The following is a 115,343-nucleotide window of genomic DNA, read 5'->3' as shown; positions in this document are numbered from 1 at the left end:
TGGTAAAACTCTTTGCTCTATTTTTAATAGCTCCAGTCATAGTCTTCTGTGAATCTTTCGTATTTGGCTTCTACTTCTATTCCGTGTTTTTGGAAGATTTTTGTGAATATCTGCTGGTCAGACGGGAAAAGAGGTTTTTCACTTCTGTAGAACTGATAGTATTTTGTTCTTCCGTATTTTAAAAGAAGCTCTTTTTTTATTTCCACGGCTTTTTTGCTAGGAATGTCATCAAGAATATTCTTTGTGCCCCAGGCAAGTTTTATTTTCTTGTCAGTTCTAAAGTAAGGACATTCTTCATTTTCGTCTGGAAAAAGAAGCGGATTCAAAACATAGATTCCAATGTCATTTTTTGTTAGCTGCCTGTAGCAAAGCTGCCTAAGGCAATGTCCAGACTTGTTGCAGGCTGAGTTTGAGCATAATTTATATTGTTCTGGCGGTGTAAGATTCATTGCTTTTATTATACAATAAAAACTGCGTTATAAGAAGCTATTTTTCCACAATCTTCCATTCAGCAAGATTCCGTTCCTTTGTGGAAAAACTCGCTCCGATTTTTATAATCCTCTTTCCGCTTGACTTGTACGGCTCGGCGTATTTTGCTTCTTCAATCTGCTGCAATGCCTCGTCCGCGCTTTTGTCCCTCTTGAACTCAAAGATAAACACATTGTTCCCGTTCTGGAGTACACAGTCCGCCCTGCCGAATGAGGATGTCTCTTCCACAGACGACCACTGGCCTAGCAACGTGAACACAAGGTAGAACACGTTCTGGAAGTTCTGCTCAATAACAGTGTCCCGCTTTTCCTTCCTTGCGGTTGTGTAGGGAAGAGTCGCAAAGAGAGACTTGAACCGGTTCATCACGCTTTCCGCGTCACCTTTCTTTATGTCGCGCGCGAACGAGACAACGTCAAGTCCTGTGGAGCGGTTGTTGTTCAAAATTGCCGGAGCAAGCGAGTTTATGAATGCGTATTTCACCTCGTTGTTCGGGTATTTTAAAAGGTACACACCGAATTCTTTGTCGTAGCCCTTTATTGTAAGGTAGCCGGTCTGGTAGAAGAGCGGAATCGGGTTCGGATTGTCGCTCCTGTAGTCCTGAAGCTCCTGCGCCGTGGCCTCAACTCCGTTTGAAAGGTCCATGTAGTTCATCGTGCTTTCCTGGAGCTTCTTTATTAGGAAAGTCGGTGTTCCGGTTGCAAACCAGTAGAGGGAAAATTCCTTTGAGTAAAGTGCGTTCAGAAGACTGAATGGATTGTACACGCCATCGGCCTCATGGTGAAAATGGTAGCCGTCATACATCTGCTCAAGCTGGTTCACGCATTCTTCTTTTGTGAGTCCGTTCTTTTCTGCGAACTCGTTTATCTCTGGTTCCAGATTTTCAAGCATTTCTTTTTCTGTAATTCCGCAGACTGTGGCGTACCGGCTTGTGATTGATATGTCGTTCAGCTGGTTCAGGTCGCTGAATATGCTCACCTTGCTGAACTTTGTTACGCCTGTAAGAAACACAAATTTAAGGTCTTCGTCTAAGGCTTTCAATGTTACGTAAAGTCCGCGAAGTGTCTCGCGGTTCTCATTCACAAGATCCTCGTTGCTCTGCGCGTCAAGAAGCGGCTTGTCGTACTCGTCAATAAGGACAGCAACTGGGAGACCTGTCTTTTTCCGTGCGGTCTGCACAATGTTTATGAATCGGCCTGCAAAATTTGTCGGGTCCAAAGAGTCTTTATAGTCAGATTGTATTTCATATTTTTTTTCATATTCTTCCAGCTGAAGATTTATAGTTTTTTCAAGAGAGCTTTCTTTTGAAAAACTGTTCTGTGCAAAATTCAGATAAATAACTGGGTAGGCTTTCCAGGCGTCCGGATTGCCTTTTTCAAGCTTTTCAATCCTAAGCCCTGCAAAAAGTTCTTTCTTCCCTTCAAAATATGCCTTAAGAGTTGAAAGAAAAAGGCTCTTCCCGAAACGGCGCGGCCGGCTTAGAAAGTAAATCTGCCCTGTGTGGACAAGGCTGTAGATAAATTCTGTCTTGTCGATGTAAATGTAATCGCCCTCGCGGAGCTTTTCAAAACTCTGTATGCCTATCGGTAGTTTTCTGATTTTCTGCATGGAACAATGATAGCATAGAAGTGGGGAAAAATAAACTGTCGATTTTGTTTACTCTGGAATGCGTCTAGTTTTTTTTGCAGCATCCAGTTTTTCTGAACAATAGCCTGGGCTTGTAGAATTGTGTTTATGTTTTCGCCCTAAAAGTAAATGATGAAAGATAAGAGTGTGATATATTTTAGTGTCTTAAAATAAACTGCCAGTAATATAAATGTGGAAAAAAATGCATGATTTTTTGCTTTAGAGAAATGGGGGTTAGTCTTTTTGCATATTCGCAGAATAAGTCAATTTTATGGAATTTCAAAGCTTTTCCGATTATCATAAAAGCGATTCTGTTGTTGTACTCATCCTGAGTCATTCCATTAAGACCATATTTTTCTATTATGTATTTTTCTATTCCTATAATATTTAATATGAAATCAATATGTTTTTCAAAAAGTATATTGTTAGACAATGAAGTTGACGTATGTCTATAAGCCGCTAGAATTTTTGGAATTACCTTGCATTTTGAATGATACGAAATGCTAAGCCAGGTCGGGTGATCAAAAGTTTTGAACCCTAAATCTATATAATCATTTATGTTGCAGTATTTAAAGAAAAGCTCTTTTCTAAATATGATAGCACAAGCACCTTCAAAGCCGCTAAGTCCAAGAAGTTTTGTATACCAAAAATCTGTCAATGCTTTTTCTTTGTTAAATCCTCCTTTTTTTATTTCATTTCCTTCATCATCAATTGTAATAATATCACTTGCGACAATTCCGTAATCTGGATTGCTCTCAAGAAAATCAATTTGTATTTGCAGCTTGTTTTTATCCAGCCAATAATCATCGCTTTCCAAAATTGCCAAGTATTTTCCTTTTGACTGCTCTATAAGTCGTTTATAGCTTTTCATCAATCCCTGGTTCTCTTTTTCTGTAAAAAACTTAATTTTGTCAAGATACTTTGTTGCATAATTTTGAGCGATAGCTAGTGTGCTGTCTGTTGAGCAATCGTCATGTATCAAAAGTTCATAAGGATAATTTGTTTTTTGTGCAAGAACGGACTCTATTGCCTGAGAAATATATTTTTCATGATTGTAAGTAGGCATAAGAATGGAAACTGTAATAGTATTGTTCATTATTTTTACCTTATTTTGTCAGAATTTATATATTCAAGAAAATCTTGTTTTGCTTTTTTGTAAATTTTTATATTTCTAAAACAATGAAGTGAATTTATGCAACTATCCCAATAGTATTCTTTTAACTCTTCTTTTAAGAATTTTTTATATTCTGGAAATCTATATATCTCTATATTGGAATAACTCCTTATATTTGAAATAATCTTTTCCAGTCCTATTGCCTCTGGTTCGAATAAAACTTTTATGGCTGCGATGTTCATATATAGCATTCCTTGATTTTTAATATTTTCCAAAATATATATGCAATATGGTCAAGACGTTTTTTTATAAAAAAAATGTATAATTTCACGAAAACAGACAAGTCTTTTGGAATGGAAATTGCTTGTTCGTTATTTCTTAATCTCCATTCTGAAAAATGCGGTCTTGAAGATTGGAAAGAATTATTCTTGTTGGGAAATATCAATAGTCCACATGTATGAAAAAATTCTTTTTCCAAATATAATTTTATATATTTGTGATTGTTAAAATTATTATTAAGAAGGTTTTGAACAACTAAAATATTTTCATATATACTCTTCTCTGTTCGGCTATGAACAAGAGATGAGGGGATGAAAACATAATGATAATATGCATCATTGCAAAAAAAGATATTTTCTGCAAACAAGAATGAATTTATGCATAGAAATAGATCTTCGGCAAATGTTATTGTCTTAAAAAAGTTCAAGTCAATCTTAGATAGTAGTTCTTTGCTGAAAACTTTATTCCAAACATAAGAAATTCTTTTATCTGAATCAGTAAAAAGTGTAGATATTTCTTTTACTTTTCTAGTAATTCTTTTATTTATAGAATTTCTTGTTTCAAAATAATCGAAAACGTATAAATCTGCTTTTTGTTTTTGAATATAATAAAGTATTTTTTCTATTGTATCTTTGTCAATTTCATCATCAGAATCTATGAAAGTTATATAATCCGTTTTTGCGTTTTCTATTCCGGTTGCTCTAGCAGCTCCTATGCCTTTGTTTGTTTTATGTTGGATTATTGAGAAACGTTTGTCATTTTCTATTTCTTTAAAAGCAATTTCTGCACTTTTATCTGTTGAACCATCGTCAACTAAGATGCATTCAAAATCAGGACAGGTTTGGTTTTTTAGTTGTAAAATAAAATTTTCTATATAATTTTCGACATTATAAAATGATATGCAGATTGTTAACAACATTTAATATAGATACTCCATTTTAGTAAATTTTTGTGGTTTGGAAATTATTTTATCCTTATTTTATGTTGAATGTACCAAATTATTGGAAAATAATGCATAAAAATATCTAGGCTCATAAAAAGAAAATTTGTTAAGTTTTTTATCTAGATTCTTGTGAATAATATAATTCTGAATTTTAGAGATTGAATCTTCAAAATCAATTTGATTTTTAAAGGAAGATGAGTTAGAAATTGATATAGGGATGATTCTATAATCTGCAAGTTTTTCATAATTATAAAGCGGCATAAAAATAGAACAAGTCATTGTCTGTATAAATCTCCGGTAAAATTTTAGTTTTATATGTTTTTATGATTTAAAAAAAAATTTATTCCAATAGATTTGTAATTTATATTATAAGCAAGTGAAACTTTTATACGTTTTTTTACTTGCCATATTTTTTTATGAACAGTTCCATTAAAAAATTTTATTATATTTAAAAATTTAATGTTTTGATTATTATGCACTATCCAAACATTAAAAAGTCTTTCGGCTAAATATCCCCAAATTCGAGATTGGGTTGCATTATAATTTGCTATATTTATTATGTTTTCGGCTTTATTTAAAACGCTGAAAATCCATTCACAGTATTTGCAAAAGTCGTTCCACCCTATGACAGTCATGTTATAGTGTGATAACTTGTTATTACAAGTTATCACACTTAAAAAATCGCTGTAATAATCAGAATAGTTATCATGTATTAGTTTTCCTATTGTCTTTATATCATCTGAAACATGGCATACCGAATAATCAACTTCCAATGAATAAGGATAGACTCTCGGCTTTGCCATCAGCGCATCATATTTTGAGAGAATTTTTTCAAGTTTTGATTTATCAAGTTCATACTTTTTCACTTCGTTTTCAGGAAGAACTACTGCATCATCAAAACAATTCTTCTTGTCAAAACTGAAATATCTTCTGTAATGGTTCAGACCGATATATTCAAGATTCGGATAGATTTTCTTTATGTTTTTCCATGCCCAGTAAAGAGCCGTAAGCTCGCAGTAGCTTTTGTTCTTTGCGCTGATGTTGTCGCAAGGCTCGCCGTTCACCTGGTCATCACGCTGCATTCCCAAATCAACATCGCTGATTGCCGCTCCCACTTGAATAGGCAGAAACAGTCCGTCCGGATTCGGAGGAAGTTCGCACGGCTTATGGCAGCATATCAGGATTTTACAGTTGTCTTTGTTTAATGTTACTTTACCTTTCATTTTCTTCCTCCCAGTCTTTCATGCACTTTTCAATAACATCGTCCATGTCGTAGTATTTGTATTCCGCCAGGCGGCCGCCGAAAATCACTTTGTCTTGGGCTTCTGCAAGCTCCCTGTATTTTTTGTAGACTTCCGCGTTTTTCGCATCGTTCACCGGGTAGAAGGGTTCGACTCCATCGTACCATTCGGTTGAGTATTCCTTTGAGATTACCGTCTTGCTCTGCTGGTAGAACGGATTTTCCGGCTCAAAATGCTTGTGCTCTATGATTCTTGTGAACGGCTCGTCGTGGCTTGTGTAGTTCACAACCGCGTTTCCCTGGAAATTCTGAACATTAAGTGTTTCTGTCTCAAAGCGAACTGTGCGGTACTCAAGTTTTCCGAACTTATATCCAAAGAACTCGTCGATTTTTCCTGTGAAAACGATTTTTTCCGCAATGCCGTTCCATTTCTCACGGTCTGTAAAATAGTCAACGTTCGTTTTCGTCTCGATTCCGGCAAGAAGTCCGTCAACAACTCTGTTGTAGCCGCCGATTGGGATTCCCTGATATGCGTCGTTGAAATAGTTGTTGTCAAAGGTGAACCGTACCGGAAGCCGCTTTATGATGAAAGCCGGAAGCTCTGTGCAAGGTCTGCCCCACTGCTTTTCGGTGTATTCCTTCACAAGAGTCTCGTAAATGTCGCGCCCCACAAGGCTGATTGCCTGCTCCTCAAGGTTTTTAGGCTCGGCGATTCCGCTTTCCTTTTTCTGCTGCTCGATTTTTGCCATCGCCGCATCAGGTGTTGTTACGCCCCACATCTGGTAGAAAGTGTTCATGTTGAACGGCAGGTTGAAAAGTTTTCCACGGAAGTTTGCGACAGGCGAGTTTGTGTAGCGGTTGAAAGGAACAAAGCTGTTCACAAAATCCCAGACTTTTTTGTTTGAGGTGTGGAAGATATGCGCGCCATATTTGTGGACATGGATTCCCTCAATATCCTCGCAGAAAATGTTTCCGCCAAGCTGCGGACGTTTGTCTATGACAAGGCACTTTTTTCCGACTTTAGCAGCAAGATAGGCAAAAGTCGCCCCGTATAAGCCTGAGCCTACGATTAAGTAATCATATTTCTTCATCTATGAAATTTTCCTTTTAACTTTATTATTGTATCAAATAGTAAATAATTTCTCTCTAGTAACAATAGAATAAAATATAAAACAATTCCAGAAATTACTGAAACAGAAAAACTGACGTATAAATTTGTGATTTTGTGACTGAAATAGTATACAGGAATCGCCATAACAAATGAATTTAACAAATATTTTATAAATAGTTTGAAGATTCTAGATATCTTTAAATATTTTCTTACTAGTATTATTTGAACAGCGGTAACAGAAAACTCTGCAATCAATGTGCCTATTGCAGCACCTAGTTCATTGAATTTATAAATTAATAAAATACTCGTGAACAAGTTTACAAATGCTCCTGTTATGACTGAGTAAAGAGTCCATTTTTCCTTGTTTAATGGCATAAAAATCTGTATACCTATGAAATTGCTTAATCCTATAATTATAATAATTGGATTTAAGACTTGCATTGTAGGTAATGTTTGTAAGTATTGTTCTCCGCTTAAAATCAGTATTACAGCTTTTGATACTAAAGTCAGACCAATACTACAAGGTATTGAAATAAGAAATAGAACTTCTATTCCTTTGTAAGCTAGGTCTGAAAAGTCTTTTGCCTTATTTTTCCCTATCAGATAAGCTAACCTTGGTAACATTACTGCTCCAATTGAAGTTACAATGTTTAATACAATGTGATTTAATTTTGAGGCTGCACTATAATAACCTACAGCTTTATCTCCGGATATAAAGCCTAATAAAGTTGTGTCTAAGACAGTGTAGATTCTTGTAGCTACTGACATGGCAAATAAAGTAAAAATTGGTTTTAAATGTTTTTTTAATTCAAGTTTATACTTTGTTTTCCATGAAATATATTTTCTAGAATGAATAAAGTTTAAAACATTTGAACCTACACTAGCCAAAACATTTATAGTGCCATAAATAATATAATCGTCTGGCTTGTGAACAAAAATAAAAAGAGAAACTATGCTAAGAATTTGAAAAAAAATAGAACGCAATGTTATATAAACATATTCTTCAAGAGCTGTATATAACCAACTTAATCCTAATGTTGTGAATAAAATTGTTGAACTACAAATACATAAAAGAATTTTATAATCATGGAATTTTGGGACAATACAAAGGCTTATAAAAAACAGAAAATAAGCAACAAGAGTAGAGATAGAATTAATAGTAAATATTTCTTTTGAAAATTTGCTTAATTCTTCTTTTGAGTCTCTTACTTTTGCGGCTTCTTTTATCGCATATGTAAAAATTCCTAAAGATGCTATTATAGTAAAATAAGAAATTATTGAATTTGCGAAATTTACTTTTCCTATTCCTGCAGGTCCAACTATCCTAGAGGAATAGGGAAAAGTTATTAAAGGAAATACCAATCCCATACAACTTTTTATAACATTTAAGAAAGCATTGAGTTTAAGAGATTTTTTCAATTTTATACCTAACTGTTACAAATTATATTTTACCCTCACAGCTATATTAAAATTATACCTATGCTCTGAATGATGATCACTTTTTGACTTATTCAAATAATTTCTGTCATCCTCAAAAACGAGAGATGAAGTAAAAAAAGTTTTCGAAGTTATAAAATAATTAAAGCTAGTTCCAAAATCAAGTTTGCAACGTATATTTGCTTCTGCATTAAAAATTCCTTTTTTTATATTTTCAGAATCATTTTTTGAATCAATATACATTGTATAGTCTAGATCAGGATTATTTCGTCTGCCAAATAGAGTTACAGAACCTTTTGGAAAGAAAAATTCAAATCCTAGATACTGACTGTTGCCTCCAGTTCCGATTCCTGCTCCCAGCCATTGACCTTTATTTGTATATCCCTGTAAAATTTCGCTATGGGAATAGAATGTTGAGTACCAATTAATGAGCCTGTCATAATCTGCAGAGCATTCAAGATAGGTTAGTTCAAGAAGAATTTTTAATCCATATTTACTTTTTAATTTAATGGCTTTTTGGATGCCGAAAGTCCAACCTTGAGTGTGAAATGGATATCGAATTATGTAATCTATATTTGGGCTAAAATCATTTCTTGCCCATTCAAGGTATATATCAATTCCTGCTGTTGGTAACAGATAATCAAAAATAAATGAAAATCGTTGATCGGCAGCATCAGAGTCGCCATTCATTTGTGGAGCATATATTCTAAAAAGGCTGTAACTGTCAATGTTGTTCCACTTGCTCAACATTGTTCTGTTTAAGCCTATGGAAAGACCTTGGAAGATTCCTGGTAAAGCGTAAGCGGCTGAAATGCCAGCAATTAAATTGCTATCATTTGAGCTGTCATTATCAAAATAATCTGATTCAGAAAGTTTTCCCCACCAACCACGTCCTTCAAGCTCTCCTAAATACCATCCAAGATACGGCATATAAACTGGTGTTTTTCTAAGTCCAATATCAAATTTAGGATAAGTAGCTGCATTATTAGAGTGTATAATTGGGTTTAATTGAGCTGGTCCTAGCCAAATTGCCTGTGTTCCAAAACCCGCTGTAAGCTTTTTCCATGAATAACGGATTTCTGTATCGCCCCAATCAAAAGTCCAAAATGAAGAATCTCCAAATCTTTGAGGAGCATCGATTGAAGTAACTCCATAATAACCATATTTTGCGGCCTTGCCTGAATAAATGGTTTGATTTCCGCTAGCATCTGTTTTGGGATAGTTTGGTGTTATATAATCAAATTCCCTGTTCTGGCTCCAGCTTACCTGAGGCTTGAATGTCAGCTCCAGTCCGTAGGCTTCAATCCTTGCGCCGGCTGTAAGGCTTGTGTTGTAGCCTTTTCCTTGCCAGAGCGCGCCGTCGTTCTGACCGTAAGGGGCTTTTGTGTTGTATGAATTGAACCATTCCGGGCCGTAGAGCTTGAGTTTTACGCTTCTGTCAATTCCTGCTGTGAACCAGCTTGTTTCTGTGCTGTCTGATTCGTACAATGTGCGTTTTGTTCCAAGATTGTTGTCTTTCCAGATGTGGTTTTCGTCTGTAATCTGCCATTCGCTGTCGCTTAGCGTGCGGTAGTTGAGCGTAGGGCGTTCTGCCTGTCCTGTAAGGCTTAGAAAGTCGTAGTATTCTTCTTCTGTTGATTTTAGGGCTTCCTGCGCGAAAACTGCTGAAAAAATGGAAATTGCAATTGGCATTATAAAGTTGATTTTTTTCATGCGTAGATTATAGCTTTTTTGGAGTGATAGAATCAACTGTAAATTTTCTTACAAACTTAAAAAATTGAAGTTTTTCTATTGACATAATTTATTCAGCTTGATATAGTATTATCACGCTTTGCAAAAAGCAATGCGGGGATGGTGGAATTGGTAGACACGCCAGCTTGAGGTGCTGGTGGCGCAAGCTGTGCCTGTTCAAGTCAGGTTCTCCGCACTTAAGGACTGCTAGATTGCAGTCCTTTTTTTTTTATGTTTGGAAATTGTTGTTTGCAATAAAAAAACTAGACAATTTTAATAAAAGTTTATAATATATTTATGTTGATTAGCAATTTCAATAAATACGGAGGATTTTATGTTTAAGCCAAGATTTTCAAACATTCTTGTTCTTCGTGGAAAATCAGGAAAGAAAGTTTTTAATTTTATAAAAAAAGCAAGGCCAGCAACAGCTCCTATTATGACCTCCTTAGAAAAAGAAAATTTTGAGAGAGAGTTTTCAAAGTTTCTTTCTTCTTATAAAAAATGAAAGAATTAGTTTTAAATACTGATAAATTTCTCTTAGAGTCTATTCAAGAAAAGAAAAATGTAAATCTTTTAAATAGGTTTAGAGCATCGCATGAACAAATAAAAATTACAAAGCATTTCAAAAAGTTAGCAAAGAAAGAAGAGGCTGAAGGTTCTGCTAGAACTTTTGTTGTGAAAGTAAATAGTGGTAATGAAGATTCAAATTTTCTTGTAATGGCATTTACTATAAAATTAAATCCAATTCCTTATGTCTCTGAAAGTGGAAGAAAAGAACATAGCGATTTTATATCAGCTTTGCAAATAACTTATCTAGCAACTAATGAAACCATAGTCAATATGATAAAAAATTCTGTTAACTTAACAACTTCTATAGGAACTTATATTTATTCTACAGTTATAGAGCCTCTTTTGTATCATATTGCTAATCTTATAGGAAATACTGATATTGTGTATTTGTATGCAGTAAATTCCATTGTAAAAAAGATATATGAAAATTGGGGATTTACGGAATTAAAAAGAACTGATGATTTGAATTTGGTAAATAAGAAAATCCGCAAGCAGGAAGAAAATGACTGTATATTTATGTTTAAAAAACTTGATCCAAAAATGTTGAATCCTGACTTTAATAGTTAACCTGAATCAGACTTTTTAAGAATTATTAACTGTCTTTTTTATCTTCATAAATTCTTTTAAGCAAAAGTTCTGTTAGGATTTTGTCTGTGATAAAAACTGCCAAGAGCGCGATTATTGCGATGAATGTTATTATTGCAAAAAAGAATCTTTCGTTGGTTTCGTTTTCCCGCCAGTTGAATTTTCCGGAAACTATGACTTGGTAGTTTTTTTCGCCGATTTTTATTTTTGTGCCGTATATGCTTGCGCCTTCAGAATTTATGCTTCCTTTTCCGCCTAGCTCGTAAAGAAATTCTTTTAGTTTTTGAGTTTCTGGAGTCTGGCTTTCGACTGAGCGCGTTGTTTTTCCGTCTTCAGAAATTGCTTCAAGAAAAATTCCGTGGGTGTCCGCATAGTCGAGCATGGAAAGAAAACTTTCGCTGTCAGTTTTTCCGTTTTTTATGTAGGATTTCATCTGGTGAATCATCATTACGTAAGCAAGCTTGAGTCTTCCACGGATTCGTCCATATATTGCCTGAAAAAAATGTTCCAGAATAAAAGTCCTGCCAAAATTGTTGCGGCTGTTCCTGCTAAAAAAGGAATTACAATCATAAGAATATTGGAAATGAAAATGCGCTTTTTTATTGTCATGGCTGATATTTAAATTTTCTTTTTTAACGCACGATTAAAAATCTGTTAGTTTTCTGTTAAAACGCAAAATTAAAAAACTTCTTGCTATTTTTTTTGCCGGGTTTTACAATTTCAGCATGAATGCAAAAAAACTTTCGCTCCTTATAAATGCTGCTTCTGGAAAATGCGAGGCGGAGCTTGTAATAAAAAATTGCCGTGTTGTAAATCCGATAACGCGGAATGTAAAAAATGCTGACATTGCGGTGGAGCAGGGCTTGATTGCGGGCGTTGGCTCGTACCGTGGAAAAGCTGAAATTGATGCGCACGGGCTTTTTGCGGTTGCGGGGCTGATTGACGCTCATGTTCATATTGAATCTTCAATGTGCACGCCGGAATCTTTTGCTCAGCTTGTAGTTCCAAAAGGCACAACGACTGTAATTGCCGACCCTCACGAAATTGCAAATGTCAGTGGCTCTGAAGGAATTCACTTTATGATTAATTCTGCTCGCCGGGTTCCGCTAAAAGTTCATTTTATGATTCCGTCTTGCGTTCCTGCCACCGATTTTGAAGATTCCGGGTCTGTTCTTGATTCAGAGGCAGTTGAGGAGCTTTTAAAAGAGCCTGAAATTTTGGGGCTTGGAGAATTGATGAATGCGCCCGGAGTTTCTTCCTACGATTCTGAAGTCCTTGAAAAAATTTGCGCGGCAAAAAATGCTCAGAAAATCGTAGACGGACACGCGCCCGGCTTGAGCGGTTTTGCATTGAATGCGTATTCCGCGGCAGGAATAAAAACCGACCATGAATGCAGTTCTCCTCAGGAAGTTTTGGAGCGGCTTGAAAACGGAATGTATGTTCTTTTGCGCCAAGGTTCAGCTGCCCAAAATCTAGCGGAAATTCTTCCTTCCGTAACAAAAGAAAATTCCAGAAGATGCGCGATGTGCACAGACGACAAGCATCCTCAGGATATAATTGAATTCGGGCATATAAACGCAAACCTCAAGCTCGCTGTAAAAAACGGACTTGACTGCTTTACGGCGATTGCAATGGCGACAATAAATGCTGCGGAATGCTACGGCTTGAATGATGTCGGGCTGATTGCGCCGGGATATTCCGCGGACATTGTGCTTTTTAATAATCTTGAGGATTTTAAAGCTGAAAAAGTTTTTATAGGCGGAAAGCTCGCTGCGGAAAACGGAAAGGCTGTTTTTGAAATCCGAAATAGGGTAGACAAGGCTGTAACTCATTCAGTTCATATCAAGCCGTTTATAATAGAAGATTTAGCAATAAAATTGAATTGCGAAAATGCAAAAGTCATAAGTTTAAAAAATCATGAGCTTGTAACAAAGTGCGAAATTCGGAAAGTGAATTTGACAAACGGAATTTTTGAGTGCAAAAAAAATCCGCAGATTCAAAAACTTATTGTAATGGAGCGGCACAAAAAAACTGGCAAAATCGGAAAAGGTCTTATAGAAAACTACGGAATTCACGGCGGAGCGATTGCCACAACAATTTCCCACGATTCCCACAATATTATTGCCGCAGGCGACAACGACAACGATATTTTTGTTGCGATAAATGAACTTAACAAAATGGGCGGCGGAATTATTCTTGTAAAAAACGGAACTGTAATTGGCTCTTTGTCTCTTCCGATTGCGGGCTTGATGTCCGACAAGAATTTTGTGGAAGTGAGCCAGACTTTGAAAAATCTTTTGGAACTTGCCTGGAACGAGCTTGGAATCAGCCGTGAAGTTGAGCCTTTTATGACGCTTTCATTTTTGAGCCTGCCTGTAATTCCTGAAATAAAGCTTACTCCGCGCGGACTTTTCGATGTCAATAAATTTGAATTCACTTCGATTGAAGCCGACTGAAAATTTTTGTCATTTGTATTTTTCTAAATTTTTGATTATATTATAGCTTATGAAAAAACAACCAAACGAAAAAGAAATTCTAGGGCTTCCAGCTGAAACTCAGCTTCCTTTAAAACTTAATATTCTTCCTATTGGCGGCCGTCCGATTTTTCCGGGAATTTTTACGCCGCTTATGATAAATAATTCCGAGGACATAAAAGTTATTGAAAATTCTTTGGCAGGCGACGGTTTCATTGGAATCGTCATGCTGAAAGAAGATAAGGAAAATCCGACTGTTGTTGATCTTCATAAAGTTGGAACTGTTGCCCGCATTATAAAAAAAATAAATTTGCCGGACGGCGGCGTGAATGTTTTTGTTTCGACTTTGCAGCGTTTTAAAATCCGCAAGGTCTTGAACAATTCAAATCCTATTGCCGCGGCTGTTGAATATCTTGAGGATGAAGAGGACAACACTTTTGAAGTGAAGGCTCTTACGCGTGCTCTTATAAGCGAAATGAAGGAAATCAGCGAAAACAATCCGATGTTCAGCGAGGAAATGCGTCTTAACATGGTGAACATTGATCATCCCGGAAAAATCGCGGACTTCATTGTTTCGATTTTGAATATTGACAAGGAAGAGCAGCAGAAAGTTCTTGAAATGACAAATGTCCACAAAAGAATGGAGCAAGTTCTTGTCTTTATAAAAAAAGAGCAGGAAATTTTCCGTGTTCAGAAAAAAATTCAGACTGAACTGAATGAAAAAGTTGAAAAAAATCAGCGTGAATATTTTTTGCGCGAGGAAATGAAAAGCATTCAGGAAGAGCTTGGAATCGCAGGAGATTCAAAGACAAGCGACTATCAGAAGTTCAAGTCAAAGATAGAATCGTTTAATTTTAAAGGCGAAGTTAAGGAAGCGTTGGACAGCGAGCTTGAAAAATTTCATTTGCTTGATCCGCACGACCCGGACTACAATATGAGCCGCAATTATCTTGAAACGGTTTGTTCTCTTCCGTGGAATGACGAGCCGCTTGAAAACTATAATATTGAAAAAGCTTCCAAGATTCTTGAAAATGACCATTACGGTCTTGAAGATGTAAAAAAACGCATCATTGAATATCTTGCGGTTCGTATGCTCAAAAATGACGGAAAAGGTTCTGTGCTGATTTTGGTCGGACCTCCGGGAGTTGGAAAAACTAGCGTTGGACGTTCGATTGCAAATGCGATGAACAAAAAATTTTTTAGATTCAGCGTGGGCGGCGAGCATGACGAGTCCAAGATAAAAGGATTCAGGCGGACTTACATTGGTTCTATGCCGGGGCAAATTATCGAAGGCTTGAAAATTACAAAATCAAAAGCTCCTGTTTTTATGATTGATGAAGTTGACAAGATGAATGCAAGCGCGCAGGGAGATCCTTCAGCCGCATTGCTTGAAGTTCTTGACCCTGAGCAGAATTCAACTTTCCGCGACAACTATTTGAATTTGCCGTTCGATTTGAGCAAAGTTTTTTTCATTCTTACTGCGAACACTTTGGACACAATTCCTCGGCCTTTGCTTGACCGCGCTGAAATAATTGAACTTTCCGGCTACATAGATCAGGAAAAAATTGAAATTGCCCGGAAATATTTGCTTCCGAAAAATCTTGTTAAAAACGGATTTAAAAAGAATCAGGTAAAGTATTCAAAACAGGCTTTGGCTTTGATTGCAACTGAATATGCGAGGGAAGCCGGAGTCCGAAATTTTGAAAAGTGCATTGACAAGATAAACAGAAAACTTGCCGCCGCGGAAGTAAGCCAGCTTGAAAAAAATGGAGCGTCTGATTCTGCAAAGATTGGCGAGGCAGTTGCAAAGAAAATTTTCAGCATCGATATTCCAGAAGTTAGAAAATATCTTGGCAAGGCTGTTTTTGATGAAAGCCAGATAAAAACTGCTTCTGTTCCAGGAACTGCGATTGGTCTTGCTTGGACGAGCATGGGCGGCGACACTTTGCTTTTGGAATCGATTGCGATTAAGTCTTCTAAAGGCGGACTTCAGCTTACAGGACAAATGGGCGATGTTATGAAGGAAAGTGCGCAGATTGCCATGAACTGGAGCCGTTTGTTTGCAATAGAAAATAAAATCAAGGACAGCAAGTGGTTTGAGGAAAACACAATTCATCTGCATATTCCTGAAGGCGCAACACCCAAGGACGGACCTAGCGCGGGAATTACGATGGCGGTAACTTTCACTTCGCTTTTAAAGGGAAAGAAAATAAAGCCGAATCTTGCAATGACAGGGGAGCTTAGCCTTACAGGTCAGGTGCTTCCGATTGGCGGACTTAGGGAAAAAACCGTCGCCGCAAAACGCAACAAAATAAAAACGATTATAATTCCAAAGGCGAATGTCCGCGACCTTGATGAAATTCCAGAGCACGTAAAAAGCGGAATAAAATTTATTCCAGTTTCCCATGTTCAGGAAGTGATTGACATTGTCTTTTAGCGTATGAAATTTGCCTTTGCTTTTTTTGCCAGATTTTTTGTTCTCGTTTCTGCTTCGTTTGCTTTTCCGTTTAATTCGAAACTTTCGGAGCAGGAACTTGATTCAGCTTTAAATGGTGAAATTCTTATCCGGAACATCAGCTCATACAAAAATATTTGCCTTGACGTGGAAAATGCGGAAATAAATTCCTGTCTTGATGAACTTAGAAAATTGAATCCGCATTATTTTGTGGAAGTTCTTCAGATTCGAAAAGCAAATGACGGCGATGACGTTATAAAAAAACTTTCTGAGCTTCTTTCAAATGTTGAGTCTTATACAGAAATTCCTTATTATTCGGAACGCCACAAGACGACAACTCCGCTTTATTCTTACTGCAAAATTCTTTCTGATTCGCAGGCTGACGTAATTCACAGTTTTACTGTTGATATGACAATGCCGCCTTTTGAAGTTTACACTGCGGAAATTTCTATAAAAACGGATTATGAAAATTTTCTGCTTTATAAATCGAAAAACTTAAATGACATGGCTTGTATTTCCTTTGTTCGTGTAAAAGAAAATAATCTTAGGTCTGTTGTTGCCGCCTTTAAATATGACGGATATTGGATTATCTATGGAATCGGAGCGGCAAAAGCACCCAAAATAAAATTCTTGACGCATAGAATTGAAGTTGCCTTTATTTCGCGAGTAAAAGCATTTTGTTCTTTTGCAACATCTTTTTTAGATTGAAGCAATATGAGTATAAGAAAAGCCGTTTGGAAAACTCCAAACGGCTTTTGTGTTTTTTTTACACTTGAAAGTGCTTTCAGATTATTTCTTGAAAGCTTCAGCAACTGCAACGGCGCAAGCTACTGTACAAGTTTTCATCCGTCGTTTCCTCCGGATGAAACTCGAGTTTTTATTTGCTCGCAATGCTCGCATTTTTGCTATGCAAAAAACATAAAAACTCGCACGGCTGCTTCAGTTACTATTGCTGAATTGCTTTCAGTTTATTTCTTGAAAGCTTCAGCAACTGCAACAGCACAAGCAACAGTGCAGCCTACCATCGGGTTGTTTCCCATTCCCATGAAGCCCATCATCTCAACGTGTGCAGGAACAGAAGAAGAACCTGCGAACTGTGCATCAGAGTGCATGCGGCCCAATGTGTCTGTAAATCCGTAAGAAGCCGGACCTGCAGCCATGTTGTCAGGGTGAAGTGTGCGTCCTGTTCCGCCGCCTGAAGCTACAGAGAAGTAGTTCTTTCCGGCAAGGAGGCGCTCCTTCTTGTAAGTTCCTGCGACAGGATGCTGGAATCTTGTCGGGTTTGTGGAGTTTCCTGTGATTGAGACATCGACATTCTCGTGCCACATGATTGCGACTCCCTCGCGCACATCGTCAGCGCCGTAGCATTTTACGATGAGGCGGTCAGGATTGTTTCCGTAAGGAACTTCCTTTACGACTGTAAGAGCCTTGTCAGTTCCGTTTCCGTTGAAGTAGTCGAATTTTGTCTGAACGTATGTAAACCCGTTGATGCGGCTGATAATCTGCGCTGCGTCCTTTCCAAGACCGTTCAGGATTACACGGAGCTTGTTCTTGCGGACTTTGTTTGCGTTCGCAGCGATTTTGATTGCACCTTCAGCTGCGGCGAAAGACTCGTGTCCTGCAAGGAATGCGAAGCACTGTGTCTCCTCGGAAAGAAGACGTGCGCCAAGGTTTCCGTGTCCGAGACCTACTTTGCGGTCATCGGCTACTGAGCCTGGAAGACAGAACGCCTGGAGTCCCTCTCCGATTGCTGCGGCTGCCTCGCTTCCTGTCATGCTTCCGGCTTTCTCACCCTTTTTGAGAGCGATTGCAGAGCCGAGAACATAAGCCCATTTTGCATCTTCAAAACAGATCTGCTGTGTTGACTGGCAGATTTCATAAGGATCAAAGCCCTTTGACTTGCACAGATCGCGTGCAGCCTGAAGTCCTGCTTCTCCTTCCGCGAATCCATATTCCTTGAGAGTCTTGTTTACCTGAGGAATGCGACCTTCAAAATCTTCAAATAATGTTGCCATTGTATTCCTCCTTATTCCTTTCTAGGGTCGATGAGCTTGACCATGCCCTGATCTTCTGTAACGCGTCCGTAGTGTGTGCGTGCCTTTTCGATTGCTTCTTTAGGATCTGTTCCGGCCTTGAGCGCGTCCATGAGCTTTCCGAAGTTGATGCAGTTGTAACCTATAATCTGGTTGTCCTTGTCAACGGCGCAAGTCTCAACATATCCTTCTGTCATCTCAAGATAGCGCGGACCTGTCTTGCGTGTTGCGAACATTGTTCCGACCTGTGAGCGGAGATTCTTTCCGAGATCCTCAAGGGAGGCTCCGACTTTTAGACCGTCCTTTGAATATGCGGACTGAGTGCGTCCGTATACAATCTGAAGGAAAAGCTCGCGCATCGCGGTGTTGATCGCGTCGCATACAAGGTCCGTGTTAAGGGCTTCGATGATTGTCTTTCCGATGAGAATTTCAGAAGCCATAGCTGCCGAGTGTGTCATTCCTGAGCATCCGATTGTCTCGACAAGAGCCTCCTCGATGACTCCGTTCTTGACATTGAGAGTCAGCTTGCAGGCGCCCTGCTGTGGTGCGCACCAGCCGATTCCGTGTGTGAAACCGGAAATATCTTCCTGAGTCTTTGCCTGAACCCATGCGCCTTCCTCAGGGATGGGAGCAGGTCCGTGATAAGCACCTTTTGCCAACGGGCACATGTGCTCCACTTCTGCAGTGTACTTCATACCGTTTACCTCGAGATATGTAGAAATATGAATCCGGCTAAAAATGTAAGCCTGCCGGAATCTTGGCAAAAATTATATCACTTTGAAAATGGAAATTCAATTGCCGGAATATGCATTGCTCATCCATTGCTCACGTTTTTTTAGGAAGTCAGCCATATAGTCAACTTCGCTTTCGTAAGTTTTGCGGTTTTTCCAGCCGGGAGCATGAGGCCATTGTCGCTTTCCAAGATTGTGCCAGACTGAATCATTTAGCATTACAAAAGGTTTTACATTTTTTGACTCGTTTTCAAGCCAGTCGAAAGAGGAAATAAGCTCTTGTTTTGTTTCGTTCCATCGTTCTGCGACTTTTCCTTCAAAATATTCATCTTCAAAAAGCCTCTTGTACCATTGATCTTTGTTTATCCAAAATCCTTCCGGGTCTTGACAGCCGTCGTAGCTTATGTTTCCGCATGAAATATCCAGGTCCCAGAGCGGTCCCATGAAAATTTTCTTTGCCTGCGAATCATAATAAAAATAGCAGGAAGCCTGAAATTTTGCGTCGTGGTTCTTTGTAAATTCGTTTATAAGATACCAGTCAACAAATGAATCTTCGTCGATTACACTTTGCCAGCCTTTTTCCGCGGATTTGAAATCAGGTGAAAAAATCACATCTTCGGCATTTTGGATTATCTGCTCCATTTGCTTGTATTCTGCTTCGGATTTTTCTTCCATTCTTATGCTGATTTTTGTTCCGCGTGATGTGCAAAAATTCCATTCCTTATTAAGCCTTGAATTTACAGTTGCGAGAAATGAGTCTTTTGGAAGAGAAAGTTTTTCATACTCGATTTTTTCTGTAACTTGATAAAGTCCGTTGAATTTTCCGTTTATAAAAACTGCGGCAAACCTTGCGTCTGGAGTCCATTTCATTCTGTTCCAGACATTTCTTGCAAGAAAATAAGCGTATTCATTTCTAAGCGAGGTTTTGTCAGCAGTGTTTGCCATTAAAATCCATTTTTTTGATTGTTGCATTCCAAAAAGCGGGGCGGCTTTGTTTAACTTTAAAAGGTATGGCCTTTTGTAAAGTTCCCTTGTCTGCCATGTTGTGTTTCCGTGTCCGCGGATTTTACATGAGCCTGAAAGCTCTTCGGCTTCGTACATTGCCGTTACATAGTTTATTTTTGAATTTATTTTTTTGCCTGCCATTGTGTCAATGTGCATGACAGGAAGTCCTATTTCCTTGCATTTTTCTGGCGTAATCTGATTTTTTGACGAATTTGAAAACATCAGAATTAAAAGAACAGAAAGAATTGCTAGAATTGCCAAGTGCAAAAAAGAGTTTGTTTTTAATTGCATACTTTTTTATAGCATTATTTGCATTTTTCTTCAACTTTTTAACTGTTTTTACCCCCCCCGTACTCTTGACAATGAACTATAATCATTGTACCATTAATTCTAGTTACCGCCTATTCGGTAACCAGAAGCTTAGAAAAAAGGTTTTAGATGAGCGCAAAATACCGCCACGAGTTCAAGTATCTTTCTCCTGAAATCACGCTTTCTGCGATTGAGCAGCGGCTGGACGCGATTCTTCCGCGCGACAAGAACGCCGGCGAGAAGGGCGAGTACGCAATCAGAAGCATTTATTTCGACGACATCTTCAACACGTGCTATCTTGAAAACGAGAACGGCACAGACCCGCGCGAGAAATTCAGAATCAGAATCTACAACTGCCAGAAAAATAGAATTTCGCTTGAACTGAAGAGAAAGGAAAACGGAATGTGTCTGAAGACTTCCTGCCCGGTTAAGCTTGAGACGCTCGAGGAGATTATGGCGGGAAAAATCCCTGACTTTACGGGCGAGACGCCTTATCTCTTGAAAAAGCTGATTTGCCAGATGCAGTTCCGCGCGCTCCGCCCGGTTGAGATTGTCGCCTACGAGCGAGTTCCTTTCACTTATGACGACGGAAATGTGAGAATCACTTTTGACAGGAATCTTCGCTCTTCAAGCAATATCGGGGATTTTTTTAACGAGGATGCGGCATTCCGCTCGGTTTTTCCGTTTGGAACAAATATGATTGAGGTGAAGTATGACGAGCTTCTGCCGGATTTTATAAACGAGGCTCTCCAAACAAGCGCGCTGCAGTGGACTTCGTTCTCAAAATATTACATCTGCAGAAAGTTCGACATTCAGGGGCTTCGCTGCGGATTCAGAGCTTAAGGTGCAACACTTTATTTAATTATTTATAGAAAGCAAAAAGGAGTTTTTATGGGATTCAAGGATATTTTTAAGAAGTCGTTTATTCAGGGATTCACGAGATACGACGCGACGCCTGAGAACATCATCGTTGTGTTTTTGATTGCGGCGTTTTTCGCGCTTTACATTTTCTTTGCGTACAGGCTTTTGACGAGAAGGACTTTTTACTCGAAGTCGTTCAACATCGCGCTTCCGGCCCTTGTTCTGATTACAGCCGGCGTTATTCTTACGATACAGTCGAGCGTTGTGATTTCGCTTGGTATGGTCGGTGCGCTTTCTATCGTGCGTTTCAGGACTGCGATTAAAGACCCGATGGATTTGGTTTTCCTTTTCTGGGCAATTTCAACCGGAATTATCTGCGGAGCTGGTCTTGCCCAGATTTCCTGCGTTCTTGCGTTCATTCTGACTGTCGCGCTTTTTGTTTTTGACCGGATTCCTGTGGCGAAAGCTCCGAAAATCCTGATGGTTAGCGGAAGCGGCTACGAGCTTGAAGAGAAAATCATGGCGATTGTTAAGGAATTCTGCAAATACTACACTGTGAAAAGCCGCGCGCTTTCAAACGGAAAAGTGAATCTCGTTGTTGAAATCCGCTCGAAAGACGATTCCGCGCTGTTGCAGAAAGTTGCGGGCACGGAAAATGTTTCCTCTTCGACAATCCTCGCACACGACGGCGAAGTTACATACTAGATTCAGTTTTGTACTTTTATTGCAATGTTTTAACTAGGAAGAGCGGAAAATGAAAATTATTCACGGAATAAGAAGATATTCGTATGCTTTTGGTCTTTCGCTCTTCTTGCTTGCGTTTGGAGCTCTTTTTGCATTTCTTATTTCTTCTGACAGAAAAATTACACTTTCTGAATGTGAAAAACTCGGGTTTCCGATTCTTGAAATTTCCACAGACAAACTTAAGGAAATAAAAAGCAAGGAAAAATATGTAAAAGCTACTTTTACGCTTGGAAATTTGTCTGAGCATGAAAAGATTTCAGGTAGCTGCAAAATCCGCGGACATGGAAATTCCACTTGGAAAACAACTTTCACACAGAAAAAGCCTTACCTTTTAAAACTTGAAAGTCCAGCGAGTATTCTTGGAATGAAAGGCGCACGCAAATGGATTTTGATGGCAAACGCCTGCGACCGTTCAATGCTCAGAAATTACTATGCCGAATATCTTACTCACAATGTTTGGAACAAGATGAAGTGGAATCCTGAGTCTCGTTATGTAACGCTTTTCATAAATGGAAAATATCGCGGACTTTATGGAATAACAGAAAAAGTTGAAGTTGTAGAAAATCGTGTGCAATTTGAAGGCGAAGGCTTTCTTGCTGAAATCGACAGCCACGATGGACGGCCGTACAGTTTTTCTACGGATTCAAGACTGCACTTTAATATCCGTTCACCAAAGTCAACTTTAGAAAACTACAAGAAATGGGCGGCAAAAATTGAGTCGCTTGAAAAGCTTCTTTATTCAGATGGTTGGAATGAAGCTGATGGATACAAGAAATATTTTGACATGGACTCTTTTGTGGACTGGTATTTGCTTGCGGAATTCTCCAAGAATTACGACGCGAATTTTTACAACTCGGTCTTTATGAACTATGACTATGGCACTGGAAAACTTTATATGGGACCTGCATGGGACCACGACATCGGATTCGGAAACACTTCAAAAAGCTCAACTACTCCAGGAAGCTATGGTTCTCTCTTAAGCAACAATGCTTGGATTCAGATGTTCAATTTTTTTGATCCGTTAAAGAATTCTTCCGCGGCAAAAGACTATGAAGGATTTTTAATCAATCAAAGCAGTTGGTACAACCGTATGTTCGGCGATGATGAGTTTGTGTCTCTTGTAAAGAAACGCTGGGCTGAAACAAGAGAGCCGTTAAAGAAATCTATTGAATGGATTCGCAAGCAGGGCAGGGTTTTAGATGAGTCTGCAAAACTCAATGACTCTGTTTGGCACATAATTGGAAGCGCAAACTGGCCACGCGCGCCCGGCTATCGCTCAAGAAAAACTTACAGGAGCGAGGTTGAGTTTCTTGTGGACTGGTGCGAGAAGCGCATTGAATGGCTGGATATGATTTTTATGGAATAGATTAAATTTTGAGTTTTTTTGTTGCTTTGCACCGCATAGAAATAACTCAAAATACATTTTCTTAAAAATCAACTTCATCCAGTATATTATTTGCTATTTCTTTTTGCTGAAAATTCTGTAGTTTAGCCACGGAAATATTGTGTTTTTTCTTTCGCACGAAGTAAGCCATTCTGTGCTTACAGTGTTGCTTGCCAATGAGTCAAACACTCGCGTGAAAGAAAGAATTTCATCTTTGAAAAGTTCTTCTATATAGCCCGGTGTTTTTCCGTCGTGAATCATTGCCGGCCAGTCTCCGCTTTGAGCTAAAAGCACTTGTTTTGCCGCCATGTTCAAAAGTCGTTCTTTAAGTGAAGTTTCAGAAGGAAATCTTTCTGCAAGGTCTATTATGCGCTGGGTTGCTTTTCGTGTGTAGCGTATCATCCAGCTGTTTGAATTGTCCAAAAGGTCTTCTCCATATCCCAAACCGTTTGCCGAGCACTGGTAAGGTTCAATTTTAGGCAAAGAAAACTGCTTGTCCAAGAGGTTTTTACAAAGCTCAAATTCAAATCCTCTTTTGCTTGCGCGGCATCTTATTACATTTTCAAGCCATTCAACGCCTTCATGCCATTTCTGCCCAAGAAATTCAGCTGGAATTGTGCATACTAGAACTGCGTCCTTTTCTTCCATTATGTTCACCGCTTGCTCAAGTTTTTCAGCCTTGGAAGTGTAAAAGCTAAGGGCATCTTCTATAATCTGCTTTTTTGCTTCTGCGGAATTATAAGGAACAAGGTCGTCATCTTCGCTTTCATTGCTCCAGTATTTAAATCCAGTTGGAATTCTTGCGTCAGTTTTTCCAAAGAAATCTCCGAGTTTTTCCTGTTCAAGGTCGAATCCTATATCGCGGATTTGAGAGCGGTATGCTTCATTTTCAAGAAATCCGTCTTCACCTGCTATGTCCTGCGGAGTATCAGGATCGCTTCCGAAAATTACAAGCGAGTTTTTTGTTCTGACAGGTGAAAATATTCCTTCCTGCGGGCATTGCTCAGAAAACAGGATTGCTCTTGCGTCAAGAATGGTATAGTTTATTCCGTAAGAGCGAAGCGGTCTTTCAAGACTTTTGTTCCAGCCCATATATGGAAGCCAGAATCCGTCTCCAGTATCGCCAAAAAAATTTCTCTGTGAATAAAGACCTGTTTCAATTTGAGCATTTATGGCTTCTGGATAGTCGCTATAGTGCGGAAGATACGAAAATGTCGCGGCAGTTGGAATAAGCTCAAGAATGCCAAGCTTTTCAAAGTATCTTATTTTTCCAAGAAGATTTTTTCCATAAGTTTCTGTAAAGTCAAACTTTGTTTTTTCTATGGATTCAAGGCAGGTTTTTGCTTGTTCAAGGCAGTCGGAATCTTTGCATCTTAAAACTTCCGCATTCCCAAGTTTAATCAGTTCATCAAGGTATTCTATATATTTATCTTGAATTCTTGAATCAGAAAGAAGCGCGCAAATTGACGGTGAAATTACAAGTCCGAGCTTGAACGGAATGTTTTCTTTTTCAAGCTGGCAGAACATATTCAAAAGCGGAATGTAAGTTTCTGTTATTGCGGAAAAAAGCAGGCTGTTTTGAACCTGAAAACCTTCTTTGTCTTCGGTCTGCGGAATATAGCCTTGGTTTGCTTCTATTATTAAAACAAGTTTTTTTTCAGACATTATTAATTCCTTTAGTTTGAAAATGACTGTCTATGGTTCAGAAAGTTGTCATGCAGAATCTTTTTTATTCCTGAAAGCTGAACAAGCGGCGGAAAGTCAAGTTTTTTACCCGGCTGCATTTCAAGGATTTTCTTGCTTTCCTCTGGAATTTCAATCATTCTTGTTGAAGCAAGAATTTCTGCATTTTTTCCGCTGAAAGAAGCAGCTAAGTCTATTCTTGCAAACTTTTTTCCGCCGGGAATCATAATGTACTGCTCGTTCGGCTCAAGCGGAATCTTTACATCAAATGAATCGTCTGATTTTTCTGATTCAGCAGAGTCAAAAAACGAAATATGGAGAAACGCGCTTTCAAATGAAAAGTCCTGCGACAGCGTGGAAATGTCAGATTCTTTTATATCCCAGAACACAAAAAGCCATGCTGGATTTCTGATAACTGCGTCTATGCAAGTATTGTTGTATGTTTTTGGAAGCGTGTCTGGAACTGGCTCGTCTTCGTCTGAAATTTGAACTTCCGGCTTTTTTTCTGCCGAATCAAACTCTTCTTCCGCCTCCAAAAGCTCTCCAATTATAAAACGGCGGTCAAGATCGCCTGGAATATCTATTCCATATTTATCAGCAAAGGCTATAAGCTGTGATGTTGACATTGCCTCTAGCTGCTGTCGGGATGCAAATTTCATAACTTGCTAATAATCGCTAAAAAAAAAACTTTTGTCAATGTAAATTCCAATCTTCATTTACTGGATGATGGCAATAAAAGTTGTTGTTGAAAACAGATGTCTTTTTTTATAGAATGACGGAATGATAAAAGCTACAGGTTCACAGATTATTTTAAAGCTTCTTGAAATGGAAGGCGTTAAGTATGTCGCTGGAATTCCAGGCGGTCAGATTCTTCCCTTGTACGATGAATTGAATAAATCTTCTATAAAGCATATTTTAGTGCGCCATGAGCAGGCGGCTGGCTTTATTGCTCAAGGAATGTCGCGTTCAACAGGAATTCCTGCTGTTTGCATGGCGACTTCCGGACCTGGCGCAATGAATCTTCTTACTGCCATTGCGGACGCAAGATGCGATTCAATTCCAATTGTAGCAATTACAGGTCAGGTTAATACATCTTTGATTGGAACGGATGCTTTTCAGGAAGCTGATACATTCGGGCTTTCTTTTCCTATTACAAAGCACAGCATGATGGTAAAGTCTGTTTCAGAACTTCTGACAGCAATTCCTCTTGCGTTTGAAATTGCTTCTAGCGGACGACCGGGACCTGTTCTTGTAGATGTTCCGCGCGATGTTCAGATTGGATTTGCAGAATTTGAGGAATGGCCTAAAATCCGCTCTGCTGAGGAAGTAAAGAAATCTGTTTTTGCAAGAAAGTTTTCTACTCCAGAAGACAAAATTCCTTGTGTTGTTGAAGAAATGTCGCAGGCTCTTTTGTCTGCTGAACGTCCAGTGCTTTATATTGGAGGCGGATGCAATTCACCTGTGGCTTCATTTGCTATAAAAACACTTCTTGAGTATTTTGACGCTGCGGCAGTAACAAGTCTTATGGGAATAGGCTCACTGCCTAAGAGCATAAAAAATAATCTTGGCATGGTCGGAATGCACGGCTCTTATGCGGCGAACAAGGCAATGCATGACGCTGATGTAGTTCTTGCAATGGGAGTGCGCTTTGACGACAGGGCAACAGGCGCGATTGCAAAATTCTGTCCGGAAGCAAAAATCCTACATATAGATATTGACGCTGCTGAAATAAACAAAATCCTTCCTTCAAGCTGTTCTTTAGTCTGCGATGTGGAAGCAGCTCTTCCTCTTCTTGTTTCAAAAATAAAAGAATCTGATGATAAAAAATTTGCCGCCCAAAGAAAGACTTGGCTGGAATCCCTTTGCTCTGTTTTTGAGCAGACAGAAAGCTTTGAGCTTGGCCGTGGAAAAAAAACAGATTCAGTAAATCCTCGTAAGTTTATAAATGAAATTCCTTTGAATGCAAAAAAAGCGGGGCTTTCTTCAAATGATATAATTGTTACAACAGATGTAGGACAGCACCAGATGTGGGCGGCTCAGTATTATCCTGTGGAATATCCTCGCCAGTTCTTAACAAGCGGCTCTTTGGGAACTATGGGCTTTGGTTTGCCTGCTGCCATTGGAGCTGCTATTGCAAATCCTGAAAAGAAGATTGTGTGTATTTCTGGAGACGGAAGCATTCTTATGAATCTTCAGGAACTTGCAACTTTGAGCGAGCTTAATTTAAATGTTACAGTTATTGTTCTTGAAAACGGTGTTCTTGGAATGGTTCATCAGCAGCAGGAATATCTTTTTGAAAAGAACTACAGTGCAAGTGAGTTTATAAAAAATCCTGATTTGCTGAAAATTGCAGAAGGATTTGGAATTGAATCTATTGATGCAAATGCAGACTCTTTATGGGCTGAAAAAGCATTTTCAAAAGGACCTAGATTTGTGAGACTTAGAATCGAAAGAGATGAAAATGTTCTTCCGTTTGTAAAGGCAGGAAGTGCCAATATTGACGCAATAAGAAACTAAAAGGGCTTTACATTCCCATGCTTTAAGTTTTTATTGTCGCTTGCTTATTGCATAGGAATGTAAAATTGCTGTTTTGCGTGATAAGAATGCAGGCTCTTGCCTTAAAGTTCTACTGTGGTTTCTGAAAGTTCTTTTCTCATAAAGTGCCTTTCACTTGGGGAAGAGTCTTCCGCCGGATAGCCAATGTCCAGCAGGCATACAAGCTCAAGGTCTTTTATCTGCGGAAAAGCGTCATAGATTTTCTGGCTGTCATATCCTCTTGCCCATAAAGTTCCTAGTCCCAGCTCTGTGGCTTCCATCATCATTGCGGTTGTTACTATGGCTGCGTCAGCTTCTCCGCCGTCATAGTCTGGATAATGAGTGTCCGAAGTGTTCTTGTAGCTTATTTTTTTGTCATAGCAAACCATAAGCACAATAGGCGCATGATAAGACATTGGAGTTGCGCTATAAATTTTCTCTAGTGCGTCCTTGCTTTTTATGATGAATATTTTGTGCGACTGGCTGTTTTTCGCTGTTGGAGCTAGCCGCCCTGCCTCAAGGATTTTGGCAAGTTTTTCATTTTCAACCTTCTGGCTTGAAAATTTCCTTACAGAATACCTTTTTTTTGAAAGCTCAATGAAATCCATTTTTCCTCCTAAGATTATCGGGTCAAGCCCGATAATGACATTGATTTAAAAAAGTCGAACTTCAGACTGTCTATAAAAATATATTAAACTTATTGCTTATTATTTTCAATTTTTTTTCTAAAATCTTTTTATTTATGTGAAAAAGTATTAATATTGATAGCATGGGATTTTCAAGAGAAGAATTAGCGGAAAAATTTTTGAGGACTTATACAAAGCCTTTCACCGCAAAGGATATGAGAAAAGTCTTGAACACCCTTGGCTTTTCTGCTTCGCTGGAAGACGCAGTGGATTTTCTTTGTTCAAGTCCTAATGTTCTTGAGCTTGAAGACGGAAGGTTTGTTACTCACGCAGGAGCTTTTACTGGTGAGATTTTCAGCATACTTCCTACAGCTAAAGAGGCAGAGCAGGGAGTTTTTGTTCCGGGCGACAGATGTATGCCTTTTGTGGAGACAGATAGAATTTCTTCAACGCTTAGGTTTTATGTAAAGGGAAAAAAAGTTCCTTCCAAGGTTGGTGTTTTTGACAGCGACGATGCTATAGATATGTTCATGCTTTATGGCGAAGAATATGCTCCCCAATATATAGCTGCTGACCCTGCGAATAAAGACTTAGATTTGGTTTCACGTGACTTTGAGCTTTCAAATACAGTTAAGCTTACGGGGCTTGACTTGGACTATCTTGCAGAAAAATACGGATATAAAAAAGGCGACAGAATCCTTTGCTGTGTTACTGACTGGAATGCAGGCAAGCTTAATATGATGATTCTGCATAGCGATGAAACTAGATTCGATAAGGGCGAAATTGGAGAAAAGCGGATTGAGTGGTTTGCGGAGCTTGAAAAAAGACTTCTTGACTGCTTTGAAAAGCGCGGACCAATGACCTCTATAGAAGAGCAGCTTGTTACAGTTTTTTTTGAAAATAGAAGCACTCTGTGTGTTCCTTACTGCGGCTCAACGGAGGAGCTTTTATTTAAACATACAAACAAGATTGCTTTTGAGCATTATGGGGTTGAAACAAGGCTATGGCGAAAAGGTGAAGAAGTTCCGGCATTCGGAAAATGGAATTCTACGCTTGCAGTTTTAAACAATGAGCTAAAAAAGAATATTACGTTTGCGGAATATACGCTTAACTCTATTCCAGAATTTGTTTATGACCAGATTATGCTTGATGCTCTTTATCAGAAAAAAACAGATTATGTAAAGTATGCGCTGGATTTTATCTGCCGGGATGACTTTTCTCTTGACGATATTCAGCTTCAAAAAATTATCTTGTCGCTTAAAGAAAGATATGCTATTCTTCAAAAAGATTACAACTGGTTTGCAGATCAGACTCTTGGAGCGGTCAGAAAAAAGACACTGGAACTTTATGGAAATGTTTCCTCTCTAGTGAGGAAAATTGATTTCCTTGGTGAATTGATTCTGAACCTTCCAAGCCAGGAAGTTGTGGTTTTGGCTCAGCTTCATGGACATATCCTGCGTATGCTTGAAACCATAGCTTCCGATCCGACTGCGGAAGAAACTGCGGATGCGTTGCTTCTTTCATTGGACGGAATGGAATGGAACTTTGAGGATATAAAGGGAATTCTTGAGTCTTCTCTTGCAAAGGAAAAACAAAGCCAGTTCAAGGTTATAAAGGGCGGTTCATGCGTTGCAGGCAGAATCAGTTCTTTTAAGAAAAAGTAAAAGCGGGTTATGAGGAGTGTTCTATTATGGAAGATTTTGATATTGATCTTCTTTTTGAGCGTGGAGAAGTTTTAGAGAATGTGCCGGGAAATTCCTGTGCAAAAATCTTTGAATATATATGCGACCGTATTGTTGTGCCTTCTGGTCTTACTGCGCACCAGCTTCAAAAAGAACTTGTTGAGCGTGAAAAAGTTCTTAGCACGGCTGTTGGAAATGGAATTGCAATTCCGCATCCACGCTATCCACTTGTAAAAAACAGCTCTGAAAGCAAGATTGTTGTTGCGTATTTACGTGAGCCTCTTGATATGCAAGCTCCTGATGTAAAGAAAGTTTACGTCATGTTTATTATTCTTTCTGATTCTGCGCAGTTCCATATAAAAGTTCTGTCTGCCTTGGCGACTTTGTTTAAGAATGAAAAATTCCGCAAGGGAATTCAGGCTTGCCCTTCAAAAGGCGAGCTTTTAGACTTGCTGAGAAGAATTTCACGTCCAGAACTCTTGTAGTAAGTACCATTTGTTTTTTAACCTTTAGATGATTGAAAAAACAGACGCTTAGTTGTAGAATACCACTAAAATTTTCCTTAATTTTAGTGGAGTGTAACAACTATGGACACAAAAGCTATCGAAGCTGTCGCTTTGTCAATCAGAAGCCTTTCTATGGATGCAATCCAGAAGGCAAATTCAGGTCATCCAGGACTTCCTCTTGGCGCTGCGGAAGTCGCTGCTGTTCTTTACGGTGAGCTTTTAAAGCATAATCCTGCTGATTCAAAATGGGTGGACAGGGACCGCTTTGTTCTTTCTGCCGGACACGGCTCGATGTTGCTTTATTCAATTCTTCACCTTTCAGGATATAAAGTTTCGCTTGATGATATAAAGTCATTCCGTCAGATTGGCTCAAAATGCCCGGGACATCCTGAATACGGCGAAACAGATGGTGTTGAATGCACATCTGGCCCGCTTGGACAGGGGATTGCCGCCGCAGTTGGAATGGCAATTGCAGAGACAATGCTTGCCGCCCGCTTTAATACTCCAAAGCATACAATTGTTGACCATTACACTTATACTCTTGTTGGCGAAGGCTGTCTTGAAGAAGGTGTTTCATCAGAAGCCAGCTCTCTTGCCGGAAATCTTGGTCTTGGAAAGCTTATCGTGTTCTATGATGAAAATAAAATCTCAATCGATGGAAACACTGATATAACATTCACAGATGACATTGAAAAACGCTATCTTTCTTACGGCTGGCAGGTTTTGCGCGGCTCTATGTATAACATAGGTGAAATTGCAGATCTTGTTGAGATTGCAAAGCGTGATACTTCAAAGCCTTCTTTAATTATCCTTAAATCTGTAATTGGCAAAGGCGCTCCAAAACAGGGAACTGCTGATGTGCATGGCGCTCCTCTTGGAGAGGAAGGATGCAAGGCTGCAAAAAATGCTCTTGGAATTCCTGCTGATGAGCAGTTTTGGGTTGCTCCTGAAGCATATAAGTACTTTGAAGAAAAGAGAGCTGAATGGGCAAAAGCTGAAGAAAACTGGAACAAGACATTTGCTGAATGGGCAAATGAGAATCCTGAGCTTGCAAAGAAATGGGACGCTTACTGGAATCACAAGGCAACAGGCGAGTGTGAATCCCCTTCTTACAAGGTTGGAGATAAGCTTGCTACACGTGATGCCAGCGGAAAAAGCCTTAACTGCATGGCTAAACGCTATGAATGGCTTGTGGGCGGTTCTGCTGACTTGCAGGGACCTAACAAGACAAAAGTTGCTGATGATGACGGTGTTTATAACAAGACAAACAGAAAAGGCCGCACAATTGAATATGGAATCCGTGAGTTTGCGATGAGCCAGGTTATGAGCGGAATCAACTTGCATGGAGGTCTTAGAGCTTTCGGGGCTACATTCCTTGTGTTCAGCGACTATCTGCGTCCTTCTTTGCGTGTTGCTGCTTTGAGCAAGCTTCCTAACATCTATATCTTTACACATGATTCAATTTACGTAGGTGAGGACGGCCCTACACATCAGCCTGTTGAAACAAATGCGGCTTTGCGCTGTATTCCTAATGTGCAGTTCCTGCGTCCGGGCGATGCAGAAGAGTCTGCTGTTGCATGGGAAATGGCGCTTGAAAGCACAGACCATCCGGTTTGCATGGCATTTACAAGACAGGCAATCGCTGTATATGAAAAAGCCGACAAAGACTGGAAAAATACTGTAAGAAAAGGCGCATATATAGTTCAGGAAGGAACAAAGAATCCTGATATTACAATCCTTGCTACAGGCTCTGAAGTTGAAATGTCTTTGAACGCTGCAAAGCTTGTTTCTGGCAAAAATATCCGTGTTGTTTCCGTTATGGACAAGACTTTGTTTGAAAAGCAGGATGAATCATTCCAGAAAGAAATAATCGGAAATGCAAAGCGTGTTGTTGTTGCAGAAGCCGGTGTAAGTTTTGGCTGGGAAAAATATGTTTCAAGCAAAAAGGACTTGTTTACAATCGACCACTTTGGCGAGTCTGGTCCTGCTGCAAAAGTAGCTGAAGATCTCAAGTTTACTTCTGCTGACTTGGCAAAAGTCTTGGAAGGCTAATTTTTTATTAACCTAAGCTATAAATGAAAATCCCGGAAGCATAATGGTAATACAGCTATGCTTCGGGATTTTTTGTTTTATTTTTCTATTGTAATAGGAATTTTACTTATTCCTGTTATTGGAGTTTTTAGCTCATATCCACTTCTTTCTGATGTGCAGATTTGTATAAAGTATTTTTTTCCGGCTGTAAGCAAACGAGGAAGATGAAATTCAAGCATTTTAGATGTATTCCTTGTTATAAATTCTTCTGGAACTTTTATCCAGGTAGATTCATCTTCTGTTGGCTCGTTATTTTCTGTTTCTGGAACAAACCATATTCCGCTTTCTGCTCCTCCGACCTTTAACTTTTTACCGATAAGACGTGCACTGAATGTGGCTTTTAGCGTCTTGTCCTTTGTTCCGTCTACAGGATTTTCAATTTGTGAAATTTGAGGAGATGGAGTTATTACAGAGGTTACAGATGCACTTATAGTTTTAAGTTTTTCGTTTAACTGCTCGTTTGCGCAAAAACGCGCTTCAAAGCCTGTTATGATTTCTGCTTCTGGTGTAAGTGACTTTATTCCATTGCAAGGGGCAATGTAAAGCTTGCAGATTTCCATTATGTCTACTGCAAAACCAAGTTCTGCCTGTTCAAGAATTTCCTTTTTCAGCAGTTCCATGGCATGACCTACCTGATAACGGTCAATTCCCTGATTATGAGCTGCAACTAAGTCTAAAATTTGATCTGTTGTTATCGTCTTTCTTGGAACACGTGCAATGTATGTATGCTCCCTGAAATAGCAAGGTGTTAATGTTACAGCGAAGTTAGTTTTACGTTTTGTGTCGATATTTATCATAATATTGACTCCTTTGTATTATTTTTCTTTGTCTGTTGTTTTTACCACTAAAGTTTTAGACAACGTCTTTTTTCTTTTGGTGGTTTGAAAAATCTGCGGAAGTTCTTTACTTTGTATAGAATTTTTCTAGCCTGTTTTCCGCAACCGAATTTTTAGACTTTTTTTACTGCCTAATATCAGTTAAAAAGTCTCGTTTCTTATTTTTATTTTCTTTTCCTCCTTATTTTTAGATTTTCAATAAAAACTTGAAAATGCTGTTTGTGTATTTATTTTTTATTTATAACTATGTTATTGCCTTAAATTAAAAAAAATTGTCGATTTTTTAGATAAAAATATAGAAGTTTTTATTTTTTTTCTAATTTGCAGATGAAATAATTTATAAGCTATTGAGCAAGGTTGCTTTAGGTTATGGTTGTTTTTATTGCTAGGCTATCCGCAGTGTTTACTACTTGCTGTATATAAATTGTTGGATAACTTATCCATGAAGATGCATATAAGCTGTACGCATTCTTATAGATAAGCTGTAATGATTTGCATGAATAGTCTGACAAAGAGCTATGAAAATAGTCTGATGAACTGTATTACATACAACTTGGCTGAGGGTTGTGCTGTTAAGTTGTATAAATATGTGCATTATAAGTTGAGAAAGAGATATGCCTATAAGCTATGGAGCGTATACTCTATTGGTAATGAAGATAATATGTCGATAAGTCTACATTAAATTATTAGAGATTGTCGTATCAAGTACGACAATGACATTTAGAGCTTGTTAGACAGATAATGACAATGTCATTCTGTTAAAAACACATTCAGGCTTTCTAGGGCTTTTCCTTTTAGGTCGAAGAGCGTTTGGTTTTCCTAAGTGTCTTGGATTTTTGAATTTGGAATCCAGTCTCCGCCCCAGTAGAAGACTCCGCAGCCTCCTACGTTGGAAGTGGCTTCCATTATTGATTTTACAACTGTCGCTTGGTTTTGCACTGAAGCCGAAACACATTTTTTTCCGTTGTAAGTCTGTGTCTTTAAATTTTTGAGCTGTGTGCTTTTGGAGTCCACAAGATTTTTTGCAGCTTGGATTCCGGCTGGTTCGTACCATACTATGTTGTTTGTGCTGTCTCCGTAGGCTTCCATTGACCACGCCCAGGAAGTTTCAGCAACTAGGACTTGCTTTTTGTAAGTCTTTTTTATGTATGCTATGTTTTCGCGCAGCTGCTTTAATGTTCCGTGTTCTTCAAAAGGGTAGTAGCTTAAGCCGATGTAGTCGTAATCTACGCCTTTTAGGTTTTGCAGATTTCTGAACCACCAGTCAAAATTGTCTCCTTTGCTGCTTGCAAGGTGAATCATTTTTTTTATGCTGGAATCGATTTCTGAAACCGCGCTGGATGCGGACTGTAGAACTTTTAGGAGATTCTTGTTTCCTTGTGTGTGCTCTGTCCAAGAGTAGCAGTCAATGCTGGAAGGAGTTGTTCCGTCTGACTTTGTAAGAAACATTCCAGAATTGATTTCGTTTCCAAGCTGAACAAGGTCTGGCGTGCAGCCTTCACTTTTTAAGTCTGTAAGAATTTTCTTTGTATATTCACTGACTTTGCCGCAAAGCTCTTCTATGCTTGAAACGTTGTCCCATTCGGCTGGAAGACTTTGTTTTGCAGGATCTGCCCAGCTGTCTGAATAATGAAAATCAAGAAGAAAGTTCAAGCCGTTTTGCTTTATACGTTTTGCCATTGCGAGTGTGCGCTCGTAGTTGTTTTGTCCCGGTGTTGAATCTTGTGGCGCATTCCAGATTCTAAGGCGAATCCAGTTTACTCCGTGCACTTTTAAAATTTTAAATATGTCTTCTTTTGTTCCGTTTTCGTTGTAGAAACTGCTTCCATATTCTTCGAGCTGCGAAACCATGGACGCATCGAATCCGCGCATGAAGTCTGCGCCAAGGTTGAGTTCTTCATCAGAATTTTCGGAGGGAGCTGAGCAGGCTGGTGATAAAAATAAAAACAGTGCTATAAAAGCTGAAAAAATGCTTTTGAACTTCATTTTTTTTACCTCTAAAGTATTTGTGATTATAGATTCAAACTGAAGTTGCTTCAACGGATTCCCCGGTCAAGCCGGGGAAATGACAGATTATTTATAATAAACACTGATTTTGCAAGTTAAGTCGCTTGTTGAGCCAATATATAATCCATTAGTTAAAAATGCTGAAATAAAATCAGTGTCTGATATTTCATAATTGTCTGGATAGTTTTGAATGTTTTCATATTTATTTGTCCAGTCTGTATCAGCAGATGCAGTTATCCAGTCATCATCTTGCTTTGTGTAGTCTGTTAATGTTATTTTCAGGCTTGAAATTTGTTGTGTGCTTATATCAGTGTTTTTGATAATTTGAATCAAACTACCATTTCCTGTGTAATCTATTGATTCTTTTATTAGAGTCCATTCTTCCTCACTGCTAGAATCATTGTCTTCGTTTCCGCTGGAGGTGTTTCCATCAGAATTTCCATTGTTTTCATTTCCACTGGAAGAGCTTCCGTTAGAAGTTCCTGTGTTTTTATTTTCGTTGGAAGAAGTTTCATTAGAAGTTGTGCTGTTTTCTGTTTGAGAGTTGCTTCCTGAGCTTGCGTTTGATTCCTCTGCTTCGCCTTCAACATAGAATACTGAAACGCTGGCTGTCGCACCGTTTGTTCCTGCGATGTAGATTCCGTTTGCTTTGCATGCGGCGATTGCTGCTGCGTCTGTGATTGTTGCAAGGTAAAGTGAGTTTGTTCCTTCGCCTGACTGCCATTCAAGTTTTGCTTCATTGCTCCAGGAAACGTCAGAGCAGGCCGTGAACCACCAGCTATCGCTTCCTGAATAGTTTACGTTTATTACTTTTATTGTAAGTGATTTTATGCTTAGGTCTGCAAGTTTTTCAGCTGAAACTATTTGCGCTGGTGTTTCCGCATTGAATGTTACGCTTTCGCTGTATATTTTTGTTCCGTATGAGCTTTCATCGTCATCATCGCTGCTTGAGCTTCCGTTGCTGCAAGAAGTAAGTGCCCCCCCCCAGAAGAATTGCAAATGCTGAAAAAAATACCGCAGTTAAAATGTTTTTCTTTATAAATTTCATAGTCTGTTTCCTTGTTAAAAAAATTAGTTAAGCTTTACAAGCTCTATGTCGTCAAGATTTCCCCAGTTTTCTTTGTTCGCGTCAACGAAAATTCCAATTTCAACTTCTCCGTTCTGAACAGGAATTTCAATTGAATACTGCTTCCACTTTTTCCAGCCGGTGTTTTTTATCTGCGCTGAAATTTCTTTTCCGGAATTGTCGAAGTTGCGGGCAAAAAGTTTGATTGCGTTTTCGCCGCCACCGCCCATTGACCATACAGAAAGTTTGTAAGTTCCGTTGGAAAGTCCTGTAACTTTTTTGTCGAGAGAAGCCGTGAATGCTGTTTTTTTCCAGTAATGGTAGCTCCATTCGCCTGAGTGCGCGTTGCCTTTGTTTTTTTCTGCATAGCAGTCTGCGCTGTCGCCTGTTAAGTTCCAAGTGCTTAAGTTTCCGCTTTCAAAGGAACTGTCGTTTAAAAGATTCTGACCAAAAGAAAGTCCCGCTGCAAAAAAGAGCGTCAGAATGGCAGTAAGTGTTTTTTTCATTTTTCCTCCTATAAAAAAATGAAGTTGGATTTGTGAGGTGAGTGCGCTGGGAACAGTTTGATTGAGTGATTGCGCACGGTTTGTTTACACGTGTTGATGTAAAAAGTGTAAATCCACTTTTCTGCGCTGTCAAGAAAAATTTTTACTTTTTTTGTGAATTTTTATAGATTGTCTAGTTAAGCACGATAATGACAGTCAAATTAAGTTGTAATCAGATGTTTTTTGTTTTCTTCGTATAATTTTAACTGGGCGCACACTTCTTCTTGAGGAACTTCCTTGTCCTCATTTATTCCCGGACAGAAAGTTTTTTCAGCTTCCCAAGAAGATTTTGATTCTAGGATTTTTGTCCAAAAAGGGTAGGTTCTGCATTGGACTGGGCGTGCGTTGTATGCTTCGCAGCCTTTTTCTTTGTTCCAGAAAATACATTCGGTTTTATTTTTGTCTTTTAGGCACAAATATATTTTTCCGTCGGCATTTTCGAGCTTGCGGCAGTAGACTTTTGTGAATTGCTCTTCTGTGAGTTCAGCCCATTTGCAAAGCTTTTCAAGATCAGCTTTACTTAAAAGAACAACTCCGCCTTCAAGACAGCAGCAGTTTTTGCATTGCGCGCATTTGAATTTTAAGTTTTCAGTGTATGCCATTTTGCCTTTGAATTTTAAAATGAAATTATTTCTTCGTAAACTCTGATTGCGTACTGGTCGGTCATTCCGCTTATATATTCAACAATGCATTTTTCCCAGCTTTCGTTGTCGTTCACGTCGAACACTTCTTTTGTCTTGTAACGCATGATTTCTTTTTTCTGCGGATTATAGTTTGTGTATTTTACAAGCCAGTCTGAAAAAGTTTTTTGAAGTTCCGGGGAATAGCGCAGTACATTTTCAACTCGTCTGTTCTGGGCGTAAACTTGAATTTTCATAAGTGTTCTGTAAATGCAGGAAAGCACGTTTTCAGCATAACGCTGGAATTCCAAAAGCCGCCAGTTGTTGTAAATGTTTGCAAGGCTGAATCTTTTAAGTTCATGTATGAATTTAAAATAAGGCTCGCTGAAACAGATTCCTTTTTCCGGGGAACTTTGCGCGCACAAGTCTACAATCATGTCGTTTATTAAAACTGTTGTGTTTACGGCTCTGCCTGATCTGAATGCTCCGTTTGTTGTATGCAGGGAATATTTTTTGTTTGGCCCAAGTCCGAGCGTTGCGCCTACAATTTCGCGCATCTGTCTGTATGCCGCCATGTCAAGAATGTGATAGGCTCTTGCGTCTTCTATGTCTCTGCCAAGAAATGCGATTTTGTCGCTTGTTTTTACAATGCATCCTTCCCAAGTGAATGGCTGGACAATTCCCGGCCGCTTTATTGAATACAAGTCGATTGCTTCTTCTCGTGGCTTGAGTCCCTGCTGGTCAATTTCTCCGCAGTGGCAAATCAGTCCGTCGCGCACTGCATAAGTCAAGTCTAGGTTCTTTGAAATTCCGTCTGGGTCTTGAAGTGTTTCTATAAAATCTGCAAAGAAAAGGCTGTTGCGTTCATGCCAGAATTTCTTTGGAGCGTTTTTTCCTTCCTTCTGATTTTTTATGAGGGAATTTAAAATGTCTTCTCCTGTGTGTCCAAACGGAGCGTGTCCTATATCATGTCCGATTGCGATTGCTTCCGTCAGTTCTTGGTTCAGTCCCAAGTATTTTGCGATTGTCGCGCTTACACTGGCAACATGGTTTACATGCTCAATTCTTGTGCATATATGATCGTTTTGTGGAGCATAGAAAACTTGAGTCTTGTGCTTTAAGCGGCGGTATGCTTCACAATGAAGAATTCTTGTGTAGTCGCGCTCGAATTCTGATCTTATGTCGTTTCCGCGGTTGTAAAGTGTGTTTTCGCGTTTTATGCACTGCTGCCACTTTGGATTTTTTTCATCAGTTTTTACAGAAGCAAAAGAATCTTTCATAAAAAAAAGTTTATATTTTATTTTGGATTTTTACAAGAAAACTGGACTTTTTATATTTAAATAGTTTAATATTTTTGTATGACAAAAAATGAACTTAGGAAGCTTTTGAAAACTGAATTGTCCGAAGTAAGCGCAAATGAAAAAATTGTTGCGTCAAAAAAAGCGTGCGGCTTGCTTTTTGAATTTATCACGAAAAATGATTTTGACATTGTGCTTTCTTATATAGATTTAAAAAATGAAATTTCACCGTTGGAAATGAACCACGCGCTTATGATGCAAAATAAAATTGTTGCAGTTCCAAAAGTTGTTCCTAAAACTCAAAGAATGAATTTTTACATTCTTGACAATTCAATGGAAATTCTTAAGCAGTTTGAAACTGGCGCATTTGGAATTAGCGAGCCGATTGAAAAAAAAGAAAACTTATTCAATGCTGAAAACTTTGCAAAGAAGAAAATCTGCGTTGTTGTTCCGGGAGTGGCTTTTGGAAACAAAGGACAGCGGCTTGGGCACGGAATGGGATTTTATGATATTTACCTTTCTGATTTGAAGAAAAAATGTGTCCAGAATAATTGCAGTCTTTTTTTAGCTGGGCTTTGCTTTGATTTTCAGATAAAAGAAAATATTCCTGTTGACGGAAACGACATTTTTATGGATTCAGTTTTTTCAGATAAAAAACGCTATTTCTTTGAGTCAACAGAATAAACTTTCATCAATGGTTCTTCTGGAAAATATTTTTCTATTGCATCTAAAAAATCTTGCGGCAAAGAATTTTCAATGTAAAGATAATTTGTCAAATACTGTTCTTTTTTCTGAAATGAAGCCATGAGCTTTGCAGTTCCGCTGTTGGTTTGTGTTGCGAAAAGATTTTTTTGCTTCCATTGAATTTTTATTTTTTCACAAGCCCAATTTTGAGTTTCTTCTTCCGAAAGTTCTTTGATGAGTTTTTCTCTTGCAGTTTTGTAAGCGTTAAAAAATATTCCTGTTCTTTTTAATTCGTCTGCTTGAATTGTTCCGACTGGAATTTTTGTTGAAGCTTTTTCTGTTTTGCATGAAATTTCATTTCCGAGAATATTTTGAATTTCTGTACATAAGGTTGAAAGCAGCGAATTGAAAATTTCCACATCTTCAACTGTGTCGTCTGTTGATTTAAAATAAATCTGCGCCGGGTCAGAAAAATTTTTTGTTGGAACAAGTCTTGGAGAATCTTTTGGCGCAAGGTTTGCAGGAAGGTCTGTTGTGTAAATGTGCTTTAGCTGGACTTTTCTTTCTTTGTTTTTGAATGAAGGTTTTGGAAGAGCAAGTTCTTTTCGCTCGGATTGTTCCTTTAAAATTTCAAATGTGTCTTGGCAATATTTTATGGCTTTGTCAAATTCAACATCGCCGCAAATTGCAATTGAGTACAATGAAGCGTTCAAAAGTTTTGTGTATTCCAAAAGCAATGCTTGGTACGAAGACGAGTTGCGTTCTTTTTCTTCTGTTTTAAAAACTTTGCTGAATGGAGTTGAGCGGTAAAGATATGCAAGAGCATTTGATTTCATTTGAAAACCTAAGTCTGCGTTTTTCATTCTTTGTTCATATCCTTCTTCTCTAAAAAGCAAGTCTGCCTGAACTGGAGAAACTGTTCCGTAAATCAATGCGTCTGAAATTTTTTTGAGCGCATTTTCTAGTTCTTCTTTAAAGACTTCAAATGAAATGTATGAAGCTGTTTCGTCTGTTTGATTTTTTATGTTTTCTATTTTTGAATTTTTTGCAACTGCGGAAATTAAAACAGCTCTTAAAATCGTTTCCGACTCTGGGGAAGCAAATTTTCCTCCAGAAATCGAAATGCAGACTGCGACAGTTTTTGAGTTCGGGTTTTCTTTTACTGCGACAGGAATTCCATTTTTCAATTCTTGATGTTTTATGGATTCAATGCTGTTAAAATAAAAGTAATCTGCTGGTCTTATTTCTATCGTTGGGTTTTTGTTTGATTTGGATTTTTCAAGTGCTGTTTGCATTTCTTGCTTTGCTTTTTTTGCAAGAAGCTCATTTGTGTACCAAGAAGCGTTTTCTTGTGTTACAAGTTCATATCCTTGTTCGTCAAATGATTTTTTATTTTTTTTATAGACAGAATTATTTACAAGCAAAAAAATATAAGGCTCTTCATTTAAAATTGTTTTTGAAATATTTTCTGTTGTTTCATTTTCTACTTGATAAACAGATTCTTCAAATCCTTGGTAAAAATTTTCCGGCGTTTCAAATTTGTTCATTGCCCAAAATTCTGCAAGCTTTGAAATTAGATTGCTGGAATTTCCTGTAAGCTCTTGATATTTTTTTATTATTTCATTTTGTACAAGTTTTATTTCATCTTCGGTAAGATTTGCGCATTCAGTTGCTGCGGTTAAAAAAGTTTGCGCTTGGTCTGCGATGCTTTTTCCTTTTGAAGGCTCTTCAATTAATGCTTGCAAAATAAATCTTGAGTTTCCATTTTTTATTGCGGAAGCTGCGGTTATAAAATCTGCGCTCCTTATATTCAGTTCTGGAATTTGAGGAAGCATTGTTTTGTATTTTGAGTTTGCATTGTTGAAAGCGCATGACAAAATATCTGCCTGGCTTTGAGAAAGTGAAGTGTATTGAACAACAATCTGTGTAAGCTCCGGGGAAAACTCTTTTGCAGCAAGAACAAATTTTTTGCATTTGCTTTGCTGTGAATTTTCAGTTTTGAATTTTTTAAAAGTTGAATCTGTGCTTTTGGAATTCCAGTCTTTAAATGCTTCCTGAGAAATTTCCAGTGCTTTTTTTTCAGTTATATTTCCTGTGATAAAAAGCGCGCTGTTGTATGGCGTGTAAAATTCTTTTGAAACAAAATTGTACAAAATTGCCCTTGCTTGCCTTGTGTTGTAACCAGAAAAAATTGCAGGATAAATTCCAGAGTCATGTTTCCACGGTTCTTTGTAAAAAATCCGCGAGTCAATTGCGCTGTTTATAAATCCAGTTGTGCTTTTTGAATATGCAAGGCTTTCTTTTTTCATTTGCGAAAGTTCATCTTCAATTTCCTTGTCGCTGAAATTTGGCGAGGCGGCACATTGTGCAATTTGCTCCAAGTAAAGTTTCAGATTTTCAGGCGGAACTTTTGCTTTGAAAATTGAAGAATCCGCATTGCATTCTGATTGTATCGAAAACGCTTTTAAAATTTCTTTTGCTTTTTCTGATTTTGAAAAAAGCCTTGTGTACAATGGAAAAAATCCGGCGGTAGATGAAGTCTGGCTTGAAAAACCTGCTTTTACAACAAGCTCAACATTTAAAAGCGCGCTTGTTTCATCTGGAATTATAAAAACTGTGAGTCCGTTTTGAAGTGTTGAAATGCTTAGTTCCGGCTTGTTTTCCTTTGCTGATTCGGCTTGAGAAAAAACAAATTCAATGCAGAAAAAAAATGCGGCGCATAAAAAAAACTTTTTTGGCATGGCTTCATTATAACATTCATGTTTGCTTTTTCCAATTGAAATATTTCTTTGCTTTTTTAAATTTATCGTATATAATGGTAATTATGCTAAAAATAACTCCGGCTTGTAAAATAAATAATTTAAAAAAAATAAATCCTGATTTTATAAAGGGAAAGCGAAATCCTACTTCTGAAGAAATTGCAGTTCTGGAAAAAAACGGAAACTCTTCGTCTGACCCTGAATGGAAAAATTTTTTTGTAAGCTCTGAAGATGGAAAATTCAATCCGTCGCAAATCCGGCAGAGCGATTTTTCTGGAACTGTTATTATTGGAGAACTTTTCGATTCTGAAATTTCGTTCCATGATTTAAAGCTGCGCACAGGAATTTACAGTTCAAATTTAAAGAATGTTTGCATTGGCGATAATTGTGCTATTCAAAATGTAAGGTATCTTGAAAACTACAAAATCGGCTCACGTGTAATTCTCTTCAATATAATGGAAATATCCTGCACGGAGCATTCTAAATTTGGAGAGGGACTTTTAAAAGAAGGCGACCCTGAGTCAAATAGAATTTGGATTGGCGTTGGCAACGAAAATAACCGGCGCGCAGTTCTTCCTTTTGCTGAAATGATTCCGGCTGATGCTTTTTTGTGGTCAAGATTCCGCGAAGACAAAGAACTTATGCAGCGTTTTGTCGAGCTTACTGAATTTGGGAAATCAAAAGAAACTGGAACTTATGGAATTGTAGAAGATGATGTTGTCATAAAAAATTCAACGCTTTTAAAAGATGTAAAAGTCTGCTCATGCGCTTACATAAAAGGCGCTCTCAAGCTAAAAAATATTACAATTCTTTCTTCGGAAGATGAGCCTAGCCAGATTGGAGAAGGCGTGGAAATGGTCAATGGAATAATGGGCTACGGAAGCCATGTTTTTTATCAGGCTATTGCAGTCCGTTTTGTCATTGGAAGAAACTGCCACTTGAAATACGGCGCGCGTCTTTTAAACTCTGTGCTTGGAGACAATTCTACAGTTTCATGCTGCGAGCTTTTAAATAACTTGATTTTTCCGTTCCATGAGCAGCATCACAATTCTTCATTCTTGATTGCTTCAACTGTGATGGGGCAGAGCAATATAGCTTCGGCGGCGACGATTGGCTCTAACCATAATTCAAGAAGTCCTGACTGCGAAATGATTGCTGGCCGCGGATTTTGGCCGGGACTTTGCTCTGATTTTAAGTTTGATTCAAAATTCGCTTCGTTTGTTCTTGCTTCAAAAGGCAGCTATGTAAATGAACTGAATATAACTTATCCATTTTCTTTGGTCGCTCCAAGCTATGAAGATTGCACCGTTCACATTATTCCTGCTTACTGGTTTTTGCATAATATGTTTGCAATTGTGCGCAATAAATATAAATTCCAGTCGCGCGACAAAAGATTTATAAAAGTCCAGCATATTGAAACGAATCCGCTTGCTCCAGATACTGTGCAGGAAATTATTTTTTCTATTAACAGGCTTGTTGAGCTTACTTCAAGATATTTAAAGCTTCCGTCTGATGACTGCCGGAAAATGACAAAGGAAAATCCCAATCCTGAGCTTCTTGAAAAATTCCGGGAGCTGGCAAAGTCTGCAAAGGATTCCGCGTCGCTTCTTCAGATTGCAAAAGATTATCTTCATCAGAATTCGGATTCAAAATTTCTTCTTGTTGACGACCGCTGCCAGAAAAAATTCGGAGCGATTATTTACAAGCCCGCGCAAGGCTACAAGGAATATCGCCGTGTTTTAAAATATTTTGCGGCTGAAAGTTTGATGGAATATGTTTTAAAAAACAACCGCGAAAGTCTTTGCCCGGCTGATTTTGATGAGATTGAAAAAATTCCGCTTTATACAAAATGGTACAATGTTGGCGGCCAGCTGATTCCAGAAGAAAAAGTTGAAGAGCTTTTTGAAAAAATAAAATCGCATTGCATAAATAATTGGCAGCAGGTTCACGCTTATTATGATGACTGCCAGAAAAACTACACAGAATATAAGGCGCGCTATTCCGTTTATATAATAGAATTTCTTTATTCCAAGAAAATTACAGAATTCGATGCCAGCGATTTTGAAGATCTTTTGCAGGATGTTGCTTTTGTTGCAATGAATATGCTTGAATCTTCAATTTCTATACGTGAAAAAGATTTTACAGATTATTTCCGCTCAATAACTTTCAGAAATGAAGAGGAAAAAAATGCTGTGCTTGGAACTTTGTGCGATGACGAGTTCCTGAAAAAACTCAAGGCTTCAACGGAAGATTTTACGAATTCGCTGAACAAGCTTTTTGTGCTTATGCATTGAGTTTTTTTTTGGGGGGGGATCCTTGAAAGTCCTTTCATTCTCTTGACATCGTTATGTGCTTTGCTGTAAAGTCTATCTGTATGAAAAAAGCACTTCTTCTACTAGCACTAGATTTCTCTTTTGTTTGCCGAACTGACGGTTGCTAGTAAGTTGCTTATTATTGTAAATTACAGACCTGTCGTTTGGCGGCAGGTCTTTTTTTATATTAAAATGTATTTTTATAAAACAAGGAGTATTTATGACTGCAAGTATGAATCCAAACGGAAAGTATGCGCGCGTTGGCGACATTGAGCTTCCGAACAGAAAATGGCCTTCAAACAAAATAACAAAGGCTCCAATCTGGTGTTCTGTTGATTTAAGAGATGGAAATCAGGCTCTTGTAAATCCAATGGGAATTGACACAAAGCTTGCGTTTTTTGACCTTCTTGTAAAGCTTGGGTTTAAGGAAATTGAAGTTGGTTTCCCGGCTTCAAGCGACACTGAATATGAATTTATCCGCCGTCTTATTGAAGAAAATCACATTCCTGATGATGTTACGATTCAGGTTTTGTGCCAGGCGCGAGAGGCTCTTGTAAAGAAAACTATGGAATCTCTCAAAGGATGCAAGCAGGCGATTTTCCATATTTACAATTCAACTTCTCCGGCGCAGAGAAAATATACTTTCAATAAATCCAAGGAAGAAATCAAGCAGATTGCGGTTGACGGCGTAAAGTGCATAAAGTCCTGCCTTTCCGACGAAGACAGAAAAAGAATCCGCCTTGAATATTCCCCGGAAAGTTTTTCACACACTGAAATTGACTATGCGGTTGAAGTTTGCGAGGCTGTAAAAAATGAATGGGGCTGTTCTGCGGACAACAAGATTATTATGAATCTTCCGACAACAGTTGAATGCTACACTCCGAATGTTTATGCAGATGCGATTGAATATTTTGCAGAGCATATTTCCGACCGCGAAAACATAATTATAAGCACACACTGCCACAATGACCGCGGAACAGGTGTTGCTTCCTGCGAGCTTGCTTTGCTTGCCGGAGCAGACAGAGTTGAAGGCTGCCTTTTTGGAAATGGAGAGCGGACAGGAAATCTCGACATCGTGAATGTTGCTTTGAATATGTACAGCCAAGGAATAGATCCTCAGCTTGATTTCCATGACATTCAGAGTGTCGGCGAGCTTTATACAAAGTTTACGGAAATGGAAATAAATCCGCGCACTCCTTATGTTGGCGAGCTTGTGTTTACTGCGTTCAGCGGAAGCCATCAGGACGCAATCAGAAAAGGAATGGCGGCGCGCACAAAAATGCCTAAAAACGCGCTTTGGGATGTTCCTTATATTCTTATTGATCCGCACGACATCGGAAGGCAGTACGAGGGAATCATCAGAATCAACAGCCAGTCTGGAAAAGGCGGAGCGGCTTACATTCTTGAGCAGGAATACGGAATTTGTCTTCCAAAGGCAATGCATCCGGCTCTTGGCGAGCTGATAAAGAAAGCTGCCGACGAATCTCAGCGTGAGCTTGACAAGTCTGAAATTTACGATTTGTTTGTTAAGCATTGGCTTGAAGCAAAAGGAAATCTTTCGATTGTTGATTTGGCGGAAACTCATCTTGAAGGAAAAGAAAATTCCGAATCTACTTCTTGCCGCGCTGTTGTTGAATGGAAGGGAAAACGCTATTCAATCGGAAAAACAGGAAACGGACCTCTTGACGCATTTGCTGGTGCGCTTTCTGAAATTCCGGCTCCAAAGTTCAGCATAACGGCATTCCATGAGCACAGCATTGGAACAGGAAACGATACTTCCGCAGTCGCCTATGTGCAGATTACGTGCGAAGATGGAAACCAGTACTGGGGAGCTGGAAAATCAACTAACGTTGGCCGCGCCGGTGTTGACGCTGTTGTAAGCGCCTTGAACCAGATAAAATAGCTTTTAGAAAACTCAGAAATTTTTCTTCATTGAATTGCATAGAAAAATCTGTTATAATGCAGTCGCTCTTATTTTGGGGCGGCTGTAATTTTTTTTCCGGGACTGAAAATGCTTTTTTATTTGGCTTTCAAGAATATCATATCAAGAAAAAGCTCGTTTGTTATTGTTCTTTTTATTGCATTTGCCGTTATGCTTATGGCTGTTATAAATTCAGTTTTTGACAGCACAGAAAACGGAATTGAAAAAGTTTTTTCCAAAAGTTTTACAGGCGACCTTGCGATTTTTCCAAAAAGTGATATTCCGCTGAGCCTCTTTGGGGACGAAACTCCAGTAACGGGAACTCTTACAAAAATAAATACGCTCGTTCCTTTTGGTGAAATTTCAGATTGCCTGAATTCGATTCCTGAAATAGAAAAAAGTGTTCCGCAGGTTACTGGAACTGCCGCCTTGGAATTTAACGGAAAAAGAACGCCTGTCTGGATTTTTGGAGTTCCTGCTGAAAAGTATTTTGAATGTATGTCTTCTATAAAAATTCTTGAAGGCTCTCCTTTTTCAGATTCCGAAAGAGGCGTGATGCTTTCAAAAAAATATGTGCAAGAAATGAATATTTCTGTTGGAGACACAGTTCAGTTTCTTGTTGTTGACGGTCCTACTTTTAGAATCCGCGCGGCAAAACTTTCCTGTGTTTATGAATATCCTGTTGAAAATTCCACGCTGGACAGAATTGTTCTTGCGGACGCTTTTACAGTCCGTTCGCTTATGGATATGTCTGAATCTGTTGCGGACACTTCATTTATCGGAGAAGAAAAAACTGATTTGCTTGAAAGCGATTTGGATATTGAATCTCTTTTTGATGACGCGGAAGATATTTGTGCAGTCGTTGTTGAAAATCCGTTTGAAGAAATTCAGCCTGTCTTGGAAGAGCCAAAAACTTTTGACAGTTCTTCCTGGAACTATATTGTCTGCTCTCTTTCTCAAGGTGAAAATCCAAAAAAGACAATAAGAAATTTGAATCGGATTTTTAAAAAGAATTCCTGGCCGGTACGCGCTGTTGCTTGGAGAACTGCCGCTGGAAGCACGGCTTTGTATCTTTACTGGATGCGGGTAATTTTCAATGTTGGCGTAATTGTTATTCTTGTGGCGGGATTTATAATTATAAACAATACGCTTGTTGTAAACGTTCTTAACCGCACGCAGGAAATCGGAACTTTAAGAGCGCAGGGAGCTTCAAGAGCTTTTGTTTCGCTTCAGTGCATGGCTGAAACTTTTATGCTTACAATAACGGCTGGAATTCTGGGCTGCATTTTTGGAGCGATATGCACAGCCGCATTGTCTTCCATGAACATTGAATTTAAAAATGTTTTTCTGATCCAGCTTTTTGGAACTGACCATCTTGCTGTTGCCACGTCATTTTCGATTATGTGCAAGTCAATGCTTCTTTCTGTTTTGCTTGGGCTTTTGGGCTGGATTTATCCTGTTAGAACCGCTTTAAAAGTTAATCCTGTTCAGGCTATGCAGGGGGCAGTCTGATGAACTACGCTAAGCTTTCCGTCCGCTCGTTGCTTTTAAGGTGGCGGCAGTACATTTCTCTTTTTTTTGTTTGCGCTGTTGGTGCCGGAGTTTCGCTTTTTTCTTTTTTCCTTATAAACGGAATGTTGTCTTCTCTTTCGATGAAGGCTGAAATTTATTACGGCGGAAATTATCAGTTTTTAGGCGGAAGAAATAATTTGGAATTTTACGACTGCCGGGAATTTGTTGAAAAGCTTTCTGGAATTTTTCCGGCTGGAACTGTTGTTTCTCCAAGATTTGATTTTGATGCGGATTCCGCTTCGTTTTATTATGAAGGCGTTGAAGTCCGTCAGCGTGTAATAAAAGGCGTTGACTTTGAAAAAGAAAAAATTCTGTTTTCAAAATTCAATTACGTGCAGGGAAGCGCAGACGGAATTGCAGGAACAAACGGCATTTTGATTTCAGAAAAAATCGCATCCATGCTGGAAGTTTCAACTGGAGATTCCATAACATTTATGCTTAGAACCGGGCCGGGCTACATAAATACTGTTCAGCTTGTTGTAAAAGGCATTTTCAAAGATTCAAGCGTGTTTGGAACTTACACTTCTTATGTTGACATTGATTTTCTGCGGAAGGCTTATTGCTCGCCGGAATTTTATGCAAATAGAATCGGAATATTTTTTCCTGATTCAGTTCCTTCTGCAAAAGATACTTTGAAATATCAGGCTCTTCTTGAAAAAGAATTCAATATGTACAAGCTGGTTAATGATAAGTACGATTTTTACGATCCGCTTTTAGCCGGGCAATTCAGCGAGCCGATTTATGCGTTTATAGTTTTGGACGCAAACATGGAAGATTTGGGCGTTATAATTGACGCGATGAAAATAATAACTTCGCTTGTAATTGCGGCTCTTGTAATAATAATTGTTGTTGGAATCAGCAGCACTTACAGAGTTATTGTAATGAAGCGAATAAATGAAATCGGAATTTACAAGGCGATTGGAATGGAGCGCGGTTCTGTGATTTTGCTTTTGCTTAGCGAGGCACTTGTGCTTTTAATTTCCGGCTGTGCGTGCGGCTGGGGATTTTGCTTGCTTTTGGAATTCATTGTAAAGCAGTTCAATTTTTCTTTTATTCCGGCGTTTGATATGTTTTTGACAAACGGATATATTGTTCCCATGAACTCTTTTGGCGGCGCAATGCTGATTTTTGCAGTCATAATTTTTACTACAGTTTCTGCGATTTTGTTTTCTCTAAGAGCCGCTATAAGAATTACTCCGGTTCAGGCGTTGACTGTAACAGAATGAATTTATGCTTGTTAATAATTTAAAAGTTAAGATATTTAATGGATGGACTATGAAAAATTTTAAGAAAATTGTCAGCTTTGTTTTTTTTGTTTCCGCAGGAATTTCTGTTTTTGCAGCTTCACATGACGAGCTTTTAAAGCAGGCGCAGGAAAACACAGCTTTTTACGGAACGGACTTTAAAGGATTTTATTCAGTTGTTCAGGAAAAGCCCGGCGAAGGAAAAAATGTTACGGAAGCCATTATGTACCGCAGAGACAGCGAGTCAAAATGGACAATTCTTGTTACAGGTCCTGCAAAAGACAAAGGAAAAGGCTATCTTCAGTATGACAACAATATTTGGTTCTACGATCCTGCCGACCACAGATTCACATTTACAAGCGCGCGGGACAAATTTCAAAATACAAACGCGAACAATTCAGACTTTGCGCCGCAGTTTTACTACAGGGATTATTCAATAGAAAATTCTTCGGAAGTAATGCTCGGCAAACTCGAATGCGTAATGTTTGTGCTAAAGGCAAAAGTCCAGAATGTGGATTATCCCGAATTGCATCTTTGGGTTACAAAAAATGACGGACTTGTGCGCAAAAAGGAAGATTACAGCCTTTCCGGACAGAAACTTAGAACAACTGCGATTCCTTCGTATCAGATAGTTCAGGCTTCAGGTAAAAATTATTATATTCCTGTAAAAATGCTTATCACGGACAATTTGCGCGGAAAGAAAATCGGCGAAAAAACTCAGTTCGAGCGCACTCAGATTACGATTACAAATATAACTTTTGACCGTGTGGAAAATTCAGTTTACACAAAACCATATCTCGAAATGATGAGCGAAAAATAAAATGAAGCGGATTTTTTCTATTGCGGTGTTTTTCTTTTGCGTTTCGCTTGCTTTTTCTCAGGCGGAAGATGATATTTCGTTCGATGACGATTTGCTTTTTTCAGATTCCGAAGATATTGTTGTTGAGCAGTCCGATGCTTCGGAATATGTTTCTTCCAAGCAAACGTTGAAGATTGGAACTTCCGAATATTTTATTCCGCTGAAATTCACAGGCCATTTTGAATCTGACTTTGGATATTACGGAACAAAGCACAATCAGAATTCCGAAGATAACGAATTTAAGAATTCAGTTTATTTTGACTTGGCGAATTATATTTATTTTATGGCGCGCCTTGACAAAACACTTTCTGTGCGCGGAACAACCAGCGTAACGTTTCCGCCTAAAAAAGATTCCATAAAACTTGACGAGCTTTATTTTGACTATCTGATTTGGGACAGAATTTATATTACGGCAGGAAAAAAAGCGACTACCTGGGGATACACAAGGCTTTTCAGCGGTGAAAACGCATACAGCCTTTATACGGATACCGACTACGACAAGCTTACTGAAGAAGAAAAAGAGCAAATCCGCCAGACAATTGAAAAGCAAGGTTATCTTTACACAAATATTTTAAGCGACAGTTCCGACACTGTTTCTGGACTTTTGCGCATTCCTTTTTGGACTGGAACTTTGTCCGGAATTATTTTGTACAACGGAACTTCAACAGAACCTGAATTTGAAGATATTTCGGCGGCTGGTTCTCTTGAAATGACATTTTTCCATACAACTTTCAATGTTTTTGGAAGAAAAAATCCAAAGCCGGAAACTGGCTCAACTCCGATAACTGTCGGCGCGGAAGCAAAACGGACTGTTTGGGGAACGGATCTTTATTTTCAGGGAATCGGAAAACTTGCGGATAATCACCGCGATATTTCAAAGTATGTTTTTACAGGCGGATTTTATCATTTGTGGGACGGTCATGATCCGAATTTCGGCTTGAACTTTGAATTTCAGGATTCTTACAACAAGGAGCTTGAAAAAAACAGCTGCCGCATTTATCTTGACCTGGGCTTGAAGCGTCTTGGAAAAAACAAAGACATGAAGCTTGGCTTGCAATGGCAGCACATTATAAAAAGCGAAACTGAAGACGACAAAAGCGGCCTTGTGAAATTTGGCTTTATAAAATCAGGGCTTTTCCCGAACGCTGAATGGAACACAGGAATTGAAGTCCGCTATCATCAGGTTGATGCAAACTACGAAAATAAAATTTACATGATTCGGCTTGGTAGCTCAATTCAGGTAAAAATGGACTATTAAACTGCTGTTTGTGTTGATTTTATGCGGAAATATATATAATATTATTTTATAGGATATTTCTGAATTTTTGCAGATTTTCTGCATTATAAAAACCGAGGTGCTTATGGCTGTTCAGCCTATAGATCTTTCTACCATTTATTCTCAGATGGATAAGATTGGGCAGTTCAATGCTTCGCAAGTTCAGACTGCAAGCATGGCGAACAGGCAGCATCTGGAAAAAACAGCCCAGCAGCAGACGCAAAAAGCCCAGACTGTTACAGAAACTTCCCAAAGCGAGGACTCTGCAAAAATCAAGGCGGATGTGAGTCAGGGCGGGGGAGCTGGACAAGGTCTTTTGCAGGGAGAAGGAAAATCCGCAAAGCAAGAGCCGGAAATTAAAAAGCCTACTGTCTACGAAATAAAAGATCCGAATCTTGGACAGCATATTGATATTACAAGCTGAAAAAAAATGCCGTTTGCGTTGACCATTGCTGTTTTTATAATATTTTTCAATATACTCATGTGGGTTGTCTTTTTTAAGAAGTTCAACGCTTTTTTTTCCACGGATAAAATTATTGAAGAAACCAATGAAAAGGCAAAAGAAATTATCAAAAGCATAAACTTCAATGCTGGAAGAAGCATTGATTTAATAGAAGATAAAATCAAGCAGCTGAAAGCTATTTCCGCAGAAGCCGAACGCAAAATCGGAATGCTAAAAAAAGAACTTTCTCTTGCTGAAAAATCAAAGTCATTTCAGAAAAAACTGGATTTTGCTTCCAAAAATTCCTTTATGCAGGGCGACTTGTTTTTTACGGAAAAGGCGAAAAATGAGCTTGGAATAAAAAATTTGCCCAAGCCGGAAGTTGAAGTTAGAAAAATTCCTGTGGTTGAGCCTGAGCTTTTTATGGCGGAAAATCCAATTGTTCCCAAAAAAGACTTTAAAACACAAGTTTTGGAACTGCGCGCCCTCGGAATTCCGGCTGAAGAAATTGCAAGAAAAACAGGCAGAAGCATTCAGGAAGTAAAACTTGTAATTGAATTTTCTTAAGTTTTTATAATTTTTGCGGACTTGTTTTAATAAATATTTTCCCAAAACGGCTTTTTTTTCTTGAACTTTGAAAAGAATCAGAGTATATTTTTATCTATGAGTAATTTGAAATTTAAAAAGGTCAAATTTGGAACTTTGTATGATGGAAGAAAAGTTCATTTGTACACAGTTTCAAACGGCTCTATGAGCTTTTCTGCAATAGATTATGGATGCACAATTACAAGCATTCTTTTACCTGCAAAAGACGGAAAAAAAGTTGATGTTCTTTTGGGCTGTTCAACTTTGGAAGGCTATGCTTCTAGCGGCAGCTGTTTTGGAACCGTAGTTGGACGCTTTGCAAACAGAATCGGCGGCGCATCTTTTTCTCTTAATGGAAAAACTTATCAGCTTGATAAAAATGACGGCGAAAACTGTCTTCACGGCGGATTCGACCGCTACGAAAAGAAGCTGTGGTCTGCAAAAAAAATCCGCACTGACAAAGGTCTTGGAATTGAATTTACAAGAGTAAGTCCGGCAGGCGAGCAAAATATGCCTGGCAATCTTAAGATAAAAGTTACCTACACGTTAAATGAAGACAACGAGCTTACTTTGGATTATTCTGCTAAGACAGATGCTCCGACTCCAGTAAATCTTACAAACCATGCTTACTTCAATTTGAAAGGCTATGACGGCGGTTCTATTGAAGATCAGGAACTCAAGATGAATTGCTCTAAATTTGTTGAAGTTGACGAGCATCTTATTCCGTCTGGAAACCTTTGTTCAGTTGATGAAAAAAAAGCTTTTGACTTTAGAGTTCCAAAGCTTATCGGCAAAGATATAAAAGAAACTGGCTCTGGATATGACCATGCTTATTGCATTGATTCATATAATGGAAGTTTAGTTGAATTCGCGGTGTTGAAAGATCCTGCCAGCGGACGCACAATGACAGTTTCTACAACATTGCCTGCCTGCCAGATTTATACAGCAAATTTCATTGATGGATTTGGAAAAAACGGCTATCCTTTAAAAGCTCATGACGCTGTCTGCATGGAAACTGAGGCTTATCCTGATGCTCCGAACCATGAGAATTTCCCAAGCTGCATAGTAACTCCAGAAAAACCGTACCATGAAACTACGGTTTATAAATTTGGTTTTTAGATTTCAGCAATTATAGAAAAAATATAAAGAGGTTGTGATGGACATTCAATTACAGGAATTAATCGAAAAAATCAAAAAGGACGGTGTTTCCAGTGCTGAATCTGCCGCCCGCAAGATTATTGCCGATGCGGAAAAAAAAGCCGCTTCAATTGTAAGCGATGCTGAAGTAAAAGCTGACAGCATAATAAAAACTGCAAAAGCTGAAACTGAGCGCATGGAAAAAGCCAGCGAAGATGCTATTGCTCAGGCTGGACGAAACCTTATCATTTCATTCCGCGACGGAATAAACAAGGAGCTTTCTGCTATTGTAAATTCCGAAACAGAAAAAGCAATGGATAAGGATTTGCTCAAAAAATTGATTCCTGAAACTGTAAAAGCTTGGTCTGCCAATCCAGATGCGGATGATGTTTCAGTTCTTTTGCCTGCAAAGGATTTAAAAGCTCTTGAAACAAGCCTAAAAACTGCACTGAAAGCAAAAATCGCAAAGGGACTTGTAATAAAAAGCGATGCTTCCCTTTCAGCAGGATTTAGAGTCGGCTCGAAAAATGGCTCTGCATTTTATGATTTCAGCGCGGAAGAAGTTGCGGCTTTGTTCAGCGCATATTTGAATCCAAAGACAACAGAAATTATGAAAAAGGCGGCTGCAGGAATTTCAGAAGAAGAGCCAAAGCCTGCTGTAGAAGAAGAAAAGAAACCAGTGGCTTCAAAAGCAAAGAAACCTGCTGCAAAGCCAGCGGCAAAATCTCGTGCAAAAACTACAAAGGAAACAAAATAGTGGAACATCTCTATTATTTGGTTGCCCAGCTTCCGGCAATTTCTGTAAATGATGACAGTTCTCAGAAACTTCCGCTTACAGTTGGATATTTCAAGGATTTGTGCAGCCGATTTATGTCTGAAAAATCTGCGAAGCTTGCTGAAAATCTTACGCTGGAACCTCCTGTTGAGCCTGTTTCAACTGGTTCAGTTTTCCTTGATGAATGGTATGAAAAAGAAAGATGCCTTCGCCTTGCATTGGCTCAAATCAGGGCTTTAAAAATGAAGAAAGATGTAAAGGATCTTCCTTCTGCAAGTGACGGCGAATCTATTCAGGCTGCGCGGACTGCGACTGGAATGGACAGTCCTTTGGCGGCGGAACAGTATCTGAATCAGTACCGTCTTGGAATTTTGGACCGGATTGCGCCTATGGACAATTTTTCAGCTGATGCGGTCTACAGCTATGGACTTAAGCTGATGCTTGCCGAGCGGATGAAGAAGTTTAACAAGGATGAAGGCTTGGCTTCTTACCACAAAATTTATGATGAAATTCTTGGAGAAAAGAAATGACTGATACAAAAGGCAAAGTTGTTGCTGTCAATGGAAACATGGTTTCTGTTGAATTCGATGGAAAGGTATCTCTCAATGAAGTAGGCTACGTTAAAGTTGGCGGAAAAAGCCTGAAAGGAGAGGTAATCCGTATCCGCGGAAATACAGCGCAGATGCAGATTTATGAAATGACAAATGGTATTTCAACAGATTGTTCTGTAGAATTTACCGGGGATTTGCTTAGCGTTGAAGTTGGTCCTGGTCTTTTGGGGCAGGTTTATGATGGATTGCAGAATCCGCTTCCTCTTCTTGCTGAAAAATCCGGATATTTTCTTGAGCGCGGCGTTTATCTTCCTGCTCTTGATGAAAATAAAAAATGGGAATTCACTCCTACTGCAAAAGAAGGCGACAAAGTTTTTGCAGGCGACAGCATAGGAACTGTCCCGGAAGGTCCTTTTACCCACAAAATTCTTGTTCCTTTTGGATTCCTTGGAACTTATACAATCAAAAAAATTGCAAAACCAGGCGAATATAAAATTCACGATACTATTGCGACTCTCGCTGACGAAAAAGGAAAATCAGTAAACATCAGCATGAGCTTTAAATGGCCTGTAAAACGCGCTGTAAACTGCTATGCTGAACGTCTTAGCCCGGATGAGCCGATGGTTACAAAAGTCCGCCTGATTGATACATTTTTTCCTGTTGCAAAAGGCGGAACTTATTGTATTCCTGGTCCGTTCGGAGCTGGAAAAACTGTTCTTCAGCATACAACAAGCCGCAATGCCGATGTTGACATTGTAATTATCGCAGCTTGTGGAGAACGCGCTGGTGAAGTTGTAGAAACTCTTACAGAATTCCCGGAACTTAAGGATCCTCGCACTGGACGTTCTCTTATGGAACGCACAATCATAATCTGCAATACATCTTCTATGCCGGTTGCTTCCCGCGAAGCTTCATGCTACACAGGTGTTACTCTTGCAGAATATTACCGCCAGATGGGACTTAACGTTCTTCTTCTTGCGGATTCTACTTCAAGATGGGCGCAGGCTATGCGTGAAATGTCCGGCCGTTTGGAGGAAATTCCTGGCGAAGAAGCATTCCCTGCATATTTGGAGTCAACAATCGCTTCTTTCTATGAACGCGCTGGAATTGTAAAACTCCGTGATGGAAATATCGGTTCTGTTACAATCGGTGGAACAGTTTCTCCTGCCGGCGGAAACTTTGAAGAGCCTGTAACTCAGGCAACTTTGAAAGTTGTTGGTGCATTCCATGGTCTTAGCCGTGAACGTTCAGATGCTCGCCGTTATCCTTCTATTGATCCGCTTGATTCTTGGTCAAAATACAAATCTACAATTGGACACAATCTTGTTGAGTTTGCACGCAATGTCTATAAAAGAGGCGCGGAAGTCAACCAGATGATGAAAGTTGTTGGTGAAGAAGGAACAAGCCTTTCAGACTTTGTTATTTACTTGAAGAGCGAATTTCTTGATGCCGTTTATATGCAGCAGGATAGCTTTGATGAAATTGAAGGCGCATCTTCTGTAGAACGCCAGAAATATGTCTTCAATAAAATCGTTGAAATTCTTGGTTCTGACTTTGACTTTGAAGAAAAAGACGATGCTCGTAATTTCTTTAACACTTTGCGCCAGAATTTCATTGATATGAACTATAAGGAATTCAAGAACTCAGATTTTACAAAAGCTGAAAAAGTCATAGAAAGCACTTTGGCTTCAAAAAATGCGCAGGTATCTGACGAGGCAAAGAAGCTTCTCAAGGACGGTGAATAATGAATAAAGTATATAGCAAAATCGAAAGCATAAACGGAAGCGTTATTACTGTAAAAGCAAAAGGCGTAAAGCTTAATGAGCTTGCTGAAATAAACACAAGGTTCGGAAAATCTCTTGCTGAAGTAAACAAGATTGACGGCGAAACAGTTTCATTGCAGGTTTTTGCTGGCGGACGCGGTGTTGCCACAAATGACCAGATTCGCTTTTTGGGACACGAAATGCGTGTTTCTTTCAGCGAAAATTTGCTCGGACGTATTTTCAACGGTTCAGCAGAGCCAAGAGACCACGGTCCTGCATTGACTGAAAATCTTGTTGCAATCGGAGGACCTTCTGTAAATCCGGCAAAACGCATTAATCCAAACAGAATGATGCGCACAAACATTCCGATGATTGATGTTTTCAATACTTTGGTTGTCAGCCAGAAAATTCCGATTTTCTCAATTTCCGGCGAACCTTACAACCAGCTTTTGGCTCGTATTGCTATGCAGGCTCAGGCTGATGTTATTGTTCTTGGCGGAATGGGCTTGAAGTACGATGACTACCTTTACTTCAAAAAGACATTGGAAGAAGGCGGCGCATTGAGCAAAACTGTAATGTTTGTTCATACTGCTGCTGACCCGACAGTTGAATGCATTAAAATTCCGGATCTTTCGCTTGCTGTTGCCGAACAGTTTGCGCTTCAGGGAAAAGATGTTCTTGTTCTTCTTACAGATATGACGAACTTCGCTGATTCAATGAAGGAAATCGCAATTACTCAGGAGCAAGTTCCTTCTAACCGTGGTTATCCGGGAGACTTGTATTCTCAGCTTGCAAGCCGTTATGAAAAGGCTGTTGACTTTGCTGATTCAGGCTCTATAACGGTTTTGGCTGTTACAACAATGCCTGGCGATGACGTTACTCATCCTGTTCCTGATAACACAGGATATATTACAGAAGGTCAGTATTATCTTAAGGGCGGACACATTGAGCCTTTTGGTTCTCTTTCCCGCTTAAAGCAGCAGGTTAACAGCAAAACTCGCAAAGACCACCGTTCTCTTATGGATGCGATGATTCGTCTTTATTCCCAGTACAAAGATACTCTTGAAAAAAAGTCAATGGGCTTTATTATGAGTTCTTGGGACGAAAAGCTTTTGAAATACGGAGAGCTTTTTGAATCAGAAATGATGGATCTTACGGTGAATATTCCTCTTGAAGAAGCCTTGGACAATGGATGGAAAATTCTTGCGGAATGTTTTGACAAGGCGGAAACTGGCTTGAAGTCTGAATTGATAGAGCAGTTCTGGCCAAAAAACTAAGCCTGAATATTAAGGATTTATTTTATGGCAAAATTAAAACTGACTAAAAATGAGCAAAAGACTCAAAAAGATGCGCTAAAAATGTATCAGCGTTATCTTCCGACTCTTACGCTCAAAAAGCAGCAGTTGCAGTCAGAAATCCGCGCCATAGACGAAAAAGCAAAATCTGTCCGGGCTGAAAAAAAGGCTTTGGAAGAAGATTTTGAAAAATGGATTTCGGTTTTCGGCGAAAAAGATGCCTTTAAGCCTGATATGGTTACTGTAAAGAATATCAAAAAAGGCTGGGGCAATATTGCCGGTGTAAAGATTCCTGTTTATGAAGGCGCAGATTTCGGACGTGGCGACTATAATCTTTATTCAACGCCTCTTTGGATTGATATGGCTGCGGACAGAATGGAAAAAGCACTTGAGCTTGATTTGGAGGCGGAAGTTCTGGACGAGCAGGTAAGACTTCTTGCAAAAGAACTTCGCACAACAACTCAGCGTGTAAATCTGTTTGAAAAAGTAAAAATTCCTGAAACAAAAGCTAATATCAAGCGCATAGGAATTTTTCTTGGAGATGAACAGGTCAATGCGGTTGTGCGCTCAAAAATTTCCAAGAAAAAACTTCAGGCTGATGCTAAGGAGGCTGAATAATGGCTATTGTGCAGATGAAAAAAGTCTCTTTGGTTATTCTTGATTCAACAAGAAAGGCTTCTTTAAAGCAGCTCAGAAAAGCTGGAGTTTTGCATTTGGAAGCTGTGGAAGGCTCTAGTCCGGCGCTTTCTGCTTACAGAGAATCAGCTACGGAAACTGACAAAGCTATTTCTATTCTTGATGAAATAAAAGAGCCCAAAAAGTCTCCTGCTTTGATTCAGGAAAAACTTGACAAGGATTCAGCTCGGGAAAAAGCAAAGGAAATAATATCTTTAAGCGACAGAAAAAAGACGCTTTTTGATTTGATTTCCCAGAATAAAAATGAGCTTGCCCGGCTTGAAAAATGGGGCGACATAGATCCAGAAGAATTCAAGGCTTTTGCCGAAAAAGGAATTTTCCTATATATGTACGAAATTCCTTCGGAAAAATACCAGTTGATTGGTGAAGATTGCGAAACTGTTCTTGTGAATTCATTGAATAAAGTTTCTAGGTTTTTGCTAAAATCAGAAACAGAACTTGAAGAGCGTCCTGCTGGTCTTCCTGCTGAAGCTTATGCTGTTCCTTTGCCTGAATATTCTACTCGCCAGATGAAGAAAAACATTGTGGATGACGAGCATGAAATTGAAGCCATCGACAAGAAGATTTTTGCAGAGAAAAAATTCCGCACAGCTTTGCTTGATTATAAAAAGCAGCTTGCCTCTGATATTGAATTTGAAAATTTGTACAGCGGCATGGAATCAGAATCTTCAAATGAAACTTCCGACGGCGAGGAAACAAAACTTGCCTGGCTTACAGGATATGTTCCAGTTGATTCAATGAAAAGTTTCAAATCTGTATGCGCAGAAAATGGCTGGGCATTTGTGGCTTCCGATCCTGCGGATGATGATCCGGTTCCGACAAAGTTAAAAAACAATAAGCTTGTTGAACTTATTTATCCGCTTACAAACTTTCTTGATGTTACGCCGGGCTACCATGAGTATGATATTTCAGGCTGGTTCTTGCTTTTCTTCTGCATTTTCTTTGCGATGATTTTTGGCGATGCGGGATATGGAGCATTAATCTGCGCGCTGGCTATTGGACTTATGGCTAAGGGCGCAAAAAATGGAAAGGCGTTTTCTTCTGTAAATGTGCTTGTCTTTTTGCTCGGATTCAGTACAATGTGCTGGGGCGTTTTGACTTGCACTTGGTTTGGTATAGATTCAGCAAAACTTCCAAAATGGATGGTGGATTTGTCTTTTGCACCGATTTCACCTGCAAAAGTTGGAACTGATGTTTCTAATACTAACCAGCAGATTTTCTGTTTTATCCTTGCTATTATTCAGCTTAGCATTGCCCATATAAAAGGAATTCTTCGTTATAGAAAATCCTTGAAGTGTCTTGGTGAACTTGGCTCTTTGCTTGAGCTTTGGGGAATGTTCTATGTCGTTATGGACATGGTTGTTGATGCTGTAAAATATCCGCTTGGAATTACAGAAGAAACTTTGTATTTCTTTGGAATCGGCTGGCTTCCAATTCCTTATGTTGCGCTTGGTGTGCTTTTCTTTGGATTTATTTTGAACTTTGTATTTTCAAATTATGATGGAAGTATTAAAGATTCAATTTTTGAAAGTCTAAAGAATATTATCAGCGTGCTTTTGGGAATTGTAAATGTTTTCAGCGACATTGTTTCTTATATACGCTTGTGGGCTGTTGCTCTTGCCGGCGCGGCTATAAGCAGTACTATAAATACAATGGCCGGACCTATGCTCGGCAAGCTGATTATGGTTGGTTTTGGCGTTATTCTTTTGTGCTTTGGTCATGGATTGAATATTGTGCTGAACCTTTTGTCTGTTATCGTTCATGGTGTGCGCTTGAATACACTTGAATTCAGCCAGCATCTTGGAATGTCATGGAGCGGAACAAAGTATTCTCCGTTCCGTGAAGAAAAATAAAATTTGAATTACGGCAGTTTTCTGCCTAAAAAATTAGATTAACAACGCAAATTTGCGTAAAGGAGTATTTATGAACTGGGGAATGATTGGTGCTGGTGTTGTAATGGGAATTGCCGCGATTGGAAGCGCAATCGGTATTGGAATTGCAGGTCAGGGAGCAATTGGAGCTTGGAAAAGATGCTACTTGAATAACAAGCCTGCTCCTTTCCTTTTGGTTGTTTTTGCAGGTGCTCCGCTTACACAGACAATTTACGGCTTCCTTCTTATGAACACAATGAGAACTTCTACAGCTGATCCTTTGTTCCTTCTTGGACTTGGAATTGCTTGCGGTCTTTCAATGTGTATGTCTGCTGTTGCTCAGGGAAAAGCCGGTGCTGCTGGTTCTGATGCTTTGGCGGAAACTGGAAAAGGATTTGCGCAGTACATCATGGTTGTAGGTCTTTGCGAAACAATTGCTTTGTTCTCTATGGTATTCGGAATGATTGTTTGCTAGAATTTTTCGTTCGATAGAAATTAAACTGCCCGGGGCTTTTTTGCTTCCGGGTTTTTTTTTGTCTAAAAATAAAATGCTTTTACACAATTCTTCAATATGATATAATAGAATTTATGGAAGAAAAATTTAAAACTCCTCGTGTAATTCAAATCGGTGGAAATAACGGAATTAAAAAAATATATATCGGCGGAAAAAATCCTGTTACAGTTCAGACAATGTGGAAAGAGCCAATAACTGAAATCGACAACAGCCGCCTTGATTCAATTATAGAGCGCATTGATAGTTTGAAATCCCTTGGCTGCGACATTGTTCGTTTTGCTGTTCCTGACCTGGAAAGCGCGCAATCCTTGTGCAAAATTGCCGAGAACACAGATGTTCCGCTTGTTGCTGATATTCACTTTGACTATAGGCTTGCGTTGGAGTGCTTGAAAGGAAATGTTTCTGTAATCAGAATCAATCCTGGAAATATAGGAAGCGTTGAAAGGACAAAAGCTGTTGTTGAGGCTTGCAAGGAAAAAGGCGCGGCTATAAGAATTGGCGTGAACACAGGTTCTTTACCAAAAGACTTGGAAAAAAAAGTTGAAAATTCGGAAATTACAAGAGCGCAGGCTTTGGCGGAAACTGCATTAAGAGAAGCTGAAGTTTTTGATTCTCTTAAATTTGAAAATTTTGCAGTCAGCATGAAAGCTTCGAGTGTTCAGGAAACAATTGAGGCGAACGAGGCTTTTGCTCGTCAGTCAGATATTCCTTTGCACATCGGCGTAACAGAGGCGGGACCTTTGATTACCGGCGTTGTAAAATCTACGCTGGCTTTTTCCCATCTTTTGAATGAAGGCATTGGCTCTACAATCCGCGTCAGCCTTTCGTCTTCCCCTGAAAATGAAGTTATTGCAGGAAGGGAAATTTTGCATGAATGCGGACTTAGAAATGGCGGCGTTACCCTGATAAGCTGCCCTAGATGCGGGCGTTTGGGCTTTGATGTCCACGGATTTATGGAACGGTGGCAGAACAAATTGCTTTCACTTGATAAAAATATCACAGTTGCGGTAATGGGCTGTATTGTAAATGGACCGGGCGAAGGCAAGCACGCTGATTTAGGAATTGCTGGCGGCGGCGGAAAATGCATAATTTTCAAAAAAGGAAAAATAGTGCAAACAATTGATGAAAAAGATGCCGATATAGAATTTAAAAAGGTCTTGGAGAATCTTTAATTCAATGAGAAAGTTTGCCATAAAATTTTTTGCCGTTTTTTCGTTTATATTGTTTTTTTGCTTTGATATTTTTGCCGCTCCTAGAAAGCCTCAAAAGGGGCAGGAGGATTGGAGGTCATTGCAAAAAGCCAAAGATTCTTTTGAAAAAAATGACTTTGGAACTGCTGTAAAATTTGCAGAGCAGGCAAAAGTTATACGTTCTCAAAATGCCCAGTGGCAAACTTATATTCTTGATGAAACTCTAAAAAATTCAAGAGTTCGTCGTGCCGGAGATTCAATTGAACGTGTTTCTCAGGTTTTGAATGAATTGAAATTTACAGAAGCTTCAAAAATTGTTTCAATGCATATTGAAAAACATGGCGCGGATTTTTTCAACGGAAGCTATTCAAAGCTGATTGACTTTGTTTCAGTTTATTCGCATTATCCAGAGGCTGATTTTCTTCTTGGAAAAATTTATAAGCTTGAAGGCGAGTATTCTGTTGCCTTGAATTACATGAAAGAGGCTTATGATTGTTCTGTGAATCTTGACGTTCCAATGGAAAAGTACGATTTGCTTTATGAGCTTGCCGAGCTTTCTTATGACTTAGGAAACAAAGACGACTATGAAAAATATCTTCTCGTGATTGCAAGCGATGATTCTGTTTTTATAAATTCCGGCTACATGGATGCGCTTCTTCATATTATTAATTCTGATTCTTCCGACAGTCTTGAAAAATTTTTTCTTTTGTACCGCGCGGAAGACACAAATGGATTAAAGGCATTTGTGAAACTTGGCAAACTTTATATGACAGAAGCTGAAAATGACAAAGCGTTGAAATTTAATGCGTTTGCAGGAATCTTGGCTGTAACAAAAATTGAATCTGTTTTAATGCAAAGAATAAACGGCTTTAAATATTCAAACTTTAAGACGCTTCTTGCGGAATCTTCCGGCTACAGCGACATTGTGGAGTGGGGCATAAAAAACGGTGTGTGGGAACTTTTCTGCGACCTTGCTGAATCCGCAGCTAATTCTGGAAGAATAGTTTTTTCACGCTCACTTTTTGTTTCTCTTTCAGAATCTTCTCCTGTTGAATACTGGAAATCTTACGCTTCAGAAAAAATTGTAAAAGCTGAAAATTGAGTTAGAGAGTTAGAATTGAAGTCCTAAGCCAAAATACGCTTCCCAAGCTTTTCCTTTTCGCCATGAGCTGTCAAAGTCCATGTGTCCGTTGAGAATCTTTTTGGAAAGATCTACGCCAAGACTTGCGCGCACAACAAAACTTTTCCATTTTTCAGGATAAACAAGAGCTTCAAGTCCGCCTGTGTAAATTCCTTCTTTGTAGTTCAAGTTCGAACCAGTGCCTCTGTTTTTTATCAAGGCCGCATCAAAGAACGGGCTTAGCTGAAATTCAAAGTTCAGGTACTTGAAAATTTTATGCGGTAAAAATGCAATCGCTTTTATAACTTTTGGCTTTGTGTCATAGCTTCCGAACAACGCATAGCTCCAGTCGAGCCAGCGGACGGTAACAATGTGTATTGGCATGTCAAAGTTGAAAACTATTGCATCCGGAGTTTTTAGCGCGTAGTTGTCCGCGTCAACTTCGTAGTCGTCAAATTCCTGTTTGTCTGGCGCGCCTCTTAAATATTCGCCGATTGAAAACTTTGTGTTGTAGCCTGCGAATCCATTTGCGTTGATTGCAAAGCCAACATATTTGAAGCTTTTGAACAATTGTAAATTTGCCTCAACTGACGGAACAACTTTTTCATCGATTGTGTCCGCTTTTATGTCCCAGCCCATGTATTGTGATGCGGAAAATGAATATCCAGTTCTAAAGTTGTTTTCGCCCACCCAGTTTATATTGCTGAAACTTATAGTCTGTCCCGGCTTTATCATCGGAGTCTGGTACAAGTCATCGTTGTTTTTGTTGATTCCGTTTTTGTCCCAGTTATGCGTAAAATTTATAGAAGGCGTGTAAGTAACTTCTGTTGTATTTCCTATGTAGCCGATTGAAAACGGAACTGAAATTGTTGCGTCTTCTACAAAGTAAAGGTCATCGTCATATTTTTCATAGTCAAGATTTTTTATTATTGACTGTGAAAATTCAAATTTAATTTTATGCTGACCGATTGGAACTACAACAGCGATTCCTGTTGTGAAGTCGTATTCTGGAACATCCTCGCCTATTACCCAGTTGAAGTCAAAAGAGTTGCTCCAAGTATTTTCGGTAATTCCAATGTCAAAAGGGTAGTCGTAGCTAAAGCCGAATCCTGTTGCTACTTTTGAATAATTGTCCGGCTCATCGTCATCGCCAAAGTTCAAATTCAAGTCAACATTCAGGTCGTTCATAAGTCCTAGAAAGTTGTTGTCTTTGAGTTTGAGCTTGATTTCAATTCCAGAGTTCGTGTCTAAAGCCGGCTTTGGAAAAATAATCATTGAATGTGAATCTTTAAAAGTATACTGCGCTTCAACAAGATTTATTCTGTCGTCTGTGGTTTCCGCTATTTCGTATGAATATTCGATGTCTGTAAGAAGCCTTGTGTTTTCTATGTTCTGATATATGTCATGAAGATATTTTTCAAGCTCTTCCTGAGAAGTGAAAACTTTTTCGTAGTTTATATCTGTAATATTTCTTTTTAATGCCGACTCTTTTGTTTTTCCTTTTGAAATGAAATCAACTTTTTTTATTTGAAAAAATTCTTCCTGTGCGAAAACTGCCGATGCGCAAGAAAGCACAACGAAGATAAGTGTCTTTTTTAAATTTTTCAGCATCATTTAATAGGCTCCTTTGCCTTTTATTACAACTCCGACTGTTTTTATCAAAATCCAAATATCAAGCCACACAGACCAGTTTTGAATATAATAAGTGTCCAGATTGATTCTTTCCTCGTATCCAGTGTCGCTTCGTCCTGAAATCTGCCACATTCCGCTTAGTCCCGGCTTTACAGAAAGCACATAGTCTGAATATTTTCCGTATTTTATGAGCTCAGGCTCTGTAACTGGACGCGGACCGACTAAAGACATTTCTCCGACAAAAATATTCCAAAGCTGCGGAATTTCATCAAGACTGGTTTTTCTAAGGAATTTTCCAAACTTTGTTACGCGAGGATCATCTGTGAATTTTCTATCTTTTTCCCATTCAGCGGCTCTTACAGGGTCGTTTTCAAGAATTTCCTTTAGCTTTTTGTCTGCGTCAATGCACATTGAGCGGAATTTCCAGCATTTTAAAACTGAATGATTTTTTCCGACTCTTTTGTGTCCGTAGAAAACCGGTCCTGGCGAGCTTATTTTTACTGCGATTGCTATAATCAATGTGAGCGGAATCAAAACCGGCGCAACGCAAATGCAGGCAAGAATGTCGATTGCTCTTTTTAAAAACAGCGAGCTCTTTTTTGTAAGATAATTTGTTGAAGAGAACGCAAGAATTCCGCCGAAATCTTTCATGTGCAAAGACATTGTTGTGTTCAGCTGCTCTCTTGGCACGCGAATTAAATATCTGTAGTTTGTCTGAAGTTCCTCAAGATTTTTATTGAATCCGCAAAGAATTCCGACTTTTATGTTGATTTTTTTTAGAACTGCGGAAATTTCCGCGGACTGCTCGACAATTTTTATTCCGAGGAATTCATCTTTGTGAATGGCAGAATCCGTTACAATAAGAATCGGTCTGTAGCCAAGATATTTTTTTTTCAAAAGACGCTCTACGATTAAATTCGCCCTGTCATCTTTGTTGTAAACTACAGCAGGAACTCCCCACCATGAAAATTTTGCAAAATATCTTCTGCTTAATTCTCTTCCAAGCGGAAGCAAAATTGTCGCAAACGGCCATGAAAGAACAAGCGCCAATGCAATCGGAATAAGGTCTTTTGTGGATTTTATAGTTGTAAGCGCGAAAGCTTCTCCGATTAAAATGAAAAATGATGAAAGTGAAAATCTTCTTACTTCGTCTTCTGGAGCCAAAAGAATTCCGGGGTAAAGTCCGTTTAAATAGAAAACAATGAAAACTGCCGGCAAGAAAACTGAATATTTCAAAAAAGATCTGAAATTTATACAGGAAGGGTCAAACGCATTTACAATAAAAAATCCGATGCAAATTGAAAGCATAAAAAGCAAGGCATCTATAAATGCAAGCGAAATGCCGGAAACAAATGAACTTGTGTGCCTATATTGAGATTTTAAGTATTTTTCTAATTCTTCTGCATTGATACTAGAAATCATAAGTCTATCCAATATAAAGGAAAAAAGCGAAATTGTCTATTGTTACACATAAAAACGCATTATTTTCTAGTTATTTCACTTAAAATCAAAGACGCCGTTTTTTTATATGAATATTTTTCAGGAATTTTTCCAAGCGGACTGTCATCGCAAAAAGTTTTTTGCATTTTTTCACACAAATCGCTGCTGTTTCCGCTCTGAAAAAAAACAACTGGAAATCCGTCGTAAATTTCCTTGAAAACTGGAATGTCTGAAATAACGGCTTTTGTTCCGCAGAAAAGCGCTTGCAACGGCGGAATTCCAAAACCTTCATAAAGCGACGGCTGCACCAAAAATTTTGCCCGGCTTAAAAGAATCAGCAGTTTTTCATTTTCAACAAATCCTGTGAATTCAATTGAATCAGGAAATTTTGAATTCAGCTCGCTGATTTTTTCTGAAATGTTATTGTCTTTTGTCCTGAAATTATCCTGAGAGCCAACAATTAAAAGTTTTGGTTTTTCTGTGCTTTCAAGCTGATAGAATTTTTCAAAAGCTTCGAGCAGAACAGAAAGTCCTTTGTGCTTTTTTATGTTTCCGATAAAAATTATGGAATTGTCTTTTTGCGCATTTGGACATTTTTTTTCCATATAATTTGGAAGACCGTTGTAGACAACCGCAATTTTTTTCTTGCATTTTAGAACTTTTTCAATTCTTTCCTTGCTGAAATTTGAAACTGTAAAAATTTCCTTAGATTTTTTTACGGAGCGTTTGTAGAAAAATTTTCTTGCAATAGTTCCAATTTTTCCGCAGAGTCCTTTTACATCAAGAAAAACGATGTCATGGATTGTTGAAAAAACTGGAATTTTTATTCCGCCGGGAATATTGCAGTATGGCGAAAAGTAAACATCGCATGAATTTATTTTTTTTAAAAGCTCTTTCGGAAAAAAGAACATTTCCTTCAGCGAAAAAGTTTTTATATTGCAAGGTTCTCCTTCCTTGCCGCCGAATAAAAATAATTCATTTCCGCTGCTTTTTAAATACGGAAGAATTTCGTCTAAAAAAGTTCCGATTCCGCTTTTTCCACTCATGCGGCAGTCAACTGCAATTTTCATCTTCCCTCGTCGCAAAGAATTTCTTCTGCTATTTTTTTTATGAGGCGCGAAGCTTTTCCACGGTGGCTTATCGCATTTTTTTGTTCTGCTGTAAGTTCTGCGGCAGTTTTTCCAAGCTCAGGAAGATAAAAAATCGGGTCATATCCGAATCCGCCTGTTCCTCTTGCATCTTCAATTTTTTCGACAATTTCGCCTTCCATTGTTTCCTGCACAACAAAAAGCCTGTCGTTTCCCATATAAAGAACCATTGAGCAAGTGTAATGCGCAGTCCGCTTCTGAAATTTTCCAGAGGAAATTGAATCCGTTATCTGCTGAATTAAAAATTTATTCTGTTCTTCCTGCGGAATTTTTTTTCCGTCAGGTTTTCCGCGCATAAAATCCGGTCCTGCATAACGCGAAGAATAAATTCCCGGAGCTCCGTTCAGGGCATCAGCGCAAATTCCAGAATCATCGGCAAGAACAGGGCAGCGCACAATTTCCCACAACGCTTTTGCTTTTATAAGGCTGTTCTCGTAAAAAGTCGAGCCGGTTTCTTCGGGGTCAAAATCAATTCCCTCGTCCTTTGGAATTACAATTGTATGCTCTGGAAAAAGCTCCGAGACTTCACGTTTTTTATTTAAATTTCCGGTTGCAAGATAAATTTTCATTCCAAAAGAATAGCATTTTAAATGCTTGTTGTCGAGAGAATGGCGGATTTCTATTCGTCGCCGCTGAAAATCTCCTTTGCCTTTGAAACAAGCGAAGCAACATGGCGTGGACTCATTGAAAGAAGCTTGCCGACAGTTATGTTTGTTGGAACTGGAATTTGCCTTGAAAGCTCTTCAATCGATTTGCGCCATCTTTGGTCATGCGAATTGAATTTTTGCAGCTCGAGTTCAGTGCAGTCTGATTCTTTTTGCGCTTCCCGTTGTTTTTGCATGGAAAATTTCTTTCTATGAAAATATGCGAAATTTCGTCTTTTAAATAAATTCTGAAACCGCATTTCCTTTTTTTCAATTGATTCTTTTGCGCTCATAATCATTTTTCTAAGTTTTTCCTTGTTGCATCCTGTTGCCGCGGAAACTTTTTCAACAAGCGGATCCGTAATGCTGTAGCAGGATTTTAACGCAAGAACAAGGCAAAGCTCTTTTGTAAAACTTTCGCTGATTTTTGTTTTTCTTTCGGAATGTCTTGAGCCTGCCGAATATTCAAGATTTTTCTTTGCAACTTTGAAAAGCTCTTCCGTCGTCATTTCGTTTTCAAAATAAATTTCTTCATTTTCAAGAACAAGACTTGATTCTTCAACAACTAAAGTTTCACAGCAAGAATTTTTCTCGTTTGCCAAAAGCTGCTTCTTTTTCCGCCATAAAGCCGACGCCTGCAAAACTCCGTAAATGTAAGTGGAAAAATCGCTTATCGCAGGATTGTATTTTTTTAAGATGTGCACGAAATGTTCCGCCATGTAAACAAGAAAATCTGAAAAATCATCTTCGCTCATGTTTGCAAGTCCCAGCTCAAATTTCCGCCTGAACATGAATTCCAAAAGCAAATTTTTCGCTTCCTCTTCGCTTGTCTTTTTCTCGCTGAAATCCTTCCAGATTTTTCTTACTTCCGCCGTAGTTTTTTCACTCATAATTTCTCCTATTAAATAAAAAAAGTTGATTGTGTGAAAGAAAAACAGCAATATTTATGCCAAGCGAAATTACGTGAAATTTGTGTGTTTTATCTAATTTTTTGCTATTTTATAACTGAAAAACTAGCTGGTTTCTGTAAGTTTTTTCAAAATATAACAGGATTTTTGTTATTTTCTGTTATTTGTTAAAAAAATATTGCAGAAAAAATAGCAAAAAAGCCTCCATTTCTGGAAGCTTTTTCTTGAGTATTATGATTTATTTTTATGGAAGAAAAATTAAAGAACTTTTGCGAATTCTTTTAAGATTAAAGGAAGCAATGTTTCAATTTTGCCTTCCGTGCTTGCTCCGGCAGCATTTTTGTGTCCGCCGCCGCCGAATTTAGAAGCAATTGCGCTAACGTCGCATTTTTCCTTTGAACGGAATCCCAGTGTGCATGAAAATTCTGTTTCTTGCCGAATGAACAAAACTGCCTCGACATTTTCAACTTCAAGCATGAGCGCGTAAAAAGCGTCGCTGTCCCGGCCGTCTTGCCCGAATTTTCTTGTGTCGTCTATTGTTTCAAAAGTTACAACAAGTTTTCCGTTGAAATGCCGTTCCGCGTGGTCTAGCATAATTCCCAGAAGCTTTCTTGTGTTCCACTGCTTTCCGCCTGTCATTTCCTGATAAATTTTCCTTGGATTTGCGCCGGATTCCACAAGTCTTGCCGTTCCCTTGAAGACTTCCGAGCTGTCTTCTGTAAGATACTTGAAAAATCCTGTGTCGGTCGCCATTCCGAAGAAGAAAATATCCGCCTGTTCTTTTGAAGGTTTTCCGACAAGTGATTCAAAAAGCTGCTGGACAAGGCAAGATGCCGCCGGTGAAGTCGGGTCTATTATGTTGTCTGAATTTTTTACGTCGGCTGTTTTGTGGTGGTCGATTATAAATGTGCTGAATCCTTTTAAATCTCCATCAATGTCGCCGAGCCTTGAAAGCTCCGAGCAGTCCGCGATTATAAGTCCGCATGAATTCCTTTCGTCCTGAGTCATAAAGGGCAGGACATTCTTGAATTTTGGCGCGAATTTTTTTATTTCGTTTCTTTTGAAAGGTCCTGCGTTGAGCATTATGTAAGGCTTGTTGATTTTGTCCAGAATAAATGAAAGTCCTATGCAGCTTGAAATGCAGTCTCCGTCCGGCTCTTTGTGTCCTGCGATAATAAAACTGTCATGTGAATCTAAAAAGTTTTTGAATTTTGAAATTTGTTCTTTTGAAATAAGAATCATATTTTCCTGCCTGAAACTAAAAAAGACCTGACCCTGAAAATTTCAGAACCAAGTCTCCTTAATAAAAATTGTGTTTTGCTACTTATTAATTTTTCTAGTAGTCAAGAGTAAGCGAATCTGCGTCAGTTCCGTCAATCTGCATTCCGCTAGGAGCAATTGCCCAAAGTGAATTGAAGCGGTTTGTTGGAGCTGTAATCCATACTTTTAGGAATTCACCGTTCTGGCTTATTACTGTCATGTACGGAGAAAGACCTTTTGGCATAGTTCTGAAGTTGAGTTTTCTAGCTCCGTCTTCATTTTTGAACCACTTTTTTGGAAGAACCGCAGTTCCGATGTCTATGCCCTGTTTTTCGTAAAGAACAACATAAGCGTCTTTCTGGTCATAGATTTTGAAGATTCTTACATTCTGATAAGAAATTGTAGATACATTGTCTCCGTGATTCCATACAGGCTGCTTTGTCTGCTCGTTGTTTTCCTGTGAAACTGCTGGCAAAATCATAGCAAGAGCAAGAACTGCCGCGGCAAAAAACTTCTTCATGAATTCCTCCGAATTTATTCTATATAATTATATAAGCGCGAGCATAATGGCTTTTATGGTGTGCTTTCTGTTTTCCGCCTGATCCCAGACTTTGCTTGCGCTGCTTTCGAAGACTTCTTCTGTAACTTCCTGTTCTTTTACGGCAGGGAGGCAGTGCAGGAATATAGTTTCAGGCTTGCCAGTTGCTTCCATAAGCGCCTTGTTCACTTGGTATGGCTGAAGCAATTTTACGCGCTCTTCTTTAAGCGATTCTTCACCCATAGAAACCCAAACATCAGTATAAAGGCAATCTGCGTTTTTGACAACTGAAATTTTATCGGAAACGGTTATAGTTGCTCCGGATTCCTTTGCAAACGGCGCGCAGATTTCCATTATTTCGTTGTCAGGCGAAAGTTCCTTTGGCGCAAACACGCTGAAATTGATTCCGAACTTAGAGCAAATCAGCATAAGAGAACGCGCCATGTTGTTTCTTCCGTCTCCGCAGAAGCAAAGCGAAAGTCCTTTTAAATGCCCGAAATTTTCCTTGAGTGTCATAATGTCCGCAAGAACCTGCGTAGGGTGGAAGTCGTCTGTAAGTCCGTTTATAACTGGAATTCCTGAGTATTTTGCAAGGTCTTCAACATGGGACTGCTTGAATCCGCGGAATTCTATTGCGCTGAACATTCTTCCCAGAACTCTTGCTGTGTCCTGCACGCTTTCTTTTCCGCCGAGCTGAATATCGTCAGTTGACATAAAGACAGGATGTCCGCCTTCTTCGCCGAATGAAGTTTCAAATGAAGATCTTGTGCGTGTTGAGCGTTTTTCAAAAATGAGCGCGATTGTTTTTCCTAAAAATCTTTGATGGACTTCACCTGCATGTGATTCTTTTTTTACTTGAAATGCCCAGTCTAAAATCTGTCTGATTTCTTCAGGTTTCCAGTCTATCCAATTTAAAAGGCTTCTTCCCTTGAAAGGGCTTTTGAATTCTTCTGCCTTCATTTTGCTTCCTCCGTTTTGCATTACGATTAATTATAAGATTAATTGTGTATAAAATCAACTGTTTATGCAGAATTGTAGAGATTTTGTGTATATTTATACATCTTTCGGTTTTTTGCTGAAATATATCGAGCCAGATTATTTTCAGCATAAAACAAAAAAGCACCTCAGAAAACTGAAGTGCTTGATTCTATAGTGGCAATAGGGATCGAACCTATGACACATGGAATATGAGTCCATTGCTCTACCGACTGGGCTATGCCACCACGAATATGCAGACTATAGCACGCCATAAAAAATGTGTCAATAGAAGTTTTTTAAATTTTAGCAAATTTTTGTAAAATTAAGTGAAATTTTTTTATTATTTATGCTTTTTGAAATATTTCTGATTCCTTTTTTAGGTCTAGTACTTGCTTTGTTGAAAGTCCTGTGGCTTTTACAATGTTTTCGATAGAAAGATTCATTTCTATAAGTTTTTTTGCAGTTAAAGTCGAATTTTTAGCAATAGCTTCTTGGGCTATATTTTTTGCCATGTCTTGAACCATGTTCTTGGCAATATCTTTTGCCATGTCTTGAGCTATTTCCTTGGCCATGTCTTTGACAAGCTCCTTTGCTATTTCTTTTGCTTTTTCATTGGACTGAATAGCCATTTCCTGTTCCCATGTCATAAACCTGTGCCTCCACTGCGCGTTTATTTTTACACGCTCGACCAACGCGGAAAGCCTGTCTGTGAAACTGGAGCTCGGCTCTTTTCCGCAGAGATACTTGAAAAACGATTTCAGCTCCTCGGACTTCATTGTATCATATTTTTTCGCATTGAAAAAGATATTTACTGTTCCGTCATTCATCAGAAAATTCTTATCCTCGTCGGCACGGTAGCGGAATGTGAGACTGGAAATCCTTTTCCGAACGCGTCTCCCAAGCACAGAAAAATAACATAGCTTTCGTTAAGCACGTCATAGCCAGCTCCATGCTGCACATTGTCAACGTCCATCAGTCCTTGGTAATAGCGGGCGCGTTTTGCGAGGGAAGTGCTGTGCGTTGTCTGAATTTCTATGTCGAACGAGCGGCCGTTTCCGTCCTTCACATATACATCGAATCTTATTCCGTGCGAGATAAAATCTGTTTTTATTGATTTTTCCGCGGCAGGCTTTTCGATTCTGTCGATTTTTATGTTAAGGAGAATCTCGATAAGATGCCTGCAGACTTCCGGGTTGTCCTCAAGGACTTTGCAGAAGATAAAATTGTCGGCGAGTGTGAGCCGCTCCCATTTTTGAGCCGGTGTAAGTTCGTGTCTTTGCATTTTTCCTTCCTGCTTGCTTTGAAAATTTCTATAAATATTCATTGCTGAAAAAATACAAAAACTGCACTGTTTATATGGGGCTTTTTAGATTTTCTGAAGAATAAAATCAATATTTTTCAAAAAGTTCTTTTATGGCATTCTTTAAGTTTATGTAACGGCTTTGGTAATAGTCGCTTTCTCCGTTGCATAGAAATTCAACTGTTGTCCCTAACGCTGAGGCGATTTTAAATGCGTCTGATGCTCTTGGTTCTGTTCCTGTTTTTCTCATGCTGGAAACTGTCGTTTCTGAAACTCCCATCTTTTTTGCAATCCAGCGGTAGGAAGTGTTTTGCGCCAGCCGCAAGGTTTCAACATTGTCCCAAAATGCCATTCTTCAATTATAAGCGGAATTTTACTACTTGAATCCGTAGTTTTTACTTGAAAACTATTTATATTCGTAGTAATATGTTTTTTAACTACGAAAATAAGTAGTTTAGCTTTTTGCCTGCGTAATTTTTTAAAATGCTTAGGCGGATTGTTTTTAAGGAAGTGGAATTTGACGCGCTGTGCAGTTCTTGTTGGAGTTTCAGAAAAATCGGACTACATTCAAAAGTCGCTCGCTGATTTCTATAGGTTTCTCTTGAGCCTAAAAGGAGGCTCTTGGACGGAATCTGAAATAATGATTATTCCAGAAGGAATTGACCTTGCTTCCTTGAAATTCCTTTTGCGCCGTGTTTCAGACGTTAAGCTGAAGAATATTGTTTTTTATTTCTGCGGAAACAAAGATGACGTTCGCACTGAAAACGGATTTACTTTCTGCGGAACTGAAATAAAATTGCAATACATAATGGAAGAAAACACACTTCATACGGCAGTTTTTTTTGATTCGTGTGAAAGCTTTGTTTCGGAGGATTATAAGGATTCTGTGAATGAAGAACTGCTTGTGCGGGATTCTAACAGCGAAAATAATGCTTTGCGTAATATTGCAGCCGGCAGATTCTTAAGTGAAAATGCGCTTGAAAAAATAAACGGCAGTGCGTTTTTCTCTGGATGCAAAATTGGCGAAAAGCCGTTGCTTTTGGAAGATGGAAGCGGCTTTTACACGGCTTCATTTATCAAGTCGTTGCAGAAAGGGGAAGAGATGTTTGATGTTTTTGCGGCAGACAGAAACGCGAAGTTTGAATGTGAGCTTGCAAGACAGAATGCTTGCGCGGAATTTTCTGTGCTATGAGCCTTTATTGTATATCGGTAAAGACCGGGCTAGAGGAAAAATTCAAGGAAAGCGTTCTTCCCATGATTAGCGGAGATAAGTGCACTTTTCAAGGGTTTGTCCATATTCTGCGCAAGCGGATGAGGCTTAAAAACGGGAAAGAATATTTTGATGCTTTTTTCCCCGGATATGTTTTTCTTGAAACGGAAGAATGTGAAGCATCAAAGCTTTATGTTCTTTCTTTGGGAAAATATTTTTTACGTTTTTTACCCTCAAATAGTTCTGTCAGTCCTCTTGTAAAGGGCGACTTGGAAATTGTGAGCTCTATACTGAGGTTTGGAAGCACTGTGGGAATTGTTCCTGTTAAGTTTGATGCGGGAGACAGGGTTATTATAACGGACGGACCGTTTAAGGATTTTTCTGGAAATGTGGTAGCCGTGAACCGCCGCAACAAGCGATTAAACATACAGATTGATTTTATGAACGGCGTGCGTGTTGTGGGGCTTTGCTACGAGGAAGTTCAAAAGCAGCCTTCAAAATAAATGCAGAAGTTTGTTCTGCAAATTTAAAGACAGCCTTTTTTAGAAGCGGATCTTGGTTCAAGAGCGCATTTCGGATGGCGACCATGTTTTTTTTTCAGGCAACGGAAGTTTTTTTTTCATTGCAATGGAGAAGGTGTCTTTAAAATAAGAGTTTTTGATATTTGCAAAAAAAATCACAAAAAAATTTGTCTTTCTGAATAGTTTTTATTATATTTTAAAGTGTAAAGTGGATTTGTTTCCATAAATATAAAATATCTGGAGGAAAGCAAATTGATTTATTGATGTTCCCTGGGCGCCACAGGAAAAACGGCAACGGTCGTAGAGAAAAAAATGTAAGAATCTTTACATTAACTTTCTTTCCGTTAAGACATATAGAGCAAGGCGGCTATAAAATTTCATTTTGTTTATAGTAAGATCTTGGAGCACAAACCCTCAAACAGTTATATAAGTTTAACAGGCGTTTGAAAATGGGGTTTACGAACTAAGTATATTTTAGTAAATGCGTATTAGGAGTAAAAAATGAATATTAATACTCTTTCAAAAATTGAATCTGATTATAAGTCTGGGCATCTTCCTGTTGCGCTTTATTCAAACAACATGGTAAAAGACAAGAACAGCAAGTCAAAGTTCTATGCCATGACAATAACTCGCGGTGTATGTACTGATGAAGACATAGCGAATGACATTGTTGTCGCTGGATTGAATGCAGGCTTTTCAAAAGAACAGATTCTGTCAATTATGATGCTTATACGGAACGCAAAATTGTCGCGTCTTGCAGAAGGCTTTGTTGTTGATGATGGAATCAATAAGTTTCGTCTTAAACTGAACGGCTCTTTTGAATCTGACACAGAGGATTTTTCGCCAGAAAAACATTCAATTGTAATTTCTTCGCATCCAACTGCAGCCGCAATGAAGGTCTTTGAAGAAATCAAGCCTGTAATCAGAAAAGGCAACTCGAAAAAGCCAGTGATTACAGGTGTATATGATGCAAAATCAAAGGCGGACTCTGTTCTTACAAGAGGCGGTTATCTTGAAATAAAAGGAACAAACATCCGTATTTTGGGAGACTGCGAGGAAGTTGGCCTGTACTTTGTGAATACTGAAGACAGCTCAAAGACTGTAAAACTTTCTGCCAGTGAGCTTGGAAGAAATGCTTCGACTGCGATTGCGTGTGTTGTTCCTGCTAACTTGGAAAACGGGGAGTACAGCATAAAAATTGTAACACAGTTTATTGGCGGCAAAGTTTTCAGAAAAGAGCCTCTTGAATTTACTTATGGAAACTTTATAGTTTCGTAATTTTTTTAATAGTTATTGCCGTGGGAAGTTAAAATTTTCCACGGTAATTTTTAACAGCCCATGCTGCAAATGTAAAATGCTTTTGCGGTATGGCTTTTTATTTAGAGTTTATCAAAAACTTAAAAACGGATGAGGCAAGGTCTTTGGCGTAAGCGTACCTTGACCAGACGTATTTTGAATCTTTCGATGGCTTCTTTTGCCAGATTTTTTTTTGCTTTTTAGACCTTTATAAAACAAATCACTGTCTAGCATTCACTTTTGTATAATCTAGTATGAAACATCGTAAAGGCTAGTGTGATGCTTTGTAACGTCCAGTATGAAATGATGTACTGGACAGTGTGAATGGTTAAAATAGGCGTTATTTCATTCAATGATGTTTAGTTTAAAATAAATTACTAATAATAAAATTCAACCGCTTATATAAAATGGATTTATTCCAATAAATCAAACAAACAAAATTCACAATCAAACTAATTTTAAAAAAAACAATGAACGAACCAAAAATTATTCAGCTCCCAAAGATAAGTGACCCTAGGGGAAATTTGTCTTTTTTTGAGAACGACAATCAGCTGCCGTTTAAAATCAGACGTTCCTACTGGATTTATGATGTTCCAGGAGGAGAAAATCGTGGAGGGCATGCTTACAAGAATACAGAAGAGTTTATAGTTGCCCTTTCTGGAAGTTTTGATGTTGTGCTTGACAACGGAGCAGAAAAGAAGACGTTCGCTTTGAATCGCTCTTATTACGGATTGTATGTTCCAAAGCTTTATTGGCGCGAAATGGAAAATTTTTCTACGAATTCGCTTGCGATGATAGTTTCTTCTACGGATTACAATGCGGAAGACTATATCCGTGACTACAATGAATTTTTGTCAAAGGTAAAAAATGAACAAAGATAAAACAACAGTCTATGACTGCACAATGATTGAGCTTAGCAAGAATCACCGTGAGAAGGGAAATCTTACAGTTGTTCAAAATGAAAAAGAGATTCCTTTTGACGTAAAGCGGTGCTATTACCTTTATGATGTTCCCGGCGGTGAGGAGCGTGGCGGGCACAGCCACAAGCAGCTTAAGCAGCTGATTATTGCGGCAAGCGGAAGTTTTGATGTGCGGCTTGACGATGGGCAGGTCAAACGTACTTTCACATTGAACAGGCCGTATCAGGGACTTTTTGTTGTTCCTGGTATTTGGCGAGATTTAGATAATTTTTCCAGCGGCTCAGTTTGTCTTGTTCTTGCAAGCGAAGTGTACCAGAAGGAAGACTACATCCGCGATTACAATGAGTTTTTGGAGTGGAAGAAATGATTCATGAACTTGCTGACTGCAAAACTGAAAATATAGGCGAAAATACAAATATCTGGCAGTTCTGCGTAGTTTTTCCTGAAGCTGTAATTGGTAAAAACTGCAATATCTGCGCAAATGTTCTGATAGAAAACGAGGTTGTTATCGGAGACAATGTGACGGTCAAGTCCGGCGTGCAGCTTTGGGACGGAGTTACTGTTGAGGACAACGTATGTATTGGTCCGAATGTGACTTTTACAAATGACAAATATCCGCGTTCAAAGAATCCGGACTGGAAGCTCCTGAAAACTGTTGTAAAAAAAGGCGCTACAATCGGTGCGAATTCGACTGTTCTTGCAGGAGTTACTATTTGCGAAAATGCAATGATTGGAGCTGGAAGCGTTGTTACAAAAGATATACCGGCAGGGGAACTTTGGCTTGGTAATCCAGCTAGGTTTGTAAGAAAGATGGATTAAACTATGTATATACTTAATATTAAGAATCTCAAAGTAGATGAATCTTTGCTGTTTATCAATCAATAATGACATTGTTGATTGAGTTTACTGAAGTTGATATACAGCAATTTCTATTCTTTCTTAATAATAGTGAATAATGTAATTGTCAGTGTAAATTATTGGGAATTGTCATTTTTTCGTTTTTATTCTATAATAGCAATTATGAAGTCAAAATTTTCTATTTCAGTAAAAAATGTCCGTGCAATAAAAGATGCTGAAATTGATTTGAATGGTATAACGGTTTTGTCTGGAGAAAATGGTTGTGGTAAAACTACAATATCAAAACTTTTGTACGGATTTATAAAAACTTCAATTGATTTTGACTCTAAAGTAACAGAACTCTATTCAAATAAATTAGGTTTTATTACATCTCTATTGGAGGATTTTGTCCCAAGAAAATTTAGACGAGATTTGTTTTCAGATGTTAATGAAGAAAATTTATTTGGTGGCAATACTGAAACGGTTCTTCCAAATCCTGTTAATATTAAGAATTCCGAGTTATATTTGTCTGATTCTATTATTCCAAGAATAAAAATCCTTAAGGAAAAGTATAAAACAAAAGAATATGAATTAGGAAATGTTTCAGTTTCTAGACTTTTTCAATTATATAAGCGACATATTAGGAAGACGACCGCTACTACCATTCTTGAACTGTTAGATGACTATGAAAACTATATAAATAAGTTAGTGCAGGAAATCGCTGAATTAAAAACTACACATAATTTACGTGTATATAATCATCAATTTTTAAAATATTTTAACGAGAATACCGAGAAATGGGATTATTTATTTAATGAGTTTGATTCAAATTTGATTGATAAGAAAACAATGTCTGTGACTTTTCAAAAAAGTTTTTCTCATGTTTTTTATATTGATGTTCCTACAATTTTTGACCAAGAGAGGATAACACGATCTTCAGTTTCTGTTGAATTGGGAACTGCACTGGCTTCTGAAAGTAATTCTATTAAAAATAAAGTTATTTCAGATATATTAAATGATGTGTTAAATGGTAAGATTTCGTTAAAAGATGATATATTTTCTAGAATTTTTATGTATACCTCAAAAGATGGTAAATCAATTCCTTTGTCACAGGCTGCAAGTGGTGTAAAGTGTTTTGCAGTTATTGAACGGTTATATATGAATGGTTACTTGAAAGATGGAACTTTACTTATAGTTGATGAACCTGAAGTTCACTTACATCCGAAGTGGATAGTTGAATATGCTAGGATTTTGGTTCTTATACATAAATGGTTAAATGTAACAATTCTTGCTGATAGTCACAGTCCAGATATGGTTAGTGCCATAAAATATATTTCTGAAAAAGAGAAAATTTCAGATTCTTTGACTTTTTACATTGCTAATGAAGTTGAAAGTGAAGATTTTGGAAAATATAAATATAAAAATCTTGGTACAGATATTGAGGAGATATTTAGCTCATTTAATATTGCATTAGATCGTATTAATCAATATGGTTCATTCGATGACGAGTGATGTATTCTTTGAATTTAAATATAATAAAGATTTCACTGTAAAATCTCCTGTTATATTTAATAAAGAAGATTTTCAAAGCTATAATGAAATAGTGACTCATGAAGGTGGAAAAACTTGTTTAAAAAATATTATGCTTATAAATATCGACAAGATTAAAGATTCTTTAAATCTTGTGCCAACTCCATCAAGCATGGATATTACTTTTGTTGTAACCAAGATAAGTTCTTCTGAAAAATTGGAAAAGAGATATTTACTCGCTGATTTTAAATTTAATGTTACTGCACCAAATAAAGTTCATTCAAATATTTCAAATGATTCCATAAAAGAAAAATTTTCATTTACGAAAAACTTAATAGATGAAAAAGATGGGAAAATAAAATGTATTGATATTGCTTATTTTGTCTTTAAAAATAAAAATTTTGAACAAATAAAGAATTCTTGGAAACGAAGAAATTTAAATTCTCCTAAAAATTTTCCTGTTAAACAGGCTGATTTTGAAAGATTGTTTGAAGATAAATAATCTTTCTGTAAAATTTTGTAAAATACTTTTATATATATTTTTTTCAAATAAATTAATTCTGAAAAATTTATCGCTTTCTCATACAAGGACAAAAAAATATGCAAGTTCAATCAAATTCACGTCTTTACAGTATTGATATATTCAGATGCTGTTGTGCATTTGCAGTATTTTTATTTCATGCAAGGATTCATTTAAATGTGAATTTTGGAATCTTAAATAATTTTATTGGAGATTCTCATGTTTTTATGACGGCATTTTTTATGCTGTCTGGATTTGCCTTGTATTATACTAAAAATTTAACGGGGGGGGAGGCATGGCTCTTTCTTTGTAAAACGAATCGTATCGATATTTCCGCTTTATATTGCAGTATGGATTTTATGGTCTGTATTTCAATTAATTAAGGGAGATATTCTTCCTGCATGGAAGCATTTGGTTATTGCGCCTGTTGAATTTTTAATGATACAGTCGGTTTATGACGGAAGTTTTGCTGTTTTACATAACGGAGGAACGTGGTTTATCAGCTGTATTTTTATTGCCTATTTACTTTATCCATATCTTGAATCCGTAGTTTCACAAAATAAAAAAAAGACGAATATCGTTCTTCTAATCTTATTTTATTTGATGACTTCATATTCTTATGTGCCTGTTTATGTTTTTAAATTCAGCGATATTTATGCAAATCCATTTTTCAGACTTCTTGAATTTGCGGAAGGGATTATTTTTGCTTATTTGTTCTTAGAAAATAGAAAAAAAAGTATTTCAAAAAGGTATGCTTTTTTAATTCCAGTTTTTACTCTTGTTTTAATATGTGCAATATCTTTCGGTGTTCATTTTGGTTTTGGATATGTACTGCTCTATAATTTTTTAGCAGTTCCTGTGTTTGGGTTTATTCTGTATTTTTGTGGAAGATTAGAAATGTGCTATAAGATATGCCGCTTCCAAAGGATAATTTCATTGTGCAGTAGATGTAGTTACGCATTCTACTTAGCGCAGTTTTTCTGTTTTGACATAACAAAATATTTTGTAAATCATATTTCGTTTTTTCAGAAAAGTAAAAGCTTGAAATTATTTTTGTGTTCACTTTTCTTTTGTTGCGTTATAAGTATGTTTCTACATTTCTTAATTGAAAAACCGATTAAAAAGTTTTTAACTAAAAAACTTTATTTTTTATTTTGATAAGGACAAAAATATGCAAGTTCCATTTTTAAGTTTAAAAGAGGTTACTGGCCTTCATTCTAAGGAAATCAATGAGGCCGTTAGCCGCGTTGTGAATTCTGGCTGGTATCTGCAAGGGGCTGAAAATGAAAGGTTTGAGGCTGACTTTGCAAAATATATCGGCACAAAATACTGTGTAGGGGTTGCAAATGGTCTTGACGCGTTGATTTGGATTCTGCGTTCTTATATTGAGCTTGGCCGTCTGCATAAAGGCGATGAGGTTTTAGTACCGGCGAACACATATATTGCCACGATTCTTGCAATCAGCGAGAACGGCTTGGTTCCTGTTCTTGTAGAGCCGAAGCTTGAGACTCTTGAAATTGATGATGATTTGCTTGAGCCAAAAATCACGCCAAGGACTAAGGCTATTATGATTGTTCATCTGTATGGACGCTGCGCTTATACCAATAAGATAGAAGAAATCTGCAAAAAATATAACCTTTACTTGTTCGAGGACAATGCTCAGGCTCACGGATGCCAGTTCAACGGAAAAAGAACTGGAAGCCTTGGAAATGCGGCTGCCCATAGTTTCTATCCGGGAAAGAATCTTGGCGCATTGGGAGACGCTGGAGCTGTAACAACAGATGATGAGGAAGTTGCAAAATGTGTCAGGGCATTGGCGAATTACGGCTCAAGCAAGAAATATGTCTTTGACTACATCGGACGCAACAGCCGCTTGGATGAAATTCAGGCTGCTGTCCTTGATGTAAAGCTTAAATATCTTGAGCAGGACAATGACCGCAGAAAAGCTGTTGCCAAAATGTATATTGACGGAATAAAAAATCCGAAAATCTTAGTTCCAGAAACAAAAAATTTTTCCGCAAATGCGTTTCATCTGTTTCCTGTTCTTTGTGAAAAGCGTGATGAGCTTCAGCAGTATTTAAAAGAAAAAGGCATAGGGACAGTTATTCATTACCCGATTCCGCCTCACAAGCAGAAGTGCTACAAGGACTGGAACGGAATGTCTATGCCTGTTACAGAAAAAATCGCTGCGCAGGAGCTTAGTCTGCCGATTGGACCTACTATTGCGGATGAGCAGGTTCAGTATGTTATTGACTGTGTGAATGAGTTTTAAATGGGAAAAGCTAAGCTCTTTATAGAAAATTTTCTTGTTTATGGACTAGGGGGAATAGTCAGCAGGATTATTCCATTGGTAATGGTTCCTATTATCACAAGGCTTATGCCAAATACAGAATACTTTGGTCTAAGCGATCTGTCTGTTACTGTTACATCTTTTGCAAGTGCATTGGCCATAATTGGAATGTACGATGCAATGTTCCGAATGTTCTTTGAAAAAGAGGAAAGGCAATACAAAGAAAAGATTTGTTCAACAACATTGATGTTTACACTTGTAACTTCTGCTGTTGTGTTTGTACTGATGTTGTTTTTTAAGAATGCAATAGCAAAGTTTTTCTTTGGCGGCACAAAATACTTTTATTTGGTCTATATTACGGCAATAGCGACTTTGGTAGGAGCAACTAATGGTATAATTTCTGCACCGACAAGAATGCAGAATAAGAGGAAGATTTTTCTTATTACAAATACAATAAGTCCTTTGATTTCTTATGCAGTTTCAATACCTTTGCTGCTTAAAGGTTTTTATGTTATAGCCTTGCCGCTTGCAAGCGTGGTTTCTGGACTTGCAATGGAGATTACATTTTGGATTCTGAATAAAGAATGGTTTAGCTTTAAGAAGTTTGACTTTAAGCTTTTAAAGCAGCTTTTAGCAATTGCAGTTCCTTTATTTCCGAATTTTTTGATTTACTGGATATTTAATTCCAGCGACAGAGTTATGATTGCAAATCTTCTTGATGTCGGACAGTCTGGCGTTTATTCTGTGGGGGCAAAACTAGGACACGCAAGCCAGCTTATTTATACTGCTTTTGCAGGTGGCTGGCAGTATTTTTCTTTTTCTACCATGAAAGAAGAAAATCAGGTGAGGACTAATTCCCTTATCTTTGAATATTTAGGCATTATTTCTTTTTTATGCACAATGCTTGTTTGCATAGTAAGCCGAGGTCTTTATAGTTTGCTTTTTACTGATGAATATGTTTCAGCATATATAATAAGTCCGTATTTGTTTTTGGCTCCTCTTTTGCAGATGCTCTTTCAGGTGGCTGCAAATCAGTTTCTTGTAGTAAAAAAGACCTGGCCGAATATGCTGATATTGTCATCTGGTGCAGCAGTTAATGTTGTATTGAATTTTATCTTGATACCAAGAATAGGAATAGAGGGTGCCGCCATTGCAACATTGATAGGCTACCTGGTTTCTGATGTTGTGTGCATGGTTATCTTGTGCAATATGAAGCTCATGCAGATTTCATTGCGCTTTATGCTAGCTGTTCTGTTTATGGTAATTTTTATGGTTTTGTGGCGGCTGTGTTTTTTGCAAAATGAGTTGATTTTGATATGTGTTTTTATACTGATTGGTAGCTGTTATTTCCTATTATATAGAAGGGATATTTTTAGAAAAAATAAAGGTTCTAAAGAAAAATGGAAAACACTAAAAGAAATTCAAACATCGAGCTTCTCCGCATTGTGCTTATGATTTTTGTCATAACGCTGCATTATAACGGAATGGGCGGTCATGCGCTGGAATTGTATACTTCTGGACTTGGTTTTTATTTTACCCGTTTTACGGAAGCTTTGGGAGTTTGCGCTGTTGACTGTTTTGTGTTGGTTAGCGGATATTTTCTTTCTTATAACAGGAAAATAAAGACAAAGAGAATACTTCATATTCTTCTTGTCGTTATCGGATTGAAATTTTTTGATTCCTTTCTTCGGATTTTTATTGATGGAAACAATTTTTCCCTAAGACATTTTGTAGCTTGTTTTCTTCCGACAAATTATTACGCGACTTTTTATCTTGTCTTGTATGTTCTGAGTCCGTTTGTCTCAAAACTCTTTGATTCCTTCAAGGACAAAAAACAGGCTTCCGTATTTATCGGAATTCTTATTTTTCTGTTCTCGCTGTTTCCATTCTGCCTGGAATTTGCCAATCATATTCTAGGTTTTAATGTCGGCGGAATGAACACAGTGAATGCATTCACAGGAAGCGAGAGCGGATACACAATTGTGAATTTCTTGCTTCTTTATTGTGTTGGAGCTTTTATTTCTAGGTATCAAATCAATTTGAAAAATGTGTGCCTTTGGATGACATATCTTATTTCTTTGATTTGCATTTTTGTACTTGAATTTATTGATTCAGATTCTGCATTGTCTTATGCCTCGCCGTTTGTAATTTTGAATGCAGTCTGTCTGTTTATGCTGTTCTTAAAAATCTCTTTCAGCAGCAAAGTTGTGAACTGTGTGAGTGCAGCAACGTTCGGTGTTTTCTGTCTGCATACAGGAAATTTTTTTGGAACAACGTGGTCTTTGTTTGACATTCCAGTTCTGAAAAATTCACGGGGGGAGGGTACTGATAAATTCCTTGTTTGTGGTGTTTGCGATGACCGCCGTATGCTATGGAATTGACTTGGTGCTGAGGCTTTTAGTTTCTCCGTTGCGGAAAAAGTTGAATGAAACCAGCCTTTATAAAAAAGAATTTGTTGTGGAATGATGTATGGAAAATAAAAATGGATAAATCTATTATAATTACAGTAGCCGTTATCACATATAATCCTGTTTGGGAGAAATTTCGTAATACATTAAGGTCTATTATTTGGCAAAAAAATGTAAGTTTTGAAATTGTTATTGCGGATGATGGTTCAGAAAATAATTGCCTTGATAAGGTTGAAGAATTTTTTAAGGAACAAAATTTCTCTAATTACAGGCTTGTAAAGAATCCTGTGAATCAAGGTATTGTAAAAAATGTTCTTTCCGCTGTGAATATTGCTAGAGGTAAGTATATAAAGCTTATTTCACCAGGTGATTTTTTATATGATGAAAATACATTGGAAGAAGTTATTGGATTTGCAGAGAAAAATCCCGCAGCGTTATATTTTGGGAATATGTTCTATTACTCTATAGATGAAAATAAGAGTATAACAATTTATAAAGATAAAAAAAATCCGAGAGATTTACGCCCATGGAAAAATCATAACATGAAACAAATTAAGCGTAATTATCTTGTTGATTGTGATTATATATGCGGTGCAGTATCTATGTATAATACAAAAAAACTTTCTGAATATCTTAATAAAATTGCTCCATTTGTAATTTTTGCAGAGGATTGCTCTATGATTTATATGATAGCCAATAACGAACCTGTTTATTATATGAATATTCGGGGGGGGTATGGTATGAGTGCGGATCTGGAATATCAACACAAAAGAGTAATGAATGGAATTTGCGCATAGTAAATGACAATAAAAATTTGTTTGCACACTTACTTAATGAAAATTTAATAAAAAAATGGGTATATATTATTCATTTTTCAGAAAATAAATTACAGCGTAGATTATTACGCCTTATTCATAATCCATTGTCATATCTTAATAAGTTTTTACCTGAAAAAACAAAAGGCTATGAAGATATTGACTGTGATATAAATAAACTAAAAAAGATATTGCAATAGTATGGTTTGCCTTGTCTTTTTTAGACAAGGATAAATCATGATTGTAACAGAAGAGATAATTAATAGTGATTTTAATAAATTAAAAAAATCAGCAAGAAATGCATTAGAAAAAAATGATTTAAAGTTTGCAGCCTTGTGTATGCAAAAAGCTGCTACTTTAATGTATAACTCCAATCTTATTTATGCAGATGCGGAATTAGAAGAAGATATGCATATTTTAGAAAAGAAAATTTTTACTGATAAAATAAATTTTATAAAAAAATCAGATAAAAAAAGAATTGTATTTTATGATTATTTTGTTTTAGATAATCGAGGTCTTACAGAACAGTATTTGAATTCTTTTTTTGAATCTGAATATGAAGTCCTTTTTATAGGATGTTATAAAGGTGAAAAATCTACTGAGATTTATAGAAAATTAAAAAAATATAATTTTAGAACAGAAATTATTATTGAAAAGAATATAATTAAGAAAACGAAAAGAATTGAAAAAACTATAGAAGAGTTTAAACCAGAGATTATTCTTGCACATACAGCCCCATTTGATGTAGCGAGTCTTGTTGCAATTGCTCATTTTCAAGGAAAATGCAAACGATACTTGAGTAATATAACGGATCATGCGTTTTGGCTTGGAACAACAATATTCGATTTTTTTATTGAATTTAGAAATTATGGTTACAACATTTCGAAAAAGTATAGAGGAATTTCAGAAAATAAATTGCTTTTGCTTCCATATTATCCAATCATAAACAGAGAAATAAACTTTGATGGTTTTAATTTTGATACGACAGGAAAGAAACTTATTTTCTCAGGTGGAAGTATTTATAAAATTCAAGGAAGTCCAGTTTTTTTAGAAATTGTAAAATATATACTTGAGAATCATTCGGATACAATTTTTCTTTTTTTAGGAAATGGAGATTTTTCTTATCTTGAAAATTTTGTAAAAGAGAATAGCCTTCAAGGACGATTTTTTTATAGCAAGGAAAGAAAAGATATTTATGAAGTCTTTAAGCATTGTACATTGTATTTGAATACCTATCCAATGCTTGGTGGGCTAATGACGCAATATGCTTGTATTGCGGGAAAGCTTCCAGTCACATTAAATACAAATGGTTTGCATCATTGCAATAATGTAGATGAACTTCTTTTAGGAAAAACTGATATAAGTATTCAATATAAATCTAAAGAAGATTGCGAAAGAATAATAGATTATTACCTTAATAATCCTAATGAGTTAGAATCTATTTCTAGGAAAATAAAATCAGAAATTATAAGTGCTGATGAATTTAGAAAATATCTTTTTGGATTTTTTGAAGGAAAAAATGATAGCCCTATAGAAAAAAAATATTATGATATTGATGTAAAAGAATGGGCAGACGGTTATTTGAAAAGATTTAATGAAAATAAGTGTATTTCGTATTATAAGCAGTTTACCTGTAAAAGTATAAAAATAGGAATAATTTTTTTTAAATATTTTATTAAGAGTATATTTTTATAATTGGTGGTATGGTTATATAGTTATTTAAAGGAGCTATAAATCTTAAAAGAATAACGACTTTAGTGAGAAATTATGACAATAAAGTTGCAACAGATAGCAGAATCTGTGATTTGAGCCATTTAGGAAGCGGAATTGATTCTGAGAATTTCGCTTCAAGCTATAAAAAATACAGACAGCCTGGAGTTGGAGTTCATCCGGGCGATATAGGAATGCACAGAATCGCAAAAAATATTTTGTGCGTTCTTTCTGAATAAAATAAAACAACAAATAACATTTCTGTAATTTTCTCATTTTCTAGGAAAAATAATGCTTTTAGCTATTTTAAAACTCAAAATTTTCCGCAAACTGTTTCGCCTGCGGAACAGGCACAATCTTGTGTGCGTTGTGAATATGTGCGACATGAACCGTGTTCAGGTTGGAAGAAAATCTTACGGAACAATCAGCGTGATAGATTTTTCTCCTGCTGACACAAAACTTATTATCGGAAATTACTGCTCGATTGCCGGCGGAACAACTTTCCTTTTGGGCGGCGAGCATAATCTTGACACAATCTCGACTTATCCGTTCAAGGTGCGGCTTTTTGGAGAAAAGCGCGAGGCTGGAAGCAAGGGAAACATTGTTATAAAAGACGATGTCTGGATTGGTCAGAATGCGATAATTTGCTCTGGCGTTACAGTCGGACAGGGAGCTGTTGTTGCAGCCGGTGCTGTGGTCACAAAAGATGTCGAGCCTTATGCAATAGTCGGGGGAAATCCTGCAAGGCTCATAAAGTACAGGCTGGATGAAAATCTTCGTAAAAAACTTGAAAAAATTGACGTCGCCGCCTTGTTCGATAAATTCACGAAAGAAGATATGCCGGTCGTTTATGAAAAGCTTGATGAAGAAATACTCGGTGAATTTTTGAAGAAATAGCTGATAACTTATTAATAATAACCAACCTTTTATTGGAGAATTTTAATGTCAAATAACAAACCTCGTATAATCGCCTTTTATCTTCCGCAGTTTCATCCTGTTCCTGAGAATGATGAATGGTGGGGCAAGGGCTTTACTGAATGGACTAATGTTGCAAAAGCTAAAAAATATTTTCATGGGCATTATCAGCCGAGAATTCCTGCTGACTTGGGCTTCTATGATTTGCGCGTTCCAGAGACACGAGAGGCGCAGGCTCAGCTTGCGAGAGATGCCGGAATCGAAGGTTTTTGCTATTGGCATTACTGGTTTGATGAAAATCATCAGCTTTTAGAGCGGCCTTTTAATGAAGTTTTAAAAAACGGAAAGCCTGATTTTCCGTTCTGCCTTGCTTGGGCAAATGAAAGCTGGTATGCGAAACTTTGGGATAAAGATGTAAGAAAAGATAAGCTTCTGATTGAGCAAAAATATGATGGAATTGCCCAGTATACAAAACATTTTTATGATGTTCTTCCAGCCTTTAAAGATGAAAGATATATAAAGCAAGACGGCAAGCCTGTCTTTGTAATTTATAAGCCGTTAGCTTCGCCTGAAATTTCAGTTTTTATAAAAACTTGGCGGGAACTGGCGAAAAAAAACGGACTTGAAGGAATTTATTTTGTCGGACACTGCATAAATGACAGAAAAAATATCAGCAAATATTTTGAGCTTGATTTAGATGCTGTTAATACTTGCTGTATGAATGATTACACTTCAAAAAGAAACTTTTTCGGAAAAACTTTTTATTACGTTTATAGGCATTTATTCAAAAAGCCTTTTGTTATTCCTTATAAAAAAGTAAGCAAGATGTTTTTTGATAAAAATACAGATGAAAATGAAAAAGTCTGCCCTTCAATTATAACAGGCTGGGATCACACTCCGCGCAGCGCAAAAAATGGAACTGTTTTCACTAAAGAAACTCCAGAACAATTTGCGGATCATGCTAAGGCTGTGCTAGAAAACACAAAAGGAAAATTTATATTTGTAAAAAGCTGGAATGAATGGGCGGAAGGAAACTATCTTGAGCCGGACTTGAAATTTGGACGCAAATATCTTGATGCGCTAAGAGAGGCAGTCAGCAGTCAGCAGTCAGCAGTCAGCAGTCAGCAGTCAGCAGTCGATTATGTAGCAAGAATTAGGTTTGTCAAGTACCAGTTTGTAAAAACTGGAGAAATCAGGCGGTGTGCCTGATGTTGTATATTTTTTATAACGAGATAGATAAAAATGAATGCGCAAAACTTGTACTAGAAGAAATAAATAATCCATATGTAACATTAATCCCAGCTGGGAAAAATATTTGGAGCTATAAAAATACATTTTCTAGATTTCTACTTCATATGGGATTTTGCCTACATTTTCCTTTTAAATATAATTTCAATCATAACTTTATTTCAATTGTAAAACAAATAAAAAAAAGTGATTCTATTTTAATATTTGCCGGTGGTTTCGGTATTTCCCCATGTCTTAGTTTTCCGTTTTTAAAATTCTGCAATGCTCAAAAAAAATATCTCTGGCTTTGGGATTCTGTTCTTTCGAAAACTGATTTAAGATTTCTTAAATACCTGAAAAAGTATTATGAAGTTTTTACATTTGATGCTTTTGATGCAGAAAAATATGGACTAACCTATAAAAATACTGTTGCTCATTTTCCTTTTGTCAGCATGAGTGCGCATGAAGAAAAATTAGAATCGGATATTTATTTTGTAGGAAAAGATAGAGGCAGATATGATAAGCTCAACAAATTATTTGAGATTTTCTCTAAGCTGGGCATAGTTTGCGATTTTAATATTCTCCGTGATGAAACTAGCCCTCAAAAAGAAAAGACTCTGAAATTTTCTGAAAGAAGAATTCCGCAATATGAAAATTATGGCAGGCTAAATAAAAGCCGTTCCGTTTTAGATATTCCAGTTGCTGGACAGCATGGGCTTACTCAAAGAACTTTGGAGTCTCTGTTTTTAAGGCGTAAAGTAATAACAACCAATGAATGGATAAAAAAAGAAAAATTATATAGTGAAGAAAATGTTTATATTATTACGGATGAGAATTTAAATGATATACAGGAATTTCTATCAGCCTCTTTCAGAAAAACTGATTTATCTGATTATAAAATTGATAATTGGATAAGAGCATTTATTGTTGAACGGGGGGGGTAAAATATAGCACTTTGCATATAATTTCTAATGATGTCAGGAGTATTGCCTGATGTCTTGGGAATTAGATGTTTCAATCATAATCGTAAACTACAATACAAAAGAGCTGACAAGAAACTGCCTGAAATCAGTTTTCGACAAGACAAACGGAATTTCATTTGAGGTTATTGTCTCAGACAACGGCAGCAATGACGGCTCTGTTGAAATGATAAAATCCGAATTTCCGCAAGTTGTTCTTATAGAAAACAATGCGAACCTGGGATTCGGGGCGGCAAACAACCGTGGATTAAAAATTGCAAAAGGAAAATACATTTTATATCTGAACAGCGATACCGTCCTGTTAAACAATGCTGTAAAGATTTTCTTTGACTATTGGGAAAATTCTCCTGAAAAAGAAAAAATTGGAGCTTTGGGTTGTGTTCTTCAAGATGATAAAGGAAATGTGATTCATTCAGGCGGTGATTTTCCGACTTATAAGAAAGAAATTTTTAGGCTTATAAAAGAAAATGTTGCGATTTCTGTAAATTCTTTACTTTCTTTTTTCCATATAAAACAGATTCATAAGAAAAAGAATAGACTTTTAAATGCCGTTTCTGAATCTGTTGACTATGTTACAGGTGCTGATTTATTTGTCCGCAATAACAGCTTTGCAGAATTTGATGAGAGATTCTTTTTATATTTTGAAGAAACTGATTTGCAGTTCAAAATGAATAAAAATAGTTTAAAACGGATTTTAATATCAGATCCTAAAACAATTCACCTTGAAGGAAAGTCAAATAAGATAAAAATGAAATCATTAGATAGGTATATTTCTTTTTCATCAGCTCAGATTCTTTTTTCAAGAATTCTATATTTTAAGAAAAATAATCATAAGAAAATTTGGCTGTTTATAATTTTTATTTTGGAACAGTTATATCTATTCCATTTTTTCTATAAAACAAAAAATATGCGTAAAAAATTATGGTCGTTATATGTCAGCTAAAATTGTCTTACTGATTTTTTTTGCCTCATTTTTATCTGTTGGTTTGGATTTTACAAAAGTCCATAGAAAATACAAAGAATATATCTTTAATATTTTTTGTATTGTTTTAATTTTGTTCTCTTCAACAAAAAGTCCAGAAACTTGCTATGACACAAATAATTATGTGCTTTTTTATAATTCAGTGCCAAGTATAGGTAATTTTGTTCCATATATATTAGGGTATGAGCCTGGCTGGGAGTTGCTTTGCATTTTTTTTAATGCTCTTGGATTAAATTATCATTTTTATTTTTTCTTTCTTTCAACAGTCTCAATTTTAATTTACAGATTTATAATATTGAAGAACTGTAAAAATATTTTTATTTCTCTTTTTACATACATATCATGTTTTTATTTTTTGAATGAAATTATAGTTTTGCGTCATGGATTAGCATCTTCATTGATTTTATTGGAAATTTATTATTTGTCAAAAAATCAGAAAAAACGAGCATTGCTTTGTGTTTTATTGGCATTTTCCTTTCATACAGTTGGAATTTTTGGCTTGCTACCGTTTTTTGTAAAGAATGAAAAGATTTCATATAGATTGTTTATTCTGATTCCATTGGCTTTTTTTATAAATGATAAAGTTTTTATAAAGTTTCTGGGAAGTTTGGGAGATTTGTCTGCAAACAATGTTTTATCAATGGTTTCAGTAAAAGTTAATAATTATTTGGAAAAGGAACATTCAGCAGGTGGGATAAAGACTGTAATTATTTATTCAATTTCTTTTTTAATGACTTTTATAGTTTTATTTAATCATAAAAAACAAAATCCTTTTTTACGTGAAACATCCCTTTATATGATTTTATCTGCTTATTTTATGATTGCTTTTTCTGCAATTGCCTCTTTTGGAAGAATCAATCAGTTATTCTTAATAAGTAATATTCCGCAGTCATCTTTTTATCTTGAAGAATATAAAAAGAAAAAAACGGAGTTCATCATTATTCCAATTTTTATAGCAGTGAATTTTTATATTTTTTTTAGACAAAACTTTATGAATAGCGGAGGTAATATTTTTCATTAATTATGGACGAAAGAGTTATTTTTTTAAGAAAAAAAATCGATGGTGAAAATTCGATAGAAGGATATGCTCAAAGAGTCGCAGAGGCAACAGGAGCGATTATAAAAGTTTGCCCCTGTCATTCAACAACAATAAGAGGAATGTTGAAAAATATAAAATTTGCAAAAAAAGAGCAGGGAAAAATAAATCATATAGCTGCGCAGACTGAAAGTTATCTTGTTCCATTTTTACGGAATAAATCAATTGTTACTTTTCATGATTTAGGAACTTTGTATTCTTCAAGAAATTTTTTATATAAAATCTTGAAAACATTAATTTATATAAAAACGGCAGAATTTTTTTCTAATGTGATTTCATTTGTTTCAAATCAGACTTTGTATGAATTTAAAAAACAAAGTTGGAAAAAAAATATAAATCTAAAAGTAATTTACAATTCGTATGATGAAAGACTGGTTCCTAATGATATTTCAGAAAAAGAGACAAAACCTGTCATATTGCAAATAGGAACAGGAGCACGAAAGAATCTTGAATCGACAATAAAAGCAATGCGTGGCATAAATGCGAAACTTCTTGTTATAGGAAAACTGACAGAACTTCAAATTTCACTATTAAAAGAAAACGATGTTGATTTTGAAAATGAGTTTGATGTGTCTTATGAAGAAATTGTTAATTGCTATAACCGTGCAAAGATTGTAGCATTCCCAACTTTTTATGAAGGTTTTGGACTTCCGATTATTGAAGCAAATGCTATGTGTAAGCCTGTTGTTTCCAGTGAACTTCAGATAATCAGGGAGGTCGGAAATGATTCTGTTTTTTATATAAATCCGAATGATATAGCTTCAATAAAAAACTCATTTGAAAAACTTCTTTTTGATAAAAATACCTATAACAATTTTGTTTCAAAAGGTACAGAAAATGCAAAACGTTTTTCTCCAGTTACTATTTATGAACAATATAGAGAACTTTACAGGAGCTTAGAAAATGGATAATAAAATCCCTAAAATAATTCATTACTGCTGGTTCGGAAAAAATCCTCTCCCGGAATTAGCTCAGAAGTGCATTGCTTCTTGGAAAAAGTATCTTCCTGACTATGAAATAAAGGAATGGAATGAAGAAAACTATGATGTCAGAAAAATTCCATACACAGCACAGGCCTATGATGCGAAAAAGTACGCTTTTGTTAGTGACTATGCACGCTTTGATATTTTGTATCAATATGGCGGATTGTATTTTGATACAGATGTTGAAGTAATAAAGCCGCTTGATGAAATCTTAAAACGCGGAGCGTTTGCTGGCGTTGAGAGTGCAGGCGCTCTCGCCGCCGGACTTGGGCTAGCAAGTCCGGCGGCGACTCCTATCTACAAAGAAATTCTTGATTCGTACAAAAATAGTTCTTTTATAAAAAATAATGGCTCGATGGATTTAACGACCGTTGTTGATAGAGTTTCTGATATTTTTCATGTGCATGGTTTTATTGCTAAGAACGAAATTCAAGAAATTGCTGGAATTACAGTTTATCCATCTGAATATTTCTGTCCTATAAATCCATCGACAGGTGAATTAAAAATAACTGAAAATACATATACGATTCATCATTATGCTGCAACTTGGACAATTCCATTGCGGAAAAAATATATGTCATTGAGGAATTCCCTTTCTAAAAAAATTGGAATCAAAATTGTAAAGATAATTCTTCTTCCTATGCAATTTGTCTGTGTTGTTAAGGAGATTGGGGTAAGAGCTACAATTCAAAAAAAATTAAGACGAAAATAAACTGAAAAAAAATCTTAATAATTGTTTCTGAATATCTTGATTTTAGTTTCTTAAAAAATATTTATTTCAATTTAAAAATCTTTTACATAACATTCTTCTCAAAATGAGGCAAAATATGGATAAAAATAATTTGTATCAACGTAAAATCCTTTTCGTTTCAAATACCGCAAATTTTCAAAAATTCAATCTTCCGTTTATGCACTGGTGTTCAAATCAGGGCTGGCAGGTGGATTATGCTTGTCCGAATGACGAGCCTGTAAAGGACTGCGATAATTATTTTGACGTTGAGATTTCTCGTTCTCCGTTTTCATTGAAAAATCTAAAGGCCATTATAACTTTAAAAAATATTCTAAAAAACGGAAACTATAATATTCTGCATTGTCATACACCGATGGGAGCTGTTGTTGCGCGGCTTGCTGGAAAGAGTTTCAGAAAAAATGGCTTGAAGATTATCTATACTGCGCACGGATTCCATTTTTACAAAGGCGCACCAATCTTGAACTGGATTATGTTTTATCCTGTTGAAAAATGGCTCTCAAAATATACAGATGTCCTTGTCTGCATAAATGAGGAAGATTATGAGCTTGCAATGCGGAAGAAATTCAAGGCGAAAAAAATAGTAAAAATCGACGGAGTAGGCGTGAATCTTGAAAAATATAATCCGCTGTCATTGTAGCCTATTTAAAAGAAAAGTTTGGAGAAAATATGGAAGATAAACATGTTGAACAAGAAAAAAACGTGCTTCGTTCAAAATACAAATACGATTCCCGCGATTTCATAATCCTCTACATTGCGGAGTTCATTCCCCGGAAAGACCACGAATTTTTCATAAAAAATATTCCTGAGCTGAAAAGGCGGATTCCGAACCTGAAAGTCATAATGCCAGGACGAGGCGTTCAGCTGAAAGAAATGAAAATTCTTGCCGTGAATCTTGAGGTTGACGACATTATCTGGTTTCCCGGCTACAGAAAAGACATAAATCTGCTCTGTGCGTTTTCCGACCTTTACGTTACGACAAGCCGGCAGGAAGGGCTTCCAATCAGCGTGATTGAGGCGATGGCGAGCGGAGTTCCGGTTGTGGCAAGCAATATCCGCGGCCAGACTGACGCTGTTGTTCCCGGACGAAACGGAGAACTTTACCAGCTGGGAAATGACGCTGACTTTGTGGAAAAAATCCTGAAACTCTACAAAAATCCAGAGCTTAGAGCAGAGATGCGGAAGAATAATATAGAAGATTCTGCAAAATATTCGGTTGACATCGCGGTAAAGAAGATGGCGGAGATTTATGGGGAGTGTGTGAAAGAATAAGTCAATTTTACTTTTTTCAGTATAAATAATTTATAATACTTTTTTTATTCAGCCCTAGGTGTTTCATTTTGCCTAGGGCTTTTTTTTTTGCTCAACAAGTTGCACAATATAATGCATTTTTCATTTGACAAAAGTTTTGAAAATTCATATATCTATTTCAAATGACAAAGGATTTGACAACAGGAAGCCCTATGCGGCTGATTTTAGGATTTTCGGTTCCAGTTTTCTTTGGATATTTGTTCCAGCAGTTCTACAATCTTGCGGACACGGTGATTGTAGGCAAATTCCTTGGTGTTTCCGCGCTGGCTTCGGTTGGCTCTACGGGGGCGGTCTGCTTTCTGATTATCGGAGGCTGCATGGGAATCTGCAACGGCTTTGCTATTCCAGTTTCGCAGAAATTCGGGGCAAGGGACTATGATTCCATGCGCAATTTTATTGCAGGGGGAGTCAAGCTTACTGCTGCAATTGCCGTTCTTGTTACGACTGTTACGGTTGTTTTCTGCAAGCCTCTTCTTGTTCTTATGAAAACCCCAGCGGACATCTTTGACGGCTCTTACGGCTATCTTGTTATAATCCTTGCGGGAATTCCTGCTTCTCTTGCTTACAATCTGCTTGCGGCTGTAATCCGCTCCCTTGGGGACAGCAAGACTCCTCTTATTTTTCTTGTTGTTTCTTCTGTGCTGAACATTGCCCTGGACTTGTTTTTTATCCTTGCGATGAATTCCGGAGTGGAAGGAGCTGCTCTTGCGACTGTTATTTCCCAGGCGGTCTCAAGTGTTGCATGCTTTTTTTATATTCTTAAAAATTATCCGATTCTTCATCTTTCCAAGGAAGACTGGAAGATAAACAGCCATCACGTGTATGTTCTTCTTTCCATGGGGCTTCCTATGGGATTGCAGTATTCTATTACCGCAATTGGAAGTGTTGTCCTCCAGACTGCCGTAAACAGCCTTGGCTCTGTGGCGGTTGCTTCTGTAGCGGCGGCAAGCAAGATTGCGATGTTCTTTTGCTGTCCGTTCGATGCCATGGGAACAACTATGGCGACTTATGGCGGACAAAACACCGGCGCGCACAAGTTTTCTCGTCTTAATCCCGGAATCTTCAGCTGCTCGTTCCTCGGACTTGTCTATGCGCTTCTTGCGTTTGGCATTATGCTTGTTTTCGGGCGGAATTTGGGGCTTCTGTTCATTGATTCAGGCAATGAGGAAATCCTTGGCAATATCTACAAATTCCTTGTGATTAACAGCGCGTTTTACTTTCCTCTTGCCCTTGTGAATATTGTGCGCTTTATGATTCAGGGAATGGGATTCAGCCAGCTTGCGGTTTTCGCAGGTCTTTTTGAGCTTGCCGGGCGTGGTGTGTTCGGGCTTGTTTTTGTGCCTGTGTTCGGCTACACTGCCGCCTGCTTTGCTTCTCCTGCCGCTTGGATTCTTGCAGACAGTTTTCTTATTCCTGCCTACTTTATCTGCAAAAAACGCCTTGAACGCTAGATTTTTCCAAGAGATTGTCAGATTCTCCCCGGCAATGACAGCTGTTTTCTGGAAATTTAAATATTCCTGAGGAATATGGCGAATTCTTTGGGAATATTTAATATTCTTGTAATTTTATTCATTTTCTTCAGGAATATGTATAAATATTGAAGAATGCTGTATATTCTTCTGGAATATTAAATTTTCTTGAGGAGTATACAATATTCTTGAGAATTTTGCATAAAAATTGAAGAATAGAAGATATTCTTGGCGAATATGCAGTATTCCAGAGCTTTTATTCATTTTCCTGCATAAAATTCTTTTTTTCTGCATAAAATCATCATTTCCTTTTGCTTTTCCTTTCATTCTTTGGTATTTTACTATCATTATCGGGCTTGACCCGATAATCTTGTGTCAAAAGGGATTGCCCGATCAAGTCAGGCAATGACAGGTAGCAAGGTACGACAATATCAAGTAGCAATGTCTCTTTCTTAAAAATACCTAAACTCAAGCCTAAAAAAGCCGATGAATAATTGAGAGTGCCGTTTGCGGCTTTTCAGTTAGAAAAAAGAGGTTTTCCTATGAGATTCAAGAGGCTGGCTCTGCTGTTCATCGTTGTCTGTGCGGCTTTCTGCGCGAATGCAGTTTCTGTCGCTTTTCAGATTGTCCAGCACGGGGATTCGGAAATTAGAAGTTCTTCCTACGTTATTGAGGAAGGCTTGTTTGACTTTTTCTTCGGAAAGGGAATCATAATTTCAAATTCTCCGGCCATTGCTTCTGACAGCGTGGAAAATGACGCTTCTTTTTTTGAAAAGTCCAGACAGGAGGCTTGGGAAGGCGGCGTTGATTATTTTGTAGAGCTTACAGCGGATTTCAGCTCTTCAAATTCGACGAATCCTGACGCTGACCTTCTTGCGAATCTCTCAAGCCTTTCGTATAAAGTTCTGAATGTCGGCTCTGGGGCGGTTCTGGGGAGCGGAAAAAAAGTTCCTCCTGCTTCAAGCCAGTTCAAGGACAAGCGCAAGGGACTTTCCGATTTTGCTTTTGGAATAGCAGACGATATATATAAAATCATCCGTAGGTAGGGGACGTATGAAAAAGTTTTTATCTGGAATTTTATTTTTGTTGATTTCCGTTTTCATTTTTGCCGACTCAAGCGCATCGATTGAAGGCGTGATTGAAGTTGCCGGCAAGGATGAGCTTCCGGCCGGATATTTTGGAAAAGCTGCCGGTTATCTTCCGGGAGACAGCGTTTCAATTACAAATCCGAACACTGGAATCACTTTGCAGATTCTGAACCTTGGCACTTTGGACGCTTCAGGCGGAATTGCCATTCTTATTTCAGAAGAGTCTGCGAAAAGCCTTGGAATAGAGCGGAATTCAGGTGTAAAGGTAAAGCTTGCCCCTCGCTCAGGATATTTTGACGAGACAGTTTCAGGAAATGCGGTTCTTGATGAAAAAACTTTGCCAGCTGAAAAAGAAGAGACTGAGGAAACTCCGTCTGCGCCTGCTGTTCAAGCCGAGCCAGAAGTTGCCAGTCAGCCTGCTGAAACTGCCGCTGTTGCCGCGGAAGTTACTCCTGTTGCGGTTGCTGGTGTTCCTTTGATTGCGGACACGGAAGACAACGGCGAGGAAGAAAATGCTGAGGTCGCGGCTGTAGAAGATGAAAATTCTGCGGAAGAAGAAATTCCTGCGGAAGAAGAAATTCCTGCGGAAGAAAGTAATTCTGAAAATGAAGATGATTTTTCAGATGTGGAAAAACTTGCTGCAGAGCCAGTTGAAGAAGCCGCCGCGGACGAAGAGCCTTCCGTTGAATCAGCTGAAGAAGAAACAGAGCCTGTAGTTGTTGAAGCTCCGGCTCCAATAGAAGAATGCGAAGTTCCACAAGACGATGAAGAGTCTTCTGCGGAAAATGTTTCAGAAGAACCTTACGAAGACTATGAAAGCATAGAAGACGGATTCCTTGAGTCAAAAGAAGCAGTTGAGCAGCCGTCTCCTGCGGAAGAAAGTGAAGCGGAAGCTGTTACGGTTGAAGAGCCAGCTCCAATCGAAGAGGAAACAGAAGATTCGCCAGAAGAAGAAAATGCGGAGCCTGTGATTGTTGAAGAGCCTCAGCCAGAGAAAGAGGCGGAAGCTCCTGCGGAAGATGAAATTGAAGAAGAAGCCATAACTGTAGAAGAGCCTTCTCCAATTGAAGATGATTCTGCTGCGGAAGAAAAACAAGCGGAAGAAGTTTCAGAGCCAGATGAGGTTGTGGAAGAACCTGCTGCAGAGCCTGAAGCTCAAGTTGAACCAGAGATTCAATCTAGCGAAGAAACTGAAAGCAGTGATTATGCTCCGATTATTCTTGTTCCTTCCGAGCCGGAATCTCCAGAGCCTTCTGCAGTTGCTTCGGAAGATGAGCCGATTGAAATTGTACCAGTTGAATCTGTTCCAGAAGAAAAAAAATCAGAACCTGAACCTTTGCAGACTGAATATCCTGTAAATATTCAGAATCACGTGGTTTCTTCTGAAAGTGCGCTTGAAAAAAACTGTTACTATATTCAGATTGCGACAATGGGAAACATTAAGAATATTGAGAATCTTCTTGTTAAGTATTCAAAATATCCTGTTTCGCTTATTCCTGCTGGAAAAAATTACCGTGTTCTTGTCGGACCTCTTTCTGTGGACGAATACGGCGCGGTTCTTGCAAAGTTCAAGGATGCAGGATTCAAGGACGCATTTGTCAGAAAAAGATAATTTGTTTTGCAAATAAAATAAAGGCGGAAGTCCCGTTTGTGGATTTTCCGCTTTTTTTGTTTTAAATAAAAAAAATGTTTGCTTTCTTAAAAAAGGTGATATATAATAAAGTCAACTCGTGTTGATAACTTGTATAAAAAATTGGAGGTTTTATGAAGATTTTTGGAAAATGCGTTAGAGCGGCAGTTGTTTGTGCTTCAGTTCTTTCACTTGCGGCCTGCGGAATTTCTACAAAAAACCGCGGTTCAGCAAACATAACAGTTCTTCCTGTTGAAAATATTGCTGATGATTTTGTTATGGGCGTTGATGTTTCGTCCATGATTTCCGTGGAAAATGCCGGCGGTGTTTTTTACGATGCGAACGGAAAAAAGGCTGATTTGCTTGAGCTTTTGAAAATGGGCGGCGCGAATTGCGTTAGAATCCGTGTGTGGAACAATCCTTTTGATGCGAACGGAAACGGCTACGGCGGCGGAAACAACGATATTGAAACTGCTGTAAAAATCGGAAAAAGAGCAACTGATGCAGGTCTTGGCGTTTTAATTGATTTTCATTATTCGGATTTCTGGGCTGACCCGAACAAGCAGTCAGTTCCAAAAGCCTGGAAAAACATGACATTCGATGAAAAAGAAGCCGCGTTGTCAAAATTTACAACTGAAAGCTTGGAAAAACTAAAGTCTGCCGGCGTAAAAGTTACAATGGTTCAGGTTGGAAACGAAATCAACAATGGAATGTGCGGTGAAATGTACGATGACAAAGTTTTGGCTTTGGTTGGAGCCGGATGCAAGGCTGTAAGAAACTTTGACAAAAACATTCAGATTGTTGTTCATTACACAGATCCGCTTTCTGAAGGATATTTGGAAAAAAGGGCGGGGCTGCTTGAAAAATTCAATGTTGACTACGACATTTTTGCAACTTCATATTATCCTTTCTGGCACGGAGAAGCCGGAAAACTTTCTGTCACTTTGAAAAAACTTTCGAATATTTACAACAAAAAAGTTATGGTCGCGGAAACTTCATATCCGTTTACAAATGATGACGGCGACGGATTCGGAAACGTTGTGTCTGGAATGTCTTCGGAGCAGGAATTTGACTATCCGTTCTCTGTTGAAGGCCAGGCTGTCGCAGTCAGGGATGTAATTTCGGCTGTTGCTTCTGTAAAAAAAGGCGTTGGCGTTTTCTATTGGGAGCCTGCATGGATTCCTGTTTGCCATTATAAGCCTGAAGCACCGGATGCACAGTCTGTTCTTGAAGGAAATTTTAAGGCATGGGAAAAATACGGCTGCGGCTGGGCTTCTTCTTATGCTGCTGAATACGACAAGGAAGTTCGCTCTGCAAGAAACGGCGGCACTTGGGACAATCAGGCTTTCTTTGACTTTGACGGAAAATGCCTTGATTCAATCAATGTGTTCAAATATGCGCGCACAGGTTCAAAAGGCAAGCTGAATGTAATCCGCGTGGAAAATCCTCGTGTTGAATTCGCCTACGGAAAGCAGGAAGAATTGCCGAAAACTGTAAAAGTTGTTTACAATGACGGTTCTGTAAAAGACGAGCCTGTTGAATGGGACGCAGCTGCCGCAAAAGCTGTAACTGGAAAGCCTGACTTTGGCGAATACAAAATTCCTGGCAAGCTTAAAAAAGGCGGAAAGGCTGAATGCACTGTAAATGTTACCGCAAGCAATTTCCTTGTAAACGGAAGCTTTGAAAGCGGCGACCTTACTGGCTGGACTGTTGAAAATCCGCTTGGAAAAGGAACTCCAAAAATTGACAAGAACAACCAGAATGCAAAAGAAGGCGTCTGCTACTTTACCGCATGGGAAAAAGACAATTTTGAATTCACGGTTTCCCAGACTGTAAAAGAATTTTCAGCCGGAAAATACAAGTGCTTTGCGCATTTTGAGGGAACTGGAATAAAAAATCCTAGCGGAACAGTTTTCAAGGCTGTTGTTCAGAAAAAAGACGGAGGCAAAAAAGAATTCACTTGCGATGTTACAATTCCAAACACTTGGAAAAAATTCTTTAAAGCGGAGCTTCCTGTAATCGAGCTTGACGATTCAACTGAGTCAATAACTGTCGGCGCGCTCATAAAAGCTGAATTTGACGCTGCTTCGGGTGCTAACGGCGCTTGGCTTGTAATGGACGACGTTAACTTGCTCCTTGTTGAATAATAAAAAAAGCCTTGCTATAATCAGACCATGCTTGGATTTATTACACTTTTGATTTGCCTTGGAGAGGTTGTTTTTCCTACGTTTATGCTTTGCCTTGTTTATCCTTTCAGCAGGAAAGCAGCCCTCTTTTGGTCTGATTACATAACTTGCCGGTGTGCAAGAGTTGTTTTTGCAATTTTAAAATTGTATAGAAAATTTCAGTTTCTTGGCGACAAGGAAAATTTGAAATTACTTCCAGAACAGTTTGTTGTGATTTCCAACCACCAAAGCCTTTTTGACATCGTTGTTTATCTAAAGTATTTCGGCGGAAAAAAAGCGCGGTTTGTCGCAAAAGACACTCTTGGCTCTGTTCCGATGGTCGGAAAAATGCTGAAAACTCAAGGACACTGCATGATTCCCCGCCACGGAAGCCCTTCTGTTGCAATGTCTTCCATAGATAGCTTTGCCTCCCGGGTTTTGCAAAAAAAGCAGATTCCTGTAATTTTCCCGGAAGGAACAAGAACCCGCGACGGAAATGTTGGCCAGTTTTATGCGGCTGGATTCAGACGGCTGGTTGAAAGCACTAAGCTTCCTGTCGCAGTTTGCGCTCTTGACGGCGGCTGGCAGATTTCAAGGCTCAATTCTCTTTTTAGGAATCTTCACAAAGGCTCGTACCGCGTAAAAGTTCTAAAGGTTTATCCTTTCCCTGAAACAAAAGAAGAGGAAAAGCGAATCCTTGAAGAATCCCGGGAGCTTATAAAAAATCAGCTTGAAGAATGGAGAAAACTTCCAGTTGCTTCTTCAGTTGTGTAATTTTGAGTTTTTTCAGTGATTTTATGCTGAAAATTTGGATATTTGTAGTTTTATTTTGCTTAGAATTGCTGTTCTGTTCTTGACACACGAATGTTAAATTGTGTATATTTCTAGAACATATAAAGAAATCTGTGGTTGTTTCTAAGGTTCATCCATTTTGAATCGCCGCTGTTTCTTTCAAATAAAAAAAAGCTTTCGGTTTTATGGAAAGCTGCAAATCTACTATGGAGGAAGACGATGGCCGGAGCCAGTAAGAACTCTCGTACAACTGTTGCAACACAGAAATTTATTTGCCCAGATTGCGGCGGTGAAATTGTAATGAAGACTTTTTTTGAGAACGGAAAACTCAAGAATCTTGCAGAATGCCAGAAATGCAAACGCATTGAGCGCAGACCTAAAGATTTTAAATAAAAATCAAAGCCGTAAACGGTATTTTCATAGGAATTTATTCGGAGGTATCCTGTGTCAGTAAAGAAAACATCTGCAGAAAAAAGACACGCACAGAGCGAAGTTCGCAGAATGCGCAACAAGGCAGTTAAGTCTAGAGTACATACAAGCTTGAAGAAATACATGGAAGCTATCCTTAAAAAGGATCAGCCTCTTGCTCAGGAAAAACTCAAGGTTCTTCATTCAGAGCTTGACAATGCATACCGCAAGGGTGTAATAAAACTCAATGCCTGCGCACGCAAAAAGAGCCGCATGGCTGTTCTTTACAATGTAACTTTTGCAGCTGCAAAATAAACTTTGAAGGATGTTGTTAAAAAACAGCATCCTTTTGTTTGTGGTATTGGAATGTCTTCAAAAAAAGTTACAAAAAACGATTTGCTGGAAGCTGTTTATCAAAATACAAAATACGAAAAGCTTGCAGTTCAGACCATCATGGAAAATCTTTTTGATCAGATGAAGGAAGTTCTAAAAGATGGTAATACAATTGAATTGCGCGGTTTTGGAACGTTTGAGGCGCGGCTTCGCAAAGGAAGGCAAAATGCCCGCAATCCAAAAACAGGACAGCAGCTTTCTGTTGCTCCTCATTATGTTGTCGCTTTCCGTTCTGGTCAGGAATTAAAAAAAGCTTTATGGGATTTGCCTGTGAGCGAAGTTTCCAATGAACAGAATTAAAATCTTTTCCATTTTTAAGATTCAAGAGGTGTGCTGATGTCAGGATTTTCCGCTGGAAATTTAACAGTATTTGGACAAGAGACTGAATTCGACGGTGTGTTGGAATTTTCAGACAATCTTGTTATTACTGGCAAATTTCATGGAACAATAAACGCATCTGGCAATCTTGAAATTGAAAAAACTGCGGTTTGCGATGTTGACAAAATGAGCGCAAATTCAATTGTTGTTTCAGGAAAAATAACTGGAGATATAGAAGCAAAAGACCGTATAGAACTTTGTGATGGAAGCAAGGTTCACGGAGATTTAAAAGCTGCAAGGCTTCGTATTTCTGACGGAGTGGAATTTGAAGGAAAAATTTCCATGATTGATGAAATTCCTGCCTCTGATATTTTTTCTGTTGCTTCGGAAGAATATAAAAATTCACTTATTATGCAGTCAAATGAAGCTAGATAATTTTCAAAATTAATTTTTATTGACAAAAGTGCAGTAGTAAGATTAAAATAAAACTGTTTATTAGTAATTTTATTTCTTTTATTTTTCCGAAAATTTATCAAAAATGCCCTTTTGCTGGGTTTTTTATAAAATATGCTGGAAGTTTTTATTCTGGCTTTTTTGAAATTAAAAATCATAAAAATTATTGCAGTTCTTGCATATAAAAACGACATGCCATTTCTTTTGGGATGCCTATTTTGGAGTAATCTATGGCAATTATAAAACGCCGTAATTCAGATGAAGCAGCGGAAATTCAGACAGAAGAAACCGCAAGCCAGTTGGAAGGAAATGAAAATCCTGAATCTACAGAATCAGACGAGGCAAAAAATCCTCCTAAAGTAAGAAGACGTCGGATAGTGAAAAAATCATCTGAACAAGAAGAATCATCGGAAAATTCAGAGCAGCCTTCTTCTGAACCGCAGGAAAATGATTCTGTTGCAGCTGAATCTTCTTCAGAGCCGCAAACTCAATCACACCATGAAGTTTCAGAATCGAATTCAGATTCAGCGCATGAAGAGCATTATGTGCCTCGCCAGCGTTATGACAATAGAAGATGGAACGGCAACAACCGCTACGGAAACCGCCGCTACAACAATAACCGTTATAACAACACAAACTATGAGAAAAATCTTCAGGCTAGGCTAGAGGCTGTTCAGGCTGCCCAGAAAATTGAAAATCCAGAGGAATATGAATCAAAGCCGCGTCTTTTGATTAATGACCTTACAAAAAAAAGTATGCCGGAACTTAGAGAGCTTGGCGTTCAGTACGGAATTTCTGCTGATGAAATGGCTCCTATGAAAAAGCAGGATTTGATTTTTTCTATTTTACGCGCGCATACGGAACACGGCGGAATTATTTTTGCTTCCGGTGCTTTGGAAATTCTTCCTGACGGCTATGGCTTTCTTAGAAGTCCGCAGAACTCTTATCTTCCTGGACCTGATGACATTTATATTTCGCCAAGCCAAATCCGCTTGTTCAACTTGAAAACTGGCGACACGATTTACGGCCAGACAAGAAGTCCAAAAGAAGGCGAAAAATTCTTTGCGCTTTTACGCATTGAAACTGTGAATTTTGAAGATCCTTATGTTGCGCAGACTCGTGTTCCTTTTGAAAACCTTACGCCGCTTTATCCTAACGAAAAACTTCGGCTTGAAACAGTTTCAACAGAACTTAGCACACGCATTGTTGATCTTTTTGTTCCGATTGGAAAAGGCCAGCGTCTTTTGATTGTTGCTCCTCCAAAGGCCGGAAAAACAACGCTGATGCAGAAAATTGCAAATGCCATAACTGTAAATAATCCGGAAGTTTACTTGATTGTACTTCTTATTGACGAGCGTCCGGAAGAAGTTACGGAAATGGAGCGTTCTATTCATGCGGAAGTTATTTCTTCAACTTTTGATGAGCAGGCGACTCGCCATGTTCAGGTTGCTGAAATGGTTTTGGAAAAAGCAAAACGCCTTGTTGAGCATAAGCGCGATGTTGTCATTTTCCTTGATTCTATAACTCGTCTTGCCCGCGCATACAACCAGACTGTTCCGACTTCTGGAAAAGTTCTTTCCGGCGGTGTTGATTCGAATGCGCTTCATAAGCCAAAGAGATTTTTTGGCGCGGCTAGAAATGTGGAAGAGGGCGGTTCTCTTACAATAATTTCAACTTCGCTCATTGAAACTGGAAGTCGCATGGATGAAGTTATTTTTGAAGAGTTCAAGGGAACTGGCAACAGCGAAATCGATCTTGACAGAAAACTTGCTGAGCGCAGATTGTTTCCGGCAATTAACATTAAAAAATCAGGCACAAGAAAAGAAGAGCTTTTGCTTTCTGAAGCTGAACTTCAGCGTATGTGGATTCTTCGCAAAGTTCTTAATCCTATGGATGATGCCGATATGCTTGAGCTTATCCGCGACAAGATGCGGAAGACAAAGGACAATGAAGCTTTCCTTGCGTCAATGAATCCGGGCGGTTTGTCTGAAGAATAAAAAAAGCACGGTTTTATAAAGATGTTTTTGTGCAATTTTGGCACTTTCTTTATAAAATCCCGTGCAATATAAAGTGGGGCTGTCCAATGACAGCCTTCTTTTTTTTAAATTACTGTTCCGTCTGGAATAACTGCGCCTTTTCTGATAACGATGATTCCGTCTGAACTATAGAACAAACCGTGGTCTCCATCTTCATAAGTTTTTCCATTGATGTTTATGCAGCAGTTGTTTCCAATGTGGGCATTTTTATCAATGATTGCTTTGTTGATTTTGCAGTTCTTTCCGATTCCAAGATCTGGAATTTTCTTCTTTTTGTTTTCAGCCTTGTCCTCTTCGCTTTCGTAGAAGTCCGCGCCCATCATTACAACGCCGTTCAGGTCGCAGCCTTCATTAATTATTGAGCGGATTCCTATTACAGATTTTTGCACGCGTGAATATTCGATTACGCAGCCTTCGCTTGCAAGTGTCGCAGTCATGTTTGCGTTGTTGATTTTGCTTGGCGGAAGATTGCGCATTTGTGTGTAAATCGGCTTGTCTTCTTCGTAAAGGTTGAAATTTGGAACAGGATTTGTAAGATCCAATGTGGCTTCATAGAATGAGCGGATTGTTCCGATGTCTTCCCAGTAGTCGTTGAAAATGTAGCTATTGACCTGCTTTGACTTTATTGCCATTGGAATAATTTCTTTTCCAAAGTCAGTTTTGTCATTGCTTAAAAGCTCTTCCATTGTTGAAGCGTTGAAAATGTAAATTCCCATTGAAGCCAGATATTCAAGGCTTGCAGGAAGGTCTCCTCTTGATTTTTCTGGGATTTTCCAGGCGTCAATGTTCATGTCTGCGGCTGGTTTTTCCATGAAAGCTGTAATGCGGTTTGTGTCGTCAACCTGCATGATTCCAAATCCAGAAGCATCACGGCGGTTTACGGCTTTTGCTGCGATTGTGATTTCCGCGCCGCTTTCAATGTGCTTGTTCATAAAATCCTTGAGGTTCATCTTGTAAAGCTGGTCGCCTGAAAGGATTATGTAATGTGTCGGACGCTGAACTCTAAAATGCCCGAAATTTTTGCGCACTGCGTCAGCAGTTCCTTCATACCAGCCTGAATGCTCAAGAGTCTGTTCCGCCGCAAGAATTTCTACAAATCCGTCTGAAAAGCGGTCGAAATTGTAGGAATTGTTTATGTGAAGGTGGAGCGATGCAGAGTTGAACTGTGTCAAAAGATAGATTTTTTTGTAGCCAGAGTTGATGCAGTTTGAAATAGGAATATCAACAATTCTATATTTTCCGCCAAAAGGAACCGCTGGTTTGGATCTTTCTTTTGTAAGAGGGTAGAGCCTTGTTCCTTTTCCTCCGCCCAAAATGATTGCAAGAACTCTTGGTTCTTCTTTGTTTTTCAAAGCCATATTATTAAATTCCTCCGCTTGTTAAAAATTGAGATTCGCACCCAAATTTTTTGAAATATTCTTTCAAATATTATAAATCACTTTCTGAATTTTGCAACAAAATATCTTGATTTTATTATACGAAACTTCCAAAAAAATCATTTTTTTTAGCTGATTCCGCAAAAAGTTAAACAGTCTGCTTTTCTTTCATTCCAAGAAATTCCTTGAACAGTTTTTCCTGCATCGGCTTGGCGTAGTAGAATCCCTGGGCGATGTCGCAGCCGCTTGTTTTCAGCATTTCGCACTGGTCTTTTGTTTCGACTCCTTCGGCAACCGTTGTTATGTTGAGCTTTTTCGCCATTTCAATTACAGAAGTTATGATAATTCTTTCCTTTTGATTTTTGTTTTCTTCTTGGGACGAAAGAAATTCCTTGTCCAGCTTTATTACATCAGCCGGCATATTCTTTAAAAGGTTCAGCGAAGAATATCCTGCGCCAAAATCATCTACGGAAACAGAAAATCCGGCTTTTTTTATTTCGCTCATTATTTTTATAAGGCGGCTCGGATTGTCTATCATGATTCTTTCTGTAAGCTCGACTTCTATTTTGTTGTCGCCGATGTCGTAGCTACGTGAAATTTGCTTCAGCTCGCTGATTAAATTCGGGTTGTAAAGATTGTAGCGGCTTAAATTAAATGAAATTGTAAGCGGCTGGCTTTTGCTTTCTGGAGTTTTGTTCCATTCTTCAAGGAAAAGGCAGACTCTGTTCAGAACAAATTTATCGATTTTTTCTATAAAACCGTTGTCTTCAAAAAGCGGAATGAATTTTGCAGGCGAAAGAAAACCTTTGCGTGGATTGTTCCATCTTATAAGAGCTTCAGCGCCGATTACAGTTTCGTCCTCAAACTTGAACTTTGGCTGGTAAAAAACTTCAAATTCCTTGTTTTCAAAAGCTTCTTCCATAGAAAGCGTTATTTCTCTGTTCCAGTTGTGGGAATCTTTCAGCTCGCTTGTATATTCGATTACTCTGTGGGTTGCAAAATTGTTTTTGTAGAGTTTTTGGGCTAGATTCGCCTTGTCTATCATGGATTCTATGTCGTCTAGCGGATTTTCTATGCGGTAAATGCTTGCGCTGAATGTAAACTGGTATTTTGGAGGAAGATAATTTTTTACGATATTGTCCACATTTGTCATGTTGTAGACGCGCTCTTCTATGTCCCAGAAAAATTCCATGTTTTTTATAAGGAAAACAAAATTGTCTGCGTAAAACCTGCACACAAATTCATTTTTTCCGCATTGGGAGGCAAAATGTTTTCCAAGAAGCTTTAGAATTTCATTTCCGCAGAGAATTCCGTAAGTGTCGTTTATGATTCTAAAGTTGTCCGCATTAAGCGAAAGAATCATGTATTCGTTTGGAAGCGCATTTTTCAGAAGCTTTTTTGCATCGGTTTCAAACTGGCTGTATGCGGGAAGCCCTGTTATGTTGTCATGTTCAATCATGTAGCTTTTTTTATGCAGAATCAGCAGAAGAAGAGCTATTACGAAGCAAATCAGCGTAGCAAAAAAAATTAAAATCATTGCGGCAAAACGTGGACTGTACATTTTTATAATCTCGTAAAAAGTTTAAGTAGAATGAATAAAGTATAAACTGCAATTCTTCAAAAAACAAGAAAAATTTTGTTTAAAATGCGCGATGTTTTCGGCAAACTGATTTAGCTTAACTTTTTTATTCGGATTCCGATAAACTAATTGAGGTTATGTTATGATTAGAGGCTGGTATATCGGAGCAAGCGGAATGAACGCTCAGCAGAACAGGCTGGACACAATTTCGAACAATCTTGCGAATGTAGACACGACAGGCTTTAAAAAAGAAATTCCTGTAAACAAGGAATTCAGCGAGCTTTTGCTTAGAAGAACTGCGGCAGATGGCGTGTACAAAACACCGTTCGGTTCTGCGGATGCGGCTCCTATAATCGGTTCAATCGGGCTTGGCGTTGAAACAAATGAGCTTTACACAGATTTTACTCAAGGCTCTTTTAAATCGACAGACACTAAGACAGACATGGCTTTGGGCGGAGAGGGATTTTTTGCAGTTCAGACTCCGGCTGGCGAACGCTATACACGCAACGGAAATTTTCACCTTGGAAAAGAAGGAATTCTTTTGACAAAGGAAGGTTATCCTGTTCTTGGTGAAAACGGAGCAATTCATGTTCCTAACGATAAATTTTTTGTAAATCAGGACGGAATGATTTATACAAATGAAGACAACGAGCTTGTTGACAGAATAAAAGTTGTCCGCTTTGAAAACGAGCGTTTCATAAAAAAACAAGGCTCTTCGCTTTGGAATTCAAATGAAATTTCAGGAGATGCGTACATTGCGGAAGGTGATGAGCGTCCGCGGCTTTTGCAAGGATATACAGAAGCAAGCAACGTGAATGTTGTAAACGAAATGGTTCAGATGATAGAAGTAAACCGCGCTTACGAGGCGAACCAGAAATCAGTTCAGACAGAAGATAGCATGATGGATACGCTTTGGTCTAAAGTTGTTACTGTAAACCGCTAATAAGAGGGAATAGAAAATGGTAAGAAGTTTATGGAATGCCGCTACAGGAATGAACGGCCAGCAGATGAATATAGACACAATCTCAAACAACCTTTCTAACGTAAATACAACCGGATTTAAGCAGCACCGCGCTGAATTTGAAGACCTTCTTTATCAGAATGTAAAGCTTGCAGGAACTCCGGCTACAGAAGACACTGTAACTCCTGTTGGACATCAGATGGGAAGCGGTGTAAAAGTCGGGGCAACACAGCGCATTATGACACAAGGCTCTTTGCAGGCGACCGGAGTTGACACAGATGTTGCGGTTGTCGGCGACGGATTTTTTAGAGTTCAGCAGTACGACGGAAGCTGGGCGTACACAAGAGACGGTTCGTTCAAGGTTGATTCAACTGGTCAGCTTGTAACGGCAAACGGACTTCGTGTAATGCCAGAAATAATTATGCCGGAAGGATTTCAGCTTGAGACACTTTCTATTTCTGATGGCGGAAGAGTAAACGTAAAAGTAAACGGCGAGCTTGAGCCTGTTGAAGTCGGCCAGCTTGAGCTTTACAGATTTCCGAATGCAGTCGGACTTGAAAATACAGGCGACAATCTTTACAAAGTTACAAACGCTTCTGGAGAGCCAATCGCCGGACGTCCTGGAATTGACGGAATGGGAATTACAAAGCATAAGTTCCTTGAAATGAGCAACGTTTCTGTTGTAAATGAAATGGTTCAGATGATTGTTGCCCAGCGCGCTTATGAGTTCAACTCAAAGGCAATTCAGACTAGCGACAATATGCTTCAGACTGCCGCCGGACTTAAACGTTAAACTGAATAGTTAGAAATACGTCTGGTCAAGGTACGCTTGCGCTCAAGACCTTGACTCAGCCTAAATCAGCCTGCATTGGAAAAAATCCAGTTGCAGGCTTTTTTTTTTACTGAAAATCTATCGCAGAAAATCTTGTAAAATCTTGAATGCAAAATGCCGAAAATATAAATAAGGTGAAATCATGGCGGTAAACGGAATTTCTGGAACTGGAATTACAGGCACTTTGTCTAACGGAAGCAATGCAATCGACTCTGCTGTTCTTCAAAATGAGGCAAAAAAATTTTCTTCGCTCGTAAAGGAAATGCAAAATAAAACTGCCTTGGGAATTTCTGAAGGAGCATCTTTGTCTGGAATTTCTTCAAGCCAGATTGCCAAGAACCATCGCCTGAACGGAGATTACACTCAGGGATTCTACGGAGCGTTCACTTCGGATTCTGACAAGTCCGCCCGTCCGCAGGGATTCGCCGCAAACTCAAAAACTTCAAGCGGAAAAATTCCCGTAATTGACAAGACTTCCGAGCTTTATGCGCAGTCCATGGAAATGGAAAACTACATGGTCAAAATGATGCTTTCGTCAATGCGCAATACAATTCAAAAAACAAATCTCGCCGGAAAAGACAACGAGTACGCCCGTAAAATGTACGACGACATGATGTATGATAATATGGCGGAATCGATTACAAAAAATGCTTCTTTGGGTCTTGCTGACCAGATTTACATTGAGCTTTCCGGTCAAAGATAATTTTACTTTCTGTGCTACTAAGATACAGAAATCTGCTGGAAATTTTTAACAGATTATCGGGTCAAGCCCGATAATGACACAAAAGTATCAGTATTCAAACTTCTAAATTTTTCTCTAAACAAAAATCTTTATATTCCGAAAATTAAATAGAAACTTTCTTTTTGAAGGAAAAATTTATGGCGGAAGAAAAAGAGATTGAATTAATCAGTGTGCTTAATGAGCAGGAACGCATTCTTGATTCTATGCTTATGGAGCAGAATAAAATTCACGAGTGCGTTGTAAAGCGCAGCTGGGCAGGTCTTGAAGAATATGTCCTGAATATCAACGAGCTTGGCAGCGAATTTTCCAAGATTGACAAGTTCCGCGAAAAAATCGCGTCTGTTTCAGAAAATATTTATTTTCATCCTGAAGTAAAGGATGTTTTCCTCCGCGTAAAAACAAAACTTTCGAGAAGCAAAGTTGAAAATGATGCGCTTGCAAAATATGTGAGCGCGACAAAGAAATTTATTTCAGAAGTCATGGATCAGTGCGCATCTCAGCAGAGAAATGAAATTTATTCTCCGAACGGCACAATGAGAAAAAATTATGCGCAGAGCATTGTTGTAAACAGAAGCATTTAAGGAGCGTGGAATTATGGCGAATTCTTTTGCAGGAATAGAAATTGGAAAAAGAAGCCTTATGGCTCATTCAACTCAGATTCAGACTGCCGGCCACAATATTTCAAATGCGGATACAGAAGGCTATTCTAGGCAGCGTGTCATTGTAAAATCTTTTGAACCGATTTACCGCCCGGACTTGGAGCGCGCAATGATTCCAGGTCAGATAGGACAAGGCTGCGATGTTGAAAGTATAAATAGAATAAAAGATGAGCTTTTGGAAAGCCGCATTGTTGACCAGAAAAATGTCGAGTCTTACTGGGAGACACGCGACAAATATTATTCAATGATTGAATCTGTTTACAATGAGCCTAATGATGTTTCTGTAAGAACAAACATGGACAAGTTCTGGCAGGGCTGGCAAGAGCTTTCTACTTATCCTGAAAGTGATGCGGCTCGTCTTGCACTTGTTGTGCGCGGACAGACTTTGACAAATTCAATTCAGCAGCAGTACAAAAGTTTGCGTGGAATCGGCGACCAGATAAACGGCGACATTGAAGCGGTTGTAAAGCAAGTGAATGATCTTTCGCGCCAGATTGCTTCTGTCAATGGTGAAATTGTAAGAAGCAAAGGTCTTGGAGATAATCCAAATGATCTTATGGACCGCCGCGATTTGCTTGTTGAAAAACTTTCATCTCTCATTAACGTTACTGTAACTCAAAAAGATCCTGATGAATTTATGGTTCACACAGACGGACAAATTATTGTTCAGGGAAGCCTTGCGCGCCAGATAGAAACTGTTGGTCAGCTTGACAATAACGGCTACGGAAAACTTATGTGGTCTGATACAAAGCTTGACGCAGAGTTTCACGGCGGAACACTCGGAGCTTTGGTGGAGCTTCGCGACAAGGACATCCGCAGTGAAATTCAGTCTTTGAATACAATGGCTCTTAACTTTGCAGACTTGGTGAATGACGTTCACAGAAATGCCATTGGAAAAAACAATGTAACAGGCTTGGACTTTTTTGTTCAGCATGATTTTGTAGAAAACGTAAACGGAAACTACGACAGAAATGGCGATGGCGTAGAAGACACTTCGTATATTTTCCGCATGACAGGAACAAATGCGCTTAAGCCGCAGGAGCAGATTGGTCTTTCTGGAACAATGACAATTAACGGCGCAAGCGGAAATATTGATGTCGCTTATTTTTCAACAGACACAGTTGAAGATGTTATCAATAGAATCAATGATTCTAACGGAGAGGTAAAGGCTTATCTTGACAGAAACAGTTGTCTTGTTTTAAAAGCAACTTCTTCTAGTGGAATGGAAAATCCTGATTTTGTTATTCGCCATGTTGAAGATTCTGGAATGTTCCTTACGGGGTATTCTGGAATTTTGCAGGGAAGCGGAGAAGCCAATGCCTATGACTTTAACCGTGCGAATGCGGTTGATGTTCTTGACGGAGCGCAGTTTGCGGTTTCTCCAGTTTTGAATCCGTCTGCATATATTGAAGTAAATGGACTTATTCAAAATGATGTTTCAAGTGTTGCCGCCGCATTTAAAAATTCTCAAGGGTTTGCAGAGCCTAGCGACGGAAGAGCAGCTGTAGAAATGGCTGCAATCAGAAATACAAAAATAATGATTGGAAGTCAGCGCACATTTGATGACTATTTTGCTGACACTATAACCAACGTTGGGTTAAAAGGCGAGCAGGCGCAAAATCAGCTTGCGACTCAAAATAAAATAATGGGCGACTTAAGAGATTTGCGCGACAGCATTTCTGGTGTAAACATTGATGAAGAGCTTGCTGATATAATAAAGTTTCAGCATGGATATAATGTTGCCGCAAAATTTATTTCAGTGCAGGACGAGCTTCTTGATACGTTGATTAACCGTCTTGGAGTTTGAGTTATTTTAGAAACGAGGTAGAATATGCATAGAATCAGTTCACAGTTTAATAATACAGATACCCAGTACCAGCTTAGAAAACAGGAAGTGAATCAGGCAATCAAAAACCGTCAGATTGGAACTCAAAGCAGAATCGGAAGTCTTCGTGATGATCCGATTGCGGCTGGACATCTTGTGCGCTATCAGTCTTACTTGGGACGTGTGAATCAGTTTGAAAAAAATGCGCAGACTCTGGCGGATCAGATGAATGTTAGGGAAGGATATATAAATCAGAATCTGCAGATTATGCATCGTGTCAGAGAACTTGCCATTACTGGCGCAAACGGAACTTATACCGGAGAAGACTTAAAAAATATGGCTGTTGAAGTCAACGAGCTTTTAAAGGAATTGGTTCAAAATGCAAACGCTGTAGGTCCGGACGGAAATACTCTTTTTGCCGGAACAAGAACAAAGGGCGCGGCTTTTGATGTTGTGCTGGGAAATATTCCGGGTTCTGATGAAGCTCTTATTGAAAAAGTAAATTACAAGGGAAACAACGGAATTAATAAAATCGAAGTTGATGAAAACGCTTATCTTCAGATTGACAACAGCGGAACAAAAACATTTTGGGCGGAACCTCAGCACCTTATAGGACAAAGAGATTTGACTTCTTGGCAGGCGTTGGAAGATTCTGTTATAAACATTGATGGAGCGGATATTGCAATAAAATCCGGCGACAATGTTTACGCTGTTGCTGCAAAAATTAATAATTCTGGAATTGCGGTAAAGGCTTCGATTGATCCTGTTTCTCAAGGACTTTCGCTTTCTACTACAGATTCTCATCAGGTTTGGATGGAAGATAAAACAGGCAGCGCATTGACAGACATGGGAATGATTGAAGATTCAAGCCAGTTTCCGCCTTACAATGTGAACACTTCCGCTGTGAAAGTTTCCGGCGGTTCTTTGTTTGACGCTGTTATTGCTCTTCGTGATTCTATGCTCAAGGGAGATCAGGAATCAATTGGAAGCCGCGTAATCGGAACTCTTGATTATGGAATCAATAATCTTACAACTCGCCTTGCAAAATCAGGAAGCGACTATGAGCGTGCAATGAATAACGTTGAACGTTCAAAGACAAATAATGTGAATGTTACTCAGCTTGTAAGCAGAGAAGGCGATATTGATTTGACAGAAGCCATAACAGATTTAAAGATGATGGAATATGTCAATCAAGCCACAATGAGCAATGCCGGAAAAATGTATTCAAGCACACTGCTCAATTATATGCGCTAGGATTTTAATATTTAAAAATATTCATAGGATTTTTTAT

The 115,343-nt window shown here is 38.2% G+C and carries 108 protein-coding genes, 2 tRNA genes and 2 pseudogenes (1 of these 112 cut by a window edge); 73 read left to right on the top strand and 39 right to left on the bottom strand.

The features are described 5' to 3' along the window. Positions 1-23 precede the first annotated feature (23 nt). From Q0H92_RS05990 to Q0H92_RS05950, 9 genes are all read right to left on the bottom strand, one after another. A complete protein-coding gene (locus Q0H92_RS05990) occupies positions 24-449 on the bottom strand; it encodes a DUF6078 family protein (RefSeq protein ID WP_296012920.1) in 426 nt (141 codons plus the stop codon). A 37-nt stretch (positions 450-486) separates the two neighbouring features. Continuing rightward, on the bottom strand, positions 487-2,094 hold the full coding sequence (locus tag Q0H92_RS05985; RefSeq protein ID WP_296012919.1) for an ATP-binding protein: 1,608 nt from the start codon (positions 2,092-2,094) through the stop codon (positions 487-489). Between the two features lie 175 nt (positions 2,095-2,269). Continuing rightward, positions 2,270-3,208 (bottom strand): glycosyltransferase, encoded by a 939-nt coding sequence (locus tag Q0H92_RS05980; protein WP_296012917.1) that lies wholly within the window; start codon positions 3,206-3,208, stop codon positions 2,270-2,272. A 5-nt stretch (positions 3,209-3,213) separates the two neighbouring features. Then, complete coding sequence (locus Q0H92_RS05975; protein WP_296012915.1) at positions 3,214-3,468, bottom strand: hypothetical protein; 255 nt, start codon at positions 3,466-3,468, stop codon at positions 3,214-3,216. Further along, positions 3,465-4,424 carry a glycosyltransferase family 2 protein gene (locus Q0H92_RS05970; protein WP_296012913.1) on the bottom strand — a complete coding sequence of 320 codons (960 nt, stop codon included), beginning with the start codon at positions 4,422-4,424 and terminating at the stop codon, positions 3,465-3,467. Before Q0H92_RS05970 ends, Q0H92_RS05975 begins: the two co-directional genes overlap by 4 nt. A 335-nt stretch (positions 4,425-4,759) precedes the next feature. Beyond that, positions 4,760-5,671, bottom strand: a complete 912-nt coding sequence (locus Q0H92_RS05965) for a DUF4422 domain-containing protein (RefSeq protein ID WP_296012911.1) — start codon at positions 5,669-5,671, stop codon at positions 4,760-4,762. Next, positions 5,661-6,779: a UDP-galactopyranose mutase gene (gene glf, locus Q0H92_RS05960; RefSeq protein WP_296012909.1), complete on the bottom strand. Its 1,119-nt coding sequence runs from the start codon at positions 6,777-6,779 to the stop codon at positions 5,661-5,663. The genes Q0H92_RS05965 and glf overlap by 11 nt, the downstream gene beginning before the upstream one ends. Then, on the bottom strand, positions 6,776-8,167 hold the full coding sequence (locus Q0H92_RS05955) for a flippase (protein WP_295799864.1): 1,392 nt from the start codon (positions 8,165-8,167) through the stop codon (positions 6,776-6,778). Before Q0H92_RS05955 ends, glf begins: the two co-directional genes overlap by 4 nt. A gap of 66 nt (positions 8,168-8,233) precedes the next feature. Continuing rightward, a complete protein-coding gene (locus tag Q0H92_RS05950; RefSeq protein ID WP_296012907.1) occupies positions 8,234-9,949 on the bottom strand; it encodes a capsule assembly Wzi family protein in 1,716 nt (571 codons plus the stop codon). Between the two features lie 132 nt (positions 9,950-10,081). On the opposite strand from Q0H92_RS05950, the gene Q0H92_RS05945 reads away from it, so the two are divergent. The 3 genes from Q0H92_RS05945 (at position 10,082) to Q0H92_RS05935 (ending at position 11,104) form a co-directional block, all read left to right on the top strand. Further along, positions 10,082-10,163 (top strand) — tRNA-Leu (locus Q0H92_RS05945). A gap of 138 nt (positions 10,164-10,301) precedes the next feature. Next, a complete protein-coding gene (locus Q0H92_RS05940) occupies positions 10,302-10,472 on the top strand; it encodes a hypothetical protein (protein WP_296012905.1) in 171 nt (56 codons plus the stop codon). Then, the gene (locus Q0H92_RS05935; RefSeq protein ID WP_296012903.1) at positions 10,469-11,104 is read left to right on the top strand and encodes a hypothetical protein; all 636 of its coding nucleotides are present in this window, start codon (positions 10,469-10,471) and stop codon (positions 11,102-11,104) included. The genes Q0H92_RS05940 and Q0H92_RS05935 overlap by 4 nt, the downstream gene beginning before the upstream one ends. 25 nt (positions 11,105-11,129) lie before the next feature. Here the strand turns inward: Q0H92_RS05935 and Q0H92_RS05930 are convergent, their stop codons facing one another. After that, positions 11,130-11,555, bottom strand: coding sequence for a hypothetical protein (locus tag Q0H92_RS05930; protein ID WP_296012901.1), 426 nt, complete (start codon positions 11,553-11,555; stop codon positions 11,130-11,132). Between the two features lie 14 nt (positions 11,556-11,569). Then, the gene (locus tag Q0H92_RS05925; protein WP_296012899.1) at positions 11,570-11,731 is read right to left on the bottom strand and encodes a hypothetical protein; all 162 of its coding nucleotides are present in this window, start codon (positions 11,729-11,731) and stop codon (positions 11,570-11,572) included. A 116-nt stretch (positions 11,732-11,847) separates the two neighbouring features. On the opposite strand from Q0H92_RS05925, the gene ade reads away from it, so the two are divergent. The 3 genes from ade to Q0H92_RS05910 are packed head-to-tail and all read left to right on the top strand — an operon-like array spanning position 11,848 to position 16,759. Continuing rightward, positions 11,848-13,578, top strand: a complete 1,731-nt coding sequence (gene ade, locus Q0H92_RS05920) for an adenine deaminase (RefSeq protein ID WP_296012897.1) — start codon at positions 11,848-11,850, stop codon at positions 13,576-13,578. Positions 13,579-13,627: 49 nt separating this feature from the next. Further along, on the top strand, positions 13,628-16,033 hold the full coding sequence (gene lon / locus Q0H92_RS05915; protein ID WP_296012895.1) for an endopeptidase La: 2,406 nt from the start codon (positions 13,628-13,630) through the stop codon (positions 16,031-16,033). Between the two features lie 3 nt (positions 16,034-16,036). Then, positions 16,037-16,759 carry a DUF6675 family protein gene (locus tag Q0H92_RS05910; RefSeq protein WP_296012893.1) on the top strand — a complete coding sequence of 241 codons (723 nt, stop codon included), beginning with the start codon at positions 16,037-16,039 and terminating at the stop codon, positions 16,757-16,759. Positions 16,760-17,019: 260 nt separating this feature from the next. On the opposite strand, the gene Q0H92_RS05905 is transcribed toward Q0H92_RS05910, so the two are convergent. The 3 genes from Q0H92_RS05905 to Q0H92_RS05895 all read right to left on the bottom strand — a co-directional run bounded on the left by Q0H92_RS05905 (position 17,020) and on the right by Q0H92_RS05895 (position 20,081). After that, complete coding sequence (locus Q0H92_RS05905; RefSeq protein ID WP_296012891.1) at positions 17,020-18,066, bottom strand: GGGtGRT protein; 1,047 nt, start codon at positions 18,064-18,066, stop codon at positions 17,020-17,022. An 11-nt stretch (positions 18,067-18,077) separates the two neighbouring features. Next, entirely contained in the window at positions 18,078-18,779 is a 702-nt protein-coding gene (locus Q0H92_RS05900; RefSeq protein ID WP_296012890.1) for an iron-sulfur cluster assembly scaffold protein, read from the bottom strand. A 96-nt stretch (positions 18,780-18,875) separates the two neighbouring features. Beyond that, positions 18,876-20,081 carry a CotH kinase family protein gene (locus Q0H92_RS05895; RefSeq protein WP_296012887.1) on the bottom strand — a complete coding sequence of 402 codons (1,206 nt, stop codon included), beginning with the start codon at positions 20,079-20,081 and terminating at the stop codon, positions 18,876-18,878. Between the two features lie 177 nt (positions 20,082-20,258). Here Q0H92_RS05895 and Q0H92_RS05890 point away from each other — a divergent pair, with 177 nt between their 5' ends. Genes Q0H92_RS05890 through Q0H92_RS05880 form a run of 3 tightly spaced genes read left to right on the top strand, consistent with a single transcriptional unit; the run spans position 20,259 to position 23,100 of the window. Then, positions 20,259-20,972: a polyphosphate polymerase domain-containing protein gene (locus Q0H92_RS05890; protein WP_296012885.1), complete on the top strand. Its 714-nt coding sequence runs from the start codon at positions 20,259-20,261 to the stop codon at positions 20,970-20,972. A 48-nt stretch (positions 20,973-21,020) separates the two neighbouring features. Then, a complete protein-coding gene (locus Q0H92_RS05885) occupies positions 21,021-21,695 on the top strand; it encodes a DUF4956 domain-containing protein (RefSeq protein WP_296012883.1) in 675 nt (224 codons plus the stop codon). Positions 21,696-21,744: 49 nt separating this feature from the next. Beyond that, complete coding sequence (locus tag Q0H92_RS05880) at positions 21,745-23,100, top strand: CotH kinase family protein (protein WP_296012882.1); 1,356 nt, start codon at positions 21,745-21,747, stop codon at positions 23,098-23,100. A 93-nt stretch (positions 23,101-23,193) separates the two neighbouring features. Here Q0H92_RS05880 and Q0H92_RS05875 read toward each other — a convergent pair whose 3' ends face one another. Then, the gene (locus Q0H92_RS05875) at positions 23,194-24,783 is read right to left on the bottom strand and encodes a 1,4-alpha-glucan branching protein domain-containing protein (RefSeq protein ID WP_296012880.1); all 1,590 of its coding nucleotides are present in this window, start codon (positions 24,781-24,783) and stop codon (positions 23,194-23,196) included. Between the two features lie 11 nt (positions 24,784-24,794). Continuing rightward, entirely contained in the window at positions 24,795-25,427 is a 633-nt protein-coding gene (locus tag Q0H92_RS05870) for a DUF4912 domain-containing protein (RefSeq protein ID WP_295798710.1), read from the bottom strand. A 154-nt stretch (positions 25,428-25,581) separates the two neighbouring features. Between Q0H92_RS05870 and ilvB the strand changes: the two genes are divergently transcribed. Beyond that, positions 25,582-27,318, top strand: coding sequence for a biosynthetic-type acetolactate synthase large subunit (ilvB, locus tag Q0H92_RS05865; RefSeq protein WP_296012878.1), 1,737 nt, complete (start codon positions 25,582-25,584; stop codon positions 27,316-27,318). Between the two features lie 101 nt (positions 27,319-27,419). Here ilvB and Q0H92_RS05860 read toward each other — a convergent pair whose 3' ends face one another. Then, positions 27,420-27,944 (bottom strand): nitroreductase family protein, encoded by a 525-nt coding sequence (locus Q0H92_RS05860; RefSeq protein WP_296012876.1) that lies wholly within the window; start codon positions 27,942-27,944, stop codon positions 27,420-27,422. Between the two features lie 161 nt (positions 27,945-28,105). On the opposite strand from Q0H92_RS05860, the gene Q0H92_RS05855 reads away from it, so the two are divergent. The 3 genes from Q0H92_RS05855 to tkt all read left to right on the top strand — a co-directional run bounded on the left by Q0H92_RS05855 (position 28,106) and on the right by tkt (position 32,202). Continuing rightward, positions 28,106-29,626 carry a hypothetical protein gene (locus Q0H92_RS05855; protein ID WP_296012874.1) on the top strand — a complete coding sequence of 507 codons (1,521 nt, stop codon included), beginning with the start codon at positions 28,106-28,108 and terminating at the stop codon, positions 29,624-29,626. Positions 29,627-29,652: 26 nt separating this feature from the next. Continuing rightward, the gene (locus Q0H92_RS05850) at positions 29,653-30,129 is read left to right on the top strand and encodes a PTS sugar transporter subunit IIA (RefSeq protein WP_296012872.1); all 477 of its coding nucleotides are present in this window, start codon (positions 29,653-29,655) and stop codon (positions 30,127-30,129) included. Positions 30,130-30,231: 102 nt separating this feature from the next. After that, complete coding sequence (tkt, locus tag Q0H92_RS05845; RefSeq protein ID WP_296012870.1) at positions 30,232-32,202, top strand: transketolase; 1,971 nt, start codon at positions 30,232-30,234, stop codon at positions 32,200-32,202. Positions 32,203-32,279: 77 nt separating this feature from the next. Here the strand turns inward: tkt and Q0H92_RS05840 are convergent, their stop codons facing one another. From Q0H92_RS05840 to Q0H92_RS05815, 6 genes are all read right to left on the bottom strand, one after another. After that, a complete protein-coding gene (locus Q0H92_RS05840; RefSeq protein WP_296012869.1) occupies positions 32,280-33,038 on the bottom strand; it encodes a DUF4469 domain-containing protein in 759 nt (252 codons plus the stop codon). Positions 33,039-33,896: 858 nt separating this feature from the next. Next, complete coding sequence (locus Q0H92_RS05835) at positions 33,897-35,063, bottom strand: glycosyl hydrolase 53 family protein (RefSeq protein ID WP_296012867.1); 1,167 nt, start codon at positions 35,061-35,063, stop codon at positions 33,897-33,899. An 87-nt stretch (positions 35,064-35,150) separates the two neighbouring features. Next, complete coding sequence (locus Q0H92_RS05830) at positions 35,151-36,083, bottom strand: hypothetical protein (protein WP_296012866.1); 933 nt, start codon at positions 36,081-36,083, stop codon at positions 35,151-35,153. A 72-nt stretch (positions 36,084-36,155) separates the two neighbouring features. Beyond that, positions 36,156-36,656 (bottom strand): carbohydrate binding domain-containing protein, encoded by a 501-nt coding sequence (locus Q0H92_RS05825; RefSeq protein WP_296012864.1) that lies wholly within the window; start codon positions 36,654-36,656, stop codon positions 36,156-36,158. A 200-nt stretch (positions 36,657-36,856) separates the two neighbouring features. Next, a complete protein-coding gene (locus Q0H92_RS05820) occupies positions 36,857-37,297 on the bottom strand; it encodes a YkgJ family cysteine cluster protein (RefSeq protein WP_296012863.1) in 441 nt (146 codons plus the stop codon). Positions 37,298-37,311: 14 nt separating this feature from the next. Further along, positions 37,312-38,595, bottom strand: coding sequence for an HD domain-containing protein (locus Q0H92_RS05815; RefSeq protein ID WP_296012861.1), 1,284 nt, complete (start codon positions 38,593-38,595; stop codon positions 37,312-37,314). A 78-nt stretch (positions 38,596-38,673) separates the two neighbouring features. On the opposite strand from Q0H92_RS05815, the gene Q0H92_RS05810 reads away from it, so the two are divergent. Beyond that, positions 38,674-39,297, top strand: a complete 624-nt coding sequence (locus tag Q0H92_RS05810) for a 5-formyltetrahydrofolate cyclo-ligase (RefSeq protein WP_296012858.1) — start codon at positions 38,674-38,676, stop codon at positions 39,295-39,297. On the opposite strand, the gene Q0H92_RS05805 is transcribed toward Q0H92_RS05810, so the two are convergent. Next, the gene (locus Q0H92_RS05805; protein WP_296012856.1) at positions 39,273-42,038 is read right to left on the bottom strand and encodes an insulinase family protein; all 2,766 of its coding nucleotides are present in this window, start codon (positions 42,036-42,038) and stop codon (positions 39,273-39,275) included. The genes Q0H92_RS05810 and Q0H92_RS05805 overlap by 25 nt on opposite strands. 83 nt (positions 42,039-42,121) lie before the next feature. Between Q0H92_RS05805 and Q0H92_RS05800 the strand changes: the two genes are divergently transcribed. The 18 genes and pseudogenes from Q0H92_RS05800 (at position 42,122) to Q0H92_RS05715 (ending at position 63,161) form a co-directional block, all read left to right on the top strand. After that, positions 42,122-44,350, top strand: coding sequence for a DUF4954 family protein (locus Q0H92_RS05800; protein WP_296012855.1), 2,229 nt, complete (start codon positions 42,122-42,124; stop codon positions 44,348-44,350). A 238-nt stretch (positions 44,351-44,588) separates the two neighbouring features. Continuing rightward, a complete protein-coding gene (leuA, locus tag Q0H92_RS05795; RefSeq protein ID WP_296012853.1) occupies positions 44,589-46,271 on the top strand; it encodes a 2-isopropylmalate synthase in 1,683 nt (560 codons plus the stop codon). 108 nt (positions 46,272-46,379) lie between these two features. Beyond that, entirely contained in the window at positions 46,380-47,801 is a 1,422-nt protein-coding gene (locus Q0H92_RS05790) for an FtsX-like permease family protein (protein WP_296012851.1), read from the top strand. Next, positions 47,801-49,087 carry an FtsX-like permease family protein gene (locus Q0H92_RS05785; RefSeq protein WP_296012850.1) on the top strand — a complete coding sequence of 429 codons (1,287 nt, stop codon included), beginning with the start codon at positions 47,801-47,803 and terminating at the stop codon, positions 49,085-49,087. The genes Q0H92_RS05790 and Q0H92_RS05785 overlap by 1 nt, the downstream gene beginning before the upstream one ends. A gap of 49 nt (positions 49,088-49,136) precedes the next feature. Continuing rightward, positions 49,137-49,925 carry an outer membrane lipoprotein-sorting protein gene (locus Q0H92_RS05780; protein ID WP_296012848.1) on the top strand — a complete coding sequence of 263 codons (789 nt, stop codon included), beginning with the start codon at positions 49,137-49,139 and terminating at the stop codon, positions 49,923-49,925. A 1-nt stretch (position 49,926) separates the two neighbouring features. Further along, the gene (locus Q0H92_RS05775; RefSeq protein WP_296012846.1) at positions 49,927-51,222 is read left to right on the top strand and encodes a hypothetical protein; all 1,296 of its coding nucleotides are present in this window, start codon (positions 49,927-49,929) and stop codon (positions 51,220-51,222) included. Positions 51,223-51,325: 103 nt separating this feature from the next. After that, positions 51,326-51,664, top strand: coding sequence for a hypothetical protein (locus Q0H92_RS05770; protein ID WP_296012844.1), 339 nt, complete (start codon positions 51,326-51,328; stop codon positions 51,662-51,664). Between the two features lie 57 nt (positions 51,665-51,721). Further along, complete coding sequence (locus tag Q0H92_RS05765; protein ID WP_296012842.1) at positions 51,722-52,249, top strand: hypothetical protein; 528 nt, start codon at positions 51,722-51,724, stop codon at positions 52,247-52,249. A 96-nt stretch (positions 52,250-52,345) separates the two neighbouring features. Then, positions 52,346-53,386, top strand: coding sequence for an aldose epimerase family protein (locus Q0H92_RS05760; RefSeq protein ID WP_296012840.1), 1,041 nt, complete (start codon positions 52,346-52,348; stop codon positions 53,384-53,386). Between the two features lie 37 nt (positions 53,387-53,423). Continuing rightward, positions 53,424-54,038: pseudogene (locus tag Q0H92_RS05755) on the top strand (V-type ATP synthase subunit E); the annotation flags it as partial. A 122-nt stretch (positions 54,039-54,160) separates the two neighbouring features. Continuing rightward, a complete protein-coding gene (locus tag Q0H92_RS05750; protein WP_296012838.1) occupies positions 54,161-54,709 on the top strand; it encodes a DUF2764 family protein in 549 nt (182 codons plus the stop codon). Continuing rightward, the gene (locus tag Q0H92_RS05745) at positions 54,706-56,475 is read left to right on the top strand and encodes a V-type ATP synthase subunit A (protein WP_296012836.1); all 1,770 of its coding nucleotides are present in this window, start codon (positions 54,706-54,708) and stop codon (positions 56,473-56,475) included. The genes Q0H92_RS05750 and Q0H92_RS05745 overlap by 4 nt, the downstream gene beginning before the upstream one ends. Further along, positions 56,475-57,770 carry a V-type ATP synthase subunit B gene (locus Q0H92_RS05740; RefSeq protein ID WP_294015060.1) on the top strand — a complete coding sequence of 432 codons (1,296 nt, stop codon included), beginning with the start codon at positions 56,475-56,477 and terminating at the stop codon, positions 57,768-57,770. Before Q0H92_RS05745 ends, Q0H92_RS05740 begins: the two co-directional genes overlap by 1 nt. Before the next feature lie 24 nt (positions 57,771-57,794). Further along, positions 57,795-58,406, top strand: coding sequence for a V-type ATP synthase subunit D (locus Q0H92_RS05735; protein ID WP_273466703.1), 612 nt, complete (start codon positions 57,795-57,797; stop codon positions 58,404-58,406). Beyond that, on the top strand, positions 58,406-60,337 hold the full coding sequence (locus Q0H92_RS05730; protein WP_296012829.1) for an ATPase: 1,932 nt from the start codon (positions 58,406-58,408) through the stop codon (positions 60,335-60,337). The genes Q0H92_RS05735 and Q0H92_RS05730 overlap by 1 nt, the downstream gene beginning before the upstream one ends. Before the next feature lie 70 nt (positions 60,338-60,407). Then, entirely contained in the window at positions 60,408-60,830 is a 423-nt protein-coding gene (locus Q0H92_RS05725; RefSeq protein ID WP_013701618.1) for an ATP synthase subunit K, read from the top strand. A 113-nt stretch (positions 60,831-60,943) separates the two neighbouring features. Then, positions 60,944-62,041 (top strand): flavodoxin-dependent (E)-4-hydroxy-3-methylbut-2-enyl-diphosphate synthase, encoded by a 1,098-nt coding sequence (gene ispG / locus Q0H92_RS05720; protein WP_296012826.1) that lies wholly within the window; start codon positions 60,944-60,946, stop codon positions 62,039-62,041. A 118-nt stretch (positions 62,042-62,159) separates the two neighbouring features. Continuing rightward, entirely contained in the window at positions 62,160-63,161 is a 1,002-nt protein-coding gene (locus Q0H92_RS05715) for a hypothetical protein (RefSeq protein WP_296012824.1), read from the top strand. 9 nt (positions 63,162-63,170) lie between these two features. On the opposite strand, the gene Q0H92_RS05710 is transcribed toward Q0H92_RS05715, so the two are convergent. The 12 genes from Q0H92_RS05710 to Q0H92_RS05655 all read right to left on the bottom strand — a co-directional run bounded on the left by Q0H92_RS05710 (position 63,171) and on the right by Q0H92_RS05655 (position 73,379). Next, positions 63,171-64,793, bottom strand: coding sequence for a hypothetical protein (locus tag Q0H92_RS05710; protein WP_296012823.1), 1,623 nt, complete (start codon positions 64,791-64,793; stop codon positions 63,171-63,173). After that, on the bottom strand, positions 64,794-66,233 hold the full coding sequence (gene wbaP, locus Q0H92_RS05705) for an undecaprenyl-phosphate galactose phosphotransferase WbaP (RefSeq protein WP_296012822.1): 1,440 nt from the start codon (positions 66,231-66,233) through the stop codon (positions 64,794-64,796). It lies immediately after the preceding gene. Between the two features lie 59 nt (positions 66,234-66,292). Continuing rightward, positions 66,293-67,321 (bottom strand): glycosyltransferase family 1 protein, encoded by a 1,029-nt coding sequence (locus Q0H92_RS05700; protein WP_296012820.1) that lies wholly within the window; start codon positions 67,319-67,321, stop codon positions 66,293-66,295. Continuing rightward, positions 67,318-67,968, bottom strand: a complete 651-nt coding sequence (gene rdgB, locus Q0H92_RS05695; protein ID WP_296012818.1) for an RdgB/HAM1 family non-canonical purine NTP pyrophosphatase — start codon at positions 67,966-67,968, stop codon at positions 67,318-67,320. The genes Q0H92_RS05700 and rdgB overlap by 4 nt, the downstream gene beginning before the upstream one ends. Before the next feature lie 50 nt (positions 67,969-68,018). After that, a complete protein-coding gene (locus tag Q0H92_RS05690; protein ID WP_296012816.1) occupies positions 68,019-68,933 on the bottom strand; it encodes a hypothetical protein in 915 nt (304 codons plus the stop codon). A 276-nt stretch (positions 68,934-69,209) separates the two neighbouring features. Then, positions 69,210-70,193, bottom strand: a complete 984-nt coding sequence (locus Q0H92_RS05685; RefSeq protein ID WP_296012814.1) for a bifunctional oligoribonuclease/PAP phosphatase NrnA — start codon at positions 70,191-70,193, stop codon at positions 69,210-69,212. A gap of 94 nt (positions 70,194-70,287) precedes the next feature. Further along, positions 70,288-70,731 (bottom strand): hypothetical protein, encoded by a 444-nt coding sequence (locus Q0H92_RS05680; protein ID WP_296012812.1) that lies wholly within the window; start codon positions 70,729-70,731, stop codon positions 70,288-70,290. Positions 70,732-70,758: 27 nt separating this feature from the next. Continuing rightward, entirely contained in the window at positions 70,759-71,709 is a 951-nt protein-coding gene (gene argF / locus Q0H92_RS05675) for an ornithine carbamoyltransferase (RefSeq protein WP_296012811.1), read from the bottom strand. A 190-nt stretch (positions 71,710-71,899) separates the two neighbouring features. Further along, positions 71,900-71,972, bottom strand: a tRNA-Met gene (locus tag Q0H92_RS05670). Positions 71,973-72,071: 99 nt separating this feature from the next. After that, entirely contained in the window at positions 72,072-72,554 is a 483-nt protein-coding gene (locus tag Q0H92_RS05665) for a hypothetical protein (RefSeq protein WP_296012808.1), read from the bottom strand. Then, on the bottom strand, positions 72,554-73,009 hold the full coding sequence (locus tag Q0H92_RS05660) for a PD-(D/E)XK nuclease family transposase (RefSeq protein ID WP_296012806.1): 456 nt from the start codon (positions 73,007-73,009) through the stop codon (positions 72,554-72,556). Before Q0H92_RS05660 ends, Q0H92_RS05665 begins: the two co-directional genes overlap by 1 nt. A 106-nt stretch (positions 73,010-73,115) precedes the next feature. Next, positions 73,116-73,379: a helix-turn-helix transcriptional regulator gene (locus Q0H92_RS05655; protein WP_296012804.1), complete on the bottom strand. Its 264-nt coding sequence runs from the start codon at positions 73,377-73,379 to the stop codon at positions 73,116-73,118. Between the two features lie 165 nt (positions 73,380-73,544). On the opposite strand from Q0H92_RS05655, the gene Q0H92_RS05650 reads away from it, so the two are divergent. From Q0H92_RS05650 to Q0H92_RS05535, 25 genes and pseudogenes are all read left to right on the top strand, one after another. Continuing rightward, positions 73,545-74,219, top strand: coding sequence for a hypothetical protein (locus Q0H92_RS05650; protein WP_296012802.1), 675 nt, complete (start codon positions 73,545-73,547; stop codon positions 74,217-74,219). Continuing rightward, positions 74,216-74,740, top strand: coding sequence for a KOW motif-containing protein (locus tag Q0H92_RS05645; protein ID WP_365920622.1), 525 nt, complete (start codon positions 74,216-74,218; stop codon positions 74,738-74,740). Before Q0H92_RS05650 ends, Q0H92_RS05645 begins: the two co-directional genes overlap by 4 nt. Positions 74,741-75,259: 519 nt before the next feature. Then, entirely contained in the window at positions 75,260-76,036 is a 777-nt protein-coding gene (locus Q0H92_RS05640; protein WP_296012798.1) for a DUF4469 domain-containing protein, read from the top strand. 488 nt (positions 76,037-76,524) lie between these two features. Next, complete coding sequence (locus tag Q0H92_RS05635; protein WP_296012796.1) at positions 76,525-76,935, top strand: FdtA/QdtA family cupin domain-containing protein; 411 nt, start codon at positions 76,525-76,527, stop codon at positions 76,933-76,935. Continuing rightward, entirely contained in the window at positions 76,922-77,341 is a 420-nt protein-coding gene (locus tag Q0H92_RS05630; RefSeq protein WP_296012794.1) for an FdtA/QdtA family cupin domain-containing protein, read from the top strand. The genes Q0H92_RS05635 and Q0H92_RS05630 overlap by 14 nt, the downstream gene beginning before the upstream one ends. Next, positions 77,338-77,793 (top strand): acyltransferase, encoded by a 456-nt coding sequence (locus Q0H92_RS05625; RefSeq protein ID WP_296012792.1) that lies wholly within the window; start codon positions 77,338-77,340, stop codon positions 77,791-77,793. Before Q0H92_RS05630 ends, Q0H92_RS05625 begins: the two co-directional genes overlap by 4 nt. A 201-nt stretch (positions 77,794-77,994) precedes the next feature. Then, complete coding sequence (locus tag Q0H92_RS05620) at positions 77,995-79,323, top strand: AAA family ATPase (protein WP_296012789.1); 1,329 nt, start codon at positions 77,995-77,997, stop codon at positions 79,321-79,323. Then, positions 79,313-79,843 (top strand): hypothetical protein, encoded by a 531-nt coding sequence (locus Q0H92_RS05615; RefSeq protein WP_296012787.1) that lies wholly within the window; start codon positions 79,313-79,315, stop codon positions 79,841-79,843. The genes Q0H92_RS05620 and Q0H92_RS05615 overlap by 11 nt, the downstream gene beginning before the upstream one ends. A gap of 330 nt (positions 79,844-80,173) precedes the next feature. Further along, positions 80,174-81,019 (top strand): annotated as a pseudogene (locus Q0H92_RS11320) (acyltransferase family protein); the annotation flags it as partial. Between the two features lie 13 nt (positions 81,020-81,032). Further along, complete coding sequence (locus tag Q0H92_RS05610; RefSeq protein WP_296012786.1) at positions 81,033-82,133, top strand: DegT/DnrJ/EryC1/StrS family aminotransferase; 1,101 nt, start codon at positions 81,033-81,035, stop codon at positions 82,131-82,133. After that, positions 82,134-83,606 (top strand): oligosaccharide flippase family protein, encoded by a 1,473-nt coding sequence (locus tag Q0H92_RS05605; protein ID WP_296012784.1) that lies wholly within the window; start codon positions 82,134-82,136, stop codon positions 83,604-83,606. After that, positions 83,552-84,532 carry an acyltransferase gene (locus Q0H92_RS05600; RefSeq protein WP_296012782.1) on the top strand — a complete coding sequence of 327 codons (981 nt, stop codon included), beginning with the start codon at positions 83,552-83,554 and terminating at the stop codon, positions 84,530-84,532. The genes Q0H92_RS05605 and Q0H92_RS05600 overlap by 55 nt, the downstream gene beginning before the upstream one ends. A gap of 44 nt (positions 84,533-84,576) precedes the next feature. Beyond that, positions 84,577-85,356: a glycosyltransferase family 2 protein gene (locus Q0H92_RS05595; RefSeq protein ID WP_296012780.1), complete on the top strand. Its 780-nt coding sequence runs from the start codon at positions 84,577-84,579 to the stop codon at positions 85,354-85,356. Positions 85,357-85,611: 255 nt separating this feature from the next. Beyond that, positions 85,612-87,069: a hypothetical protein gene (locus tag Q0H92_RS05590; protein WP_296012778.1), complete on the top strand. Its 1,458-nt coding sequence runs from the start codon at positions 85,612-85,614 to the stop codon at positions 87,067-87,069. 62 nt (positions 87,070-87,131) lie between these two features. Then, positions 87,132-87,323 carry a hypothetical protein gene (locus Q0H92_RS05585; RefSeq protein ID WP_296012777.1) on the top strand — a complete coding sequence of 64 codons (192 nt, stop codon included), beginning with the start codon at positions 87,132-87,134 and terminating at the stop codon, positions 87,321-87,323. A gap of 52 nt (positions 87,324-87,375) precedes the next feature. After that, positions 87,376-87,981, top strand: a complete 606-nt coding sequence (locus Q0H92_RS05580) for a CatB-related O-acetyltransferase (RefSeq protein WP_296012775.1) — start codon at positions 87,376-87,378, stop codon at positions 87,979-87,981. Between the two features lie 45 nt (positions 87,982-88,026). Continuing rightward, on the top strand, positions 88,027-89,208 hold the full coding sequence (locus tag Q0H92_RS05575; RefSeq protein WP_296012773.1) for a glycoside hydrolase family 99-like domain-containing protein: 1,182 nt from the start codon (positions 88,027-88,029) through the stop codon (positions 89,206-89,208). Next, positions 89,208-90,170: a hypothetical protein gene (locus Q0H92_RS05570; RefSeq protein ID WP_296012770.1), complete on the top strand. Its 963-nt coding sequence runs from the start codon at positions 89,208-89,210 to the stop codon at positions 90,168-90,170. The genes Q0H92_RS05575 and Q0H92_RS05570 overlap by 1 nt, the downstream gene beginning before the upstream one ends. 49 nt (positions 90,171-90,219) lie before the next feature. Then, positions 90,220-91,149 carry a glycosyltransferase family 2 protein gene (locus Q0H92_RS05565; protein WP_296012768.1) on the top strand — a complete coding sequence of 310 codons (930 nt, stop codon included), beginning with the start codon at positions 90,220-90,222 and terminating at the stop codon, positions 91,147-91,149. After that, positions 91,139-92,209 carry an EpsG family protein gene (locus Q0H92_RS05560; protein ID WP_296012767.1) on the top strand — a complete coding sequence of 357 codons (1,071 nt, stop codon included), beginning with the start codon at positions 91,139-91,141 and terminating at the stop codon, positions 92,207-92,209. The genes Q0H92_RS05565 and Q0H92_RS05560 overlap by 11 nt, the downstream gene beginning before the upstream one ends. A gap of 2 nt (positions 92,210-92,211) precedes the next feature. Continuing rightward, a complete protein-coding gene (locus tag Q0H92_RS05555) occupies positions 92,212-93,195 on the top strand; it encodes a glycosyltransferase (protein ID WP_296012762.1) in 984 nt (327 codons plus the stop codon). Continuing rightward, a complete protein-coding gene (locus Q0H92_RS05550) occupies positions 93,188-93,979 on the top strand; it encodes a glycosyltransferase (RefSeq protein WP_296012760.1) in 792 nt (263 codons plus the stop codon). Before Q0H92_RS05555 ends, Q0H92_RS05550 begins: the two co-directional genes overlap by 8 nt. A 115-nt stretch (positions 93,980-94,094) precedes the next feature. After that, on the top strand, positions 94,095-94,655 hold the full coding sequence (locus tag Q0H92_RS05545) for a glycosyltransferase (RefSeq protein ID WP_296012758.1): 561 nt from the start codon (positions 94,095-94,097) through the stop codon (positions 94,653-94,655). A 29-nt stretch (positions 94,656-94,684) separates the two neighbouring features. Further along, complete coding sequence (locus tag Q0H92_RS05540; protein WP_296012755.1) at positions 94,685-95,287, top strand: glycosyltransferase family 4 protein; 603 nt, start codon at positions 94,685-94,687, stop codon at positions 95,285-95,287. Positions 95,288-95,478: 191 nt separating this feature from the next. Next, positions 95,479-96,777 carry an MATE family efflux transporter gene (locus tag Q0H92_RS05535; protein ID WP_296012753.1) on the top strand — a complete coding sequence of 433 codons (1,299 nt, stop codon included), beginning with the start codon at positions 95,479-95,481 and terminating at the stop codon, positions 96,775-96,777. 114 nt (positions 96,778-96,891) lie between these two features. Here Q0H92_RS05535 and Q0H92_RS05530 read toward each other — a convergent pair whose 3' ends face one another. Next, positions 96,892-97,122 (bottom strand): hypothetical protein, encoded by a 231-nt coding sequence (locus tag Q0H92_RS05530; RefSeq protein WP_296012751.1) that lies wholly within the window; start codon positions 97,120-97,122, stop codon positions 96,892-96,894. 215 nt (positions 97,123-97,337) lie between these two features. Here Q0H92_RS05530 and Q0H92_RS05525 point away from each other — a divergent pair, with 215 nt between their 5' ends. The 9 genes from Q0H92_RS05525 to rho all read left to right on the top strand — a co-directional run bounded on the left by Q0H92_RS05525 (position 97,338) and on the right by rho (position 106,039). Further along, a complete protein-coding gene (locus tag Q0H92_RS05525; RefSeq protein ID WP_296012749.1) occupies positions 97,338-97,841 on the top strand; it encodes a hypothetical protein in 504 nt (167 codons plus the stop codon). Positions 97,842-97,848: 7 nt separating this feature from the next. After that, on the top strand, positions 97,849-99,495 hold the full coding sequence (locus Q0H92_RS05520) for an SPOR domain-containing protein (RefSeq protein WP_296012747.1): 1,647 nt from the start codon (positions 97,849-97,851) through the stop codon (positions 99,493-99,495). A 152-nt stretch (positions 99,496-99,647) separates the two neighbouring features. Continuing rightward, on the top strand, positions 99,648-101,660 hold the full coding sequence (locus Q0H92_RS05515; protein ID WP_296012745.1) for a glycosyl hydrolase 53 family protein: 2,013 nt from the start codon (positions 99,648-99,650) through the stop codon (positions 101,658-101,660). Positions 101,661-101,687: 27 nt separating this feature from the next. Next, a complete protein-coding gene (locus Q0H92_RS05510; RefSeq protein WP_296012743.1) occupies positions 101,688-102,452 on the top strand; it encodes a lysophospholipid acyltransferase family protein in 765 nt (254 codons plus the stop codon). A 237-nt stretch (positions 102,453-102,689) separates the two neighbouring features. Further along, positions 102,690-102,863, top strand: coding sequence for a hypothetical protein (locus Q0H92_RS05505; protein WP_013701598.1), 174 nt, complete (start codon positions 102,690-102,692; stop codon positions 102,861-102,863). 51 nt (positions 102,864-102,914) lie between these two features. Beyond that, complete coding sequence (gene rpsT / locus Q0H92_RS05500) at positions 102,915-103,193, top strand: 30S ribosomal protein S20 (protein WP_013701597.1); 279 nt, start codon at positions 102,915-102,917, stop codon at positions 103,191-103,193. Positions 103,194-103,244: 51 nt separating this feature from the next. Beyond that, a complete protein-coding gene (locus Q0H92_RS05495; RefSeq protein WP_013701596.1) occupies positions 103,245-103,571 on the top strand; it encodes an HU family DNA-binding protein in 327 nt (108 codons plus the stop codon). Positions 103,572-103,607: 36 nt separating this feature from the next. Continuing rightward, complete coding sequence (locus tag Q0H92_RS05490; protein ID WP_295796277.1) at positions 103,608-104,024, top strand: polymer-forming cytoskeletal protein; 417 nt, start codon at positions 103,608-103,610, stop codon at positions 104,022-104,024. A gap of 248 nt (positions 104,025-104,272) precedes the next feature. Then, positions 104,273-106,039 (top strand): transcription termination factor Rho, encoded by a 1,767-nt coding sequence (gene rho, locus Q0H92_RS05485; RefSeq protein ID WP_296012739.1) that lies wholly within the window; start codon positions 104,273-104,275, stop codon positions 106,037-106,039. A gap of 104 nt (positions 106,040-106,143) precedes the next feature. Here rho and Q0H92_RS05480 read toward each other — a convergent pair whose 3' ends face one another. Both Q0H92_RS05480 and Q0H92_RS05475 read right to left on the bottom strand, forming a co-directional pair. After that, positions 106,144-107,436 (bottom strand): glucose-1-phosphate adenylyltransferase, encoded by a 1,293-nt coding sequence (locus Q0H92_RS05480; protein WP_296012737.1) that lies wholly within the window; start codon positions 107,434-107,436, stop codon positions 106,144-106,146. Positions 107,437-107,602: 166 nt separating this feature from the next. Beyond that, positions 107,603-109,015, bottom strand: coding sequence for a GGDEF domain-containing phosphodiesterase (locus Q0H92_RS05475; RefSeq protein ID WP_296012735.1), 1,413 nt, complete (start codon positions 109,013-109,015; stop codon positions 107,603-107,605). A gap of 160 nt (positions 109,016-109,175) precedes the next feature. On the opposite strand from Q0H92_RS05475, the gene flgF reads away from it, so the two are divergent. From flgF to fliW, 7 genes are all read left to right on the top strand, one after another. Continuing rightward, the gene (gene flgF / locus Q0H92_RS05470; RefSeq protein ID WP_296012733.1) at positions 109,176-109,976 is read left to right on the top strand and encodes a flagellar basal-body rod protein FlgF; all 801 of its coding nucleotides are present in this window, start codon (positions 109,176-109,178) and stop codon (positions 109,974-109,976) included. A 16-nt stretch (positions 109,977-109,992) separates the two neighbouring features. Beyond that, positions 109,993-110,787 (top strand): flagellar basal-body rod protein FlgG, encoded by a 795-nt coding sequence (gene flgG, locus Q0H92_RS05465; RefSeq protein WP_273353661.1) that lies wholly within the window; start codon positions 109,993-109,995, stop codon positions 110,785-110,787. A gap of 181 nt (positions 110,788-110,968) precedes the next feature. Next, the gene (locus Q0H92_RS05460) at positions 110,969-111,529 is read left to right on the top strand and encodes a rod-binding protein (RefSeq protein WP_296012731.1); all 561 of its coding nucleotides are present in this window, start codon (positions 110,969-110,971) and stop codon (positions 111,527-111,529) included. Positions 111,530-111,705: 176 nt separating this feature from the next. Continuing rightward, positions 111,706-112,149, top strand: coding sequence for a hypothetical protein (locus tag Q0H92_RS05455; protein WP_296012729.1), 444 nt, complete (start codon positions 111,706-111,708; stop codon positions 112,147-112,149). Positions 112,150-112,162: 13 nt separating this feature from the next. Further along, the gene (gene flgK, locus Q0H92_RS05450; protein WP_296012728.1) at positions 112,163-114,034 is read left to right on the top strand and encodes a flagellar hook-associated protein FlgK; all 1,872 of its coding nucleotides are present in this window, start codon (positions 112,163-112,165) and stop codon (positions 114,032-114,034) included. A gap of 24 nt (positions 114,035-114,058) precedes the next feature. Further along, entirely contained in the window at positions 114,059-115,306 is a 1,248-nt protein-coding gene (locus tag Q0H92_RS05445) for a flagellar hook-associated protein 3 (protein WP_296012727.1), read from the top strand. A 35-nt stretch (positions 115,307-115,341) separates the two neighbouring features. Continuing rightward, positions 115,342-115,343, top strand: a 2-nt sliver of a protein-coding gene (fliW, locus tag Q0H92_RS05440) for a flagellar assembly protein FliW (protein WP_294014231.1). 442 nt of this gene lie beyond the right edge of the window; a 2-nt sliver of its 444-nt coding sequence is all that appears in the window; the start codon is cut by the window's right edge — 2 of its three bases fall inside, at positions 115,342-115,343; the stop codon falls past the right edge of the window.

Origin of the sequence: uncultured Treponema sp. (genome assembly GCF_934725225.1) — a bacterium.
Classification (GTDB): domain Bacteria; phylum Spirochaetota; class Spirochaetia; order Treponematales; family Treponemataceae; genus Treponema_D.
This window is presented reverse-complemented; position numbering and strand designations above follow the sequence as displayed.

Bases quoted from the DNA above. Each gene is read 5' to 3' on its own strand.
- Q0H92_RS05640 (WP_296012798.1), top strand. From the start codon at position 75,260: ATGAATATTAATACTCTTTCAAAAATTGAATCTGATTATAAGTCTGGG.
- Q0H92_RS05710 (WP_296012823.1), bottom strand. From the start codon at position 64,793: ATGATGCTGAAAAATTTAAAAAAGACACTTATCTTCGTTGTGCTTTCT.
- Q0H92_RS05800 (WP_296012855.1), top strand. From the start codon at position 42,122: ATGCTAAAAATAACTCCGGCTTGTAAAATAAATAATTTAAAAAAAATA.
- Q0H92_RS05745 (WP_296012836.1), top strand. From the start codon at position 54,706: ATGACTGATACAAAAGGCAAAGTTGTTGCTGTCAATGGAAACATGGTT.
- Q0H92_RS05730 (WP_296012829.1), top strand. From the start codon at position 58,406: ATGGCTATTGTGCAGATGAAAAAAGTCTCTTTGGTTATTCTTGATTCA.
- Q0H92_RS05480 (WP_296012737.1), bottom strand. From the start codon at position 107,436: ATGGCTTTGAAAAACAAAGAAGAACCAAGAGTTCTTGCAATCATTTTG.
- Q0H92_RS05495 (WP_013701596.1), top strand. From the start codon at position 103,245: ATGTCTTCAAAAAAAGTTACAAAAAACGATTTGCTGGAAGCTGTTTAT.
- Q0H92_RS05535 (WP_296012753.1), top strand. From the start codon at position 95,479: ATGCGGCTGATTTTAGGATTTTCGGTTCCAGTTTTCTTTGGATATTTG.
- Q0H92_RS05505 (WP_013701598.1), top strand. From the start codon at position 102,690: ATGGCCGGAGCCAGTAAGAACTCTCGTACAACTGTTGCAACACAGAAA.
- tkt (WP_296012870.1), top strand. From the start codon at position 30,232: ATGGACACAAAAGCTATCGAAGCTGTCGCTTTGTCAATCAGAAGCCTT.
- Q0H92_RS05760 (WP_296012840.1), top strand. From the start codon at position 52,346: ATGAGTAATTTGAAATTTAAAAAGGTCAAATTTGGAACTTTGTATGAT.
- Q0H92_RS05860 (WP_296012876.1), bottom strand. From the start codon at position 27,944: ATGGATTTCATTGAGCTTTCAAAAAAAAGGTATTCTGTAAGGAAATTT.
- Q0H92_RS05685 (WP_296012814.1), bottom strand. From the start codon at position 70,193: ATGATTCTTATTTCAAAAGAACAAATTTCAAAATTCAAAAACTTTTTA.
- Q0H92_RS05875 (WP_296012880.1), bottom strand. From the start codon at position 24,783: ATGTCTGAAAAAAAACTTGTTTTAATAATAGAAGCAAACCAAGGCTAT.
- Q0H92_RS05820 (WP_296012863.1), bottom strand. From the start codon at position 37,297: ATGGCATACACTGAAAACTTAAAATTCAAATGCGCGCAATGCAAAAAC.
- Q0H92_RS05885 (WP_296012883.1), top strand. From the start codon at position 21,021: ATGGGATTCAAGGATATTTTTAAGAAGTCGTTTATTCAGGGATTCACG.
- Q0H92_RS05935 (WP_296012903.1), top strand. From the start codon at position 10,469: ATGAAAGAATTAGTTTTAAATACTGATAAATTTCTCTTAGAGTCTATT.
- Q0H92_RS05965 (WP_296012911.1), bottom strand. From the start codon at position 5,671: ATGAAAGGTAAAGTAACATTAAACAAAGACAACTGTAAAATCCTGATA.
- Q0H92_RS05810 (WP_296012858.1), top strand. From the start codon at position 38,674: ATGACAAAAAATGAACTTAGGAAGCTTTTGAAAACTGAATTGTCCGAA.
- Q0H92_RS05970 (WP_296012913.1), bottom strand. From the start codon at position 4,424: ATGTTGTTAACAATCTGCATATCATTTTATAATGTCGAAAATTATATA.
- Q0H92_RS05610 (WP_296012786.1), top strand. From the start codon at position 81,033: ATGCAAGTTCCATTTTTAAGTTTAAAAGAGGTTACTGGCCTTCATTCT.
- Q0H92_RS05890 (WP_296012885.1), top strand. From the start codon at position 20,259: ATGAGCGCAAAATACCGCCACGAGTTCAAGTATCTTTCTCCTGAAATC.
- Q0H92_RS05930 (WP_296012901.1), bottom strand. From the start codon at position 11,555: ATGAAATCCTACATAAAAAACGGAAAAACTGACAGCGAAAGTTTTCTT.
- Q0H92_RS05980 (WP_296012917.1), bottom strand. From the start codon at position 3,208: ATGAACAATACTATTACAGTTTCCATTCTTATGCCTACTTACAATCAT.
- Q0H92_RS05490 (WP_295796277.1), top strand. From the start codon at position 103,608: ATGTCAGGATTTTCCGCTGGAAATTTAACAGTATTTGGACAAGAGACT.
- Q0H92_RS05620 (WP_296012789.1), top strand. From the start codon at position 77,995: ATGAAGTCAAAATTTTCTATTTCAGTAAAAAATGTCCGTGCAATAAAA.
- Q0H92_RS05570 (WP_296012770.1), top strand. From the start codon at position 89,208: ATGTTGTATATTTTTTATAACGAGATAGATAAAAATGAATGCGCAAAA.
- Q0H92_RS05575 (WP_296012773.1), top strand. From the start codon at position 88,027: ATGTCAAATAACAAACCTCGTATAATCGCCTTTTATCTTCCGCAGTTT.
- ilvB (WP_296012878.1), top strand. From the start codon at position 25,582: ATGATAAAAGCTACAGGTTCACAGATTATTTTAAAGCTTCTTGAAATG.
- Q0H92_RS05680 (WP_296012812.1), bottom strand. From the start codon at position 70,731: ATGAAGAAGTTTTTTGCCGCGGCAGTTCTTGCTCTTGCTATGATTTTG.
- Q0H92_RS05725 (WP_013701618.1), top strand. From the start codon at position 60,408: ATGAACTGGGGAATGATTGGTGCTGGTGTTGTAATGGGAATTGCCGCG.
- glf (WP_296012909.1), bottom strand. From the start codon at position 6,779: ATGAAGAAATATGATTACTTAATCGTAGGCTCAGGCTTATACGGGGCG.
- Q0H92_RS05840 (WP_296012869.1), bottom strand. From the start codon at position 33,038: ATGATAAATATCGACACAAAACGTAAAACTAACTTCGCTGTAACATTA.
- Q0H92_RS05740 (WP_294015060.1), top strand. From the start codon at position 56,475: ATGAATAAAGTATATAGCAAAATCGAAAGCATAAACGGAAGCGTTATT.
- Q0H92_RS05950 (WP_296012907.1), bottom strand. From the start codon at position 9,949: ATGAAAAAAATCAACTTTATAATGCCAATTGCAATTTCCATTTTTTCA.
- Q0H92_RS05540 (WP_296012755.1), top strand. From the start codon at position 94,685: ATGGAAGATAAACATGTTGAACAAGAAAAAAACGTGCTTCGTTCAAAA.
- Q0H92_RS05655 (WP_296012804.1), bottom strand. From the start codon at position 73,379: ATGGCATTTTGGGACAATGTTGAAACCTTGCGGCTGGCGCAAAACACT.
- Q0H92_RS05520 (WP_296012747.1), top strand. From the start codon at position 97,849: ATGAAAAAGTTTTTATCTGGAATTTTATTTTTGTTGATTTCCGTTTTC.
- Q0H92_RS05550 (WP_296012760.1), top strand. From the start codon at position 93,188: ATGGATAATAAAATCCCTAAAATAATTCATTACTGCTGGTTCGGAAAA.
- Q0H92_RS05560 (WP_296012767.1), top strand. From the start codon at position 91,139: ATGTCAGCTAAAATTGTCTTACTGATTTTTTTTGCCTCATTTTTATCT.
- Q0H92_RS05900 (WP_296012890.1), bottom strand. From the start codon at position 18,779: ATGAAGTACACTGCAGAAGTGGAGCACATGTGCCCGTTGGCAAAAGGT.
- Q0H92_RS05780 (WP_296012848.1), top strand. From the start codon at position 49,137: ATGAAAAATTTTAAGAAAATTGTCAGCTTTGTTTTTTTTGTTTCCGCA.
- Q0H92_RS05555 (WP_296012762.1), top strand. From the start codon at position 92,212: ATGGACGAAAGAGTTATTTTTTTAAGAAAAAAAATCGATGGTGAAAAT.
- Q0H92_RS05905 (WP_296012891.1), bottom strand. From the start codon at position 18,066: ATGGCAACATTATTTGAAGATTTTGAAGGTCGCATTCCTCAGGTAAAC.
- Q0H92_RS05455 (WP_296012729.1), top strand. From the start codon at position 111,706: ATGGCGGAAGAAAAAGAGATTGAATTAATCAGTGTGCTTAATGAGCAG.
- rdgB (WP_296012818.1), bottom strand. From the start codon at position 67,968: ATGAAAATTTATCTTGCAACCGGAAATTTAAATAAAAAACGTGAAGTC.
- Q0H92_RS05660 (WP_296012806.1), bottom strand. From the start codon at position 73,009: ATGCAAAGACACGAACTTACACCGGCTCAAAAATGGGAGCGGCTCACA.
- Q0H92_RS05855 (WP_296012874.1), top strand. From the start codon at position 28,106: ATGGGATTTTCAAGAGAAGAATTAGCGGAAAAATTTTTGAGGACTTAT.
- Q0H92_RS05515 (WP_296012745.1), top strand. From the start codon at position 99,648: ATGAAGATTTTTGGAAAATGCGTTAGAGCGGCAGTTGTTTGTGCTTCA.
- lon (WP_296012895.1), top strand. From the start codon at position 13,628: ATGAAAAAACAACCAAACGAAAAAGAAATTCTAGGGCTTCCAGCTGAA.
- Q0H92_RS05925 (WP_296012899.1), bottom strand. From the start codon at position 11,731: ATGACAATAAAAAAGCGCATTTTCATTTCCAATATTCTTATGATTGTA.
- argF (WP_296012811.1), bottom strand. From the start codon at position 71,709: ATGAAGGCAGAAGAATTCAAAAGCCCTTTCAAGGGAAGAAGCCTTTTA.
- Q0H92_RS05525 (WP_296012749.1), top strand. From the start codon at position 97,338: ATGAGATTCAAGAGGCTGGCTCTGCTGTTCATCGTTGTCTGTGCGGCT.
- Q0H92_RS05700 (WP_296012820.1), bottom strand. From the start codon at position 67,321: ATGAAAATTGCAGTTGACTGCCGCATGAGTGGAAAAAGCGGAATCGGA.
- Q0H92_RS05910 (WP_296012893.1), top strand. From the start codon at position 16,037: ATGAAATTTGCCTTTGCTTTTTTTGCCAGATTTTTTGTTCTCGTTTCT.
- Q0H92_RS05975 (WP_296012915.1), bottom strand. From the start codon at position 3,468: ATGAACATCGCAGCCATAAAAGTTTTATTCGAACCAGAGGCAATAGGA.
- Q0H92_RS05565 (WP_296012768.1), top strand. From the start codon at position 90,220: ATGTCTTGGGAATTAGATGTTTCAATCATAATCGTAAACTACAATACA.
- Q0H92_RS05625 (WP_296012792.1), top strand. From the start codon at position 77,338: ATGATTCATGAACTTGCTGACTGCAAAACTGAAAATATAGGCGAAAAT.
- Q0H92_RS05770 (WP_296012844.1), top strand. From the start codon at position 51,326: ATGGCTGTTCAGCCTATAGATCTTTCTACCATTTATTCTCAGATGGAT.
- Q0H92_RS05595 (WP_296012780.1), top strand. From the start codon at position 84,577: ATGAAACCAGCCTTTATAAAAAAGAATTTGTTGTGGAATGATGTATGG.
- Q0H92_RS05785 (WP_296012850.1), top strand. From the start codon at position 47,801: ATGAACTACGCTAAGCTTTCCGTCCGCTCGTTGCTTTTAAGGTGGCGG.
- Q0H92_RS05835 (WP_296012867.1), bottom strand. From the start codon at position 35,063: ATGAAGTTCAAAAGCATTTTTTCAGCTTTTATAGCACTGTTTTTATTT.
- wbaP (WP_296012822.1), bottom strand. From the start codon at position 66,233: ATGATTTCTAGTATCAATGCAGAAGAATTAGAAAAATACTTAAAATCT.
- flgF (WP_296012733.1), top strand. From the start codon at position 109,176: ATGATTAGAGGCTGGTATATCGGAGCAAGCGGAATGAACGCTCAGCAG.
- Q0H92_RS05590 (WP_296012778.1), top strand. From the start codon at position 85,612: ATGATTGTAACAGAAGAGATAATTAATAGTGATTTTAATAAATTAAAA.
- flgK (WP_296012728.1), top strand. From the start codon at position 112,163: ATGGCGAATTCTTTTGCAGGAATAGAAATTGGAAAAAGAAGCCTTATG.
- Q0H92_RS05765 (WP_296012842.1), top strand. From the start codon at position 51,722: ATGTGGGTTGTCTTTTTTAAGAAGTTCAACGCTTTTTTTTCCACGGAT.
- Q0H92_RS05545 (WP_296012758.1), top strand. From the start codon at position 94,095: ATGGATAAAAATAATTTGTATCAACGTAAAATCCTTTTCGTTTCAAAT.
- Q0H92_RS05475 (WP_296012735.1), bottom strand. From the start codon at position 109,015: ATGTACAGTCCACGTTTTGCCGCAATGATTTTAATTTTTTTTGCTACG.
- Q0H92_RS05955 (WP_295799864.1), bottom strand. From the start codon at position 8,167: ATGGGATTGGTATTTCCTTTAATAACTTTTCCCTATTCCTCTAGGATA.
- ispG (WP_296012826.1), top strand. From the start codon at position 60,944: ATGGAAGAAAAATTTAAAACTCCTCGTGTAATTCAAATCGGTGGAAAT.
- rho (WP_296012739.1), top strand. From the start codon at position 104,273: ATGGCAATTATAAAACGCCGTAATTCAGATGAAGCAGCGGAAATTCAG.
- Q0H92_RS05825 (WP_296012864.1), bottom strand. From the start codon at position 36,656: ATGAAAAAAACACTTACTGCCATTCTGACGCTCTTTTTTGCAGCGGGA.
- ade (WP_296012897.1), top strand. From the start codon at position 11,848: ATGAATGCAAAAAAACTTTCGCTCCTTATAAATGCTGCTTCTGGAAAA.
- leuA (WP_296012853.1), top strand. From the start codon at position 44,589: ATGACTGCAAGTATGAATCCAAACGGAAAGTATGCGCGCGTTGGCGAC.
- Q0H92_RS05805 (WP_296012856.1), bottom strand. From the start codon at position 42,038: ATGCCAAAAAAGTTTTTTTTATGCGCCGCATTTTTTTTCTGCATTGAA.
- Q0H92_RS05690 (WP_296012816.1), bottom strand. From the start codon at position 68,933: ATGAGTGAAAAAACTACGGCGGAAGTAAGAAAAATCTGGAAGGATTTC.
- Q0H92_RS05790 (WP_296012851.1), top strand. From the start codon at position 46,380: ATGCTTTTTTATTTGGCTTTCAAGAATATCATATCAAGAAAAAGCTCG.
- Q0H92_RS05530 (WP_296012751.1), bottom strand. From the start codon at position 97,122: ATGAAAGGAAAAGCAAAAGGAAATGATGATTTTATGCAGAAAAAAAGA.
- Q0H92_RS05880 (WP_296012882.1), top strand. From the start codon at position 21,745: ATGAAAATTATTCACGGAATAAGAAGATATTCGTATGCTTTTGGTCTT.
- Q0H92_RS05645 (WP_365920622.1), top strand. From the start codon at position 74,216: ATGAGCCTTTATTGTATATCGGTAAAGACCGGGCTAGAGGAAAAATTC.
- Q0H92_RS05870 (WP_295798710.1), bottom strand. From the start codon at position 25,427: ATGTCAACATCACAGCTTATAGCCTTTGCTGATAAATATGGAATAGAT.
- Q0H92_RS05940 (WP_296012905.1), top strand. From the start codon at position 10,302: ATGTTTAAGCCAAGATTTTCAAACATTCTTGTTCTTCGTGGAAAATCA.
- Q0H92_RS05665 (WP_296012808.1), bottom strand. From the start codon at position 72,554: ATGAATGACGGAACAGTAAATATCTTTTTCAATGCGAAAAAATATGAT.
- Q0H92_RS05775 (WP_296012846.1), top strand. From the start codon at position 49,927: ATGAAGCGGATTTTTTCTATTGCGGTGTTTTTCTTTTGCGTTTCGCTT.
- Q0H92_RS05600 (WP_296012782.1), top strand. From the start codon at position 83,552: ATGGAAAACACTAAAAGAAATTCAAACATCGAGCTTCTCCGCATTGTG.
- Q0H92_RS05735 (WP_273466703.1), top strand. From the start codon at position 57,795: ATGGCAAAATTAAAACTGACTAAAAATGAGCAAAAGACTCAAAAAGAT.
- Q0H92_RS05460 (WP_296012731.1), top strand. From the start codon at position 110,969: ATGGCGGTAAACGGAATTTCTGGAACTGGAATTACAGGCACTTTGTCT.
- Q0H92_RS05630 (WP_296012794.1), top strand. From the start codon at position 76,922: ATGAACAAAGATAAAACAACAGTCTATGACTGCACAATGATTGAGCTT.
- flgG (WP_273353661.1), top strand. From the start codon at position 109,993: ATGGTAAGAAGTTTATGGAATGCCGCTACAGGAATGAACGGCCAGCAG.
- Q0H92_RS05445 (WP_296012727.1), top strand. From the start codon at position 114,059: ATGCATAGAATCAGTTCACAGTTTAATAATACAGATACCCAGTACCAG.
- Q0H92_RS05580 (WP_296012775.1), top strand. From the start codon at position 87,376: ATGCTTTTAGCTATTTTAAAACTCAAAATTTTCCGCAAACTGTTTCGC.
- Q0H92_RS05985 (WP_296012919.1), bottom strand. From the start codon at position 2,094: ATGCAGAAAATCAGAAAACTACCGATAGGCATACAGAGTTTTGAAAAG.
- Q0H92_RS05815 (WP_296012861.1), bottom strand. From the start codon at position 38,595: ATGAAAGATTCTTTTGCTTCTGTAAAAACTGATGAAAAAAATCCAAAG.
- Q0H92_RS05510 (WP_296012743.1), top strand. From the start codon at position 101,688: ATGCTTGGATTTATTACACTTTTGATTTGCCTTGGAGAGGTTGTTTTT.
- Q0H92_RS05850 (WP_296012872.1), top strand. From the start codon at position 29,653: ATGGAAGATTTTGATATTGATCTTCTTTTTGAGCGTGGAGAAGTTTTA.
- Q0H92_RS05615 (WP_296012787.1), top strand. From the start codon at position 79,313: ATGACGAGTGATGTATTCTTTGAATTTAAATATAATAAAGATTTCACT.
- Q0H92_RS05635 (WP_296012796.1), top strand. From the start codon at position 76,525: ATGAACGAACCAAAAATTATTCAGCTCCCAAAGATAAGTGACCCTAGG.
- Q0H92_RS05990 (WP_296012920.1), bottom strand. From the start codon at position 449: ATGAATCTTACACCGCCAGAACAATATAAATTATGCTCAAACTCAGCC.
- Q0H92_RS05605 (WP_296012784.1), top strand. From the start codon at position 82,134: ATGGGAAAAGCTAAGCTCTTTATAGAAAATTTTCTTGTTTATGGACTA.